Source organism: Microbacterium sp. LWS13-1.2, from assembly GCF_040144835.1.
Taxonomy (GTDB): domain Bacteria; phylum Actinomycetota; class Actinomycetes; order Actinomycetales; family Microbacteriaceae; genus Microbacterium.
The window spans coordinates 450,181-561,998 of the sequence record NZ_CP151632.1 but is presented as its reverse complement, the minus strand read 5'-3'; the positions used below and the strand labels follow the sequence as shown (position 1 = coordinate 561,998).

The 111,818-nt window shown below is 69.4% G+C and carries 105 protein-coding genes, 7 tRNA genes, 1 other RNA gene and 1 pseudogene (2 of these 114 only partly in view); 45 read left to right on the top strand and 69 right to left on the bottom strand.

What is annotated here, in order from left to right:
* From ruvA to pdxS, 6 genes are all read right to left on the bottom strand, one after another.
* Window positions 1–155 carry the 5' end (the start) of a Holliday junction branch migration protein RuvA gene (ruvA, locus tag MRBLWS13_RS02715; protein ID WP_349427529.1) on the bottom strand. The gene continues 472 nt to the left of window position 1, outside the view, so the window shows 155 of its 627 coding nt (coding positions 1–155); it begins with the start codon at window positions 153–155; its stop codon lies off the left edge, out of view.
* A gap of 78 nt (window positions 156–233) precedes the next feature.
* A complete protein-coding gene (ruvC, locus tag MRBLWS13_RS02710; protein ID WP_349427528.1) occupies window positions 234–812 on the bottom strand; it encodes a crossover junction endodeoxyribonuclease RuvC in 579 nt (192 codons plus the stop codon).
* Window positions 813–937: 125 nt separating this feature from the next.
* Window positions 938–1,699, bottom strand: coding sequence for a YebC/PmpR family DNA-binding transcriptional regulator (locus tag MRBLWS13_RS02705; protein WP_308867250.1), 762 nt, complete (start codon window positions 1,697–1,699; stop codon window positions 938–940).
* A 158-nt stretch (window positions 1,700–1,857) separates the two neighbouring features.
* Entirely contained in the window at window positions 1,858–2,379 is a 522-nt protein-coding gene (locus MRBLWS13_RS02700) for a hypothetical protein (RefSeq protein ID WP_349427527.1), read from the bottom strand.
* A gap of 37 nt (window positions 2,380–2,416) precedes the next feature.
* Window positions 2,417–3,019, bottom strand: a complete 603-nt coding sequence (pdxT, locus tag MRBLWS13_RS02695; RefSeq protein ID WP_349427526.1) for a pyridoxal 5'-phosphate synthase glutaminase subunit PdxT — start codon at window positions 3,017–3,019, stop codon at window positions 2,417–2,419.
* Window positions 3,016–3,855, bottom strand: a complete 840-nt coding sequence (pdxS, locus tag MRBLWS13_RS02690) for a pyridoxal 5'-phosphate synthase lyase subunit PdxS (protein WP_349428966.1) — start codon at window positions 3,853–3,855, stop codon at window positions 3,016–3,018. The genes pdxT and pdxS overlap by 4 nt, the downstream gene beginning before the upstream one ends.
* A gap of 179 nt (window positions 3,856–4,034) precedes the next feature.
* On the opposite strand from pdxS, the gene MRBLWS13_RS02685 reads away from it, so the two are divergent.
* Entirely contained in the window at window positions 4,035–5,378 is a 1,344-nt protein-coding gene (locus tag MRBLWS13_RS02685) for an aminotransferase class I/II-fold pyridoxal phosphate-dependent enzyme (RefSeq protein ID WP_349427525.1), read from the top strand.
* A gap of 7 nt (window positions 5,379–5,385) precedes the next feature.
* Window positions 5,386–6,234, top strand: a pseudogene (gene pdxY, locus MRBLWS13_RS02680) (pyridoxal kinase PdxY); the annotation flags it as partial.
* Window positions 6,235–6,240: 6 nt separating this feature from the next.
* On the opposite strand, the gene MRBLWS13_RS02675 reads toward pdxY, so the two are convergent.
* Complete coding sequence (locus tag MRBLWS13_RS02675) at window positions 6,241–6,786, bottom strand: HIT domain-containing protein (RefSeq protein ID WP_349428965.1); 546 nt, start codon at window positions 6,784–6,786, stop codon at window positions 6,241–6,243.
* Between the two features lie 101 nt (window positions 6,787–6,887).
* Window positions 6,888–8,882: a threonine--tRNA ligase gene (gene thrS, locus MRBLWS13_RS02670; RefSeq protein WP_349427524.1), complete on the bottom strand. Its 1,995-nt coding sequence runs from the start codon at window positions 8,880–8,882 to the stop codon at window positions 6,888–6,890.
* Between the two features lie 238 nt (window positions 8,883–9,120).
* Here thrS and MRBLWS13_RS02665 point away from each other — a divergent pair, with 238 nt between their 5' ends.
* Window positions 9,121–9,333, top strand: a complete 213-nt coding sequence (locus MRBLWS13_RS02665; RefSeq protein WP_349427523.1) for a KTSC domain-containing protein — start codon at window positions 9,121–9,123, stop codon at window positions 9,331–9,333.
* Between the two features lie 46 nt (window positions 9,334–9,379).
* Here MRBLWS13_RS02665 and MRBLWS13_RS02660 read toward each other — a convergent pair.
* From MRBLWS13_RS02660 to MRBLWS13_RS02650, 3 genes are all read right to left on the bottom strand, one after another.
* Window positions 9,380–9,451: transfer RNA gene (locus tag MRBLWS13_RS02660), tRNA-Val, on the bottom strand.
* A 27-nt stretch (window positions 9,452–9,478) separates the two neighbouring features.
* Window positions 9,479–9,552: transfer RNA gene (locus MRBLWS13_RS02655), tRNA-Cys, on the bottom strand.
* A 53-nt stretch (window positions 9,553–9,605) separates the two neighbouring features.
* Window positions 9,606–9,678: transfer RNA gene (locus MRBLWS13_RS02650), tRNA-Gly, on the bottom strand.
* A gap of 154 nt (window positions 9,679–9,832) precedes the next feature.
* Between MRBLWS13_RS02650 and MRBLWS13_RS02645 the strand changes: the two genes are divergently transcribed.
* Window positions 9,833–9,905 (top strand) — tRNA-Val (locus MRBLWS13_RS02645).
* Between the two features lie 69 nt (window positions 9,906–9,974).
* Here MRBLWS13_RS02645 and MRBLWS13_RS02640 read toward each other — a convergent pair.
* The 4 genes from MRBLWS13_RS02640 to zapE all read right to left on the bottom strand — a co-directional run bounded on the left by MRBLWS13_RS02640 (window position 9,975) and on the right by zapE (window position 13,367).
* Window positions 9,975–10,118, bottom strand: coding sequence for a hypothetical protein (locus MRBLWS13_RS02640; RefSeq protein ID WP_349427522.1), 144 nt, complete (start codon window positions 10,116–10,118; stop codon window positions 9,975–9,977).
* Window positions 10,119–10,242: 124 nt separating this feature from the next.
* The gene (locus MRBLWS13_RS02635) at window positions 10,243–10,770 is read right to left on the bottom strand and encodes a type II toxin-antitoxin system PemK/MazF family toxin (protein WP_349427521.1); all 528 of its coding nucleotides are present in this window, start codon (window positions 10,768–10,770) and stop codon (window positions 10,243–10,245) included.
* A 100-nt stretch (window positions 10,771–10,870) separates the two neighbouring features.
* Window positions 10,871–12,139 carry an ammonium transporter gene (locus MRBLWS13_RS02630; protein ID WP_349427520.1) on the bottom strand — a complete coding sequence of 423 codons (1,269 nt, stop codon included), beginning with the start codon at window positions 12,137–12,139 and terminating at the stop codon, window positions 10,871–10,873.
* Window positions 12,140–12,338: 199 nt separating this feature from the next.
* Window positions 12,339–13,367, bottom strand: coding sequence for a cell division protein ZapE (gene zapE / locus MRBLWS13_RS02625; protein WP_349427519.1), 1,029 nt, complete (start codon window positions 13,365–13,367; stop codon window positions 12,339–12,341).
* A gap of 161 nt (window positions 13,368–13,528) precedes the next feature.
* On the opposite strand from zapE, the gene MRBLWS13_RS02620 reads away from it, so the two are divergent.
* Both MRBLWS13_RS02620 and MRBLWS13_RS02615 read left to right on the top strand, forming a co-directional pair.
* The gene (locus MRBLWS13_RS02620; RefSeq protein WP_349427518.1) at window positions 13,529–14,434 is read left to right on the top strand and encodes a sulfurtransferase; all 906 of its coding nucleotides are present in this window, start codon (window positions 13,529–13,531) and stop codon (window positions 14,432–14,434) included.
* A 97-nt stretch (window positions 14,435–14,531) separates the two neighbouring features.
* Window positions 14,532–14,972 carry a SufE family protein gene (locus tag MRBLWS13_RS02615; RefSeq protein WP_349427517.1) on the top strand — a complete coding sequence of 147 codons (441 nt, stop codon included), beginning with the start codon at window positions 14,532–14,534 and terminating at the stop codon, window positions 14,970–14,972.
* Between the two features lie 15 nt (window positions 14,973–14,987).
* On the opposite strand, the gene MRBLWS13_RS02610 is transcribed toward MRBLWS13_RS02615, so the two are convergent.
* Window positions 14,988–16,190, bottom strand: coding sequence for an alpha/beta fold hydrolase (locus MRBLWS13_RS02610; protein WP_349427516.1), 1,203 nt, complete (start codon window positions 16,188–16,190; stop codon window positions 14,988–14,990).
* 25 nt (window positions 16,191–16,215) lie between these two features.
* Here MRBLWS13_RS02610 and MRBLWS13_RS02605 point away from each other — a divergent pair, with 25 nt between their 5' ends.
* The 5 genes from MRBLWS13_RS02605 to MRBLWS13_RS02585 all read left to right on the top strand — a co-directional run bounded on the left by MRBLWS13_RS02605 (window position 16,216) and on the right by MRBLWS13_RS02585 (window position 22,379).
* Window positions 16,216–16,806 (top strand): DUF3000 domain-containing protein, encoded by a 591-nt coding sequence (locus tag MRBLWS13_RS02605; protein ID WP_349427515.1) that lies wholly within the window; start codon window positions 16,216–16,218, stop codon window positions 16,804–16,806.
* Complete coding sequence (locus MRBLWS13_RS02600; RefSeq protein WP_349427514.1) at window positions 16,799–17,998, top strand: HRDC domain-containing protein; 1,200 nt, start codon at window positions 16,799–16,801, stop codon at window positions 17,996–17,998. Before MRBLWS13_RS02605 ends, MRBLWS13_RS02600 begins: the two co-directional genes overlap by 8 nt.
* 72 nt (window positions 17,999–18,070) lie before the next feature.
* A complete protein-coding gene (locus tag MRBLWS13_RS02595; protein ID WP_349427513.1) occupies window positions 18,071–19,276 on the top strand; it encodes a thiolase family protein in 1,206 nt (401 codons plus the stop codon).
* A 7-nt stretch (window positions 19,277–19,283) separates the two neighbouring features.
* The gene (locus MRBLWS13_RS02590) at window positions 19,284–21,428 is read left to right on the top strand and encodes a 3-hydroxyacyl-CoA dehydrogenase NAD-binding domain-containing protein (protein WP_349427512.1); all 2,145 of its coding nucleotides are present in this window, start codon (window positions 19,284–19,286) and stop codon (window positions 21,426–21,428) included.
* Window positions 21,429–21,668: 240 nt separating this feature from the next.
* On the top strand, window positions 21,669–22,379 hold the full coding sequence (locus tag MRBLWS13_RS02585; protein WP_349427511.1) for a hypothetical protein: 711 nt from the start codon (window positions 21,669–21,671) through the stop codon (window positions 22,377–22,379).
* On the opposite strand, the gene dxs is transcribed toward MRBLWS13_RS02585, so the two are convergent.
* From dxs to dut, 5 genes are all read right to left on the bottom strand, one after another.
* Window positions 22,376–24,352: a 1-deoxy-D-xylulose-5-phosphate synthase gene (gene dxs / locus MRBLWS13_RS02580; protein WP_349427510.1), complete on the bottom strand. Its 1,977-nt coding sequence runs from the start codon at window positions 24,350–24,352 to the stop codon at window positions 22,376–22,378. The two genes, MRBLWS13_RS02585 and dxs, sit on opposite strands and share 4 nt — an antisense overlap.
* A 98-nt stretch (window positions 24,353–24,450) precedes the next feature.
* Complete coding sequence (acnA, locus tag MRBLWS13_RS02575) at window positions 24,451–27,279, bottom strand: aconitate hydratase AcnA (protein ID WP_349427509.1); 2,829 nt, start codon at window positions 27,277–27,279, stop codon at window positions 24,451–24,453.
* 133 nt (window positions 27,280–27,412) lie between these two features.
* The gene (locus tag MRBLWS13_RS02570; protein ID WP_349427508.1) at window positions 27,413–28,210 is read right to left on the bottom strand and encodes a DUF3159 domain-containing protein; all 798 of its coding nucleotides are present in this window, start codon (window positions 28,208–28,210) and stop codon (window positions 27,413–27,415) included.
* Window positions 28,207–28,806: a DUF3710 domain-containing protein gene (locus tag MRBLWS13_RS02565; RefSeq protein WP_308867229.1), complete on the bottom strand. Its 600-nt coding sequence runs from the start codon at window positions 28,804–28,806 to the stop codon at window positions 28,207–28,209. Before MRBLWS13_RS02565 ends, MRBLWS13_RS02570 begins: the two co-directional genes overlap by 4 nt.
* Window positions 28,803–29,255 carry a dUTP diphosphatase gene (gene dut, locus MRBLWS13_RS02560; protein WP_349427507.1) on the bottom strand — a complete coding sequence of 151 codons (453 nt, stop codon included), beginning with the start codon at window positions 29,253–29,255 and terminating at the stop codon, window positions 28,803–28,805. Before dut ends, MRBLWS13_RS02565 begins: the two co-directional genes overlap by 4 nt.
* 12 nt (window positions 29,256–29,267) lie before the next feature.
* On the opposite strand from dut, the gene MRBLWS13_RS02555 reads away from it, so the two are divergent.
* Entirely contained in the window at window positions 29,268–29,771 is a 504-nt protein-coding gene (locus tag MRBLWS13_RS02555) for a DUF3093 domain-containing protein (protein WP_349427506.1), read from the top strand.
* Here MRBLWS13_RS02555 and MRBLWS13_RS02550 read toward each other — a convergent pair.
* Complete coding sequence (locus tag MRBLWS13_RS02550; RefSeq protein ID WP_308867225.1) at window positions 29,746–30,039, bottom strand: DUF4193 domain-containing protein; 294 nt, start codon at window positions 30,037–30,039, stop codon at window positions 29,746–29,748. The genes MRBLWS13_RS02555 and MRBLWS13_RS02550 overlap by 26 nt on opposite strands.
* Window positions 30,040–30,301: 262 nt before the next feature.
* Here MRBLWS13_RS02550 and sepH point away from each other — a divergent pair, with 262 nt between their 5' ends.
* Window positions 30,302–31,345, top strand: a complete 1,044-nt coding sequence (gene sepH, locus MRBLWS13_RS02545) for a septation protein SepH (RefSeq protein ID WP_349427505.1) — start codon at window positions 30,302–30,304, stop codon at window positions 31,343–31,345.
* A 4-nt stretch (window positions 31,346–31,349) separates the two neighbouring features.
* On the opposite strand, the gene MRBLWS13_RS02540 is transcribed toward sepH, so the two are convergent.
* Window positions 31,350–32,465: a nucleotide pyrophosphatase/phosphodiesterase family protein gene (locus MRBLWS13_RS02540; protein WP_349427504.1), complete on the bottom strand. Its 1,116-nt coding sequence runs from the start codon at window positions 32,463–32,465 to the stop codon at window positions 31,350–31,352.
* Window positions 32,466–32,533: 68 nt separating this feature from the next.
* Between MRBLWS13_RS02540 and MRBLWS13_RS02535 the strand changes: the two genes are divergently transcribed.
* Window positions 32,534–34,993, top strand: a complete 2,460-nt coding sequence (locus MRBLWS13_RS02535; protein ID WP_349427503.1) for a DNA topoisomerase IV subunit A — start codon at window positions 32,534–32,536, stop codon at window positions 34,991–34,993.
* Window positions 34,994–35,064: 71 nt separating this feature from the next.
* On the opposite strand, the gene MRBLWS13_RS02530 is transcribed toward MRBLWS13_RS02535, so the two are convergent.
* On the bottom strand, window positions 35,065–37,146 hold the full coding sequence (locus tag MRBLWS13_RS02530) for a DNA topoisomerase IV subunit B (RefSeq protein ID WP_349427502.1): 2,082 nt from the start codon (window positions 37,144–37,146) through the stop codon (window positions 35,065–35,067).
* Between the two features lie 168 nt (window positions 37,147–37,314).
* Between MRBLWS13_RS02530 and MRBLWS13_RS02525 the strand changes: the two genes are divergently transcribed.
* Complete coding sequence (locus tag MRBLWS13_RS02525; protein WP_194415370.1) at window positions 37,315–37,533, top strand: hypothetical protein; 219 nt, start codon at window positions 37,315–37,317, stop codon at window positions 37,531–37,533.
* A 73-nt stretch (window positions 37,534–37,606) separates the two neighbouring features.
* Here the strand turns inward: MRBLWS13_RS02525 and MRBLWS13_RS02520 are convergent, their stop codons facing one another.
* On the bottom strand, window positions 37,607–38,650 hold the full coding sequence (locus MRBLWS13_RS02520; RefSeq protein WP_349427501.1) for an alanine racemase: 1,044 nt from the start codon (window positions 38,648–38,650) through the stop codon (window positions 37,607–37,609).
* Window positions 38,647–39,366 (bottom strand): alanine racemase C-terminal domain-containing protein, encoded by a 720-nt coding sequence (locus MRBLWS13_RS02515; protein ID WP_349427500.1) that lies wholly within the window; start codon window positions 39,364–39,366, stop codon window positions 38,647–38,649. Before MRBLWS13_RS02515 ends, MRBLWS13_RS02520 begins: the two co-directional genes overlap by 4 nt.
* Window positions 39,367–39,411: 45 nt before the next feature.
* Between MRBLWS13_RS02515 and MRBLWS13_RS02510 the strand changes: the two genes are divergently transcribed.
* On the top strand, window positions 39,412–40,434 hold the full coding sequence (locus MRBLWS13_RS02510; RefSeq protein WP_349427499.1) for a sugar-transfer associated ATP-grasp domain-containing protein: 1,023 nt from the start codon (window positions 39,412–39,414) through the stop codon (window positions 40,432–40,434).
* 63 nt (window positions 40,435–40,497) lie between these two features.
* Here the strand turns inward: MRBLWS13_RS02510 and MRBLWS13_RS02505 are convergent, their stop codons facing one another.
* The 3 genes from MRBLWS13_RS02505 to MRBLWS13_RS02495 form a co-directional block, all read right to left on the bottom strand.
* Window positions 40,498–41,193, bottom strand: coding sequence for a coenzyme F420-0:L-glutamate ligase (locus MRBLWS13_RS02505; RefSeq protein WP_349427498.1), 696 nt, complete (start codon window positions 41,191–41,193; stop codon window positions 40,498–40,500).
* Window positions 41,190–42,536 (bottom strand): RNA polymerase sigma factor, encoded by a 1,347-nt coding sequence (locus tag MRBLWS13_RS02500; protein ID WP_349427497.1) that lies wholly within the window; start codon window positions 42,534–42,536, stop codon window positions 41,190–41,192. Before MRBLWS13_RS02500 ends, MRBLWS13_RS02505 begins: the two co-directional genes overlap by 4 nt.
* 247 nt (window positions 42,537–42,783) lie before the next feature.
* Window positions 42,784–43,704 (bottom strand): PAC2 family protein, encoded by a 921-nt coding sequence (locus tag MRBLWS13_RS02495; protein WP_349427496.1) that lies wholly within the window; start codon window positions 43,702–43,704, stop codon window positions 42,784–42,786.
* Window positions 43,705–43,790: 86 nt separating this feature from the next.
* Between MRBLWS13_RS02495 and MRBLWS13_RS02490 the strand changes: the two genes are divergently transcribed.
* The 3 genes from MRBLWS13_RS02490 to sucB all read left to right on the top strand — a co-directional run bounded on the left by MRBLWS13_RS02490 (window position 43,791) and on the right by sucB (window position 48,468).
* A complete protein-coding gene (locus MRBLWS13_RS02490) occupies window positions 43,791–45,278 on the top strand; it encodes a leucyl aminopeptidase (RefSeq protein ID WP_349427495.1) in 1,488 nt (495 codons plus the stop codon).
* A complete protein-coding gene (lpdA, locus tag MRBLWS13_RS02485; protein ID WP_349427494.1) occupies window positions 45,275–46,648 on the top strand; it encodes a dihydrolipoyl dehydrogenase in 1,374 nt (457 codons plus the stop codon). The genes MRBLWS13_RS02490 and lpdA overlap by 4 nt, the downstream gene beginning before the upstream one ends.
* A gap of 62 nt (window positions 46,649–46,710) precedes the next feature.
* Window positions 46,711–48,468 (top strand): 2-oxoglutarate dehydrogenase, E2 component, dihydrolipoamide succinyltransferase, encoded by a 1,758-nt coding sequence (gene sucB / locus MRBLWS13_RS02480; RefSeq protein ID WP_349427493.1) that lies wholly within the window; start codon window positions 46,711–46,713, stop codon window positions 48,466–48,468.
* Between the two features lie 11 nt (window positions 48,469–48,479).
* Here the strand turns inward: sucB and MRBLWS13_RS02475 are convergent, their stop codons facing one another.
* A complete protein-coding gene (locus MRBLWS13_RS02475; RefSeq protein ID WP_349427492.1) occupies window positions 48,480–49,793 on the bottom strand; it encodes a hypothetical protein in 1,314 nt (437 codons plus the stop codon).
* 125 nt (window positions 49,794–49,918) lie between these two features.
* Here MRBLWS13_RS02475 and MRBLWS13_RS02470 point away from each other — a divergent pair, with 125 nt between their 5' ends.
* On the top strand, window positions 49,919–50,629 hold the full coding sequence (locus MRBLWS13_RS02470) for a DUF4191 domain-containing protein (protein ID WP_349427491.1): 711 nt from the start codon (window positions 49,919–49,921) through the stop codon (window positions 50,627–50,629).
* A gap of 47 nt (window positions 50,630–50,676) precedes the next feature.
* On the opposite strand, the gene MRBLWS13_RS02465 is transcribed toward MRBLWS13_RS02470, so the two are convergent.
* On the bottom strand, window positions 50,677–51,069 hold the full coding sequence (locus MRBLWS13_RS02465; protein WP_308867207.1) for an RDD family protein: 393 nt from the start codon (window positions 51,067–51,069) through the stop codon (window positions 50,677–50,679).
* 132 nt (window positions 51,070–51,201) lie between these two features.
* On the opposite strand from MRBLWS13_RS02465, the gene glnA (MRBLWS13_RS02460) reads away from it, so the two are divergent.
* The gene (gene glnA / locus MRBLWS13_RS02460; protein ID WP_349427490.1) at window positions 51,202–52,626 is read left to right on the top strand and encodes a type I glutamate--ammonia ligase; all 1,425 of its coding nucleotides are present in this window, start codon (window positions 51,202–51,204) and stop codon (window positions 52,624–52,626) included.
* A gap of 109 nt (window positions 52,627–52,735) precedes the next feature.
* On the opposite strand, the gene MRBLWS13_RS02455 is transcribed toward glnA (MRBLWS13_RS02460), so the two are convergent.
* The 4 genes from MRBLWS13_RS02455 to MRBLWS13_RS02440 form a co-directional block, all read right to left on the bottom strand.
* Window positions 52,736–53,557, bottom strand: coding sequence for an MBL fold metallo-hydrolase (locus MRBLWS13_RS02455; protein WP_349427489.1), 822 nt, complete (start codon window positions 53,555–53,557; stop codon window positions 52,736–52,738).
* 126 nt (window positions 53,558–53,683) lie between these two features.
* Window positions 53,684–56,686 (bottom strand): bifunctional [glutamine synthetase] adenylyltransferase/[glutamine synthetase]-adenylyl-L-tyrosine phosphorylase, encoded by a 3,003-nt coding sequence (locus MRBLWS13_RS02450; RefSeq protein WP_349427488.1) that lies wholly within the window; start codon window positions 56,684–56,686, stop codon window positions 53,684–53,686.
* Between the two features lie 13 nt (window positions 56,687–56,699).
* Entirely contained in the window at window positions 56,700–58,037 is a 1,338-nt protein-coding gene (glnA, locus tag MRBLWS13_RS02445) for a type I glutamate--ammonia ligase (RefSeq protein ID WP_349427487.1), read from the bottom strand.
* A gap of 60 nt (window positions 58,038–58,097) precedes the next feature.
* Complete coding sequence (locus tag MRBLWS13_RS02440) at window positions 58,098–58,325, bottom strand: SPOR domain-containing protein (RefSeq protein WP_349427486.1); 228 nt, start codon at window positions 58,323–58,325, stop codon at window positions 58,098–58,100.
* A 99-nt stretch (window positions 58,326–58,424) separates the two neighbouring features.
* Here MRBLWS13_RS02440 and ppgK point away from each other — a divergent pair, with 99 nt between their 5' ends.
* On the top strand, window positions 58,425–59,198 hold the full coding sequence (ppgK, locus tag MRBLWS13_RS02435) for a polyphosphate--glucose phosphotransferase (protein ID WP_349427485.1): 774 nt from the start codon (window positions 58,425–58,427) through the stop codon (window positions 59,196–59,198).
* Between the two features lie 44 nt (window positions 59,199–59,242).
* Here ppgK and rnpB read toward each other — a convergent pair.
* The 4 genes from rnpB to MRBLWS13_RS02415 all read right to left on the bottom strand — a co-directional run bounded on the left by rnpB (window position 59,243) and on the right by MRBLWS13_RS02415 (window position 63,117).
* Window positions 59,243–59,612, bottom strand: an RNA gene (rnpB, locus tag MRBLWS13_RS02430) — RNase P RNA component class A.
* A gap of 45 nt (window positions 59,613–59,657) precedes the next feature.
* Window positions 59,658–61,388 carry a bifunctional 3'-5' exonuclease/DNA polymerase gene (locus MRBLWS13_RS02425; RefSeq protein WP_349427484.1) on the bottom strand — a complete coding sequence of 577 codons (1,731 nt, stop codon included), beginning with the start codon at window positions 61,386–61,388 and terminating at the stop codon, window positions 59,658–59,660.
* A gap of 21 nt (window positions 61,389–61,409) precedes the next feature.
* The gene (locus MRBLWS13_RS02420; RefSeq protein ID WP_349427483.1) at window positions 61,410–62,141 is read right to left on the bottom strand and encodes a C4-type zinc ribbon domain-containing protein; all 732 of its coding nucleotides are present in this window, start codon (window positions 62,139–62,141) and stop codon (window positions 61,410–61,412) included.
* A gap of 196 nt (window positions 62,142–62,337) precedes the next feature.
* Window positions 62,338–63,117 (bottom strand): hypothetical protein, encoded by a 780-nt coding sequence (locus MRBLWS13_RS02415; RefSeq protein WP_349427482.1) that lies wholly within the window; start codon window positions 63,115–63,117, stop codon window positions 62,338–62,340.
* A 921-nt stretch (window positions 63,118–64,038) separates the two neighbouring features.
* Here MRBLWS13_RS02415 and MRBLWS13_RS02410 point away from each other — a divergent pair.
* From MRBLWS13_RS02410 to MRBLWS13_RS02370, 9 genes are all read left to right on the top strand, one after another.
* On the top strand, window positions 64,039–64,686 hold the full coding sequence (locus MRBLWS13_RS02410) for a hypothetical protein (RefSeq protein ID WP_349427481.1): 648 nt from the start codon (window positions 64,039–64,041) through the stop codon (window positions 64,684–64,686).
* A 366-nt stretch (window positions 64,687–65,052) separates the two neighbouring features.
* A complete protein-coding gene (locus MRBLWS13_RS02405; RefSeq protein ID WP_349427480.1) occupies window positions 65,053–65,424 on the top strand; it encodes a hypothetical protein in 372 nt (123 codons plus the stop codon).
* The gene (locus MRBLWS13_RS02400) at window positions 65,421–65,849 is read left to right on the top strand and encodes a hypothetical protein (protein ID WP_349427479.1); all 429 of its coding nucleotides are present in this window, start codon (window positions 65,421–65,423) and stop codon (window positions 65,847–65,849) included. The genes MRBLWS13_RS02405 and MRBLWS13_RS02400 overlap by 4 nt, the downstream gene beginning before the upstream one ends.
* The gene (locus MRBLWS13_RS02395; protein ID WP_349427478.1) at window positions 65,846–66,103 is read left to right on the top strand and encodes a hypothetical protein; all 258 of its coding nucleotides are present in this window, start codon (window positions 65,846–65,848) and stop codon (window positions 66,101–66,103) included. Before MRBLWS13_RS02400 ends, MRBLWS13_RS02395 begins: the two co-directional genes overlap by 4 nt.
* On the top strand, window positions 66,100–66,285 hold the full coding sequence (locus MRBLWS13_RS02390) for a hypothetical protein (protein ID WP_349427477.1): 186 nt from the start codon (window positions 66,100–66,102) through the stop codon (window positions 66,283–66,285). The genes MRBLWS13_RS02395 and MRBLWS13_RS02390 overlap by 4 nt, the downstream gene beginning before the upstream one ends.
* A complete protein-coding gene (locus MRBLWS13_RS02385; protein ID WP_349427476.1) occupies window positions 66,282–66,452 on the top strand; it encodes a hypothetical protein in 171 nt (56 codons plus the stop codon). The genes MRBLWS13_RS02390 and MRBLWS13_RS02385 overlap by 4 nt, the downstream gene beginning before the upstream one ends.
* A 274-nt stretch (window positions 66,453–66,726) precedes the next feature.
* Window positions 66,727–67,335, top strand: a complete 609-nt coding sequence (locus tag MRBLWS13_RS02380) for a recombinase family protein (RefSeq protein WP_349427475.1) — start codon at window positions 66,727–66,729, stop codon at window positions 67,333–67,335.
* 57 nt (window positions 67,336–67,392) lie between these two features.
* A complete protein-coding gene (locus MRBLWS13_RS02375) occupies window positions 67,393–67,578 on the top strand; it encodes a helix-turn-helix domain-containing protein (protein WP_349427474.1) in 186 nt (61 codons plus the stop codon).
* Window positions 67,575–68,690 (top strand): site-specific integrase, encoded by a 1,116-nt coding sequence (locus tag MRBLWS13_RS02370; protein WP_349427473.1) that lies wholly within the window; start codon window positions 67,575–67,577, stop codon window positions 68,688–68,690. The genes MRBLWS13_RS02375 and MRBLWS13_RS02370 overlap by 4 nt, the downstream gene beginning before the upstream one ends.
* Window positions 68,691–68,723: 33 nt before the next feature.
* Here MRBLWS13_RS02370 and MRBLWS13_RS02365 read toward each other — a convergent pair.
* Window positions 68,724–68,799: transfer RNA gene (locus MRBLWS13_RS02365), tRNA-Val, on the bottom strand.
* Window positions 68,800–68,940: 141 nt separating this feature from the next.
* Here MRBLWS13_RS02365 and aceE point away from each other — a divergent pair.
* The 6 genes from aceE to MRBLWS13_RS02335 all read left to right on the top strand — a co-directional run bounded on the left by aceE (window position 68,941) and on the right by MRBLWS13_RS02335 (window position 76,546).
* Window positions 68,941–71,670 (top strand): pyruvate dehydrogenase (acetyl-transferring), homodimeric type, encoded by a 2,730-nt coding sequence (aceE, locus tag MRBLWS13_RS02360; RefSeq protein ID WP_349427472.1) that lies wholly within the window; start codon window positions 68,941–68,943, stop codon window positions 71,668–71,670.
* A gap of 31 nt (window positions 71,671–71,701) precedes the next feature.
* Window positions 71,702–72,901 carry a helix-turn-helix domain-containing protein gene (locus MRBLWS13_RS02355; RefSeq protein ID WP_349428964.1) on the top strand — a complete coding sequence of 400 codons (1,200 nt, stop codon included), beginning with the start codon at window positions 71,702–71,704 and terminating at the stop codon, window positions 72,899–72,901.
* A gap of 101 nt (window positions 72,902–73,002) precedes the next feature.
* Complete coding sequence (locus MRBLWS13_RS02350; RefSeq protein ID WP_349427471.1) at window positions 73,003–73,914, top strand: ACP S-malonyltransferase; 912 nt, start codon at window positions 73,003–73,005, stop codon at window positions 73,912–73,914.
* A gap of 13 nt (window positions 73,915–73,927) precedes the next feature.
* Window positions 73,928–74,929 (top strand): beta-ketoacyl-ACP synthase III, encoded by a 1,002-nt coding sequence (locus MRBLWS13_RS02345; RefSeq protein ID WP_349427470.1) that lies wholly within the window; start codon window positions 73,928–73,930, stop codon window positions 74,927–74,929.
* A gap of 73 nt (window positions 74,930–75,002) precedes the next feature.
* Window positions 75,003–75,251: an acyl carrier protein gene (locus MRBLWS13_RS02340; protein ID WP_013586517.1), complete on the top strand. Its 249-nt coding sequence runs from the start codon at window positions 75,003–75,005 to the stop codon at window positions 75,249–75,251.
* 56 nt (window positions 75,252–75,307) lie between these two features.
* The gene (locus tag MRBLWS13_RS02335) at window positions 75,308–76,546 is read left to right on the top strand and encodes a beta-ketoacyl-[acyl-carrier-protein] synthase family protein (RefSeq protein WP_349427469.1); all 1,239 of its coding nucleotides are present in this window, start codon (window positions 75,308–75,310) and stop codon (window positions 76,544–76,546) included.
* Window positions 76,547–76,739: 193 nt separating this feature from the next.
* Here MRBLWS13_RS02335 and MRBLWS13_RS02330 read toward each other — a convergent pair whose 3' ends face one another.
* Together MRBLWS13_RS02330 and MRBLWS13_RS02325 are read right to left on the bottom strand one after the other, a co-directional pair.
* The gene (locus tag MRBLWS13_RS02330) at window positions 76,740–77,243 is read right to left on the bottom strand and encodes a DUF3145 domain-containing protein (protein WP_349427468.1); all 504 of its coding nucleotides are present in this window, start codon (window positions 77,241–77,243) and stop codon (window positions 76,740–76,742) included.
* A gap of 150 nt (window positions 77,244–77,393) precedes the next feature.
* Window positions 77,394–78,167: a hypothetical protein gene (locus tag MRBLWS13_RS02325; protein ID WP_331911596.1), complete on the bottom strand. Its 774-nt coding sequence runs from the start codon at window positions 78,165–78,167 to the stop codon at window positions 77,394–77,396.
* 165 nt (window positions 78,168–78,332) lie between these two features.
* Between MRBLWS13_RS02325 and MRBLWS13_RS02320 the strand changes: the two genes are divergently transcribed.
* Window positions 78,333–80,339: a DUF262 domain-containing protein gene (locus MRBLWS13_RS02320; RefSeq protein WP_349427467.1), complete on the top strand. Its 2,007-nt coding sequence runs from the start codon at window positions 78,333–78,335 to the stop codon at window positions 80,337–80,339.
* Window positions 80,340–80,398: 59 nt separating this feature from the next.
* Here the strand turns inward: MRBLWS13_RS02320 and nagE are convergent, their stop codons facing one another.
* From nagE to MRBLWS13_RS02305, 3 genes are all read right to left on the bottom strand, one after another.
* The gene (nagE, locus tag MRBLWS13_RS02315) at window positions 80,399–82,339 is read right to left on the bottom strand and encodes an N-acetylglucosamine-specific PTS transporter subunit IIBC (RefSeq protein ID WP_349427466.1); all 1,941 of its coding nucleotides are present in this window, start codon (window positions 82,337–82,339) and stop codon (window positions 80,399–80,401) included.
* A gap of 191 nt (window positions 82,340–82,530) precedes the next feature.
* Window positions 82,531–82,604 (bottom strand) — tRNA-Ile (locus MRBLWS13_RS02310).
* A gap of 53 nt (window positions 82,605–82,657) precedes the next feature.
* A complete protein-coding gene (locus MRBLWS13_RS02305) occupies window positions 82,658–83,746 on the bottom strand; it encodes a DMT family transporter (protein WP_349427465.1) in 1,089 nt (362 codons plus the stop codon).
* Between the two features lie 42 nt (window positions 83,747–83,788).
* Between MRBLWS13_RS02305 and def the strand changes: the two genes are divergently transcribed.
* The 3 genes from def (at window position 83,789) to MRBLWS13_RS02290 (ending at window position 85,620) form a co-directional block, all read left to right on the top strand.
* Window positions 83,789–84,355: a peptide deformylase gene (gene def, locus MRBLWS13_RS02300; RefSeq protein WP_349427464.1), complete on the top strand. Its 567-nt coding sequence runs from the start codon at window positions 83,789–83,791 to the stop codon at window positions 84,353–84,355.
* Between the two features lie 91 nt (window positions 84,356–84,446).
* A complete protein-coding gene (locus tag MRBLWS13_RS02295) occupies window positions 84,447–84,932 on the top strand; it encodes a DUF6153 family protein (protein ID WP_349427463.1) in 486 nt (161 codons plus the stop codon).
* A 91-nt stretch (window positions 84,933–85,023) separates the two neighbouring features.
* Window positions 85,024–85,620, top strand: a complete 597-nt coding sequence (locus tag MRBLWS13_RS02290; protein WP_349427462.1) for a DUF305 domain-containing protein — start codon at window positions 85,024–85,026, stop codon at window positions 85,618–85,620.
* Window positions 85,621–85,665: 45 nt separating this feature from the next.
* On the opposite strand, the gene MRBLWS13_RS02285 is transcribed toward MRBLWS13_RS02290, so the two are convergent.
* The 12 genes from MRBLWS13_RS02285 to MRBLWS13_RS02230 form a co-directional block, all read right to left on the bottom strand.
* On the bottom strand, window positions 85,666–86,325 hold the full coding sequence (locus MRBLWS13_RS02285; RefSeq protein ID WP_349427461.1) for a hypothetical protein: 660 nt from the start codon (window positions 86,323–86,325) through the stop codon (window positions 85,666–85,668).
* 64 nt (window positions 86,326–86,389) lie between these two features.
* Window positions 86,390–86,462 (bottom strand) — tRNA-Asn (locus tag MRBLWS13_RS02280).
* Window positions 86,463–86,539: 77 nt separating this feature from the next.
* A complete protein-coding gene (locus MRBLWS13_RS02275; RefSeq protein WP_349427460.1) occupies window positions 86,540–87,331 on the bottom strand; it encodes an ATP-binding cassette domain-containing protein in 792 nt (263 codons plus the stop codon).
* A gap of 50 nt (window positions 87,332–87,381) precedes the next feature.
* The gene (gene dnaG / locus MRBLWS13_RS02270) at window positions 87,382–89,238 is read right to left on the bottom strand and encodes a DNA primase (protein WP_349427459.1); all 1,857 of its coding nucleotides are present in this window, start codon (window positions 89,236–89,238) and stop codon (window positions 87,382–87,384) included.
* Window positions 89,238–90,599, bottom strand: coding sequence for a deoxyguanosinetriphosphate triphosphohydrolase (locus tag MRBLWS13_RS02265; protein WP_349427458.1), 1,362 nt, complete (start codon window positions 90,597–90,599; stop codon window positions 89,238–89,240). Before MRBLWS13_RS02265 ends, dnaG begins: the two co-directional genes overlap by 1 nt.
* Complete coding sequence (gene dusB, locus MRBLWS13_RS02260) at window positions 90,589–91,755, bottom strand: tRNA dihydrouridine synthase DusB (RefSeq protein ID WP_349427457.1); 1,167 nt, start codon at window positions 91,753–91,755, stop codon at window positions 90,589–90,591. The genes MRBLWS13_RS02265 and dusB overlap by 11 nt, the downstream gene beginning before the upstream one ends.
* 175 nt (window positions 91,756–91,930) lie before the next feature.
* Window positions 91,931–92,611: a DsbA family oxidoreductase gene (locus tag MRBLWS13_RS02255; protein WP_349427456.1), complete on the bottom strand. Its 681-nt coding sequence runs from the start codon at window positions 92,609–92,611 to the stop codon at window positions 91,931–91,933.
* A 45-nt stretch (window positions 92,612–92,656) separates the two neighbouring features.
* Entirely contained in the window at window positions 92,657–93,640 is a 984-nt protein-coding gene (locus MRBLWS13_RS02250; RefSeq protein WP_349427455.1) for a hypothetical protein, read from the bottom strand.
* Window positions 93,640–94,428, bottom strand: coding sequence for a hypothetical protein (locus MRBLWS13_RS02245; RefSeq protein WP_349427454.1), 789 nt, complete (start codon window positions 94,426–94,428; stop codon window positions 93,640–93,642). The genes MRBLWS13_RS02250 and MRBLWS13_RS02245 overlap by 1 nt, the downstream gene beginning before the upstream one ends.
* An 89-nt stretch (window positions 94,429–94,517) precedes the next feature.
* On the bottom strand, window positions 94,518–95,330 hold the full coding sequence (locus MRBLWS13_RS02240; protein ID WP_349427453.1) for an isoprenyl transferase: 813 nt from the start codon (window positions 95,328–95,330) through the stop codon (window positions 94,518–94,520).
* Window positions 95,327–96,067, bottom strand: coding sequence for a DNA repair protein RecO (gene recO / locus MRBLWS13_RS02235; RefSeq protein WP_349427452.1), 741 nt, complete (start codon window positions 96,065–96,067; stop codon window positions 95,327–95,329). Before recO ends, MRBLWS13_RS02240 begins: the two co-directional genes overlap by 4 nt.
* Before the next feature lie 7 nt (window positions 96,068–96,074).
* Window positions 96,075–97,298, bottom strand: a complete 1,224-nt coding sequence (locus MRBLWS13_RS02230) for an aminotransferase class I/II-fold pyridoxal phosphate-dependent enzyme (protein ID WP_349427451.1) — start codon at window positions 97,296–97,298, stop codon at window positions 96,075–96,077.
* Window positions 97,299–97,396: 98 nt separating this feature from the next.
* Between MRBLWS13_RS02230 and MRBLWS13_RS02225 the strand changes: the two genes are divergently transcribed.
* From MRBLWS13_RS02225 to MRBLWS13_RS02215, 3 genes are read left to right on the top strand one after another with little or no spacing between them, the layout of a single operon-like run.
* Window positions 97,397–97,864, top strand: a complete 468-nt coding sequence (locus tag MRBLWS13_RS02225; RefSeq protein WP_349427450.1) for a MarR family transcriptional regulator — start codon at window positions 97,397–97,399, stop codon at window positions 97,862–97,864.
* The gene (locus tag MRBLWS13_RS02220) at window positions 97,861–98,505 is read left to right on the top strand and encodes a hypothetical protein (protein WP_349427449.1); all 645 of its coding nucleotides are present in this window, start codon (window positions 97,861–97,863) and stop codon (window positions 98,503–98,505) included. Before MRBLWS13_RS02225 ends, MRBLWS13_RS02220 begins: the two co-directional genes overlap by 4 nt.
* A gap of 20 nt (window positions 98,506–98,525) precedes the next feature.
* Complete coding sequence (locus MRBLWS13_RS02215; RefSeq protein WP_349427448.1) at window positions 98,526–99,212, top strand: TRIC cation channel family protein; 687 nt, start codon at window positions 98,526–98,528, stop codon at window positions 99,210–99,212.
* Between the two features lie 81 nt (window positions 99,213–99,293).
* Here the strand turns inward: MRBLWS13_RS02215 and leuA are convergent, their stop codons facing one another.
* On the bottom strand, window positions 99,294–101,054 hold the full coding sequence (gene leuA / locus MRBLWS13_RS02210) for a 2-isopropylmalate synthase (protein ID WP_349427447.1): 1,761 nt from the start codon (window positions 101,052–101,054) through the stop codon (window positions 99,294–99,296).
* Between the two features lie 260 nt (window positions 101,055–101,314).
* Between leuA and MRBLWS13_RS02205 the strand changes: the two genes are divergently transcribed.
* The gene (locus MRBLWS13_RS02205) at window positions 101,315–101,944 is read left to right on the top strand and encodes a hypothetical protein (RefSeq protein WP_349427446.1); all 630 of its coding nucleotides are present in this window, start codon (window positions 101,315–101,317) and stop codon (window positions 101,942–101,944) included.
* A 28-nt stretch (window positions 101,945–101,972) separates the two neighbouring features.
* Here MRBLWS13_RS02205 and era read toward each other — a convergent pair whose 3' ends face one another.
* The 11 genes from era to lepA form a co-directional block, all read right to left on the bottom strand.
* Entirely contained in the window at window positions 101,973–102,917 is a 945-nt protein-coding gene (era, locus tag MRBLWS13_RS02200) for a GTPase Era (protein WP_349428963.1), read from the bottom strand.
* A 14-nt stretch (window positions 102,918–102,931) separates the two neighbouring features.
* Window positions 102,932–104,281, bottom strand: coding sequence for a hemolysin family protein (locus MRBLWS13_RS02195; RefSeq protein ID WP_349427445.1), 1,350 nt, complete (start codon window positions 104,279–104,281; stop codon window positions 102,932–102,934).
* Entirely contained in the window at window positions 104,278–104,748 is a 471-nt protein-coding gene (ybeY, locus tag MRBLWS13_RS02190; protein ID WP_349427444.1) for an rRNA maturation RNase YbeY, read from the bottom strand. Before ybeY ends, MRBLWS13_RS02195 begins: the two co-directional genes overlap by 4 nt.
* Window positions 104,745–105,776, bottom strand: a complete 1,032-nt coding sequence (locus MRBLWS13_RS02185; protein ID WP_349428962.1) for a PhoH family protein — start codon at window positions 105,774–105,776, stop codon at window positions 104,745–104,747. The genes ybeY and MRBLWS13_RS02185 overlap by 4 nt, the downstream gene beginning before the upstream one ends.
* Before the next feature lie 52 nt (window positions 105,777–105,828).
* Entirely contained in the window at window positions 105,829–106,176 is a 348-nt protein-coding gene (locus MRBLWS13_RS02180; protein WP_349427443.1) for an HIT domain-containing protein, read from the bottom strand.
* A gap of 67 nt (window positions 106,177–106,243) precedes the next feature.
* On the bottom strand, window positions 106,244–106,978 hold the full coding sequence (locus MRBLWS13_RS02175; RefSeq protein WP_349427442.1) for a 16S rRNA (uracil(1498)-N(3))-methyltransferase: 735 nt from the start codon (window positions 106,976–106,978) through the stop codon (window positions 106,244–106,246).
* A 3-nt stretch (window positions 106,979–106,981) separates the two neighbouring features.
* Window positions 106,982–108,094: a molecular chaperone DnaJ gene (gene dnaJ, locus MRBLWS13_RS02170; protein ID WP_349427441.1), complete on the bottom strand. Its 1,113-nt coding sequence runs from the start codon at window positions 108,092–108,094 to the stop codon at window positions 106,982–106,984.
* A 51-nt stretch (window positions 108,095–108,145) separates the two neighbouring features.
* Window positions 108,146–109,186 carry a heat-inducible transcriptional repressor HrcA gene (hrcA, locus tag MRBLWS13_RS02165; protein WP_349427440.1) on the bottom strand — a complete coding sequence of 347 codons (1,041 nt, stop codon included), beginning with the start codon at window positions 109,184–109,186 and terminating at the stop codon, window positions 108,146–108,148.
* A gap of 137 nt (window positions 109,187–109,323) precedes the next feature.
* On the bottom strand, window positions 109,324–110,541 hold the full coding sequence (gene hemW, locus MRBLWS13_RS02160) for a radical SAM family heme chaperone HemW (protein WP_349427439.1): 1,218 nt from the start codon (window positions 110,539–110,541) through the stop codon (window positions 109,324–109,326).
* Window positions 110,542–110,548: 7 nt separating this feature from the next.
* Window positions 110,549–111,199 carry a DUF1990 family protein gene (locus MRBLWS13_RS02155; protein WP_349427438.1) on the bottom strand — a complete coding sequence of 217 codons (651 nt, stop codon included), beginning with the start codon at window positions 111,197–111,199 and terminating at the stop codon, window positions 110,549–110,551.
* 10 nt (window positions 111,200–111,209) lie between these two features.
* A protein-coding gene (lepA, locus tag MRBLWS13_RS02150) for a translation elongation factor 4 (RefSeq protein WP_349427437.1) crosses the window boundary here: on the bottom strand, window positions 111,210–111,818 show its 3' portion. 1,242 nt of this gene lie beyond the right edge of the window; 609 of the gene's 1,851 nt are visible here — the last part of the coding sequence; its start codon lies beyond the right edge, outside the window; the stop codon is at window positions 111,210–111,212.

Genomic DNA, 111,818 nt, shown 5'->3' with positions numbered 1-111,818 from the left:
ACGATGAGCGACGTATGGAGGGTGATGTCATCGCCGAGGTGGGTGCCGCGCGCGACCTGCGGCGTCACTGCGACGTGGAGGCCGACTCCCCCGACTTCGACGACGACCGCATCCGCATCGACGTGCACAGCGGTGCCGCGGACTGAGGAGATCATGGATCGAGCCTACGGTGCGGTTCGGACGTTTGTTCGAGCGACACGCAGCCGTCGTTCTCGATCGGCGCTCGAGCGAGGTCAGCGGCGGGCGACGCGTTCCGCGTCGGCCCAGGCGCGCTGCGCCGGCGTGAGGGGTCCGGACGCCGCCGTCGTGCTGGGTGCCCCGCGCCACGCGTGGCAGAGCGCGAGAGCGAGAGCGTCCGCGGCGTCGGCGGGCTTGGGAAGCTCGTCCAGCCGCAGCACTCGGGCGACCATGGTCTGCACCTGCCGCTTGTCGGCGTTGCCGTAGCCGGTGATCGCGGCCTTCACCTCCGACGGCGTGTGCGTGGCGGCGGCGATGCCGCGCTCCCCCGCGACGAGGAGGGCGATGCCGCTCGCCTGCGCGGTGCCCATCACCGTGGCGCGGTTGTGCTGCGCGAACACGCGCTCCACCGCGACCACGTCGGGCGCGTGCGCGTCGAGCACGGCACGCAGCCCGGCGGCGATCAGCGCCAGACGCTCCTCGATCGGGGCGCCCGGATCCGACCGGACGACGCCCACGTGCACGAGGGTCGCGGAGCGATCGGGTGCGACATCCACGACGCCCACACCGCAGCGCGTCAGGCCCGGGTCGATCCCGAGCACGCGCAGACGACCGCGAGAGGTTCCGGATGCCACTCCCCCACGCTAGGCGAGGATGCCGGATGCCGCGGCCAGGCGCGCCTGACCGCGGCCGGTCCGGGCGCCCTCAGGCTCCGGTCCGCGCGCCGGCGGCGCCGGGGCAGGCGTGCGGACCGTCGTGCTCAGTCCTCGTCGTTCTCGAGCTCGGCCTGCACCTCTGCGGTGAGGTCGAAGTTGCTGTAGACGTTCTGCACGTCGTCGCTGTCTTCGAGGGCGTCGATGAGGCGGAAGACTTTGCGCGCGGTGTCGGCGTCGACCTCGACCTTGAGATTCGGGACGAACTCGACGTCTGCCGACTCGTAGTCGATCCCGGCGTCCTGCAGCGCCGAGCGGACGGTCACGAGGTCGGACGCCTCGGTGATGACCTCGTAGCCCTGCGCGTGCGGCTCGACCTCTTCAGCGCCGGCCTCGAGGACGGCCAGCATGACGTCGTCCTCGGTGGTCGTCTCGCCGCCGACGACGATGACGCCCTTGCGGGTGAAGTTGTACGCCACGCTGCCGGGATCGGCCAGTGTGCCGCCGTTACGGGTGAGTGCGGTGCGCACCTCCGCCGCGGCGCGGTTCTTGTTGTCGGTCAGACACTCGATCATCAGGGCGACGCCGTTGGGGCCGTACCCCTCGTACATGATCGACGAGTACTCGACCGACTCGCCGCCGATGCCCGCGCCGCGCTTGATCGCGCGGTCGATGTTGTCCTTCGGGACCGAAGTCTTCTTGGCCTTGAGCACCGCGTCGAACAGTGTCGGATTGCCCTGAAGGTCGGGGCCGCCGAGCTTGGCCGCCACCTCGATGTTCTTGATGAGCTTGGCCCACGACTTCGCACGGCGAGAGTCGATGACCGCCTTCTTGTGCTTGGTCGTTGCCCACTTGGAATGCCCGGACATGGTCCTCCTGAATTCACGCTCGTCGGCGGGTCGCGTCGGCCGGCGCCATCCGGCGCGGCCACCGCCGACGGACAATTCTATTCCCCGCGGCGCAGCGGGTTCGCGATCAATGCTGCGCAGCACCTGCTCGCCGCGGCGTTCCCCTCCCGCCGGCAGCGCTACAGTGCGAACTCGAAGCCGAATCGCGACGAGAGCAGCGCGACGAGGTCGCGCGGCACCTTGGTGAGGTACGCCGGTGCGGGCGCCAGCGTCTCGGCCGAGCCGATGAACGGGAAGTAGACCGGTCCCTCCGTGAGCTGCTCCACCCGATCGCGCACGGCGACGATCTCACCGCCGACGCGTCGGAGGCTCGGGAGGGTGATCGGAGCGGCAAGCCGCAGGGTGTCGCTGATCGGCATCCGCCAATGAGGCAGGTCGTCGCCGCGACGCGCTCGCGTCTCCTCGCCGAGAGGACCGAGCACTCTCCCCCACGCGGCGATGCCGGGCACCGGAAGGGTCCGGTCCCAGACGAACAGCGTGTCGCCCGGCTCGGTGTACCCGACGAGCTCGTGCGACCACTCGAATCGCCGTTCGTCCGCCGCCTTCGGTGCTGACAGCGCATCGCCGACGACGCCGCGCGACGGGGCGATCATCCAGTAGCGCTCCTCGGGATGCTCGCGCCACCAGTCGTTGATCGTCATGAGTCAGAATCTACCCCGACGTGTCGTCCCCACGTCGTCAGCGCTGCCGCTCGCGCACCATGTCGAGGAACAGCGCGTGGAAGCGGTGCTCGCCCGTCACCTCGGGATGGAAAGCGGTCCCGAGCAGCGAGCCCTGGCGCACTGCGACGACCCGCCCGTCGTCCAGCACCGCGAGCCGCTCGACGCCGTCGCCGGCTTCCTCGACCAGCGGCGCTCGGATGAACACCGCATGGACCGGTGGCTCGCCGAGGGCCGGCACGTCGAGGTCGACCTCGAACGAGTCGACCTGGCTGCCGAAGGCGTTCCGGCGCACCGTGACGTCGAGCCCGCCGAAGGTCTGCTGGCCAACGATGCCGTCGGTGATCCGGTCGGCGAGCAGGATGAGGCCGGCGCAGGTCCCGTAGACCGGCATGCGGGCCGCGATCGCCGCGCGCACGGGCTCGCGCATGCCGAACGCGCGGGAGAGCTTGTCGATGACGCTCGATTCGCCGCCGGGGAGCACGAGCCCGTCGATGGCGGCGAGCTCCGCCGGGCGGCGCACCGTCGTCACCTCGGCGCCGAGGCCCGTGAGCACGCGCACGTGCTCACGGACATCCCCCTGCAGTGCGAGGACGCCGACCCGCGGAGTCGGCGTCGTCACCAGCCGCGCTCGGCGAGCCGGTGCGGAGCGGGGAGGTCGGAGACGTTGATGCCCACCATCGCCTCGCCGAGGCCGCGCGACACGTCGGCGATGACCTTCGGGTCGTCGTAGAAGGTGGTGGCCTTCACGATGGCGGCCGCGCGCTGGGCGGGGTTGCCCGACTTGAAGATGCCCGAGCCGACGAACACGCCGTCCGCACCCATCTGCATCATCATCGCAGCGTCGGCAGGCGTAGCGACACCGCCGGCGACGAACAGCACGACCGGCAGCTTGCCGGTCTCGGCGATCTCCGCCACCAGGTCGTAAGGCGCCTGCAGCTCCTTGGCGGCGACGTACAGCTCGTCCTTCGACATCGACGTAAGTCGGTTGATCTCGCTGGAGATGGTGCGGATGTGCTTGGTGGCCTCCGACACGTCGCCGGTGCCCGCCTCGCCCTTCGAGCGGATCATCGCGGCGCCCTCGTTGATGCGCCGCAGCGCCTCGCCCAGGTTGGTGGCGCCGCACACGAAGGGGACCGTGAAGCTCCACTTGTCGATGTGGTTCACGTAGTCGGCCGGCGAGAGCACCTCGGACTCGTCGATGTAGTCGACGCCGAGCTCCTGCAGCACCTGCGCCTCGACGAAGTGGCCGATGCGCGCCTTCGCCATGACCGGGATCGAGACGGCGTCGATGATGCCGTCGATCATGTCGGGGTCGCTCATGCGCGAGACGCCGCCCTGGGCGCGGATGTCGGCCGGCACGCGCTCGAGCGCCATGACGGCGACGGCACCGGCGTCCTCGGCGATCTTCGCCTGGTCGACGGTGACGACGTCCATGATGACGCCGCCCTTGAGCATCTCGGCGAGGCCGCGCTTGACGCGGTCGGTTCCCGTGTCGGTGGTCACGAGCTTTCCCTTCGAGTGGAGCGCTGGAGCGCAACGAGTGAGGACAATGCGGGTATTGGCCTAGGCCAAAAGATAGCATGGGGATCACCCGCCGATCGGTGGGCTGACGGCGCGACCAGCAGGGGCGGCACATGACCCTCGACATCAGCGGGCGATCCGCCTCGGAGATCGCCGAGAGCGTGCGCGCCCGCATCGAACGGGGCGATCTGCTCCCCGGCGACCCGCTGCCCCCGGTGCGGTCCCTCGCCGACGAGCTGGGCGTGAACCGCAACACCGTCGTGGCCGCGTACCGGCAGCTCACGCAGGCCGGCGTGATCGTCACGCGCGGCCGCAGCGGCACACGCGTCGCCGACCTGTCCCCCGTGGCGCAGGAGGGCTTCGCGGCCGGCAGCGTGCTCCGCGACGTGGGCACGGGCAACCCGGACCCCGAGCTGATCCCCGACCTCTCCCGTGCCCTCGCGGGGATGGTGGGCCGGCCCGTCCTGTACGGCGAGCCCGTCATCGACCCCGAACTCGAGGACTGGGCCCAGGAGTGGATGCGCGACGGCCTTCCGCCGGCGGCCGAGCTGCGACTGACCATCACCAGCGGCGCGGCCGATGCGGTCGAGCGGCTGCTGGCCCAGGCGCTCACCCGCGACGACGCGGTCGCCCTCGAGGACCCGTGCTTCCTCACCAGCATCCACACCGTGCGCATCGGCGGCTATCGAGCGGTCCCCGTGCCCGTCGACGACGAAGGAATGACGCCCGACGGGCTGCGCGCGGCGCTCGAACAGGGGGTGCGCGCGGTCGTCCTCACCCCGCGGGCCCAGAACCCCACCGGTGCGAGCCTGTCGGCGCGGCGCGCTGAAGAGCTGCGCGGCGTGCTCGAGGACCACCCCTACGTCCTCGTGATCGAGGACGACCACTTCTCGCTGCTGTCGCAGCAGCAGTTCCACTCCGTCATCGCGCCGGGCCACCGGCGCTGGGCGCTCGTGCGGTCGGTGTCGAAGTTCCTCGGGCCCGACATGTGCCTGGCGGTGACGGCATCCGATCCCGAGACCGCGGAGCGGCTCGCGATGCGCCTCACCCCCGGCACGACGTGGGTGAGCCATCTGCTGCAGCGCCTCGCTCACGCACTGCTGACGGATGCCGGCACCATGGCCGCGATCGAGCGTGCGGGTTCGCACTACGCGGCGCGCAACGCGGCGTTCGTCGATCGGCTCACCGCACGGGGCGTGCCCGCGGATGCCGGTGATGGGCTGAACCTCTGGATCCCTCTTCCGGTGCCCGCGCGGGCGGTCGCGGAGCAGCTGATGCGGCGGGGGTGGCTGGCCCGGCCCGGCGACGAGTTCGTCCTCGGCGGAGACGCGCCGTCGCACCGGCTGCGTCTCACGGTGCACGACCTCGACGTCGCCGACGCCGAGCGCCTTGCCGCCGACGTGGCGGCTGCCGTGCGGGCCGCCGGTGGGCGGCTGGTCACACGAGAAGTGGCATGATCGAGCGGTGAAGATCCTCTCGATCCAGTCCGCGGTCGCCTACGGTCACGTCGGCAACTCCGCTGCCGTCTTCCCGCTGCAGCGCATCGGCGTCGAGGTCATGCCGGTGTACACGGTGAACTTCTCGAATCACACCGGCTACGGCGCATGGCGCGGCCCGATGATCAGTCCCGACGATGTGCGCGACGTCGTCCTTGGTATCGAGGAGCGCGGCGTCTTCCCGCAGATCGACGTCGTGCTCTCCGGCTATCAGGGCGGGGAGGGCATCGCTGACGTCATCCTCGACACCGTCGCGCGCGTCCGGGAGGCCAATCCCGCCGCCGTGTACGCGTGCGACCCGGTGATGGGCAACGCGAAGTCGGGGTGCTTCGTCGCCCCGGCGATCCCCGTGCTGCTGCGGGAACGCGTCGTGCCCGCAGCCGACATCATCACGCCGAATCAGTTCGAGCTGGGATTCCTGACCGGAACCGAGCCCGCCGACCTCGAGTCCACTCTGGCGTCGGCCGACCTCGCCCGCGCGATGGGGCCGAGCACCGTCCTCGTCACGAGCGTCGAGCGCCCCGATCGTCCAGAAGGGACGATCGAGATGCTCGCCGTCACCGACGACGGCGCGTGGATCGTGCGGACCCCGCACATCCCGATGAAGGCCAACGGCTCGGGTGATGTCACGGCGGCGCTCTTCACCGCGCACCTGCGTCGCAGCGGCGACGCGGCCGATGCCCTCGCCCGCACGACCTCGAGCGTCTACGACCTCCTCGAGCGCACGCACGCGTCGGGCGAGCGCGAGCTGCAGCTCGTCGAGTCGCAGGAGGCCTACGCCCACCCGCGCCTGCAGTTCGAGGTCACGAAGGTCCGCTGCTCGTCAGCCGTGCCAGGCGTCGGCCACCGCGCGGCGTACGTCGCCGAGAAGCTGCGGCAGCGCCTTCGTCTTGGCGATGATCGGGAAGAAGTTGGCGTCGGCCGCCCATCGCGGCACGATGTGCTGGTGCAGGTGCTCGTCGACGCCGGCGCCGGCGACATGGCCCTGGTTCATGCCGATGTTGAAGCCGTCGCACCGCGAGACCTGACGCAGCACGCGCATCCCCTGCTGGGTGAGCGCGCCGATCTCGGCGACTTCTTCGTCCGTCGCCTGGTCGTACGTCGCGATGTGGCGGTACGGGCACACCAGCAGATGCCCCGAGTTGTACGGGAACAGGTTCAGCAGCGCGTACGCCGTGCGCCCGCGGAAGACGATGAGCCCGTCCTCGTCGGACTTGCGCGGCGCCTCGCAGAACGGGCACTCCTTGCGCAGCACCTCGGGTCCCGCCTGGATGTATGCCATCCGGTGAGGAGTCCAGAGACGCTGGAACTCGTCCGGCACCCCCAGAAGCGTCGCGGCGTCGACGAGCGCCGCGTCGGCGGAGTCCATCTGCCGGACGCCTTCCGACCCGGCTTCGTCGCTCACGCGCCCTTCGACAGGCTCAGGAACCGAGACTTCGCGATCGCGACTCCCCGCAAGCGGGTCGTCGCTCACGCGAAGTCCTCCGCGGTGTTCACCAGGGCGTGGGAATCGATGGCCTCGCGCACGCGACGCACGGCGTCGGCGATCGGGACGCCGTTCTCCTGCGTCCCGTCGCGGAAGCGGAACGACACGGTGCCTGCAGACTGGTCCTGTGCACCGCCGATCAGCTGCAGCGGCACCTTCTGCGTGGTGTGGGTGCGGATCTTCTTCTGCATTCGGTCGTCGCTGTGGTCCAGATCGGCGCGAACCCCCTCGGCCCTGAGCTGGTCGATCACGTCGCCCAGGTAGTCCGCGAAGTCCTCCGCAACCGGGATGCCGACCACCTGCACCGGCGAGAGCCACACCGGGAACGCACCGGCGTAATGCTCGAGCAGGATCGCGAAGAACCGCTCGATCGATCCGAACAGCGCGCGGTGGATCATGATCGGCCGTTTCTTCTGGCCGTCGCGATCGGTGTACTCGAGCTCGAAGCGCTCGGGCAGGTTGGGGTCCACCTGCACCGTGGAGAGCTGCCACACGCGGCCGATCGCGTCGCGGGTCTTGAGGTCGATCTTCGGACCGTAGAACGCCGCCTCACCCGGCACTTCGGTGAGCTTCAGGCCGCTCGCGACCGCGACGTTGCGCAGCGCGTTGGTCGAGTAGTCCCAGAACTCGTCGGAGCCGATCCACTTCTCCTTCTCGTCGTCGCGCATCGACAGCTCGAGCTCGAAGTCGTCCAGGCCGAAGTCGCGCAGCATCGAGATGACGAACTCCAGGACTTTGGTGGCCTCCTCCTCGAGCTGCTCGGGGGTGACGAACAGGTGGGAGTCGTCCTGTGTGAAGCCGCGGACGCGGGTGAGCCCGTGCAGCGCGCCCGACAGCTCGTTGCGGTAGACGGTGCCGTTCTCTGCGAGTCTCATCGGCAGGTCGCGGTAGCTGCGCGCACGCTCCTTGTAGATGAGGATGTGCATCGGGCAGTTCATCGGCTTCAGGTAGTAGTCCTGGCCGTGCTTGGTGATCTCGCCGTTCTCGTCGCGCTCCTCGTCCATCACGATGGGCGGGAACATGCCCTCCTTGTAGGTGACGAGGTGGTTCGAGGTGAGGAACAGGTCCTCCTTCGAGATGTGCGGCGTGTACACGTAGGTGTAGCCGCCGGCGATGTGGCGACGGCGCGCGTGCTGCTCCATCTCGCCGCGGACGACACCGCCGCGCGGGTGCCAGACGGACAGGCCCGAGCCGATCTCGTCGGGGAACGAGAAGAGGTCGAGGTCCTTGCCGAGCTTGCGGTGGTCGCGCTTGGCGGCCTCCTCCAGACGCGTCTGGTACGCGCGCAGCTCATCCTTCGACGGCCAGGCGGTGCCGTAGATGCGCTGCAGCTGCGGGTTCTTCTCGCTGCCGCGCCAGTACGCACCGGCGATGCGCTGCAGTGCCCAGCCGTTCCCGATCATCCGCGTGTTGGGCAGGTGCGGACCCCGGCAGAGGTCCTTCCACACGGTCTGGCCGTCGCGGTCGACGTTGTCGTAGATGGTCAGCTCGCCGGCGCCGACCTCGACCGAGGCGCCCTCGGTCTTCTCCGCCCCGCCGCCCTTGAGGCCGATGAGCTCGAGCTTGAACGGCTCGTCGACGAGCTCCGCCCGCGCCTCGTCGTCACTGACGACGCGGCGCACGAAGCGCTGGCCCTCGCGGACGATGCGCTGCATCTCCTTGTCGATCGCCTTGAGGTCCTCCGGCGTGAAGGGATGCTCGACGCCGAAGTCGTAATAGAACCCGTCCGTGATCGGCGGACCGATGCCGAGGTTGGCCTGCGGGTTGATGCGCTGCACGGCCTGGGCGAGCACGTGCGCGGTCGAGTGGCGCAGGATTGCGAGACCGTCGGGGCTGTCGATGGTGACCGGCTCGACGGCATCCGTGTCGCTCACCACCGTCGCGAGGTCTTTCAGTTCGCCGTTCACCCGCAATGCGACCACGGAGCGGTCGGGGAACAGGGCGAAGCCGTCGATGGGCAGGGACACAGCGTCAGTCACGGAAACTCTCCTGGGAATGGCTCGGATCAAGGCTACTCAGCTTCAGGCGCACGACACGCCCCGCCCGCTCAGGCGCCGAGCGTTCGCGTGTCGGTCTTGAGTGCCGCGGCAGCGGTCGACCAGACGAGTTCCACCCCTCGAGTGTAACGAGTGCCCGCGCGGGCACGGGTGCCGGCACACGGGGCGCGTGGGCACGTCGCGCCGGATCGTCGGCAGCGTCGCGGCGTAGCCTGAGCGGATGCGCCGACACTCCCTCGACTCCGCGGCGATCGCTTCTGCCGGCTACGACGCCGACACTGCCGTGCTCGAGCTCGAGTTCACGTCGGGCGAGCTCTACCGCTACTTCGCGGTGCCGCCGTCGGTGTATCGCGGACTGCGCGCCGCCGAGAGCGCCGGTCGCTTCTTCCGCGAGAGGATCAGGGAGGTCTATCCGTCCGAGCACGTCCGCTGACGCAGGAGGAAAGCGAAAACCCCCGCCGGGGCGGGGGTTTCGGTTGTGGGCGATACTGGGATCGAACCAGTGACCTCTTCCGTGTCAGGGAAGCGCGCTACCGCTGCGCCAATCGCCCGAGTCGAGCTCCGGTCGGGACCGGGAGTGGAGGTGGCGACGGGATTCGAACCCGTGTAAACGGCTTTGCAGGCCGGTGCCTAGCCGCTCGGCCACGCCACCGCGTGTGGTTTGACCCCACGTGCCGTGATCTCTGGAGGAGATCCCTGCACTCGAGCGGATGACGAGACTCGAACTCGCGACCCCAACCTTGGCAAGGTTGTGCGCTACCAACTGCGCTACATCCGCATTCGCTTCCGGGTTGTTCACCCGGGCACTTGAAAGACTCTAACCGATCCTCGCCCTCCTGCAAAACCGGACGCGCCCCGCGCGTGTCATGCAGAATTGGTCCGAGGCATGCTCCGGCATCCGGTAGGATCGGTAGTCGTCCCCCTCGGGGAACGGGCGATTGGCGCAGTTGGTAGCGCGCTTCCTTCACACGGAAGAGGTCATCAGTTCGAGTCTGGTATCGCCCACCGCGAAGCCCCCCGCTGAAACCGGGGGCTTCTGTCTTTCCCGCCGGTCCCGACGGCGGCTCCGCGCCCTCAGGCGAGCTCGTCCTCGGGTGAGCGCGAGGGGATGTGCGTCGGCTTGGCCGATCGCACCCGGTCGCCGTCGACGATGCGAGCGCGGGCGCCAGTTGCAGCGGGTTGCGGCAGCTCTCCGTTCCCGTCGAGCGGCTGCGGCACGGGTGCGGTCTGCTCCCGCTGCGGGCTCGGATCGAATGGGGACGGCCGTTGTCTGCGCATTCCCAGACCGTACGCGCCGCACATGTGTGCTCTCTCAGGTGGCCGCGTCGACCCGCCTGACTCCTCAGTCGCCGGAGTCCCATCCGTAGCGGCGGTGGAGTGCGTCGGCGACGCGTCCGAATCGCTCCGGATCGAGAGCGGATGCCTCGCGCCGCATGCCGTCGCGATGCACACTGTAGAGCTGATCGATGTCGACCCAGGACTGGCGGCCCTGCGCGTCCCACTCCCCCGTGCCGATCGCGAGGAAGTCCCGGTCTCCGTCGTGGGCCTTGCTCGTCAGGCGGACGGCGTAGACGCGATCGCCGCTCTGCCGTGCGATGACCAGCACCGGACGATCCTTGCCGCGGCCGTCGTTCTCGGCGTACGGCACCCACGTCCAGACGATCTCGCCCGCATCGGGGTCGCCGTCGTGGTCGGGGGCATACGTGATCCGCAGCGCGTCCGCGCGGGGTGGGGGCATCTCCACGGTCGCGGCGGCGCCGCTGCGGCTCTGGGACGGCGCCCGAGGTGCGGGCGGATGCGTCGGAGCCGCCCCCCTGCGGGGCCGGAGGATGCTGCTCACGATGCCGAGCAGCCCATTTCGCGGTGTCACAGTCGTCATCCTAGGAGTGCGGGACATCCTCCCCCGAGCACGGCGAAGGGGCGCCGCGGTGGGGGGAACCGCGACGCCCCTTCGGGCAGTGCCGTACGTGTCAGGCGCGCGCGCCCTCGAGCACGTAGCCCTCCTCGCCGTGGACGACGGTGTCGATGCCGGCGACCTCGTCCTCGTTCTTGACGCGGAAGCCGATCGTCTTCTCGATCGCGAAGCCGATGACGTAGGCGAGCACGAACGAGTACACGAGCACCGACACGGCGGCGATCGCCTGGACCATCAGCTGCGTGCCGTCGCCGCCGGTGAACAGGCCGGTGCCGGTGGCGAAGAAGCCGAGGTAGAGCGTTCCGATGAGGCCGCCCACGAGGTGGATGCCCACCACGTCGAGCGAGTCGTCGAAGCCCCACTTGAACTTGAGCTCGATCGCGAGGGCGCAGACCGCGCCTGCGATGAAGCCGAGGAGGATGGCCCAGCCCGGGGTCAGCGACGCGCAGGCAGGAGTGATCGCGACGAGACCGGCCACGGCGCCCGAGGCGGCACCCACCGACGTGGGCTTGCCGTCCTTGAACTTCTCGACGATCAGCCAGGCCAGCAGAGCCGCTGCGGGGGCGGCGATCGTGTTGACGAACGCGAGCGCGGCGGTGCCGTCGGCGGCGAGCTCGGAGCCCGCGTTGAAGCCGAACCAGCCGAACCACAGCAGGCCGGCGCCGAGGAGCACGAACGGCGGGTTGTGCGGGACGTGGACGCCCTTCTGGAAGCCGACGCGCTTGCCCAGGACGAGCGCCAGCGCGAGGGCTGCCGCACCCGCGTTGATGTGGACAGCGGTTCCGCCGGCGAAGTCGATCGCGCCGACGCCGAACCACTCCTGCATGCCGTACGTGATCCAGCCGCCGTAGGCGAAGCTGCCGTCCTCGGCGAGTCCGAAGTTGAAGACCCAGCTCGCGACCGGGAAGTAGACGATCGTCGCCCAGATCGCGGCGAAGATCATCCACGAGCCGAACTTGGCGCGGTCGGCGATGGCGCCGGAGACGAGCGCGACCGTCAGGATCGCGAAAGTCGCCTGGAACGCCACGAACGCGAGCGGCGGGTAGGCGGCGCCCTCGGGCACCTCGAGCAGGCTGGTGAGCCCGATCGCTGACCAGTCGATCGCCCACGGCGCGACGAGGCCGTCAGCGGAGGGGAACGCGATGGCGTAGCCGTAGACGACCCACAGGACGCCGATAAGGCCGAGTGCGCCGAAGCTGAGCATCATCATGCTGATGACGCTCTTCGCCTTCACGAGACCGCCGTAGAAGAATGCGAGTCCTGGCGTCATCAACAGGACGAGCGCCGCGCATATCAGGATGAATGCGGTGTTGCCTTGATCCATCTCGAAGAGAACCTCTCTGCAGGGACGCAGGTATAGCGTCGGGTCCCCCCAGTGTGACCACGGTCCGTTTCAGCCTCGGACCGACCCGTGTTTCCCCCTCGTTACACGAGGGCGGCGCACGTAAACATCGTGTTTCGGCGGACCGAACGCGGGCCGCGAATCCGACCGGAGTCGGCCGGTCCCGCGAGTGTCGTGTCGCTCAGTCCAGTGTCGATGCGACGAGCCGGGAGATCGCGCGCAGGTACTTCTTGCGGTACCCGCCGGCCAGCATCTCCTCTGGGAAGACGAGGTCGAGCGACGTGCCGGTGGCGCGGATCGGCAGTTGTGCGTCATACACGCGATCGATGAACGCGACGAACCGAAGGGCCGCGGACTGGTCGGTGAACGGAGCGACGTCGCGCAAGCCCACGAGCGACAGCCCGTCGATGAGCCGGATGTACCGCGACGGGTGCACGCGCGCCAAGTGGGCGACGAGAGCGTCGAACGTGTCGTCCGACGCGAGGCCCGCCGCTGCGGCGTCCGCGATGGCCGCGTCGTACTGGGGCGGATCGAGCACGGCGGCGTGGCCGTCGAGCGCGCGGTGGCGGAAGTCGGTGCCGTCGATGCGGATCGTCTGGAAGCTCGCGGACATCGCGTGGATCTCGCGGAGGAAGTCCTGCGCGGCGAAGCGCCCTTCGCCGAGCGCGTTGGGCGGCGTGTTCGATGTCGCCGCAAGTCGTGTGCCCGACCCGACGAGCTCGCCGAGCAGGCGGGTCATGACCATCGTGTCGCCGGGGTCGTCCAGCTCGAACTCGTCGATGCACAGCAGGTCTGCGCCGCGGAACAGCTCGACCGTCTTCTGGTAGCCGAGCGCGCCCACGAGCGCCGTGTACTCGATGAACGAGCCGAAGTACTTCCGGCGTGCGGGCATCGCGTGATAGACGGAGGCGAGCAGGTGCGTCTTGCCGACGCCGAAGCCGCCGTCGAGGTAGACGCCCGGCTTGAGCTCGGGGCGCTTGGCGCGCCGGAAGAGTCCCCCCTTCGCGGGGGCCGACGCACCGGAGAAGGCCTGGAGCAGGTCCTTCGCCTCCTGCTGCGACGGGTAGGCCGGGTCGGCGCGATACGTGTCGAACGTCGCATCGGCGAACTGCGGGGGCGGGACCAGCGCGGCGACCATCTCGGCGCCGGCGAGCTGCGGGGCGCGCTCCACGAGGTGGACGACGCCGGTGCGTGTGGCGGAGACGGTCATGCGGATCCTGTGTCGGAGTCTTACAGAGGGGCTGTGCACGCCGGTCCGGGAATCTATGGTCGGAGGCGACGGTTCAACCCTAACCGTCGCCCGCGTGCGCCCGCCTCGCCTGACGCCGGATGGCGGACGCGCGATCGCATCGCCCGACTCCAGGAGATCCCATGCCCGTTGAGACCGATACCTCGTCCGAGAAGTTCGCCGCCTACGCCCAGCCGGGGCGCCTCGTCACGGGCGCGTGGCTGCAGACCCACCTGGGTGAGCCGGGCCTGGTCGTCGTGGAGTCCGACGAGGACGTCCTGCTGTACGAGACGGGCCACATCCCCGGCGCGGTCAAGGTCGACTGGCACACCGAGCTCAACGACCCCGTGGTCCGCGACTACGTGGACGGCGAGGGCTTCGCCGCGCTTCTCAGCCGCAAGGGCATCTCGCGCGACGACACCGTCGTGATCTACGGCGACAAGAACAACTGGTGGGCCGCGTACGCGCTGTGGGTGTTCTCCCTGTTCGGGCACGAGGACGTCCGCCTGCTCGACGGCGGGCGCGACAAGTGGATCGCCGAAGGGCGGCCGATCACCACCGCGCCGTCGGAGCCGGCCCCCACCCGCTACCCGGTCGTCGAGCGCGACGACGCGGCCCTGCGCGCCTACAAGGAGGATGTGCTCGCACACCTGGGCAACGGGCCGCTCATCGACGTCCGCTCCCCCGAGGAGTACGACGGCTCCCGCACCACCGCCCCGGCCTACCCCGAGGAGAGCGCACTGCGCGGTGGCCACATCCCGTCGGCGCAGAGCGTTCCGTGGGCACGCGCGGTCGCCGCGGACGGCGGCTTCAAGACGCGCGCCGAGCTCGAGGCGATCTACCGCGACGAAGTCGGCCTCCAAGACGGCGATGCGATCGTCGCGTACTGCCGCATCGGCGAGCGGTCGAGTCACACGTGGTTCGTCCTCCGGCACCTGCTCGGCTTCGACGACGTCCGCAACTACGACGGATCGTGGACCGAGTGGGGCAGCGCGGTGCGCGTGCCGATCGTGACGGGCGCGGAGCCGGGAGCGGCCCCCGCCCGCTGAGCCGCGGCATCCTCGCCCGCCGTCTGCAGCTGGGGCGCCGCCTCGCATCCGCGCAGCTCAGGGGCGCACGGCCCCACCGCATGGGAAGATGGCACAGATGACCGAAGCCGTCCTGCCCGACCGTCTCGCCGAGATCCGCGACGAGTTCCTGGAGCTGCCCGAACCCGACCGGCTGCAGCTGCTGCTGGAGTACTCGTACGAGCTGCCGGCGGTGCCGGCGCAGTACGAGGATCATCCCGAGCGGTACGAGCGTGTGGTCGAGTGCCAGTCGCCGGTCTTCATCATCGTCGACGTGGATGCCGACGGCGTCGTCGCGATGCACGCCACCGCGCCGCCCGAGGCGCCGACGACCCGCGGCTTCGCAAGCATCCTGGCACAGGGACTCACCGGGCTCACGGCCGCAGAGGTGCTGGCTGTGCCCGGCGACTACCCGCAGACGCTGGGGCTCACCCGCGTCGTGTCGCCCCTGCGCATCTCCGGGATGACGGGCATGCTGCTGCGGGCGCAGCGACAGGTCCGCGCCGCCTCGGCTGCCTGAGCTGCAGCGGTCCGCTCAGTCCGCGATGATCCCCTGCGCGGTCAGCCACGTGCCGATGCTGCTGCTCCACCGCTCCTGGTCGTAGTTCCAGAGCTTGGTGTGCCGCGCCACCTCGAAGATCTGCATCTCGACCAGGTCGGGTCGGGCCGCGACGAGAGCGTGCGACGCGTCCGACGGCACGAAGCCGTCGTCGTCGCTGTGCAGGATCAGGATCGGATGCCGCAGCTCGCCTGCCCGGGCGACGACGTCGAGCTGGTCGAGGCGGATCGCCGCACCCGCCCGAGTCAGCGGGGACGCCCACTCGGTCTGCAGAGCCTCCATCGCGAGCCGGCTGACGGCGCCGGGCACGCGCTCCGCGCGCGCCTGGTAGTTCAGCACCGTGCGCCAGTCGACGACCGGCGACTCGAGGATCAGGCCCGCGATCGCGTCGCCGTGCGGGGAGTTGAGCGCGAGCTGCAGTGCGATGGCTCCGCCCATCGACCAGCCCATGACGATGATGCGGCGTGCGCCACGACGGCGGGCGAAGCCGATCGCCGCGTCGACGTCGCGCCATTCGGTCGCACCGAGCGTGTAGGTGCCGTTGCGGCTGCGAGGCGCCTCGCCGTCGTTGCGGTAGGAGACGACGAGAGAGGTGATGCCGAGAGCGTGGAACACCGGCACCGCGCGCAGGCACTCCGCGCGGGTCGTGCCCCGGCCATGCACCTGGATCACCCAGGTGTCGCCGTCCCCCGCGGGGAACAGCCACGCCGGGCAGGGCCCCACCGTGGAGCCGATCAGCTCGGTGGTGAAGGGCAGCTGCAACTGCTCGGGACGGTCGTAGTACCACCCGCTGAAAGCGGCTTCGGGCTCGAGACGCGCGTCCGCAGGGATGTGCGTCAGGAGCTTGCGCTTGACGCTCGTGCCATCCTCCGAGAGCACCGAGCCGAGCTTGATGTAGTCGGACGACCCCGTCGTGAACAGGCCGTAGCGTCCCGGCAGCTCGGTGTCGGCCGTCCGAGACAGCGTGATGGTCTGCGCGGCCGTGTCGAGCGCGAGGATGCGCGTGTCGGCCAGCCGCCGTGCAGGGGTCACCACCTTGCGTGCCATCAGCACCGAGCCGGCAGCAAGGGCGCCGAGCGCACCGGCCAGTGCCACGCTCAGCACGGTGAGCGCGGCTTTCACGCCGGCGACGAGGGCAGGAGATGCGGCGCGCACTGCGGCGCGCCTGGAGGCGACCATCGAGGAACGATTCTAGTCTGTCCGCGTGGCTGAGCAGCGTCCCCCCGCGGCATCGAGCGCCTTCGAGCAGGCCGCGCAGGCGGTGCGTGAGATCCGCTTCCGCGACGACCTCACGGTGCGGGAGATCGCTGCGCCGCAGGGACTCGCGCCCGACGCGATCGCTATCGCCGGCGACGTGCGCTCCTCACCCGATGACACGGACTCTCCGTACGGCACCGGTCGTCTGGTGCTGCTGCACGATCCCGACGAACCCGCACCCTGGAACGGTCCGTGGCGGATCGTCTGCTTCGCGCAGGCACCTCTGGAGCCCGAGATCGGCATCGATCCGCTCCTCGCCGATGTCGCATGGACCTGGCTCACCGACGCGCTTCGGTCGCGTGGCGCGGGCTTCCACTCGGCATCCGGCACCGCCACCAAGACTCTCTCGAAGGGCTTCGGCGCCCTTGCGGCCGAAGGCGACGGGGCGCAGATCGAATTGCGTGCGTCGTGGTCGCCGGAAGGCGCGATCGCCGCGCACGTGGAAGCATGGGCGGAGTTGGTTTGCATGCTGGCCGGTCTTCCCCCCGGCTCGGAAGGGATCCCGATGCTCGGTTCGCACAGGTCGCCGCGTGGCTAAATACGACGTGATCGACGAGCTCGCGCGCGTCGAGGAGGCGGTGCGACGTCTCGCCGCAGGCGAAGGGCCGGTCGCCGTCGACGTCGAGCGCGCATCGGGCTTCCGCTACTCGCAACGCGCTTACCTGGTACAGGTGTTCCGCCGAGGCGCGGGCGTCTTCCTCTTCGACCCGCCGCCGATCGGCGACTTCCGGGCGCTGCAGGCCGCGATCGGCGACCTGGAATGGGTGCTGCACGCCGCGAGCCAGGACCTGCCGTCGCTGCGCGAGATCGGTCTGGAACCGGCGAGCATCTTCGACACCGAGCTGGCCGCACGTCTGCTCGGCCATGAGCGCGTGGGCCTCGGCGCCGTCGTCGAGGACACGCTCGGCATCTCCCTCGCGAAGGCGCACTCGGCCTCCGACTGGTCGACGCGGCCGCTGCCGCAGTCCTGGCTGGAGTACGCGGCATTGGACGTCGAGCACCTCGTCGACGTGCGCGACAAGCTCGCCGACGAGCTCGTGGAGCAGGGTAAGACGGAGTTCGCGGTCGAGGAGTTCCGAGCGGTGCTGGAGCGCGAACCCAAACCCCAGCGCGAAGAGCCCTGGCGCCGGCTGTCGGGCCTGCACACGGTGCGTGGCCGGAAGGCGCTGGCGGTGGCACGCGAGCTGTGGATCGCCCGCGAGGAGTACGCACGCGACGAGGACGTCGCCCCGGGACGACTCGTCCCCGACCGGGCCATCGTCGCCGCAGTGATCGCCGACCCCCCATCCAAGAGCGCCCTCGCGGCGCTCAAGGAGTTCACCGGACGGGCGAGCCGCTCCCAGCTCGACCGGTGGTGGGCGGCGATCGAGGCGGGGCGCGCCGTCACCCAGCTGCCGCTCGAGCGTGCCACCGGCGGAGACACCCTCCCGCCGCCCCGCGCGTGGGTCGACCGGAACCCCGAGGCCGACGCCCGCCTCAAGGCGGCGCGTCCGGTCGTCGAGAAGCGCGCCGAAGAGCTTCACATGCCGACCGAGAACCTGCTGACGCCCGAGCTGCTTCGGCGGGTCGCATGGACTCCCCCGCAGCCGCTGACGGCGGAGACCGTCGGAGAAGCGCTCGCTGTGCTGGGTGCGCGTCCCTGGCAGATTGCGCAGACTGCACAGGTGATCGCCGATGCCTTTGTGGATTCCGTGCAAGCCGCGTCGGGGGCGTCGGAACCGGCTTCGTAGGTTTCCGCCACCCGATTCCGGGCGCTCCGTGGGCCCTCCTAGGCTGGCGGCATCCCTATGTTTGGAGGCAGAGTGGCCGAGATTTCGGACGTCTTCTTCGTCGATGGAATGCGCACCCCCTTCGGGCGCGCCGGCGAGAAAGGCATGTACTGGAACACCCGAGCGGACGACCTCGCCGTCAAGGCGACGATCGGACTCATGGAACGCAACCCGGGCGTTCCGAAGGACCGCATCGATGACGTCGCCATCGCCGCGACGTCCCAGACGGGCGACCAGGGACTGACCCTCGGCCGCAGCGTCGCGATCCTCGCCGGGCTCCCGCAGACCGTCCCGGGCTTCGCGATCGACCGCATGTGCGCGGGCGCCATGACGAGCGTCACCACGATGGCCGGCTCCATTGGCGTGGGCATGTACGACGTGGCCCTCGCAGGCGGCGTGGAGCACATGGGCCACCACCCGATCGGCGGCAACGCCGACCCCAACCCGCGGTTCGTCGCGGAGAAGATGGTCGACCCGGGTGCGCTGAACATGGGCGTGACCGCGGAGCGGATCTTCGACCGCTTCCCACACCTCACCAAGGAGCGCTCCGACCGCTACGGGATGCTGAGCCAGCACAAGGCTCAGGCTGCATACGATGCCGGCAAGTTCCAGCAGGACCTCGTGTCGGTCGCGATCAAGGACGCCGAGGGCTCGTGGGGCCTGGCGACCGAGGACGAGGGCCGCCGCCCGCAGACGACGATGGAGGACCTCGCAGGCCTCAAGACCCCGTTCCGGCCGCACGGCCGTGTGACCGCGGGCACGTCGTCGCCGCTCACCGACGGCGCGACGATGTCGCTCCTCGCCGGTGGCGCCGCGGTCAAGGAGCTCGGCCTGCGTCCGAAGATGGGGCTCGTCTCGTTCGCCTTCGCCGGCGTGCAGCCCGAGATCATGGGCATCGGGCCGATCCCCTCGACCGAGAAGGCGCTCAAGAAGGCCGGCCTCAAGATCGACGACATCGGCCTGTTCGAGCTGAACGAGGCGTTCGCGATCCAGGTGATCTCGCTGCTCGACCACTTCGGCATCGCCGACGACGATCCCCGCGTCAACCAGTGGGGCGGCGCGATCGCGCTCGGCCACCCGCTGGCGGCGTCGGGGGTCCGCCTGATGATCCAGCTCGCAGCGCAGTTCGCCGAGCGACCGGACGTGCGCTACGGCCTGACGGCGATGTGCGTCGGTCTCGGCCAGGGCGGCTCGGTCATCTGGGAGAACCCGTTCTACGACGGAAAGAAGCGGAAGTAAGCGCGGCATGACGAACTACGACGACATCGACTTCTCCCCGATCCTGGCCGTCACCGAGGGCGAGGTGATCACGCACTCGCGGGTGCGCGACATCCGTCTCGCCTCCGGCAAGGTCCTGGCGCTCATCACGCTCGACAACGGGCGGGACCACACCCGGCCCAACACGCTGGGCCCCGCCACGATGTTCCAGCTCGGCGAGACGCTCGACGCCCTCAAGGCGCGCGTGTCCGCCGGCGAGATCCAGGCGGTCGGCATCACCGGCAAGCAGTACATACTCGCCGCCGGGGCCGACCTGTCCGACATCTCGAAGGTGGGCTCGAAGGACGACGCGCGCCTGGTCGCGCAGCTCGGCCACAAGGTGTTCGGCAAGCTGTCCGGGCTGGGCGTCCCGACGTTCGCCTTCGTGAACGGCCTCGCGCTCGGCGGCGGGCTCGAGATCGCGCTCAACTCGACGTACCGGACGGTGGATGCCTCTGCCGCCGCGATCGCACTGCCCGAGGTCTTCCTCGGCATCATCCCGGGCTGGGGCGGTGCGTATCTGCTGCCGAACCTCATCGGCATCGAGAACGCTCTCGAGGTCGTGATCTCCAACCCGCTCAAGCAGAACCGGATGCTGAAGCCGCAGCAGGCGTTCGAGTACGGCATCGTCGACGCGATCTTCCCGGCGGCGAACTACCTCGAGGACTCGCTGGCCTGGGCGGACGGTGTGCTGACCGGCAAGACGAAGGTGGAGCGCAAGAACGAGCCGGGCAAGATCGAGCGCCTGACCAAGTGGCCGATCGCCGTCAAGATGGCCCGGGGCATGCTCGAGTCGAAGATCGGCACGGTGCCGCTCTCGCCGTACGCGGCGCTGGAGCTCCTCGACAAGGCGAAGAGCGGCACGAAGGCCGAGGGCTTCGCGCGTGAGGACGAGGCGCTGGCCGAGCTCGTCACGGGCGACCAGTTCGCGGCATCGATGTACGCCTTCGATCTGGTGCAGAAGCGCGCCAAGCGCCCGGTCGGCGCTCCCGACAAGGCGCTGGCGAAGAAGGTCGGCAAGGTCGGCATCATCGGCGCCGGCCTGATGGCGAGCCAGTTCGCCCTGCTGTTCGTGCGCAAGCTCCAGGTGCCGGTGCTCATCACGGATCTGGACCAGGCGCGCGTCGACAAGGGCGTGGCGTACATCCACGACGAGATCGGCAAGCTCGAGGCGAAGGGCCGCCTCGACGGCGACTCCGCCAACCGGCTGCGCGCGCTCGTGACGGGAACGACCGACAAGAGCCTGTACGCGGACTGCGACTTCGTCATCGAGGCCGTCTTCGAAGAGGTCGGCGTCAAGCAGCAGGTGTTCGGCGAGATCGAGCAGATCGTCGCCGAGGACGCGATCCTCGCGACCAACACCTCGTCGCTGTCGGTCGCGGAGATCGGTGCCACGCTCGCCCACCCGGAGCGCCTGGTCGGCTTCCACTTCTTCAACCCGGTCGCGGTCATGCCGCTGATCGAGATCGTGAAGTCGCCGCAGACGTCGGACGCGGCACTGTCGACCGCGTTCGTGGTCGCACGCAACCTCGGCAAGAACGCGGTGCTCACCGCGGACGCGCCAGGCTTCGTGGTGAACCGGCTGCTGGCGAAGGTCATGGGCGAGGCGGCGCGCGCCGTCTACGAGGGCACACCGGTGGCGGACGTCGAGAAGGCGTTCGCGCGCCTCGGTCTGCCGATGGGGCCGTTCCAGCTCATCGACCTCGTCGGCTGGAAGGTGGCCGCGCACGTCCAGGACACGATGGTGCACGCGTTCCCCGACCGCTTCTACGCGAACGAGAACTTCCACGCGCTTGCGGAATTGCCGGAGGTCGTGGAGAAGGACCGCGGCGGCCGCGTCACCGGCTGGACCAAGGCGGCCGAGAAGCTGCTCAAGCCCGCCGTGGGATCGTCTCCCGCGTCGGCCGAGACGATCCTCGCCCGGGTGCAGGACGGCCTCGCGCAGGAGATCAAGATCATGCTCGACGAGGGCGTGGTCCCCGAGGTTGAGGACATCGATCTCTGCCTCATCCTCGGTGCGGGCTGGCCGTTCATCGACGGCGGCGCGTCGCCCTACCTCGATCGCGAGGGAGCATCCGAGCGCGCCTTCGGCGACACCTTCCACCACCCGGTGATCAAGGGGATCGCCGGCTGACACCGCCGACCGCTCAGGAAGGGCGCATCCTCTCTGCCGAGGATGCGCCCTTCCGCACGTGCGGGAGGAGTCGGCCGCATGCTGTTCCTCGCGCCCGCGCCGCGAACGGCGATGCTCCCCTCACCGAACGCGATGCGTCCGAAGCGTGAACACTCGGCGCGCGAGGGCCTCCACGGCGCACCGGCGCTTCTGCGCAAGGCATCCTGTCCCTGTCGGATGGTGCGAACGGGAGGTGTCCGGATGCTGGATGTGATCTCGGGGCTGTTCAGCGGCAGTGCGCTGGGGGTGCTGGTCAAGACCAGTGGCGCGGCGTTGACGCTGCTCGTGGTCGTCCCCGCCCTCATGAAGCTGTTCCTGGTGACGGTCGACGAGGGCTCGACCGCGATCCGGACCCGCAACGGGAAGCCGATCATCCGTCGTGTCCGGGGTGCGGACGACGGTCGCGGCGAGGTGGTGGTGCTGCGGCCCGGCACCCACGGCGCGTTCCCGATCTTCTACTGGTATCGGCTGGTCGATGTGCGCGCGCGATCGACGGATCTGCCCGCCCGCAGCCTCACCGCCGCCAGCGGACATCAGCATCTCGTGCATGCCTCGTTCGACTGGCGCCCGATCGTGTCGGGGCACGATCTGCGCGTGCTCGAGCTCGACGTCGTCAATGTGCGGGAGCGTGCCGGCAACATCGTGGGTGCGGCGCTGCGCGACCTCGTGCACCAGCTGGACGGCGCGGTGCTCCCGCCCAACGACCTCCTGTCTCCGCGCGTCGTCAGCGAGTGCTCCGACCTCGTGCGCACGGACTGCGGCATCGAGCTGCTGCGCGTGATCGTCACGGGCGACGCCCTCACCGACGGCTACCTGCTGTCGCAGGCGATCACTCCGCGTCCTGCGGACCCGCAGAGCGCGGAGTGGGATGCCGCGGCCTCCGTCCTCGCGACGCGGCTCTCGTCCGTCTAGCGTCGGTCGTCGCGGCTGCGCGCAAGATCCGACAGCGTCGGGATCTCACCCGTCGGCGTCGGGTCGCCGCTCTGGGCACCGCGCGCGACCGGGATGCGCGTGCCGAGCACCTGGGCCACGACATCCTGCGCGATCTTGGCCGCTGTGAGCCCGGCATCCTCGAGGATCTGCTCTCGGCTCGCGTGGTCGATGAACTGGTCGGGCACGCCCAGCTCGTCCACCGCGGTGTCGACGCCCGCCTCGCGCAGCACCTGGCGCACGCGTGTGCCGATGCCGCCGACCCGGATGCCGTCCTCGATCGTGATGACCAGGCGGTGGGATGCCGCGAGCTCGACGACAGACGGCTGCACCGGCACGACCCAGCGGGGGTCGACGACAGTGGCGCCGATGCCCTGTGCGCGCAGGCGCCCGGCCACGTCGACGGCGATGTGCGCCATGGGGCCGATGCCGACCAGCAGCACATCGTGCGCGTCGGAGCGCACCAGCACGTCGACGCCGTCATCCAGGCGCTCGACCGCGGGGAGCTCCGGGCTGACGCCGCCCTTCGGGAAGCGGATCACCGTGGGGCCGTCGTCGATGGCGACCGCCTCCTGCAGCTCCTCACGCAGGCGCGTGCCGTCTCGGGGCACGGCGATGCGGATGTTCGGCACGATCTGCAGCATGGCCAGATCCCAGATGCCGTGGTGACTCGGTCCGTCGGGGCCGGTCACCCCGGCGCGGTCGAGCACGAAGGTGACGCCGGCGCGGTGGAGGGCGACATCCATCAGCACCTGGTCGAACGCGCGGTTCATGAACGTCGCGTAGATCGCGACGACCGGATGCAGGCCGCCGAACGCGAGACCGGCCGCGGAGGCGACCGCGTGCTGCTCGGCGATCCCGACGTCGTACACACGGTCGGGGAATCGCTGGGCGAACGGCAGGAGCCCGGTCGGTCGCAGCATCGCCGCCGTCATCGCGATCACGTCGTCGCGCGCATCGCCCACCGCGACGAGCTCGTCGGCGAAGACGTCGGTCCAGGCCAGACCGCTGGTCGCGCCGAGCGATTCGCCGGTGATCGGGTCGATCTTCCCGACCGCATGGAACTGGTCGGCCTCGTCCTCCAGAGCCGGAGCGTAGCCGCGGCCCTTCTCCGTGATGGCGTGGACGATGACGGGAGCGCCGTACGACTTCGCGAGCTCGAGGGTCTCGATCAGCGTCGGCAGGTCGTGACCGTCGACGGGGCCGAGGTACTTGATGTCGAGGTTCGAGTAGAGGGCCGCGTTGTTCGTGAACCGCGAGAGGAAGCCGTGGGTGCCCCCGCGAACGCCGCGGTAGACGGCGCGTGCGGCGGGACCCAGCTTGCGGAACAGGTCGTCGGAGCCGCGGTGCAGCGTGCGGTAGGACTCCGCCGTGCGGACGCGGTTGAGGTAGCGGGCCATCCCGCCGATCGTCGGGGCGTAGGAGCGGCCGTTGTCGTTGACGACGATCACGAGATTGCGGTCGTTGTCGTCGGAGATGTTGTTGAGCGCCTCCCACGTCATGCCGCCCGTCAGGGCCCCGTCGCCCACGACGGCCACGACGTGCCGGTCCTTGCGCCCGGTGCGGGTCAGGGCGCGCGAGACGCCGTCCGCCCAGCTCAGCGAGCTCGACGCGTGCGACGACTCGACGACGTCGTGCGCGCTCTCCGAGCGCTGCGGGTACCCGGCGAGGCCGTCGCGCGCGCGCAGGTTCGTGAAGTCCTGCCTGCCGGTGAGCAGCTTGTGCACGTAGGACTGGTGGCCGGTGTCGAAGATCATCGGGTCGTTCGGTGAATCGAAGACACGATGCAGCGCGATCGTCAGCTCGACGACGCCGAGGTTGGGGCCGAGGTGGCCTCCCGTGCGTGCGACGTTCTCGACCAGGAAGCCGCGGATCTCGCTCGCGAGCTGCTCGAGCTGATCGGTGGTCAGTCCGTCGAGGTCGCGGGGTCCGGTGATGGACGACAGCAGCGACATCCCCGCTCCTTTCGGGCCCGGGAAGGGCTCTGCAAGTCTACCCGGGGCATGAAGGGGGGACCGGATGCCGCGGCATCCGGTCCCCCGTGAATCACCTGTCAGACCAGCGAACGCAGCACGTACTGCAGGATGCCGCCGTTGCGGTAGTAGTCGGCCTCACCGGGCGTGTCGATGCGGACGACCGCGTCGAACTCGACAGTGGCCTTGCCGGGCGCCGAGAACTCGCTCGGTTCGGCGGTGACGCGCACGGTCTTCGGCGTGACGCCCTCGTTGAGCTGCTCGAGACCCGAGATCGAGACGATCTCGGTGCCGTCGAGTCCGAGCGACGCCCAGCTCTCGCCTGCCGGGAACTGCAGCGGAACCACGCCCATGCCGATGAGGTTCGAGCGATGGATGCGCTCGAAGCTCTCGGTGATGACCGCCTTGACGCCCAGCAGGCTCGTGCCCTTGGCCGCCCAGTCGCGGGACGAGCCGGAGCCGTACTCCTTGCCGCCGAAGATGACGAGCGGCGTGCCCGCGGCCTGGTAGTTCTGGCTGGCGTCGTAGATGAACGACTGCGGGCCGCCCTCCTGCGTGAAGTCGCGGGTGAAGCCGCCTTCGACCTCGGCGCCGTCGTTGACGGCGCGCACCAGCTGGTTCTTCAGGCGGATGTTCGCGAACGTCCCGCGGATCATCACCTCGTGGTTGCCACGGCGCGAGCCGTAGGAGTTGAAGTCCTTGCGGTCGACGCCGTGCTCGGCGAGATACTTGCCCGCCGGGCTGTCGGCTTTGATGTTTCCGGCCGGGCTGATGTGGTCGGTGGTGACCGAGTCCAGCAGGGTGGCCATCACGCGCGCACCCGAGATATCGGTGACCGGCGTCAGCTCCATCGTCATGCCGTCGAAGTACGGGGGCTTGCGCACGTAGGTGGATGCGTCATCCCACTCGAAGACGTCACCCGTCGGGGTCGGGAGGGTCCGCCACCGCTCGTCGCCCTCGAAGACGCTCGCGTACTGATGGGTGAACATGTCCTTGTTGATCGACGAGTCGATCGTCGCCTGCACCTCGGCCGAGTCGGGCCAGATGTCCCGCAGGAACACGTCGTTGCCGTCCTGGTCGGTGCCGAGCGCGTCGACCTCGAAGTCGAAGTTCATCGAACCAGCGAGGGAGTACGCGATCACGAGCGGCGGGCTTGCAAGGTAGTTCATCTTCACGTCGGGGTTGATGCGGCCCTCGAAGTTGCGGTTGCCCGAGAGGACGGCCGTCACGGCGAGGTCGTTCTCGTTGATCGCCGCCGAGACCTCCTCGATGAGCGGGCCCGAGTTGCCGATGCACGTGGTGCAGCCGTAGCCCACCGTGAAGAAGCCGAGCTCTTCGAGGTCCTTGGTGAGGCCGGCCTTCTCGTAGTAGTCGGTGACGACCTTCGAGCCGGGCGCGAGGGTGGTCTTGACCCACGGCTTGGCCTTGAGGCCCTTCTTCACGGCGTTGCGCGCGAGCAGACCCGCCGCCAGCATGACCGACGGGTTCGACGTGTTCGTGCAGGACGTGATCGCGGCGATCGTCACGGCGCCGTGGTCGAGGACGAACTTCTCGCCGCCCTCGAGCGTCACCGGGGTCGGCTTCGACGCCGTCGCCGGCGCGTGGCTGTGGTGGTGGTGCTCGTGGTGGCTGTACTCGTCCTCGGGCGAGTTTCCGGGCGGGTCGGACGCCGGGAACGACTCCGAGCCCTCGAGATCGACCAGATCGTGGTCGACCTCGGCGTAGTTGGTGAGGTCGCTCTCGAACTGCTGCTTCGCCTGCGAGAGGACGATGCGGTCCTGCGGGCGCTTGGGACCGGCGATGGACGGGACGACCGTGGACAGGTCGAGCTCCATGTACTCGCTGAAGACCGGCTCGCGCGAGGGGTCGTGCCAGAGCGACTGCTCCTTCGCATACGCCTCTACCAGTGCGAGCTGCTGCTCGTCACGACCCGTGAGGCGCAGGTAGTCGACGGTCACGCTGTCGATCGGGAACATCGCGGCGGTCGAGCCGAACTCCGGGCTCATGTTGCCGATGGTGGCGCGGTTCGCGAGCGGAACGGACGCCACGCCCTCGCCGTAGAACTCGACGAACTTGCCGACCACGCCGTGCTTGCGCAGCATGTCGGTGATGGTCAGCACGACGTCGGTGGCGGTGACGCCGGTCGGGATCGCGCCCGAGAGCTTGAATCCGACGACCTTGGGGATGAGCATCGACACCGGCTGGCCGAGCATCGCGGCCTCGGCCTCGATGCCGCCGACGCCCCAGCCCAGGACGCCGAGTCCGTTGACCATCGTCGTGTGCGAGTCGGTGCCGACGCAGGTGTCGGGATAGGCGCGCAGGACGCCACCGACGGTGCGGTCGTAGATGACCTTCGCGAGGTGCTCGATGTTGACCTGGTGGACGATGCCGGTGCCCGGCGGGACGACCTTGAAGTCGTCGAACGCGGTCTGGCCCCAGCGCAGGAACTGGTAACGCTCGCCGTTGCGCTCGTATTCGATCTCGACGTTGCGCTCGAGGGCGTTCTCGGTGCCGAAGAGATCGGCGATCACCGAGTGGTCGATGACCATCTCGGCCGGCGACAGCGGGTTGATCCTGGTCGGGTCGCCGCCGAGCGCCGTGACCGCCTCGCGCATGGTGGCGAGGTCGACGATGCAGGGAACACCGGTGAAGTCCTGCATCACGACGCGAGCCGGCGTGAACTGGATCTCGGTGTTCGGCTCGGCCGCGGCATCCCACGACCCGAGAGCCTCGATCTGCTCCTTGGTGACGTTCGCGCCGTCCTCGGTCCGCAACAGGTTCTCGAGCAGCACCTTGAGGCTGAACGGGAGCTTCTCGTAGCCCGCGACCGTGTCGATGCGGAAGATCTCGTAGTCGGTGCTGCCGACCGTCAGGGTGCTCTTCGCACCGAAGCTGTCAACCGTGGACACGTCTGTCTCCTTCGTCGGCGGCGGGATCGTGCCGGAGTCCGGCATCCCCATCTTCCCCCGCCCCGAAGCCCGCGGCTAGTGAGGTCGACCTAACGGATCGAGGGAAAACTATCTTGATGTCAAGATAAATGTATCACTTCGGCGCGCGGGGGTAGAGCGCGCGCACGGCGAGCCACGTGACCGCGACCAGCGGTGCGAACAGGGGCAGGCCCATCACCAGCTTGAGCGTGCCGAGCGCCGTCACGTCGCCGGCGAAGTACAGCGGGACCTGCACGATGAGGCGCAGCGCGAACAGGGCGGCCCACGCGAGCGACAGCCAGAAGAAGACCCGCCGCTTGCGCCGGTCGGCGCGCCACGCGGTGCCCTCGCCCATGAGGAATCCGACCGCGAGTCCGATGAGCGGCCACCCGATGAGCGCCGACACGAGGAATGCCGTCCCGTAGATCGTGTTCGTGAGGAAGCCGGGGATGAAGCTGTCCTCTCCCCTGCCCGTCCACAGCGACAGGCCGGCTGCCGCGGCGGCCGCGATCAGACCGCCGATGGCGGCGCTCGCGGACTGCCGCTGGAGGAGCCTCACGATCGTGAACGCGGCGGCCAGGCCGACAGACAGGCCGAGGCTCAGCGGCAGGTTGCCCGTCCGCGTCCCGGGGTCGTACGTGAGGGTCCACGCCACCAGGAACACGACGCCGGGAAGAACGGATTCCAGGATGCCGCGCCAGCCGCCCATCGCCTTCCACACGACGTGACCGGTGCTGCGGCTCTCCGCGGGGTCGAGCCCGGCGCGCCGTGCGGCGCCGCCGAGAGCTGCGCCGAGCACCTCGGATGCGGACGCCGGCGCCTCGGTCTCGTCGATGGGAGAGCTCGCCGCGTCGGCGGGGCCGTTCGCCGTTCGGTCCGAATCCGCGTCGTCGGGCCGCGCCCCGTCGCTCACGCCGAGCCCGGCGTGGCCGGCATGCGCAGCGGGATGAGATCGCGCGGCGGCATGGGCGATCCGCCGCGGACGACGACGATCGACCGGAACAGGTCCTCGACGGCTGCGGCGGCCTCGACATCGGCGGTCGCTGCGCCGCCGATGACGCCGCGGAGGAACCAGCGGGGTCCGTCGACGCCGACGAAGCGCGCGAGACGCTTGCCGGCGGTGCCGTCGGGACCGGCGACGACAGGCACCTCGGCGAGCAGCTCGGGGCCGAGCGGGCCTTCGCGCTCCTCGACGCGGCCGCCCTGCTGACGGATCTGCTGGCGGATCTGCTCCCGCGTCTCAGCCCAGAGCCCCGCCGAGCGGGGGGCGGCGAACGGCTGAACCTGCAGCGTCGAGCCGGAGTAGTCCAGCCCGACGGCGACGATGCGCTTCGTCTGCTCCTCGACCTCGAGGCGCAGGTTGAGTCCTTCTCGCGGCAGGATCTTGATGCCGCCGAGGTCGATGTACGGCCGCACCGGGTTGGCTTCGGACTCGTCGAACGGGCCGGTGGTGGCGCGGTCCTCGGGCGCGACCTTGCGCGGTCCGTCGGCGGATGAGGGGTCGGTCATGCGAGGACTCCGTCCTTCTGGTAGCCCGTGGAGCCGAAGCCGCCCTCGCCGCGCACGCTGTCGGGCAGGGTCTCCACGGGGATGAATACGGCGCGAGGCACCGGCATGACGATGAGCTGCGCGATGCGGTCGCCGACCGCGATGTCGTGCGCGTGCTCGCGGTCGGTGTTGAGGAGAATGACCTTGATCTCGCCGCGGTAGCCGGCGTCGATCGTGCCGGGGGCGTTGACGATCGTGATGCCGTGCTTGGCAGCGAGGCCGCTGCGGGGCACCACGAAGGCGACGTATCCCTCGGGCAGCGCGATGCGCACACCGGTGCCGACGAGCGCGCGGTCGCCGGGTTCGAGCCGCACCGCCTCGGCGGCGACGAGGTCGGCGCCGGCGTCTCCGGGGTGTGCGTACACCGGGACGTCGGGGGCGATAATGGGGACGTCCACAGTTTCAGTCACCCAACGAGGGTAATGCAGAACTCCATGCGTCACGCCGATGCCCGAAGCGGCCGCCCCGACGGCTATCGGGAGCGGCTCGGACCCTCCCTGTGGATCCTCGTCGCGGCCGCGGTCGCGGCGCCCATGGCCGCCCTCGTCCTCACACCGATCGACACCACGATCGCGCTCGTGGTGGGCATCTGCGTCGGGGTGCTGCTGATCGCGCTGCTCATCGCGGCTGCTCCGGTGGTCGAGGTCCGCGACGGTGAGGTGCGGGCAGGGCGTGCTCACATCGGCGTCGAATTCCTCGGTGCCCCCGAGGTGCACGTCGGCGACGATGCGCGTCACGCGCGCGGCGCGGGCCTCGACCCGCGGTCGTGGCATCTGATCAGAGGCGGGATCGACGGAGTCGTCGTCATCCCGGTGACCGATATCGACGACCCGACGACCGCGTGGGTGATCTCCTCGCGGACGCCGGATCGACTGTCCGCCGCTGTGCGGCGGGCTCAGATCACGCGGAGCACTCCGCGCAGATAGGGCCGTCGGCCGTCTCGTGATCGAGCTGCGAGCGGTGCTTCACAAGGAAGCAGTTCGAGCAGGTGAACTCATCCTCCTGGGGCGGGAGAACGACGACGTCGAGCTCGAGGTCCGAGAGGTCGGCACCGGGCAGCTCGAAGCCCGACGGGTTGTCGGCATCCTCCGCATCGACCGAGCCCGAGAGCTTGTCGGGAACGCGCTCCTTGAGCGCTTCGATCGACTCGCTGTCGTCCTCGGTCTTGCGGGGGGCGTCGTAATCGGTGGCCATGCGTGAACGTCTCAACTTCCGGGTATCGCGGGTTGCGCTCGCCCTTGCGGGCGGCGATAGTTTGCACGACGGTTCCTCTTTTCGCAAATGCGTCCGGCGGTGTCCACCACGTGCGTTCGCGTGAAACTCGCGGCACGCGCCGTATATTCCCGGCCTGGGCACTTCGCTGTGACACGATGGGGCGGATCAGGCAGCATCGGCTGCCATCAGCCCGACGGGGAAGTACAGCCGTGAGCCCAAGGGAAAAGTAAGGGGCGTCCGCATGGAACAGCTCAAGGTCATCGGAACCGAGGACGACAAGCTCATCCTGGCGACCGAGTCCGGCGAGAGATTCTCGCTCGATGTCGACGATGTGCTGCGGGTCGAGCTGCGCAAGGCGCGGCGCGACCGCGACGGCGACGTCCAAGCGCCGCGCGCGAGTCCGCGGGAGATCCAGGCGCACATCCGCTCCGGGCTGTCCGCCCACGAGGTCGCCGAGCTCCTCGGCGCGCGCGTCGAGGACGTGGTGCGCTTCGAAGGCCCCGTGCTGGCCGAGCGCGAGCACGTCGTAGGACAGGCGCTGGCGGTGCCCGTTCTTCTCGGCGGCGACTTCGAGGGCGACGGACAGACCACGTTCGGCTCCGCCGTGCGCGCCAAGCTCGCCGAGGCCGGTGCCATAGGCGAACGGTGGACGAGCTGGAAGGCGCCCACCGGCTGGACGGTCAAGCTGGAGTTCACGGCCAACGACATCGGGCACGATGCCCGCTGGGGCTTCGACCCCCGCCGCAGCACGCTGTCGCCGCTGAACTCCGACGCGATCCAGCTCTCTCGCCAGGGATCGCTGCCCGAAGGGCTGATCCCGCGCCTGCGGGCACTGGACAGTGCGCCGGCCAAGGACGACTCGCGCTTCGACAGCGGCGCGTTCGGTCCGCGGCGCCTCCCCGACGCCGACATCGAGTCGCCCGAGATCCCCTCGCCGGCCGCTCCCGCCGTCCAGGAGGCGGCGATCAAGCGTGCGAGCGAGCCCACCGTCGTCACGTCGGCCGAGACCGCGGATCTTCTCGAGGCCCTGCGCCGTCGCCGCGGTCAGCGTGAGCCGCTGCCGGGCGCCGACGAAGTGGCTGCACCGCAGCGCTCCTCGGCGCCGGTCGCGCTGTTCGACGCCCTCGAACCGGGCTACGACGAGGCACCCGCCGACGAAGAGCCGCCGGCATCCGACTATCAGGCGCCCACTCCTGCCGCGGTGGCGGAGGCGGGCCGTCGCAAGGGGCGCACCTCGATGCCCTCGTGGGATGAGATCGTCTTCGGCGCCCGTTCCGACGACTGACGGCTCAGGCGAACGCGCCGAGCCGGATGAGAGGCACGACCCGCTCCTCATCGCTCAGCGAGCCGTGCTGGCCCACCATCTTCTGCGGTGCCGTGTCGGCGAGGCGATCGTCGTAATACGCGATCCCGGTGCGCGGGGCGACGATCACGTCGCCGATGCGGGCGCCGACCTCGGGGTCGACGACCCCCATGAGTCCCGACGTCTCGAGCTCGGCGCGGGAGAAGACCCAGGATCGCGACCCCTCGGCCTCGCGCCACCGCGCGAGCACGGCATCAGCCTGCCCGGCCTCGGCATACATCTGCAGCATGCGCGGCTCGCCGCCGATGAGGCGGACGCCGTCGAGCAGGTTGCCGCCCTCGTCGAGCAGGATGTGGCGGTGACGGGGGACGTCGATCATGCCGTGATCCGAGGTGACGACGACGCCGGTGCTGCGGTCGACCGATGCCGCGAGCGTGCGGGCAGCGGCGTCGATCCGTTCCAGAGCGGCCACCCACTCGTCGGACTCCCAGCCGCGCTTGTGGCCCACCGCGTCGAGATCGGCCGCATACAGATAGACGAGCGAGCCCGGATGCCGCGCCGCCAGGTCGGCGGCGACACGTACGCGTTCGTCGAGGTCGTCCACTCCGTGGAACTCGGCGTCTCCCAGGGTCACGGCCGTGAATCCGGTGCGCGCGTACTCGTTGCGCGACACGGCGAAGAACGGCCGGCCGAGCGTGGCGGACAGCGGCGCGGCACGCTGGAACGACAGCGGCAGGCCGTCGGTGTCCCACCCGCGCAGCATGTTGACGACGTCGTCGGTGCCGGGAACCCGGGCGCGATAGCCGACGATGCCATGCTCCCCCGGCAGGGCGCCCGTGAGCAGACTCGTCAGTGCGGCTGCCGTGGTGGAGGGGAAGACGGTGCGCGCGGCATCCCGTCTCGTCCGCGCTTCGCTGAGGAAGCGCGCGTGTCCCGCGCGGGCGGCGAGGTTCGACACGCCCAGCCCGTCGATCACCCACACGATCGCGCTGCGCGCCGGTGCGAACCACTCCGATGTGCCGTTGAGTGCCGCCGACATCTCGGGCACGACACGGGTGAGGCTCCGGGCGCGCGGCGGGTCCGCGGGTAGGCTGAGGGACATCGGGGCCAGTCTCGCACACCGCGGCCGCGCCCTACCGCTCCCGCCGTCACCCGAGGCTTCATCGACACATGCCCGCTTCCCGCACCGATTCCTCACCCGCCGACCACGGACGCATCGAGGACGTCGACGTCTCGTCCGAGATGCAGACGTCGTTCCTCGAGTACGCGTACTCGGTGATCTATTCGCGCGCGCTCCCCGATGCGCGCGACGGGCTGAAGCCGGTTCAGCGGCGCATCCTCTTCCAGATGGCCGACATGGGGCTGCGCCCCGACCGCGGGCACGTCAAGAGCGCCCGCGTCGTCGGCGAGGTGATGGGAAAGCTGCACCCGCACGGCGACGCCCCCATCTACGACGCGCTCGTGCGGCTCGCGCAGCCGTTCTCGCTGCGCGTGCCGCTGGTCGACGGCCACGGCAATTTCGGCTCGCTCGACGACGGGCCCGCCGCCCCTCGCTACACCGAGGCCCGTCTCGCCCCTCCGGCGCTCGCGCTCACCGAGAATCTCGATGAGGACGTCGTCGACTTCATCCCCAACTACGACGGCCAGTTCCAGCAGCCCGAAGTGCTGCCGGCCGCGTTCCCCAACCTCCTCGTCAACGGCACGACCGGCATCGCGGTCGGCATGGCGACGAACATGGCGCCGCACAACCTCATCGAGGTGGTCGGCGCGGCCACGCATCTGCTCGACAACCCCGAGGCCACGGTCGACGAGGTCATGGAGTTCGTGCCAGGTCCGGATCTTCCCGGTGGCGGCATCATCGTCGGTCTCGACGGCATCAAGGACGCCTACACGAACGGGCGCGGCAGCTTCCGCACCCGGGCCAAGGTGTCGATCGAGTCGCTGGGCCCGCGCCGGACCGGGCTCATCGTCACCGAGCTGCCCTATCTCGTCGGCCCGGAGCGCGTGATCGAGAAGATCAAGGACGCGGTCAACGCCAAGAAGCTGCAGGGGATCTCGGACGTCACCGACCTCACCGACCGTCACCACGGTCTGCGTCTGGTCATCGGCATCAAGACGGGCTTCGACCCCCAGGCGGTCCTGGACCACCTCTACCGGCTGACGCCGCTCGAGGACTCGTTCAGCATCAACAACGTCGCACTCGTCGAAGGGCAGCCGCAGACGCTCGGGCTCCGTGAACTGCTGCGGGTCTACCTCGACCACCGCATCAGCGTCGTGACGCGCCGCAGCCGCTACCGGCTCGCTCGGCGCAAGGAACGACTGCACCTGGTCGAGGGCCTGCTCATCGCGATCCTCGACATCGACGAGGTCATCCAGGTCATCCGCACCTCCGATGACGGCGAACAGGCGCGCCAGCGCCTGATGAGCGTCTTCGACCTGTCGGAGGCGCAGTCCGAGTACATCCTCGAGCTGCGACTGCGCCGGCTGACGAAGTTCTCCCGCATCGAACTCGAGGCCGAGCGCGACAACCTCAAGAAGGAGATCGCCCAGCTCGAGGAGCTGCTCGGCAGCGACGTGCTGCTGCGCGCGCAGGTGGCGCATGAACTGGATGCCGCGGCCGAGGCGTTCGGCACTCCGCGGCGCACCCTGCTGCTCAACGGCGGTCCGGTGCAGCCGCGCTCACGCGCCGCCGCGGCGGCCGCCGACCTGCAGATCGCGGATGCCCCGTGTCGCGTCTTCCTCTCGGCCACCGGACGCATGGTCCGCGCCGAGCTGGTCGCCGATGCGCCCGGTGGCGGCGTCGTGGCCCCGGCACGCCGCTCGAAGCACGACGCGATCCGCTCCTCGGTGGACGCGACGACCCGCGGCGACATCGGTGCGGTGACGAGCCTCGGCCGCCTGGTGCGCCTCTCCCCCGTCGACCTGCCTTCGGTCCCCGGCAACTCGGTGCAGCTGGGCGCCGGCACACGCGCCGATCAGTACCTCGGCCTGAGTGGCGGCGAGCACGTCGTCGCGCTGGTCCCGCTCGCCGACACCCCGCCGATCGCCGTCGGCACCGCGCAGGGCGTGGTGAAGCGGGTCGCCGCGAGTGAGCTCGGCAACAAGCACGACATCGAGATCATCTCGCTCAAGGACGGCGATCGCGTCGTCGGCGCCGCGCCGGCATCCGACGGCGCCGAGCTGGTGTTCGTCGCGAGCGATTCCCAGCTCCTGCGCTTCGACGCGTCGTCGGTGCGCCCGCAGGGCCGCTCCGCCGGCGGCATGGCCGGGATGCGGCTCACCGACGGCGCGCAGGTCATCGCGTTCGACGTCGTGGGGCCGTCCGAGTTTGACGCCGTCGTGGTGACGATCGCCGGCTCGACCACCGCGCTCGCGGGCACCGACGCCGGCAGCGCCAAGGTGTCGCTCTTCAGCGAGTTCCCCGCCAAGGGGCGCGCGACCGGGGGTGTTCGAGCCCATCGATTCCTCCGCGGGGAGGACGCGCTCACCATCGCCTGGGTGGGCACCGATCCGCGTGCCATCGGCTCCGACGGGGCGGTCCGCGCCCTGCCGGCGGCCGGCGCGAAGCGCGATGCGTCGGGGACGGCCCTGGACGGGGTCATCGGCGCGGTCGGCACCGGCATCCGCTGACGTTCACCGGTCGTTGAGCGAGCAGCAGACGGCGTTTCGTCTCGCTCCGCTCGCTCAACGACCGGTGGTCGTCAGGCGTCGATGCGCTCCCGCACGAGCCGGTCGCTGGAATCGATGATGAACTCCTTGCGCGGGGCGACGTCGTTGCCCATGAGCAGTTCGAAGACGGATGTCGCAGCCTCGGCATCCTGCATCCGCACGCGGCGCAGGGTGCGGCCGGCGCGATCCATGGTCGTCGTCGCCAGCTGGTCGGCATCCATCTCGCCGAGGCCCTTGTAGCGCTGCACCGGCTCCTGCCAGCGCTTGCCGGCCTTGCCGAGCTTCGTGAGCAGCCCGTGCAGCTCCGCCTCGGAGTAGGTGTAGATCGTGTCGTTCGGCTTGGTGCCGGGGTTCATCACGACGACGCGGTGCAGCGGCGGCACGGCGGCGTACACGCGTCCCTCGTCGATGAGCGGCCGCATGTAGCGGAAGAACAGCGTCAGCAGCAGGGTGCGGATGTGTGCCCCGTCGACGTCGGCGTCGCTCATCAGGATGATCTTGCCGTAGCGCGCCGCCTCCAGGTCGAACGAGCGACCCGAGCCGGCGCCGATCACCTGGATGATCGCCGCGCACTCGGCGTTCGACAGCATGTCGCTGATCGACGCCTTCTGCACGTTGAGGATCTTGCCGCGGATCGGCAGCAGCGCCTGGAACTCGCTGTTGCGCGCGAGCTTGGCGGTGCCGAGGGCCGAATCGCCCTCAACGATGAACAGCTCGGACTCGCCGACGTCGTTCGACCGGCAGTCGGCGAGCTTCGCCGGAAGCGACGAGGACTCCAGGGCGTTCTTGCGACGCTGCGTCTCTTTGTGCGTGCGCGCGGAGATGCGCGCCTTCATCTCGGAGACGACCTTGTCGAGCAGGAGGCTGGTCTGCGCCTTGTCGTCGCGCTTGGACGACGTGAAGCGTGCCGAGAGCTCGCGGATGACGACGTTCGACACGATCTGACGCACGGCAGGAGTGCCGAGCACCTCCTTCGTCTGACCCTCGAACTGCGGCTCGGGCACCCGCACCGTCAGCACCGCGGTGAGACCGGCGAGGATGTCGTCCTTCTCGATCTTGTCGTTGCCGACCTTGAGACGCCGAGCGTTCTGCGTGACCTGATCGCGGAGGACCTTCATCAGGGCCTGCTCGAATCCCTGCTGGTGCGTGCCGCCCTTGGGCGTGGCGATGATGTTGACGAACGAGCGCGACACCGTCTCGTAGCCCGTTCCCCACCTGACGGCGACGTCGACGTGGCATTCGCGTTCGACCTCGGTGGGCACCATCGCACCGGACGGCTGCAGCACCGGGACGGTCTCGGTGAAGCTGCCGCTCCCGGTCAGGCGCCAGGTGTCGGTGATTCCCGCGTCCGGGGCGAGGAAGTCGGCGAACTCGGAGATGCCGCCGTCGAAGCGGTAGCTCGTCTCGACCGGCTCGCCGGACTCGGTGCCGGGGCGCTCGTCGCGGATGACGATCTCGAGGCCCGGGACGAGGAACGCGGTCTGTCGCGCGCGCTGCTCGAGCTCCTGCAGGTTGAACGCGGCGTCCTTGGTGAAGATCTGCGGGTCGGCCCAGTAGCGGATCCGGGTTCCCGTCACGCCCTTCGCCGCGCGGCCGGCGACCCGCAGCTCGCTGCGCTGCTCGAACGGCGTGAACGTGGAGTCGGGGCTGCCGTTGGAGAAGATGCCCGGCTCGCCGCGGTGGAACGACATCGACCATGTCTTGCCGCCGCGGTCGACCTCGACGTCGAGGCGCTCCGACAGCGCGTTCACGACGGATGCGCCGACGCCGTGCAGGCCGCCTGATGCCGCGTACGACCCGCCGCCGAACTTGCCGCCGGCATGCAGCTTCGTGAAGACGACCTCGACGCCCGACAGTCCGGTGCGCGGCTCGATGTCGACCGGGATGCCGCGGGCGCGGTCGCGCACCTCGACGCTGCCGTCCGCGTGCAGCACGATGTCGATGCGCGTGCCGTGCCCGGCGAGGGCCTCATCGACCGAGTTGTCGATGATCTCCCACAGGCAGTGCATGAGGCCGCGGGAGTCGGTGGACCCGATGTACATGCCCGGGCGCTTGCGGACCGCCTCGAGCCCCTCGAGCACCTGGAGATGATGGGCTGAATACTCGGCGGTCACAGTCTCCCATCGTAATCCGCGCGCCCGACAGGGCCGTGCAGACACGCTTCGGGCCGAGCAGCGCTACGCGCTCAGCGAAATGTCGCCCATTCGCGGCATTCTCGAAACATCCCCGTGGTTGTATCTGATCACCGGCCAAGAGTTCTACATATACGAGGAGGCACCGAAATGACCACGCTATCGACACCCACAGAGCCCGGCGCCGTCCTCGAGTACCGCCTGACCGCGGTGGACCGCTGCGATTCATGCGGCGCGCAGGCCTACATCGCCGCCGAGGTCAACGGCAGCGAACTGCTCTTCTGCGCCCACCACGGCCGCAAGTACGAAGAGAAGCTCCGCAGCATCGCGACCTCGTGGCACGACGAGACGGCGCGGCTGGCGGAATAAGGCCCCCCGAGGTCCGCTGCTCCGCAACCCCCTGACGACCGCCCCGTGAGACGCCTCGCGTCTCACGGGGCTTTCACGTATAGACGCGCGCGATCAGCGGCGAGACCCTCACCGCGATCTCTTCGCCGATCGTGCCGATGACCTCGGCGAGGTCGGTCGCCGTCCCCTCGCCGGATCCGCCCGGGCCGTAGATCGTCACGACGTCTCCGACCGCGGCACCGGTCCATGCGTCGACGAGGGACTGCGCACCGCCCACCGGGCCGAGCCTGCGCGCACCAGCCGGTGTGCCGACCATGGCGCGACCACGCAGCGAGGACGGCAGCCCGTCGGCTGCACCGATGTCGATCCGCACGGTCTCCTCGTGCACGGCGACCACCTCGGCCTCGAGCCGGGCGATCGTGCGCAGTCCGAGTGTGTCGGCCGACGGTCCGCCCGCAGATCGGATGCCGTAGCAGAACGCCCCCACCCGCACCATGTCGTAGCGGAACTCAGGGCGCGCGAACGACGCGGCGCTGGCAGCCAGATGCCGGACGTGAGGGCGGATGCCGACGGCCTCTGCCTCGTGCAGCGCCCGCTCGAACACGGCGCGCGCGTCGTCGTCCTCGGCATCCGAGGCCTCGGCGATGTGGCTCCAGACACCGACGACGTCGATCCGCCCCGCGGCCTGCAGCGCAGCGGCCCGCGCGACGAACGTGCTCCACTCCTCCGGGCGGACGCCGTTGCGGTGCAGCCCGGTGTCGATCTTGAGATGCACCCGCGGCGCGCCGGCGGCGTCGGATGCGGCATCCGCGAGCTCCTCCAGGAGCTCGGCGTCGCCGATCCCGAGGTCCAGGTGCGCTGCGATGGCGGTGCGCAGATCGTCGCGCGACGCGGCGATCCAGGTGAAGATGCGGGCCGCGTCGCCGGCAGCGGCGCGCACGGCGGTTCCGGTCCGCACGTCGAATGCGCCGAACCACGTGACGCCGGCGGTCGTGGCCGTCTGCACGACGGCTTCCAGACCGTGGCCGTACGCGTCGTCCTTGACGACGAGCATGAGCTCGGCGGGCGCGACGGTCTCGCGCACCCGCGCGATGTTGGCCGTGAGCGCCGACAGATCGACGTGCAGTCGCGCCGTCACGGAGCCTCCTCGCGGATGGCGCGAAGCCCCACCGTCGTGATGAGCTCCCCCTCGCTGAGGCCGGTCGCCTGAACCCAGCTCGAGAGCGACGGCTCGCCCAGCGAGGGGTCGCCGAGGAACAGCACCTCGTCGCCGCGCCGCACGGCGGCATCCGAGATCTCCACGACGCAGACGTCCATCGCGACGCGCCCGACGATGGGGTGGCGACGGCCGGCGATGGCGACGTCGACGGCGCCGCCCAGCGCGCGGACGATGCCCTGCGCGTAGCCGCCCGTCACGAGGGAGATGCGGGTGTCGGCGGCTGCTCGGTAGGCGTACCCGTACGACACGCCCTCGCCCGTGCGGAGGTCCTTGACCGACAGCACGGTGCCGGTGAGGCGCAGCACAGCTGTCGTGGACGGGCCGGCGCCCGGGAGTCCGAACAGCGTCGACGGCATGAGCGTGGTCGAAGGTCGCGCGATGGCCGATCCGTCGGCCGTGAAGACGGGCGCTTCCGCCGCGACGAGCCCCTGAGCCTCGAGAACCTCGTGCACGAGTGAACGGCCGTGGCCCCAGGCATCCGCATCGAGGACCGACGGATCGAACGAGCGGATGCCGCGCTCACACGCAGCACGGGCGTTCGCGGTGAGCGCGCCCCGTGAGATCCGGGCGACCGGGCTGCTGCGGGGAGCCGATCCCGGCACGGGCACGCCGCGCCCAGGGATCGAGGAACTCACGCCTCTAGACTATCGGGGTCCCCCGCACCCGATCCCGGAGCACGCATGCCTTCTCAGGGCCTCGCCCTCTCGAACCGCCTTCGATATCTCGCCTGGCGTGTCCGTCGCATTGATGTCGGATCCGTGGTCGAGCGGGCGAGGGAGACCGCCCATGCGCACGGCAGATGGACCCCGGCCGTGATGGTCGACATGCTGTGGTCGGCCGGTTTCAGGCAAGTCGGCTTTCAGGACTACGTCGACTACGACTTCGCGATCCTGAACCGCGCCGAGCGGGCGACCTACATGACGCACCCGGTGTCGAACGAGCTGTCTCAGAAGTACGACCATCCCGATTACCGCGGTCTGTTCCAGGACAAGGTCGAGTTCGACCGCACGTTCAGCGACTTCCTCCGTCGCGACTGGATGGTCGTCGAGGAGGGCAACGCCGACGCCGTGCGCGCCTTCGCCGAGAAGCAGGGCACGATCGTCACCAAGGAGCCCGTCGGCCAGGCCGGGACCGGCGTGCACCGCTACCACGCCGCCGACATCACCGACTGGCACGAGTTCCACCGCGGCCTGCTCTCGCGTGGCGAGCTGCTGATCGAGGAGGTCATCCGCCAGCACGCGGACCTTGCCGCGGTCTGCCCCGGCACGGTCAACACCACCCGCGTCACGGCCTTCTTCGACGGGGAGACCACGCACATCCTGGCCATGGCGCAGAAGTTCGGCCGCGGCGCGGTGAGCGACCAGATGACATTCGGCGGCTTCTACACGATGCTCGACCAGAACGGCCATGCGGTCGGCCCCGGGTACGACTCGCACGGGCATGTTCATGTCACGCACCCCGACAGCGGCTTCACGATCGCCGACTTCCAGCTGCCGATGATCGACCAGGTCAAGGAGTTCGTCGACCGGATCGCGCGCGTCGTCCCGCAGATCCAGTACGTCGGCTGGGACATCGTGGTCACCCCCGAAGGCCCGGTGCTCGTCGAGGGCAACTGGGGCGCCGGCGTCTACGAGAACAAGCCCAGCGTCACCGGCATCCGCACGGGGCACAAGCCGCGCTACCGCGAGGCCATCGGTTTCTGACCCGGCGCGGATAAGGAAAAGGCGCGGCATCCGGAGGGGTGCCGCGCCTTCACATGACTGCGATCAGACCGCGCGGACGATGCCGAGCGGTGTGGACTGGTGCCCCTGACCGAGCGGGTTGTCCTTGAGGATCGCGACGAGGCGCTTCTCCCCCGCCTTGTCGAGGGTCGAGCCGAGGATGTTGCCGCCGAGGTCGTTGATGTCGACCACGGCCACCTCGGGCGCACCGCCGAGCAGAGCCTTGACCTGCTGGGCGACCTCGCGCGGATGCGCGGGGCCCAGCACGACCGCCTTGTTGTACGGCGGGATCGTGCCTGACGTGGGACCGTCGATCGCCCGGGCCTTGTCGCCGGCGATGCGGTAGAAGTCGCCCTTGCGCCCGAACAGCTTCGTTACGGCAGACACCGCTGCCGCGAACAGGATGCGGATCGGACCGCACTCGCGCAGCGCCATCTCCATGGTCTCGGGCATGCCGAGACCGATGCCGTACGGGGTGCGCGTGACGTACTTCGAGAGGAAGAACGCGAGCCGGCGGGGCTTGATGTCCTCGACGAGGTACGAGCGGCCCTGCGTGATCGCGACGATCTTCTCCGTCACGAACAGCAGGTCGCCCTCGCGCACGACGTCCGCCGCGTACTCGCGGATGAACTCGTCGAGGTCGTCGCCCGGCATCACGACCCGCGTGCGGATCGGGATGCGCGCGAACGACGAGCCTTCGACCTGGACGGTGAGCGCCTTGCCGGCGTTCGCCTCGCTCACTCGAGGTAGTCCCGCAGGGACTGGGAGCGGGACGGATGCCGCAGCTTCGCCATGGTCTTCGACTCGATCTGGCGGATGCGCTCGCGGGTGACCCCGAACGTGTCGCCGATCTGGTCGAGCGTCTTGGGCTGGCCGTCGCCGAGGCCGAACCGCATGCGGATCACGCCGGCCTCGCGCTCCGAGAGCGAATCGAGGAGCGACTCGAGCTGACGCTGCAGCATCGTGAAGCCCACCGCGTCGGCGGGAACCACGGCCTCGGTGTCCTCGATGAGGTCACCGAACTCGCTGTCGCCGTCCTCGCCGAGAGGAGTGTGCAGCGAGATCGGCTCACGGCCGTACTTCTGCACCTCGATGACCTTCTCGGGGGTCATGTCGAGCTCGCGGCTGAGCTCCTCGGGCGTGGGTTCGCGACCGAGGTCCTGCAGCATCTGACGCTGGACGCGCGCGAGCTTGTTGATGACCTCGACCATGTGCACCGGGATGCGGATGGTGCGCGCCTGGTCGGCCATGGCGCGCGTGATGGCCTGACGGATCCACCAGGTCGCGTACGTCGAGAACTTGAAGCCCTTGGTGTAGTCGAACTTCTCGACCGCGCGGATGAGGCCGAGGTTGCCCTCCTGGATGAGGTCCAGGAACTGCATGCCACGACCCGTGTAGCGCTTCGCGAGCGACACCACGAGACGCAGGTTGGCGCCCAGAAGGTGGCTCTTCGCGCGCTGGCCGTCGCGGGCGACCCACTGCAGGTCGAGTCCGAGTTGCGAGCTCTTCTCAGCGGCCGACATGTGCGACAGCTTCTCTTCGGCGAACAGTCCCGCCTCGATGCGCATCGCGAGCTCGACCTCTTCGGCCGCGTTCAGCAGCGGCACCTTGCCGATCTGCTTCAGGTAGTCCTTGACGGGGTCGGCCGTGGCGCCGGTGATCTGCGTCGAGTACACGGGGACGTCGTCCTCGTCGCTCGACGAGATGACGATCGCACCCGTGGGCAGAGGCTCGGTGAACACGGGCTTCGTGCTCTCCTCGTCCTCCTCGTCGTCGTCGGACGCGGCGGCGTCGTCGGTGGAGGCCTTCGCGTCCTTGGCGGCCGGGGCCGCCTCCGCGGTGTCGTCCGCGGCATCCGTTTCGATGTCGTCGGCCTCGATCTCGACGTCGTCGTCGAGCTCCTCGACGTCGTCCTCGAAGTCGTCGTCCGACTTCTTCGCGCGCTTGGACGCGGTCTTCGGTGCCGCCTTGGACTTGGCGGCGCCCTTCGCTGCGGGAGCCTTCTTCGCGGCGGGAGTCGTCGCCTGGTCCGTCTCGGTGTCCTTCGCGGCCGAGCGAGCCTTGGTGTTCGTGCCTGGAGTCACGTTTCGCCTTTCACCGGTCGACACGCCCTGCGTGTCTCCGGTCGGTTTCGGACACTAGTAAGACCCTTGTCAAGTCCACATCTTCAGCCGGAAGCCGGACGAAGACGGTTGACAACGGGTCAGAGCGTCTAGTATCTCATACTTGCCGTGCGCCGCCAGCATCGCCCCGCGTGGACCGGCGCACCTCCATCACCCAATTCAACGCGCTGGTCCGGCGTGGAATTCCACCCACGCCGCAGCCGAAGGATCAGGAGCCGCGCTTGTCGTCCTCCGCCGGACGTGTCGCGAGGAATCGCTCGAGTTCGGCGGCGAGCTCGTCGGCGCTCGGCAGATCGCCGGTATGGATCATCGGGGTGGCCAGCGTCGACCCCGCCATGTAGGCGTCGTAGCGCTCTTCGAGTCCCTGCACCATCCGGGCCAGCTCGTCGCTGCCCTCGATCTGCTCGGTGACCTTTTCGAGGTACTCGCGGTTCTCGTCGCGCAGGTCGTCGCCCGCGAAGACGAGGCCCGTCGCGACGGTGAGACTGTCCAGCGCCGCGAGAGCCGCGGCGGGGTACTCGGTGTCACCCAGGTAGTGCGGGATGAGCAGGACGAAGCCGGCGATGCGCACCCCGGCTGCGGCGAGCCGGTACTCGAGCAGATGACCGGCGGTGGCGGGCACCTGGGTGTGGGGCTGCCACACCGAGTGCGCCTCGGTGAGCTCTGACCGCGTGCCGCTGACGGTGGTGCCGATCGGTCGCGTGTGAGGGACGGGCATCGGGATCGCGTGGACCCACGTGACCGTCGACACGCCGTAGCTCTCGGCGAGATCGAGCACGGCGCCGGCGAAGGCGTCCCAGGCGAAGTCGGGCTCGTAGCCCGCCAGCAGCAGGAACGGCTGCCCGAGCGCATCGTGGGCGAACGAGAGCTCCAGACGCGGCGGCCGGTAGTCGGTGAGGTGGTCCTTCTCGAACGACACGATGGGCCGGCGCGCACGGTAGTCCAGCAGCGTGTCGTTGGAGAAGACGGCCAGCGGCGACGGCGACAGATCGTCGCGGAAGTAGTCGATGACTCGGCTCACGGCGCTGCCGGCGTCGGTGAACCCGGTCAGGGCGATCACGAGCGGCAGCCCGCGCGGCACGGGCGGCGCGGAAGCCGCACGCTCGAACAGCGGGCCGGGAAAAGGCATGGTCCCATGCTACGAGTCACCCCGACATGGTCGGGTCGCGCCGGTCGCGCTCAGAGCGAACAGTCGTCGTCCCTAGGATGGAGACCATGTCGTTTCCCGACCTCGAGTACCGCACCGCACCCGTCCGAGAGTCCGACGCCGACCTCCTGCTCGTCGCACTCCCCCCGCTCGAGGCCGAGGACTCCCCCGACCTGTCCGACTGGCCGGGACTTCGCGATGCGCTCCTCGGTGTGGGCTTCACGGGCGCTGCAGGCTCATGGGTCCGCGCATACGCGCCGGAGGCCACCACGCAGCCACTGGCCGTCGTCGGCACGGGATCGGATCCGGATGCCGCGGCTCTGCGTGACGCGATCGGCGCTGCGATCCGCGCGCTGACCGGGTTCGCGACAGTCGCCGTCGCCGCGCCGTACGCCGACCCCGCCCTGTGGACCGCGATCGCGGAGGGCGCGGCCCTCGGGGGCTACCGGTTCGACGGGTACAAGAGCGAGGCGCCCAAGCCGCGCGCTGCGCGCGTCGTCGTCCACGGCACGGCCGAACCCGACGACACCGCCCTGAAGCTCATCGTCGAGACCGCGGCATCCGTCGCCCTGGTGAAGGACCTCGTCAACATCCCGGCGGAGTGGCTCGGCCCCGCCGACGTCGCCCGGCGGGCCGCCGAGTCCGTGTCGGATCTGCCCGTCACCGTCGAGATCCTCGACGAGGAGGCGCTGCGCGAGCAGGGCTACGGCGGCATCCTCGGCGTCGGCCAGGGATCGGATCGCCCGCCGCGCCTGGTGCGTCTCGAGTACGCACCCGAGGGCGCCGCCAGGCACGTCGCGCTCGTGGGCAAGGGCATCACGTTCGACACCGGCGGGCTGTCGCTCAAGCCGGCGGCCTCGATGGTCGGGATGAAGTACGACATGGCCGGAGCCGCGACAGTGCTCGCAGTGCTCAAGGCCGCGGCATCCGTCGGAGCGCCCGTCAAGGTGACGGCATGGCTGTGCCTCGCCGACAACATGCCCTCGGGGCGCGCGACGCGCCCGGGCGACGTGCTGCGCCTGCTCGACGGCACCACGGTCGAGGTGCTCAACACCGACGCCGAGGGGCGCCTCGTCCTCGCCGACGGACTCGTCGCCGCCAGTCGCGAGCACCCCGATGTCATCGTCGACGTCGCCACCCTCACCGGTGCGATCCTGATCGCCCTCGGCACGCGCCACACCGGCGTGATGGGCGACGACGAAGCCGTGGCGGCGTATCTGGCCGCCGCCGCCGTGGCCGGCGAGCCCGCATGGCAGCTGCCCCTGCCCGGCCACATGGTCGAGGAGCTCGATTCGCCGATCGCCGACCTGCAGAACGCCAAGATCGGCGATCCCGCCGGCGGTTCGCTCTTCGCAGGCCTGTTCCTGCGTCACTTCGTCGGCCGCACGGCCGACGAGGAAGATGCGCCCCGCATCCCGTGGGTTCATCTCGACATCGCCGGCAGCGGCACCCACAAGGGCGCGCCGTACGGCTTCACCGACAAGGGACCGACTGCCGCGACAGTGCGCAGCTTGATCCGCTTCGTCCTGGCTGACCTCGATGAGGAGGCACGATGACCGACCATTCCTTCGATCTCGTCATTCTGGGCGGTGGGAGCGGCGGCTATGCGGCCGCACTCCGCGCCGCGGAACTCGGCAAGACCGTCGCCCTCGTCGAGAAGGACAAGGTGGGAGGCACCTGCCTGCACCGCGGCTGCATCCCCACGAAGGCGCTGCTGCACGCCGCCGAAGTCGCCGACACCGCACGGGATGCCTCGGCCATCGGCATCCGCGCCACCTTCGAGGGCGTCGACCCGGCCGGTGTGCGTGCCTACCGCGAAGGCATCGTCGCGAAGAAGTACAAGGGCCTCGAAGGCCTCGTGAAGGCTCGCGGCATCACGGTCGTGAACGGCGAGGGCCGGCTCGAGGCAGGACCGGCCGTCCGCGTCGGCGACGACCTCTACCTCGGCACCGACGTCGTGCTCGCGACCGGGTCGTACAGCCGCACGCTTCCGGGGCTCGAGATCGGCGGCCGCATCCTCACCAGCGAGCACGCCCTCGAGCTCGACGAGATCCCCACGAGCGTCGTCATCCTCGGCGGCGGCGTCATCGGCGTCGAGTTCGCGAGCGTGTGGCGCTCGTTCGGCGCCGACGTCACGATCGTCGAGGCGCTCGACCACCTCGTGCCGAACGAGGACGTGGCGATCAGCAAGGGCCTCGAGCGTGCATTCCGCCGCCGCGGCATCCAGTACTCCCTCGGTGTGCGCTTCCAGACCGCGACGCAGACGGCGGATGCCGTCACCGTGACCCTGGAGGACGGCAAGACGTTCACCGCCGACTACCTCCTGGTGGCCGTGGGCCGCGGACCGGCGTCTGCCGGCCTCGGCTACGAGGAGGCCGGCGTCACCATCGACCGCGGATTCGTGCTCACCGACGAGCGTCTGCGCACCGGCGTCGACCACGTGTGGGCCGTCGGCGACATCGTCCCGGGGCTGCAGCTCGCCCACCGCGGATTCCAGCAGGGCATCTTCGTCGCCGAGGAGATCGCGGGCCACTCCCCCGTCGTGATCCCCGACGCGCAGATCCCCAAGGTCACCTACAGCCACCCCGAGGTGGCGTCCGTCGGTCTCACGGAGGCGCAGGCCGCAGATGTGCACGGCGCCGACGGGATCGTCGCGTACGAGTACAACCTCGCGGGCAACGGCAAGAGCGAGATCCTGGGCACGAGCGGCATCGTCAAGGTCGTGCGCGCCAAGGACGGACCGGTCCTCGGGGTGCACCTCATCGGCGATCGCGTCGGGGAGCTCATCACCGAAGGGCAGCTCGTCGTGGGGTGGGAAGCCCACCCCGAAGACATCGCCCCATACATCCACGCGCACCCGACGCAGTCCGAAGCGCTCGGCGAGGCGTTCCTCGCCCTCGCGGGCAAGCCGCTGCACGCGCTCTGACCCTCGCGGTCGCCCCTCATCACTAAGCTAGATCCGATATTTCTTCAGAAGGAGACATCCTCATGAGCACATCCGTGGTCCTCCCCGCTCTCGGTGAGAGCGTGACCGAGGGAACGGTCACCCGCTGGCTCAAGAACGTCGGCGACACGGTCCAGGCGGACGAGGGCCTGCTCGAGATCTCCACGGACAAGGTGGACACCGAGATCCCGTCGCCGGTCAGCGGCGTCATCGAGGAGATCCTCGTCCAGGAGGACGAGACTGTCGAGGTCGGCGCCGTGCTGGCGAAGATCGGCGACGGCTCCGGTGCCGCCGAGGCGCCCGCTCCGGAGGCTGCCGCCGCCGAGGCTCCGGCCCCCGAGGCCGAGGCTCCGGCCGCGCCGGCCGAGGCTCCCGCCGCCGAGGCGGCTCCCGCTGAGGCGGCGCCGGCGCAGGCCGCTGCACCCGCCGGCGGAGGCAAGGAGATCGTCCTGCCCGAACTCGGCGAGAGCGTCACCGAAGGAACCGTCACCCGCTGGCTCAAGCAGGTCGGCGACGAGGTCGCCGTGGACGAGCCGCTCCTCGAGATCTCCACCGACAAGGTCGACACCGAGATCCCCTCCCCGTTCGCCGGTGTGCTCCAGGAGATCCTGGCCGCCGAAGACGAGACCGTCGCCGTGGGCGCGCCGCTGGCGCGCATCGGCGAAGCGGGTGCGTCCGCCCCGGCGGCTCCGGCTGAGGCGCCCGCCGCGGCCGCCCCGGCGCCCGCTGAGGCTCCGGCTCCCGCTGCCGCCGCTCCGGCGGCTGCGCCCGCCGCCCCGGCCCCGGCCGCCGCTCCGGCTGCCCCTGCACCGGCGCCCGCCGCCCCGGCTCCTGCCGCGTCTGCCCCGGCCGCCGCACCGGCGCCGGCATCGGCGCCCTCCCTCGTCTCCGAGGACGACGGCATCACGTACGTCACGCCGCTGGTGCGCCGCCTCGCTCAGCAGCAGGGGGTCGACCTCGCCTCGGTGAAGGGCACCGGCGTCGGCGGCCGCATCCGCAAGGAGGACGTGCTCAAGGCGGCTGAGGCCGCGTCGGCCCCGCCCGCTCCCGCGGCGGCGCCCGCCCCGGCACCGCTCGAGGTGTCGCCGCTGCGCGGCACGACGCAGCCGATGTCGCGCCTGCGCAAGGTGCTCGCCCAGCGTGCTGTCGAGTCGATGCAGTCGACCGCCCAGCTGACGAGCGTCGTCGAGGTAGACGTCACCAAGCTCGCGACCTTCCGCGACAAGGTGAAGAACGACTTCCTCGCGAAGACGGGCGACAAGCTGTCGTTCCTGCCCTTCTTCGCCCTGGCTGCCGCCGAGGCGCTGCAGGCGTACCCCGTGGTCAACTCCACCGTCGACGGCGACCAGATCGTCTACCCCGCGAGCGAGAACGTGTCGATCGCGGTCGACACCGAGCGTGGGCTGCTGACCCCGGTGCTCCGCGATGCGGCGTCGAAGAACCTGGCGCAGATCGCGCATGAGATCGCCGATCTCGCGGCCCGCACGCGCGAGAACAAGCTGAAGCCGGACGAGCTGGCGGGCGGCACCTTCACGCTGACCAACACCGGCTCGCGCGGTGCGCTGTTCGACACGCCCGTCGTGTTCCTGCCGCAGACGGCGATCCTCGGAACCGGTGTGGTCGTCAAGCGCCCCGGCATCGTGACGGTCGACGGCAAGGAAGCGATCTCGGTGCGTTCGTACGTGTACCTCGCGCTGTCGTACGACCACCGCGTCATCGACGGTGCGGACGCCGCGCGCTTCCTCGGCGCGGTGAAGTCGCGTCTCGAGGCTGCGGCGTTCGAGGGGCAGCTCGGGATCTGACCCAGACCCCCTCACCGCTCAGGCTGCTGCGCGACGTCCGACACGTCGCGCAGCAGCCATTTCTCGTCTCGGCGCAGGATCACGATCATCTGCGAGGGGCGGGTGCCGTCTGCGGCGTCCACGCGAAGCACCGCGATGTCGCCGAAGTCGTCCAGGAGCGTGAGAGTTCGTTCGGTGGCAGGAAGGTCGACGGTTCCTCCCGGCAGCGACACCGCATCGACGACCACCGACGCCAGGCAGTCGGAGGCGTTCCCGCACGCGAGACGCGCGTCGAGCAGGGCACCTGCGACCTGAGCGAGATCGGCGGGTGAGCCGGCATCCGTCGGCGCGTCGCCCGGACTCGTCGGCGTGTCATCGCTCGCGCGCTCCGTGCCGCTCGGCGTCGGCGTCACGACGTCGGTGGGATTCTCGGTGGCGACACCGCCGGCCGTCGGCCAGAGTGCACCGCCGGCGAGCACCGCTGCGGCGACGGCGCCGCCGACGAGCCAGGGAGCTCTCCGGGAGGCAGGCTTCCCGACCCGTTCCGAACGGCGCAGCCGGCGCCACGCCGCCGTCGTCGCCCGCGAGACGGTGTCGGCGAAGTCGTTGTCGACGCCCGCGACAAGGCTCTGCCACATCGAGGGCGGAGCCGGCTCGTCCTGGAGTGCGACGCCCGCGTGAGCGGGCTCCTGCCGGCGCACGCCACCCTCCACCGCACTGCGCGGGCTGAGGCTCACCGTGCTGAGCGGCTCCGGCGTGGCGATCGCGAACAGGGCCTCTTCGGCGGCCTCCAGTTCGCGGACCGAGATGCGCTCAGCGGTCACCGCGTTCACAGCCGTTCTCCATGTCCGCTGAGCACTCGCCTCGACGCTCACGCGCTCGAGCGCCGCCGCGGCGGCTTCCCGCGCCGGGCGGGGCGAGGAATCCGTCGCCAGCACCGGGCGGCCCGCGCCGTCGAGCCACCAGTCCCCCGTCATCTGCGGTGACCCGGCGATCTGCGCGCACCCCCGCAGCACGCTCACTCCGAGCGTCACCGCTTCGCCCGTGCTGAGCGGCATCCGCGCCGCACGTCGCCCCACGAACTCCTCGAGACGCTCGACGCAGACCGGCAGCGCCACGTCGTGACCGTCGGGTCGCCGGCGGATGTCGAGCGGAGCGAGCACGTGGCCGTCGGGTGCCGCATCCCATCCGATCCACTCCGGACCGAGGGCTTCGGCATCGACCATGACGCACGCGTCGCCGCCAGCCGTGTGCACCAGAAGACCCGGCCACGGTCCGTCCTCGCGGGCACGGACCGTGCGAATCGCACGATACGGCGCCCCGAGCAGTCCTTCGACGGTGGTCATGGCGACAGTCTGCGCGGCACGGCGAGCACACAGCGGTCGTGGTGAGCGGTTCTGTGGACGGACGCACGGAGCGCGGGACTGTGGAGGAGCCGAGGAGGACGCCGCGAAAAGGTAGGCTGAAAGGTATGGCCGCGCGCAGTTCCGCCCCCGAGAAGGGCCCTGGATTCTTCTCCCAGATCCGCACCCTCTACACCTTCACCCAGAAGGAGTTCCGCTGGCTGCCGTACCTGCTGGCCGGCATCCTCCTCCTCGGCATCGCAGCGGGTGTGGGCATCGGGTTCGCGATCCCGCCGGTCGCCGTGTGGAGCATCATCCTGTGGGGCGTCACCGGCCTCATGCTCGGCGTCCTGGCATCGATGATGACGATGACGCGGCTGTCCACCCGCGCGATGTACAAGAAGATCGACGGGATGCCGGGAGCCACCGGGCACGTCATGTCGACGTCGCTCGGGCGCAAGTGGCAGGCCAGCGAGATGCCGGTGGGCATCAACCCCAAGACGCAGGAGGCGGTCTACCGCGCGATCGGGCGCGGCGGCGTCGTGATCGTGGGTGAGGGCGCCCGCGGCCGCCTCACGCGTCTCGTCAACGACGAGCGCTCCAAGGTGCAGCGCGTCGCATCGGGTGTCCCCGTGACGGTGCTGTACATCGGCCACGGCGAGGGCGAGGTGCCGATCGCGAAGCTCTCGTCGACGATCAAGGCGCTTCCCACGAAGATCGATCGCGCCACGATGGCCGCGGTCATCAAGCGTGTCGAGTCGGTCTCGCAGTCCCTGACGTCACTGCCCATCCCGAAGGGCATCGACCCCACGAAGGCGCGCGCTCCGCGACCGCGGTGATCGCAGCAGTCAGACAGAGATCGGCCCGGCACGCGCCGGGCCGATCGTCATGAGCGGATGAGCACCGTTCCGGCGGCCTTGTCGTGCAGACCGCGCTGGTCGGCATCCCAGATGACGGCCGGGATCGCGAGTACGAGCAGGGCCGTGCGGATCACGGGTCGCCAGAGGCCGACCCACGCGCCGTCGACGCGCACGAGCCGCAGGCCGAAGATGCGGTGACCGGGGCTTCCCTGCAGCGTCGGCAGGAAGACGATCTGGATCGCGGCGAAGATCGCCAGGATCGCGAGCGGGTCCCATCCGAAGAATCCCGAGATGAGATACGCGGCGCCGTAGTCGACGAAGAGTGCGCCCACACGGCGGCCGAGCCGGCCGATCGATCCGGTGCCCTCTCGGGGCAGTCCGAGTCGTTCGCCGGGGTAGTCCTGGGTGCTCTGCGTCACTTCCCCAGCGTATACAGGTCGTCGTAACATCCCGGAAACACAAGTGATACTGCCGGGCAATCCCCTGCGGGTAGCTTGCCAGCAAGCCCGGCCCGCACGGGCGGATCCGAATGCCCTACCTCTGGAGTCTTCATGTTCAAAGATTCATCCGAGGTGCTGAAGTTCATCAAGGACGAGGACGTCAAGTTCCTCGACATCCGTTTCACGGACCTTCCTGGCGTGCAGCAGCACTTCAACATCCCGGCCTCCACCGTTGACGAAGAGTTCTTCACGGTCGGCCAGCTGTTCGACGGCTCCTCCATCCGGGGATTCGCGAACATCCACGAATCGGACATGCAGCTGATCCCGGACGTGTCGACGGCCTACCTCGACCCGTTCCGCGAGGCGAAGACCCTCGTCATGGTGTTCGACATCTACAACCCCCGCAACGGAGAGATCTACGCGAAGGACCCGCGTCAGGTCGCCAAGAAGGCGGAGAAGTACCTCGCGTCGACCGGCATCGCCGACACCGCGTTCTTCGCTCCCGAGGCGGAGTTCTACATCTTCGACGACGTCCGCTACGAGGTGAAGCAGAACTCGAGCTTCTACTCCGTCGACTCCGAAGAGGGCGCCTGGAACTCGGGCCGCGCCGAAGAGGGCGGCAACCTGGCCAACAAGACCCCGTACAAGGGCGGCTACTTCCCCGTCTCGCCGGTCGACAAGACGGCGGACCTGCGCGATGACATCAGCCTCCGCCTCATCGAGTCGGGTCTGATCCTCGAGCGCGCCCACCACGAGGTGGGCACCGGCGGTCAGCAGGAGATCAACTACCGCTTCGACACCATGGTGCACGCGGCCGACGACATCCTGAAGTTCAAGTACATCGTCAAGAACGTCGCCAACGAGTGGGGCAAGGTCGCGACCTTCATGCCCAAGCCGCTCTTCGGCGACAACGGCTCCGGCATGCACACGCACCAGTCGCTGTGGCTCGAGGGCAAGCCCCTCTTCTACGACGAGAAGGGCTACGCGCAGCTCTCCGACCTGGCCCGCTGGTACATCGGCGGCATCCTGGCGCACGCGCCGGCGCTGCTCGCGTTCACCAACCCGACGCTGAACTCGTACAAGCGCCTCGTCAAGGGCTACGAGGCCCCGGTCAACCTGGTCTACTCGGCCGGAAACCGCTCGGCCGCGATCCGCATCCCGATCACGGGCTCCAACCCGAAGGCCAAGCGCATCGAGTTCCGCGCGCCGGACGCCTCGGGCAACCCGTACCTCGCCTTCGCCGCCCAGCTGATGGCCGGCCTCGACGGCATCCAGAACCGCATCGAGCCGCACGAGCCGGTCGACAAGGACCTGTACGAGCTTCCCCCCGAGGAGGCGAAGAACATCCCGCAGGTGCCGAACTCGCTGCTCGACTCGCTGGACGCGCTCCGCGCCGACCACGAGTTCCTGCTGAAGGGCGGCGTCTTCACGCCCGAGCTGATCGAGACGTGGATCGAGTACAAGATCGAGAACGAGATCCAGCCGCTCAACGCGCGTCCGCACCCGTTCGAGTACGAGCTGTACTTCGGGGTCTGACACCCCTGAGCACCATGACTCCTCCGGACTCCCGCTCAGGGAGTTCGGAGGAGTTCTGGTTTCTGCGCGAGGGCTCGGTCGGCTCGGCCATCCGGCCGATCAGCTGCCCTTATGAACCGTCGAAGCGGCTTCTCTTCTCAGCAACGCGCTCCATCTGCCACTCGTGCACCTCTGGCAGCCACTCGAGCGGCGCCGATGCGCCTACCCGCTCATCGTCCGGCACACGGCCGTCGCGCAGAGCCTCGGCGTACGTCCGGTCCTGCTCGATTCGCCGTCGTACGTCCCCCGCCCTTCCGATGGAGCCGTGGCCGGGGACGACAGCACGCACGTCGTCGGCGATGCTCTCGAACAGTCCTAGTGCCGCCAGGTAGTCGCCGAGCGGATCGGCTGCGTCGAGATCGAGGAAGGGCATCAGGATGTCGGACAGCATGTCACCGGCGACGAGCACACCGGCGCCCTCGACCAGCAGCGCCGCGTGGCCCACGGCGTGGGCCCGATGCTCCATGACCCGCACCCGGGGACCGTCCCAGGGGACCTCAACGGCGTCGGAGGGCATTCCGGTGATGAGGCCGAACAGCTCCATCGGGATGTCGTCCTCATACTCCGGCGGCAGCGCACCGGCCAGCTGACTCTTCCAGTCCGCCTGCGCGAGCAGTTCCTGCATCGCTGCCGCGCAGCGGGCCGTGCCGAGACGCGGTGCCTCGCCGAGCGCGGGATGCCACAGCACATGGTCCCAGTCGGGATGCGTCGCGAAGCCCGCCACGACGCGCTGACCCATCGCGCGGATGTCGTCGGCGAGGTCCGCCAGCTCGTCGCTCGTGATGCCGGGGTCGACGACCAGCACGCCGTCGCCGCCTTGGACGACGACGGCGTTGCTCTTGATGAAGTCGCTCGTGTGGACGAACACCCCGTCAGCGATCTCGGTGAGCATGGCATGTCTCCCGCCTGTGGATCTGGGACCGGGCGCGTCAGGATCGCCAGCGGTTCCCTCGTCGTCCGAGTCTGCCCTGAGGGAGCCCTGCGCGGTGGGAGGACGCCCGGGCAGGCACGCGCGGTCTCAGCCGTAGAAGAGCTTCTCGAAGACGCGGCGGGCACGGCGCGTGGTACCGAGATAGTCCTCCTCGACCTGCGTGGCCGAGCGCGGCGGGTACTCGAGGAGCCGGCCGATGCCGTCGAGCTTGCTGCGGTCGACGGGCAGCACGTCGCTGGTCTGACCCGAGAGGAGCGTGTTGGCCGATCGCAGCCGGCTGGCGAGGCGCCAGGCGGCTGCGAGCCGGTCGGCGGCGGCAGTGGGGATGAGGCCGGCGCGCTCCGCGGCGCGGAGCGCCCCCAGGGTCGACGTCGTCCGCATTTCGGGCACGGCGTGCGCGTGCTGCAGCTGGAGCAGCTGCACGAGCCACTCGACGTCGCTCAGCGACCCCGGACCCAGCTTGAGGTGCCGCGACGGATCGACGCCCTGCGGCAGTCGCTCGCTCTCGACGCGTGCCTTGATCCGCTTGATCTCGCGCGTCGCCGTCACGTCGACCCGTTCCGGGTAGCGGACCTGGTCGGCGAGCTTCATGAAGTCGTCGATGAGCTTCACGCTGCCTGCCACGCCCCGGGCGCGCAGGAGGGCCTGCGCCTCCCACGACAGCGCCCATCGGCGGTAGTACTCGGCGTACGCGTCGAGCGAGCGCGCCAGGGGGCCGTTGCGGCCCTCGGGGCGGAGATCTGCGTCGAGCTCGAGCGGCACGCGGTGGTCTTCCGAGTAGGTGCGCAGCGCGGCGACGAGTTTCAGGGCCAGCTCGCTCGCGCGCTGCGGGTCGACGCCGTTCGGGCGGTAGACGTACATCACGTCGGCGTCGGAGCCGAAGCCGAGCTCGGCGCCGCCGAAGCGTCCCATCGCGATGACCGAGAAATCCAGCGCGGCGTCTTCGGGCGGGACGATCTCGCGGCGCACGGCTCGCAACGTCGCCTGGATCGTCACGTCGGTGATCGTGGTGAGGGCCGCCGCGACCTCCTCGATCGTGACGCTGCCGAGGATGGCACCCATGGCGATCCGCAGCTGTTCGCGCCGCCGCAGTGCGCGTACGGCGCGCATGGCTTCGGTGATCGTGTCGTGCCGCGTCTGGATGGCGCGCGCCTCCTGCTGCAGGGCCCGTCCAGAGCGCGGACGAAGGAGCTCCGGGTCGTCCAGCCACGCGGCCGACTCGGGGATCCACTCGATGAGCTCTCCGACGTACCGCGAACCCGACAGCACGCGGGAGAGACTCTCGGCGGCCCCCGAGGAGTCGCGCAGCATGCGCAGGAACCAGTGCGTGTCGCCCAGACGCTCGCTCAGTCGGCGGAACGCCAGCAGGCCGTAGTCGGGGTCGACCCCGTCGGCGAACCACCGGATCATGACGGGCATGAGGTGGCGCTGGATGGTCGCCTTGCGGCTGAGCCCGCTGGTCAGGGCGGCGATGTGGCGGAGCGCCCCGGCGGGATCGGAGAACCCGATCGCCGCGAGGCGGTCGTGCGCCTGCGCCGTCGACAGCACGCGTTCCTCCGCGGGCAGGGCGGCCACCGCCGACAGCAGCGGGCGGTAGAAGAGGCGGACGTGGATGTCGCGCACCTCGCGCTTGACCGACTCCCACAGCTGCCAGATGCCCTCGCCGGTGTCGGCGAGCCCGGTCGCACGGGCGAGCACACGACGCTCTTCAGGCCGCGAGGGCATGAGGTGCGTGCGGCGCAGCTGGCGCAGCTGCACGCGGTGCTCGAGCAGCCGCAGCACCTGGTAGTCCCGTGAGAACGCGGATGCCTCGGCACGGCCGATGTAGCCCTCGGTCACGAGCGCGTCGAGGGCCTCGAGCGTGCCGCGCTGGCGGATCCTGTCGTCGGACAGCCCGTGAACGAGCTGCAGGAGCTGCACCGTGAACTCGATGTCGCGGATGCCGCCGGGCCCCAGCTTGAGCTGGTACGGCACGTCGGCCGCGGGGATGTGCTCGGTGACGCGCTCGCGCATGCGCTGCACGCTGTCGACGAAGTTCTCCCGGGCGGCGCTGGTCCAGATCTTGGGCTGGACGGCCGCGGTGTAGGCCCTACCGAGCTCGTCGTCGCCGGCGATCGGACGCGCCTTGAGCAGCGCCTGGAACTCCCAGCTCTTCGCCCACCGGTCGTAGTACGCCAGGTGCGAGTCGAGCGTGCGCACGAGCGCGCCCTGCTTGCCCTCCGGCCGCAGGTTGGCGTCGACCTCCCACAGCGGCGGCTCGATCTCGACGCCCGAGATGCCGCGCATCGTCTGGACCGCGAGGCGGGTCGCGATGTCGACGATGCGGCTCTCGCCGAACTGCTCGAGGGCGTCGCCCCGCCCACCCGCCACGAAGATCACGTCGACGTCGCTGACGTAGTTCAGCTCTCGCGCACCGGTCTTGCCCATCCCGATGATGGCGAGCTCGGTGCGCGCGACCTGATCGCGCGGGAAGAGGCCAGCGCCGACCGCGCCACCCGACACACGGGTGCGGGCGACCGCCAGGGACGCCTCGAGCGCGGCGCCCGCGGCATCCGCGAGCCTTGCCGACACCGACGCGATCTCGTCGACCGGCGACGGGCTCAGCAGGTCGTACGCCGCGATCCGGGCGAGCATGCGGCGGTAGCGCACCCGCAGCGCGACCCAGGCGCTCTCGCCCCCATCTGCCGCGAATCCGTCGACGGCGCCGACAGAGTCGAGGAGCTCGGCGCGGAGTTCGGCCGCGGTGGGCAGCCGCTCCCCCGCGTCGTCCAGCTGATCGACCTCCGACGGATGACGGAAGAAGAACTCTCCGAAGCCGGTCGACGCGCCCAGCAGTGCCCAGAGGGCGCGCCACGCGCCGTGTCGCGAGCGCGCGCGCTGCACCGGCGCCGCATCCCGTCGTGCCAGGCGCGCCAACGACTGCAGCGCCTCGTCGGGGTCCGCCGCGCTGCCGGCGCCGTCCAGCAGTTCGTCGCGGGGCGCATCCACGAGCTCGGAGAGCTCGGACAGGAGCGCCTCGGCATCGGTGAGACGGCTGAAGCCCAGGCGAGCGAGCGGGGTCAGAGAACCCGGTCGCTCGCTCGCGGACATGCGTCAGCCGGTCTCAGAGCATCTCGAGGTTGCTCTTGAGCTCGAACGCCGTGACCTGCGAACGGTACTCCTGCCACTCGCGGCGCTTGTTGAGCAGCACGTAGTTGAACACCTGCTCGCCGAGCGTCTCGGCGACCAGCTCGGACTCCTCCATGTACTCCAGCGCGTGGTCGAGGCTCGCCGGAAGCGGCGCGTAACCGAGCGCCCGGCGCTCGGCATCCGTCAGCGACCAGACGTTGTCCTCGGCCTCGGCGGGCAGCTCGTACTCCTCTTCGATGCCCTTGAGCCCGGCGGCGAGCATGAGCGCGAAGGAGAGGTATGGGTTCGCCGCCGAGTCGAGCGCGCGGTACTCGACGCGCGACGACTGCCCCTTGTTGGGCTTGTAGAGCGGAACCCGCACCAGGGCCGAGCGGTTGTTGTGGCCCCAGCAGATGAAGCTCGGCGCCTCGTCGCCGCCCCAGAGGCGCTTGTACGAGTTGACGAACTGGTTCGTCACCGCCGAGATCTCGTTGGCGTGACGCAGCAGACCCGCGATGAATTGGCGGCCGACCTTGGAGAGCTGGTACTGGGCGCCCTCCTCGTAGAAGGCATTGACGTCGCCCTCGAACAGCGACATGTGCGTGTGCATGCCGCTGCCCGGCTTGCCGGTCATGGGCTTCGGCATGAATGTCGCGTACACGCCCTGCTCGATCGCGACCTCTTTGATCACGGTGCGGAACGTCATGATGTTGTCGGCCGTGGTGAGCGCGTCCGCGTAGCGGAGGTCGATCTCGTTCTGGCCCGGGCCGCCCTCGTGGTGGCTGAACTCGACCGAGATGCCGAGATCTTCGAGCATGCGCACCGAGCGCCGGCGGAAGTCGTGGGCGGTGCCGCCGGGCACGTTGTCGAAGTACCCCGCGGAGTCGACGGGCTCCGGGCCCTCCGTCCCGAAGGACGAGGACTTCAGCAGGTAGAACTCGATCTCGGGGTGCGTGTAGAACGTGAAGCCGGCGTCCGCCGCCTTGGCCAGCGTCCGCTTGAGGACGTGACGCGGATCGGCGACGGCGGGCTGCCCGTCGGGCGTGGTGATGTCGCAGAACATCCGCGCGGTCGGGTCGATCTCGCCCCGCCAGGGCAGCGTCTGGAACGTGGTCGGATCGGGGTGCGCCAGCAGATCGGACTCGTAGGACCGGGTCAGCCCCTCGATCGCGGAACCGTCGAACCCGAGTCCCTCGCTGAAGGCTCCCTCGACCTCGGCGGGTGCGATGGCCACGGACTTCAACGTGCCGATCACGTCTGTGAACCACAGCCGTACAAACTTCACGCCTCGTTCTTCGATGGTCCTCAGAACGAAGTCACGCTGCTTGTCCATCGCGTCCTCTCCGGTGCCGGATCCGCCCGACATGTCTGTCTGACCGCGGTCGAAGCCAGACTACTGGTCGTCGCCGGACTCTCCGGACACCGTGTCGGTGCCCCAGGAGTCCTCGCGGGCCTCTTCGGCCGCCCACGCGCGGGAGCGTTCGCGGATGACCTCGGGCGCCTTGGCGGCCTCCTCCGGAGTGTCGAACGGGCCGGCGCGATCGGGCGCGGGCGACTCGAAGCCCTTCTCGACCTCTCCGGTCTTGAGGTTGTACCAGTACTTCTCGCTGTCGTTGGCCATCTCGCCCTCCTCGGATCGCGGGCCTGCTCGCCGCCAGCACGATCCTACTGACGCCGGGCCGCTCCGCAGGGGTCCCGTCGGCGTGGCTAGGCTGTCGGCATGGCATCTGACGCGGCACGCGCCGTCGGCGTGGACATCGGCGGCACCGGCATCAAGGCGGGCATCGTGGACCTCGATCGGGGCGAGCTGATCAGCGACCGCGTCAAGGTCGCGACCCCCGAGGGGGCCCACCCGCCGGACATGCTCGCCGCGGTCACCGAAGTGCTCTCGACGCTCGGCGTCGCCGACGACCACTCCGTCCCGCTGGGCGTCGCCTTCCCCGCGATCGTCAAGAACGGCCGCACGCTGTCGGCCGCCAACGTCTCGGACCAGTGGATCGACTTCGAGGCCGAGAAGTTCTTCGAGGACGGCCTGGGTCGCGACATCCACTTCGCCAACGATGCGGATGTCGCGGGCGTCGCGGAGGTGCGCTACGGGGCTGCGAAGGACCGGGCGGGGCTCACCATCCTCACGACGCTCGGCACCGGGATCGGCTCCGCGCTGCTGTACAACGGCGTCCTCGTCCCGAATTCCGAGCTCGGCCACGTCCAGCGTGCCCGCCACGGGAAGGATGCCGAGGCCTATGCGGCCTACTCGGCCATGGAGCGCCACGAGCTCACCTGGGAGCAGTGGGCCAAGCGGCTGCAGTGGTACTACGGCCACATCGAGTTCCTGTTCAGCCCCGACCTCTTCGTCGTCGGCGGCGGCGTCTCGAAGCACGCCGACAAGTTCCTGCACCTGCTCGACCTCAAGACGCCCATCGTCCCGGCGGTGCACCGCAACAACGCGGGCATCATCGGCGCGGCCGCGCTCGCGGGCCGACCGGTCGTCTGAGGTCGCGCCCTCGCGCCGCCCCGGGACGGGGTCGGCGGAGAGGGCGAATGGGCCGGCCTGTACGCCGGGTTCTGTCCGGGGGCGTGAGCCCCGTGGACGGTCATCTCTCTCGGCGACACGTTGCCGTGACGCTCCAGCGGCCTACCCGGGGACTCGGCGGGCCGCGTCATCATCCCCTGTCTGGCCTTGCTCCGGGCGAGGTTTGCCGTGCGGGTCGTGTCACCACGACCCCGGTGGTCTCTTACACCACCCTTTCACCCTTACCGGGACCGAGGTCCCGGCGGTCTGCTCTCTGTGGCACTGTCTCGCGGATCGCTCCGGGTGGGTGTTACCCACCGCCCTGCCCTGCGGAGCCCGGACGTTCCTCGGCGCGCGGCGGCGAACCGCCCGCGACGCGACCGTCCAGCCGACCCATTCGCCCCGCGAGTCTATCGCCGCCGCCCGGGGCGCAGCTGCGCGTCAGTCCTTGAGCGCGGTCTCGGCGATGTGCACGTCGAGCCGGAAGTCGAGCGGAAAGGCGCCGAAGAGCAGGTGCCCAGCGGATGCCGCGGCATCGGTCACGGCCTGGGCTGCGGCATCCGCGTGCTCCTCGGGAGTATGCACGATCACCTCGTCGTGCAGGAAGAACGCGAGGTGCGGCTGCCGCGCGAACGCCGGGCCCGAGCGGGGCGCAGCGTGCTCGGGCGCCACCGGGGCAAGCGCGGCGAGGCGTCCGCGGAGATCGGCGAGCCAGGCGAGCGCCCACTCCGCGGCGGTCCCCTGCACGACGAAGTTGCGGGTGAACCGGCCACGATCGCGGGCCCACCGCCGCGCGCGGGTCTCTTCGGCACCGGACGCCTCCGCCTCGGTGGCGCGCGACTGCGCAGCCGACCACTCGAGGGAGGGCGCGGGCGAGGTGCGTCCGAGCCACGTGGAGACGGCGCCGCCGTCCTCGCCGACGCGCGCGGCGTCATCCACCAGGCCCATGGCGCGCGGGTACGTGCGGCGCAGGCGCGGGACCAGACGGCCGGACTCCCCCGTGGTCGCGCCGTACATCGCGCCGAGGATCGCGATCTTGGCCTCCTGGCGGGTGGCGACGGCCCCGCTCTCGACGATGCCCGCATAGAGATCGCGGCCCCGCGCTGCCGCGGCGAGGGCGGTATCGCTCGACATGGCGGCCAGGACTCGGGGTTCGAGCTGAGCGACATCGGCGACGACGAGACGCCAGCCGGGATCGGCGCGCACCGCCTCGCGCAGCTGACGAGGGAGCTGGAGGGCGCCGCCGCCCGATGATGCCCAGCGGCCGGTGACGACGCCGCCCGGGACGAAGACGGGTCGGAACCTGCCGTCCGCGACCCACTCGGAGAGCCACGTCCACCCGTTGGCGGACAGCAGCCGCGACAGTTTCTTGTACTCGAGCAGCGGCTCGATGACGGGATGCCGCTGCTCGGCGAGCTCCCAGCGGCTCGTGGATTCGACGAGCACGCCGGCGCGATGCAGCGCCCGCAGCAGCTTCGGCTGCGAGTCGAGGCTCGCCGTCGGATCGCCCAGCGCGGCGCGCACCCGCTCGGCGGCGTCGGCGAGCTTCGCCGGCTGGCCGCCTCCCGGTGGGCGCTCCCCCAGCGTCTCGACGAGGATGCGGTCGTGCGCCTCGGCGTCCCATGGGAGGCCGGCGGCCCTCATCTCCGACGCGACCAGTGCGCCGGCGGACTCCGCCGCGATGAGCAGCCGCAGCCTGCCCGCCTCGTGGCTGTCCGCGACGGCGGCACGCTGCCGGAGGAACTCGTCCAGGGCGGCGTCGGCGTCCGCGGGCGGGCCCGCGGGGCGGTGCGCCTGGTCGAGCTCGAACAGCGCAGGCGCCGCGTCCTCGGCATCGACGTAGGGGGCGGCATCCCATTGCACCGCCCGCCGCAGCGCGGCCGAGTCGCCGACCAGCGCCGAATCCCGGAGGATCGCGTGGCAGAGCCGCAGGTCGTGGCAGCGGGCGATGCGGATGCCGTCGGCGAGAACGGCGCCGTACCACTGCGGGGTGTCGTGCCAGACCCAGCGTGGCGCCCAGCGCGCCTCGCCGTCGGCGATCCACGACGTCAGTCGTGCCGGCTCGACCTCCTCGCGGCCCAGTTCGGCCGCGGACGCATCAAGCAGGATGGCGTGGACCGAGCTTCCGGTCCGCCCGAGGAGGATCCAGGCCGGAGCTTCAGCTGCGTCCACGCCGGCACAGTCCGGCTGCGCTCACAGTCCGGATTCGTCGTCGCGGACCAGCAGGCAGCCGCACTCCGGGCACGTGACGACCTCGTCGTCGGGGGCCTGGCGCAGCACCTGCAGGTCGGTGCCGGCGAGCACCATGTTGCAGCCTTCGCACGTGCGACGGCGCAGGAACGCCGCGCCGGAGCTGCGCACGGCGACGCGGTCGTACAGCGCTACGAGGTCGGCGGGGAGCGCGCCGGCGACCGCGGCGCGGTCGCGGGTGGCGGCCTCGAATGCGGCGGTCGCCTCGGCGACGGCGCGCTTGCCCTCGGCGCTGAGCTCGGCTCCCTCGGCGTTGGTCGTCGCGATCAGCGCCTCCTGCTCGGCGACCGCCGCATCCGCCGACTCGAGTCGCTCCATGACCGCGAGCTCCGCGTCCTCCAGATCGTTCTTGCGTCGCGCGAGCGCGGCGAGCTCGCTCTCGAAACCCTGCGCTTCCTTGGAGTTGGTGGATGCCGCGAGTCGCTGCGCGTCACGCGCGGCGCGGGCGTCGACGACGGCGACATCCGACTCGATGCGGGACAGCTCCGTACGCAGATCGTCGCGGGCGCCCAGGCGCGTCGTGAGCTCCTGCGAGAGCTGCTGACGACGGCCGAGCAACTCGTGGACGCGGCCGGCCTGCGGGGGGTTCTTGCGGGCGTTCTCCGCCTGGCGGATCCGGGCGTCGAGCTGGGCGACCTCGACGAGGCGGCGCTGGTCTGCGGGGCTGGCTTTCACGTGTCCAACCTACCGCGGGCATCGACGCCGCGATCGGTGACCGCCAGCATTCGAGGACCGGCGCAGCGTGACGACAGCGACGACGATCTCCGGCCGGACCGGGCGTGAGGATGGCGGTGGGCCCTGCCGGGATCGAACCGACGACATCCACGGTGTAAACGCGACTGCTAGCGCCACTCCCCCGGTTTCTGGCGTTTCACGAGTTGCGAAGGTTGCTCGATTCGGCCTCTGTTGCATTGAGGGGGGACGCCGGGGGGACAGCCGTGGCGTTGGTTCTAGCCTTCAATTGAGCAGCGCGTGCGAGGTTCCGGCGACGCCACCAGCCTTTGATAGATCGAACCAACCAACCGATGGGATCGCGCCGCCGCTTCGCCCACTCCTCCCGTCGCATGAGGTCGGCGTACTCATCACGCGAGCGCTCCCGACCGCGATTCATGACCTGGACAATCAGATCGTTCAGCTTCCGGTTGGCGGCGATGGCGTCGTCTTCAGCCTTCAGGTATCCGGCATCCGTCTGAAGCTCTGCGATGTCGTCTGCGAATCCTCGAACGCCGGGATGGTTCTGGTATCGCGCAGGGTCCATGCGACTGAGGAACGAGTACGTGTGAATGTTCACATCGGGCGGCATCAGACCTTGCGCGTCGTAGTGGGCCATAGCCGCCTTGGCTTGGGCGGAAGCCGCGAACTCCGCGCCCGCGTAAGCGTTCTGAAGGTCTTCTACGAGCCTGAAATCATCTGGACCGAGCACACGGCGGTAGTGGTCCACGGGAACGTCGCTGAGAGCCGCGTACAGGTCCGCGTACCGCGTCTTCGAGTCACCGAGAAGAGGTTCGAGGCGTCGAAGGTCTTTCGTCCAGTTGACACCGACCTCGCGTTTGCGCTCGCGGCGTTCGTGGAAGAAGAACGGCAACGAGAACGCAACGCCAAGGACCGCCCCTACAAGCAACTCAGGAACGTTGATACTGGCCCAGTCCATAGGCGTGAGCGTATCGACACCTGCCGACTCTTCAGGGGAGCCAGGAGACCGAGATGTCAGACCGCTTTTCCCATGCCGATACGCTCGGCGGGTGACGCAGCCTCAGCAGCAAGATTCGCAGCCCCTACCCCCGCAAGGGGCGCCCTACGTAGTTGTACAACCTGTTCCCCCCTCGAACGGGCTGGCCACGGCGGGCTTGGTATTCGGGATCATCGGCGTTGTGCTCGGAGCTTGGGCGTGGGTGGAGGGATCGGTTGGCATGGTATCGACGGCGCTGGGCTTTATCCCTGCAGTACTTGCTGCCGTTTTCGGCGGCGTAGGGCTGAGACGTTCGAGGTCGATCGGCAGGGTGGGCCGAGGTCGTGCCATCTCTGGCCTGTTGTGTGGGTGGCTGGTGATCGGGCTGATCGTGGTTGGCACCTTGACTCGCTACTACTTCTAAGGCGCACCCGGTCGCCACCACTGTCTGAGCGGCGCTGTGCGCCTCTCAGAGCGCCGAACCGTCGATACGTGGCCTCTCGGTATCAACGGGTAGATGCTGCCCTCTGTGAGGCGCAACGGAAAACAAGAAAATCGAAATAATGCACACGTAGGGCTACTGATCTAATCAACTGCATGCAAATTCGTCTGTCACAATGAAAAGTGCCCTGCCGATCTTCGTCGGATCATATGGCAGGGCACTTTCGCAGAAGGTTTGACATGTCTACTCTACCACTTTTCGGTACTTCTCTCACTGATGCCTGGGAGTCCCTTGCTCTCCAGGATGCTCTAGAAAGTGTTCAACAAGCTAGATTCTCCCGTGGAGAATCTATTAGTCGTAGACGCAAAGGGTCGAAATACAGCCCCATCGCCAAGCTGCCAGAGCAGCGTCGAGGAGAAAGCTGGAGCAACTACGCGAATAGGCACACGTACAGTCTCCTCGTGGGCAAGGGGTTGTCGATCTTGAACGACAACGATCACGACAAACTCAGTAACGAGAAACTCGTGTCGATGCTCTTGGACTATTACCCCGAAGCAGTGCACCGACTAACTCCTGACGCCACGATGATGAGCGCCTACGACGCAGTACACGGGGGCGGGAAGACTCCTGGCTACCTCTTGTGGGATCACGCAGAGCAGCAGTGCGAGAACGCAGCACAGTCCGCCAGAGACTACTGGGATGCCGACTGGAGGCGACGCCACAGGGAGCAGTCTCGCAGGGGTGGGTTGGTCAAGTCATACACCTGGGAGATGTACCTCAGTACCGCCCACATGACCAACGTGTCGGAGATCGCGCGGGTGCTGGGCATCGCAAGGGGCACCGTCTACGCAATGAAGCGTGAGTTCGCAGACCTCAACCTCTCGACGGGAAAGATTCATGAAGAGACATCGCAGCCTGAGCCAGCCGTCACAGATCGAGATGGGGCGGAAGCTGGAACACCTTCTCGACTTGCCGGCCAGCCAATGGTCTGCGATGACGCGCACCGAGGCAACCGAACGTCTGCTAGCCCTGATCACGCTCAGAGACTTCGAGAAGATTTCGTCCGGATGGGTCCGGATGACTGCGAAGAACTAGCTCTACCGTACTAGGTGCGAATATCTAGTATTTACGTCACTCGAATGTCACTACTCGTTGCAGAATGCGCCCTTAACGCCGACATCATTGCGCAATTCTTGGTACAATTGATACCAGGAAGAATGCAGGGCGTAGTCCTCGGAGGTGCAAGTTTTATGTCGGACTCCTCCCTGCCGAGGGTAGCTTCGAAAATATTCGGTCCCCTGCATTCTTCCTGCTAGATCAAGGGAATTCGGGCAATGGCGAGACGTAGCATCATCGAGACTCACGTAGACCGTGAGGCGATTGAGCGCGCCATCGCAGCCGGTCGTCCCGGTGTAGAAGTCTCCCGGCTATATGGCGTGTCCGAATCTGCCATCAGCCGACACAAGAATAAGCGCATGGCCGAGGTTCCCGGCGTTACACCGCCCGGAGAGGGTGACGCAGCCGACACCATGACGCGCATTGTCGAATTGGCCGATTCCGCCCGTCGTGCCCGTCAGATCGCGGACGCCACCGGCACGGCTCAGACAAAGGCCAGAGCACAGGCGGCAGAACTCGCAGTGCTGAACATCCTTGTGAAGCGCCTCGACATCACTTCCGTCACGCCTGTCTACCTCTCCTCGATGACTGCCGCCCTCGCTCACGTGGTGCAGGGGATCGTCAGCGAGCGACCAGAAACCCGCGCCGACGTGCTCGCAATGATGCGACAGCACACGGCACTAGTAGAGCTTGCCGACAAGCTCGCCACCCGTACCCAGGAGCAGCAATGACCGAGCAGCAGAAGATTTCCGCGCACGTAGGCGATGTGATCCACCTGCGCGCCCCTATGACAATCGCGTTCACCGAGCACGAGAGCCAGGCGCTACCCCGTGGCGCAGAGTTCGAAGTGACCGAGGAACTTTACGCGATGTCCGTGAACCGCAAGGGCGAGAGTTGGCTAGACCTCACGCCCGAGGAGCAGGTGCAGCGGTGGGGCATGCAGAAGTTCGGCATCGGCCCTTGCCCACCCGACATCACTTGGTGGAATGCCGTTGCGAATGACGGCGCGTGGAACGTCGCCCGCGACGAAGCGATGTTGTACGTGTCGAAGATTTCGGACCCAGCAGAGCGCGCCAAGGCCACCGAGGAAGTGCGCCAGAAGTTCGGACGCAAGAACAACGTCACCACACTCTCGTCGTGGGGGACGCAGCGATGACTAGCCAGAACAACTTTTTCCGCGACCTGGCGGAAGCGCTGGAGAAGGACGGCGAGCAGCAGGAGCAGCCGACACCACAGCGCCCCAGCGCTGCCCGACTCGCAGCCGGTCTCGCCGCCCTCGATGACCTTCAGGCACATCTCTCGGCGGGCGGTGACTTCCCGGTCACGAGCTTCCAGAAGGAGGCTTTGACCCTCTCCAGGAATACTCTGCGCCGCTACCTCGATCATGAGCGCCGAGCAGGTCGCGCATGACCCAGTACACCGATTGGGGCAAGCTCAACGCCTGGCACCGAGCGACCGCCCGCGAGCTTGCACAGCAGATGTTGACGGTCGCTCAGGTTGCCGTGCTCCGCGATGCCGCCGACATCGATCGCGAGCACATTCAGACCGTGCACGACATGGCCGTGCGCCTTGCCGAGGAGCTACCCCGATGAAGCGCGCGTTTGACGACCTCGCCCGCAAGCTCATGACCGCCAACCGTCGCCTGTCCCTCATCACGGATGATCCGTTCGTGGTGCTCGATGAGGAGCGCGAGGCACTACGCCGCGTTGTCGCACTGACGCAGGAATGGGCGCTCGAAGACGCCCGCCGCCGACAGTAACCCCAGAAGCTGCCGATCCGGGGTTTGCTGCCTTGCTTCCTCCGGATCGGCCCGCCCTCCGTCGCGTAAGGTCTGGCATTCTCCACGCGACGGAGGGCCAGCCCCATCCGGCTTTAATCTCCAAGGGGAGTCGGGTGGGGCTTCTCATTGCCTGTACGCAAACGATCATTTGTGTACACGTGCACCGTCGACCGTGGATCGCGGCGTCTGTACGTACGAAACCCGTGTACGTAATCATTGACAACTATGCACCGTTTGTTTTACAGTCGGTCGCATGACAGCGCGACGTATCGGCATGGGCCGGGTCTCGACTCAGGACCAGCACCCCGAATCCCAGAAGGATGCCCTCGAAGCAGCGAAGTGTGACCGCGTGTACATCGAGAAGTTCACCGGGACGAAGGCTGAGCGCCCCGTGTGGTCGATGGTTCGAGATGAAGTGCTCCGAACCGGCGACACGCTCGTGATTACCCGCCTCGACCGTCTGGGCCGCAGCACCAAAGACCTTCTTCAGATCGCCGCCGACCTAGAAGCGCGAGGGATCAACCTGGAAGCGACCGAGCAGAAGATCGACACGACCACGCCCGAGGGAAGGCTCTTCTTCACGATGGTCGCCGCCTTCGCGGAATTCGAGCACTCGATGATGCGCGCCCGCACCATGGACGGCCTTGCAGCCGCACGTGCTCGCGGTCGCAAGGGTGGCCGCAAAGCGAAGCTCTCTCCGCAGAAGGTCGCCGATATCCGCCGTCGTGCTGGAGATGGCGAGTCGATCACCGACCTCGCAGAGTATTTCGGCGTGAGTCGCCCCACGATCTACCGAGCACTGGACACGACCCAGGACCGGCCCGAGAAGGAGGTTCAGAGTGATTCGCTCTTCGACGCCTGAGCACCTACCGGCGCGGCATGAGCCGCGACCGTAGTAGTGCGCGCCCAGGGGGCACAGATGGCCATTTCAGACACCACACGACTGTTGACGAGTAAGGAGGTCGCCGGGATGCTCGCAGTCTCAGAATCGACGCTCAGCCGCTGGCGTGAGCACGGCACAGGGCCGCGCTACCTCAGCCTCGGAGGAATCTTTCGGTACACGGTCCAGGACGTGCAGAGCTACATCGAGGGGGCACGCGCATGAGCGTTCAGAAGACCGACAACGGGCGTTACCGAGCGAGGCCGAAGGTAGGCCGCACGGTCATCACCTCGAAGACCTTCGACCGCAAGAAGGACGCTGACGACTGGCACGCGCAACAGTTGCGCAGCTTCCACCTTGGCGCGTTCGTGCACCCGTCTGCCGGAAAGGAGAAGTTCGGCGCGGTGCTGGATCGCTGGCGGGCGCAACGTGAGGGCACCATCGGCGCGAAGACCTTCAAGAATGAGGGGTATGCGCTGAAGCACGTGGAACCGCTCAGGAATCGTCCTATCGCGTCGCTCGACAAGGGCGAGTGGGAAGCGTTGTACACAAGACTTCTCCGCACACTCTCGCGCGGCACCGTCCTGCGCACGCGCGACAGTTTGAGCGCGCTCTACGAGTGGGCGGTGGAAGAGAACATCGTGCCCAAGAACGTGATCCGAGCATCGCGCGTACCGAAGGGCACCGCAGAACGCCCGACGCGCGAAATCTACCCATACAACCTCGCAGAGCTTCGCGCCGTTCACGAGGCGATGAGCGAGCGAACCAACCAGACCAATGCCGACATCGTTCTCGTGTTGGGTCTCACGGGTCTTCGCTGGGGCGAGCTTGCCGCGCTCCGCGTCCGCGACGTGCAGGAGCTTCCCTATCCGGCTGTTCGGCCTACGCGGTCGAAGTCGGACGGTGCTCCCCTCAGGAATGTGACGAAGGGCGGACAGCCGCGCACAGTGCCGATGGCCGATGACGTGGCGACGATAGTCTTTGCGCTCATCGACGGGCGAGGCCCCAACGAGTTGGTGTTCCCCAACACCGTGGGCACGTTCCGCCAAGAAGCGAACTGGAAGCGCGATGCGCACTGGGATGACGTGAAGCGCGGTCGCCGCGTGCACGACCTCCGGCACACGTTCGCGACGCTCTCACTGGGCAACGGCGTGGACATCAAGACTGTGCAGAACTGGCTGGGGCACAGCACCGCGAAACTGACGCTCGACACGTATGGCCACTACATGAAGAGTGACGCCGACACAGCGGGCATCGCCCGTCTGAACGGTGCGCTCGCGGGGGACGCCGGGGGGACAGCAGCACGAAAGCTGAGAAGGGCCACGAGTGGCGAGTGATGCCTACTCCCGCGTGATTTCGCGGCGGATGGATGGTGGGCCCTGCCGGGATCGAACCGACGACATCCACGGTGTAAACGTGGCGCTCTACCAGCTGAGCTAAAGGCCCTCGCGGTCAGTCTACGAGGTGCGTCCGGTTCGTCCCGAACTCGCTAGGCTGGCAGATGGTGCGTTGTGCAGGGCTGACAAAGCCCGCGGCGCTCCGGTAGCGATTCCCTGGCATGATCTGCCAGACGACGAAAGGTCTTCTGTGACTGTCAACGATCAGGATCCGTACTCGCAGGAACCCCTCGACAGCGATCCCGATGAGACCTCCGAGTGGCAGGAGTCCCTCCAGCAGCTCGTGCAGGCGAAGGGCCACGGTCGTGGCCGCGAGATCATGCTGAGCCTGCTGCAGACCTCGCACGAACTGCAGCTGAACGTCCCGCAGGTTCCCACCACGGACTACATCAACACGATCGCCCCCGAGAACGAGCCCGAGTTCCCCGGCGACGAGGAGCTCGAGCGCCGCTACCGCCGGTGGATCCGCTGGAACGCGGCGGTCACGGTCCACCGCGCACAGCGGCCCGGCATCGGCGTCGGCGGCCACATCTCGACGTACGCGTCGTCGGCCTCGCTGTACGAGGTGGGCTTCAATCACTTCTTCCGCGGCCTCGACGACCCGACCGGCGGCGACCAGATCTTCATCCAGGGCCACGCCTCCCCCGGCATCTACGCCCGCTCGTTCCTGGAGGGGCGTCTCACCTCGGACCAGCTCGACGGCTTCCGTCAGGAGAAGTCGAAGGCGCCGAACGCGCTGCCTTCGTATCCGCACCCGCGTCTCATGCCGGAGTACTGGCAGTTCCCGACGGTCTCGATGGGCCTCGGCCCGATCAACGCCATCTACCAGGCGATGTCGAACAAGTACCTCACCAACCGCGGGATCAAGGATCTCTCGAACTCGCGGGTGTGGGCCTTCCTCGGCGACGGCGAGATGGACGAGGTCGAGAGCCGCGGTCAGCTTCAGGTGGCCGCGAACGAGGGCCTGGACAACCTGACGTTCGTCGTCAACTGCAACCTGCAGCGCCTCGACGGGCCTGTCCGCGGCAACGGCAAGATCATCCAGGAGCTCGAGAGCTTCTTCCGCGGCGCCGGCTGGAACGTCATCAAGGTGGTCTGGGGCAGCGGCTGGGACGAGCTGCTCGCGAAGGACACCGACGGCGCGCTCGTGCACCTCATGAACACGACGCCCGATGGCGACTTCCAGACCTATCGCGCCGAGGACGGCGCCTTCATCCGCGAGCACTTCTTCGGCCGGGACGAGCGCACCGCCGCCCTGGTGAAGGACTGGTCGGACGACGACATCTGGGGCAAGCTCCGCCGCGGCGGCCTGGACTACCGCAAGGTCTACGGCGCCTACAAGGCGGCGACCGAGCACAAGGGCCAGCCGACCGTCATCCTCGCGAAGACGATCAAGGGCTACGGGCTCGGGCATCACTTCGAGGGCCGCAACGCGACCCACCAGATGAAGAAGATGACGCTGCAGGACCTCAAGTACTTCCGCGACTCGATGCGGATCCCGGTCTCGGACGCGCAGCTGGAAGAGAACCCGTACCTGCCGCCGTACTACAACCCCGGCGGGAACGACGAGACGATCCAGTACATGCTCGAGCGCCGCCGGGCGCTGGGTGGCTTCCTGCCGGAGCGCCGCACGCACCACGTCGGCCTGCAGCTGCCGGGCGACGAGGCGTACGCGCTGCCGAAGAAGGGCTCGGGGACACAGGAGATCGCCACCACGATGGCGTTCGTGCGGCTCCTCAAGGATCTGCTGCGATCGAAGGACTTCGGCCACCGCATCGTGCCGATCATCCCCGACGAGGCGCGCACGTTCGGCATGGACGCGTACTTCCCGACCGCGAAGATCTACAACCCCCACGGCCAGAACTACACCTCCGTCGACCGCGAGCTCCTGCTCGCGTACAAGGAGAGCCCGCAGGGTCAGATCATCCACGTCGGCATCAACGAGGCCGGCGCGGTGGCAGCGTTCACCGCCGCGGGCACGTCGTACGCCACGCACGGCGAGCCGCTCATCCCGGTGTACGTCTTCTACTCGATGTTCGGATTCCAGCGCACCGGCGACGCGCAGTGGGCCGCGGGCGACCAGATGGCGCGCGGGTTCATCATCGGCGCGACGGCAGGACGCACGACGCTGACCGGTGAGGGCCTGCAGCACGCCGACGGCCACTCGCACCTGCTGGCGTCGACCAACCCGGCCACCCTGTCGTACGACCCGGCCTACGGCTACGAGATCGCGCACATCGTCCGCTCGGGCATCGAGCGCATGTACGGCGGCAACCACCCCGACCCGAACGTCATGTACTACCTCACGGTGTACAACGAGCCGCTGGTCCAGCCCGCGGAGCCGGAGGGCGTGGATGTCGACGGCATCGTGCGCGGCATCCACCGCGTCTCGACCGCCGAGGGCGACGGCCCGAAGGCCCAGCTCCTGGCGTCGGGCGTCGGCGTGCCGTGGGCGCTCGAAGCGCAGCAGCTGCTGCGCGAGGACTGGGGCGTGCAGGCCGACGTCTGGTCGGTCACCTCGTGGAGCGAGCTGCGCCGCGACGGCCTGGCCGCCGACGAGCACAACTTCCTGCACCCCGAGGAGGAGCCGCACACCGCGTACCTCACCGACAAGCTGCGGGATGCCGCCGGCCCCGTCGTCGCGGTCAGCGACTTCATGCACGCGGTCCAGGACCAGATCCGTCCCTGGGTGCCGAACCGGTTCGCGACCCTCGGGGCCGACGGCTTCGGATTCTCCGACACGCGCGCCGCCGCCCGTCGCTTCTTCAAGATCGACGGACCGTCGGTCGTCGTCCGCACGCTGCAGGCGCTGGCCGAAGAGGGCGCGGTCGACCGCAGCCTCGCCGCGCAGGCGATCGAGAAGTACCGCCTGCACGACGTGACCGCGGGAACGAGTGGGAACGCGGGCGGCGAGAGCTGACCTGACGACGATGGGCAAACCCGCCGAGGTGATGGACAAGGTCGAGACGCTCGCCTGGTTGCGACGCATCTCGGGTGACCTCGCCACCGTCACGATCAAGCGCCTCGACGACATGCTGCCCTGGTACGCCGAGATGCCGCCGGCCCGACGCTCCGCCGTCGGGCTGGTGGCACAGGCGGGCATCACGTCGTTCATCCAGTGGTACGACGATCCCGCCTCCACGCCCTGGATCGCGGCCGACATCTTTGCGGCCGCTCCCCGGGAGCTCCTGCGGAGCGTGAGCTTGACGCAGACGCTGCAGCTGATCCGCGTGACGGTCGAGGTGACCGAGGAGCGGGTCGCAGGCAAGGGCGAGCATCTGCGGGAGGCGATCCTCTTGTACTCGCGGGAGGTCGCCTTCGCCGCGGCGGATGTGTATGCACGTGCGGCGGAGGCCCGCGGGCTGTGGGATGCGCGGCTCGAGGCCCTCGTGGTCGACTCGATCCTGACCGGCGAGGCCGACGAGGAGCTGCCGAGCCGCATCGCGGCACTGGGCTGGCACGGCCACGGCGAGGTCGCGGTGCTCGTCGGCACGACGCCCCCGCAGTTCGACGTCGACCAGCTGCGCCGCACGGCGCGCAAGCTCGGCGTGGACGTGCTGATCGGTGTGCAGGGCTCCCGCCTGGTGCTCGTGGTGGGGCGCGCCGAGCCGGCCGCCATGGCCGAAGACGCCGTGGCAGACCTGCCGTTCGCCGAGATCGCCCGACGCCTGGAGCCCGGGTTCGGAGCCGGGTACCTCGTGCTCGGTCCGACGGTGCCGGCGCTCGTGGACGCGAGCCAGAGCGCCCGGGCGGCGCTGGCGGGCTTCGCGGTCGCGAGGGCGTGGCGTCACGCGCCCCGCCCCGTCGAGGCGGACGACCTGCTGCCGGAGCGCGCCCTGGCCGGAGACCCCCTCGCCAAGCTCACCCTCGTCGATCGCATCTACCGGCCGCTCCAGGCGCACAGTGCCGACCTGGTCGCTACGCTGTGGGCATACCTCGACAACGGCCGCTCGCTCGAGGCGACCGCCCGTGAGCTCTTTGTGCACCCGAACACCGTCCGCTATCGCCTCAAGCGCGTGTCGGAGGTCATCGGCTGGGACGCGACCGGCCCCCGTGAGGCGCTGATCCTGCAGACCGCGCTGATCCTCGGTTCCATCGGCACGGATGCCGCCCGCCGCCGCCCTCCGGCGGCGCGACGCGGCGCCGGCTGACGTCGAGCGCGACCCGACGTGTGGACCCCGCACAAAGGCAGCCGCGATTCTTGTGACGGTGTCGCCAGAACCCCCTCCACGATCCTTGACAGGATGGAACGGTGAGAATCGCGGTCTTCCCCGGGCAGGGCTCCCAGTCCCCCGGCTTCCTGGCACCCTGGCTCGACGCGGACGGCGCAGCCGATCGGCTCGCCCAGTACTCCGAGTGGTCTGGCGTGGACCTCGTCGCCGCCGGCACCGAGTGGGATGCCGATCGCATCCGCGACACGCGGGTGGCGCAGCCGCTCATCGTCGCCGCGAGCCTGCTGTCGTGGAACGCGCTGCCCGACCGTGAGCGCATCGCCGGGGTCGCCGGTCACTCCGTCGGAGAGTTCGCCGCAGCCGCTGCGGCCGGCGTCCTCAGCGAGCGGGCCGCATTGACGCTCGTCGGCATCCGGGGTCGCGCCATGGCTGAAGCCGCCGCTGCCGCCGAGACCGGCATGAGCGCGGTGATCGGCGGCGACGAGGCCGCCATCCTGTCGCGCCTCGACGAGCTCGACCTCGCGCCCGCCAACTACAACGGCGGCGGCCAGCTCGTCGTCGCCGGTGCTCTCGATGCGCTCCAGGCGCTGGCGGCGGAGCCGGTCGCCGGTACCCGCGTCATCCCGCTGCAGGTCGCGGGAGCCTTCCACACCCGCTACATGGCGCCGGCCGTCGAGGCGCTGCGCGCCGCAGCGGCCGAGGTCGCGGCATCCGATCCCGACGTCCTGCTCTGGACCAACCGCAACGGCGCGCCCGTCGCCTCGGGCCGCGAGTTCGTCGACCTTCTGGTCGATCAGGTCGCCTCGCCGGTGCGCTGGGACCTCTGCATGGCGTCTTTCGCCGACGCCGGCGTGTCGGGCATCGTGGAGCTGTCTCCGGCGGGGACGCTCGTCGGGCTGGCCAAGCGCGCGCTGCGCGGAGTGCCGGCCGTCGCCGTCAAGACGCCCGATGACCTGGAGGCCGCCACCGCCCTGGTGGCCGTCGACGCATGACCGGAGTATCCGCATGACCCGCATCCTCGTCCAGCCCACCGGTGCCGCCCACACGCGCATCTACGCGTACGGCGCCGCCCGTGGCGAGATCGCCGTGCCGAACGACGACCTCATCGGTCCGATCGACTCGAGCGACGAGTGGATCCGCCAGCGCACCGGCATCATCACGCGCACGCGCGCAGTGCCCGAGACCGATGCGATCGACCTGGCGACGGATGCCGCCCGCGAGGCGATCGAGCGCTCCGGCGTCGACCCGTCGCAGGTCGACGCGGTCATCGTCGCCACCATCAGCAACCCGAAGCAGACCCCGTCGGTGTCGGCCATCGTGGCGGACCGTGTCGGCGCCAACCCCGCGGCCGCGTACGACCTGAACGCCGCATGTGCGGGGTTCGCATACGGCGTCGCCCAGGCGGACGCCCTCATCCGCGCGGGCGCCGCGCACTACGCGGTCGTCATCGGCACGGAGAAGCTCAGCGACGTCGTCGACCCGACCGACCGGAGCATCTCGTTCCTGCTCGGCGACGGCGCGGGCGCGGCGGTGATCGGCCCGAGCGACTCCCCCGGCATCGGCCCGACGGTCTGGGGCTCCGACGGCTCGAAGGCCGACGCGGTGGGCATGAACTACACGCTGACCGAGTTCCGCGACGGCACCACGCCCTGGCCGACCCTGCGCCAGGAAGGCCCGACAGTCTTCCGCTGGGCGGTGTGGGAGATGGTGAAGGTCGCCCGACAGGCTCTCGAAGCCGCAGGGGTCGAGGCGACCGACCTCGCCGCGTTCGTGCCGCACCAGGCCAACATGCGCATCATCGACGAGTTCGCCAAGCAGTTGAAGCTTCCCGACACGGTGCTGATCGGCCGCGACATCGAGACCACCGGTAACACGTCGGCGGCCTCCATCCCGCTCGCGACCCACCGCCTGCTGGAGGAGCACCCCGAGCTGAGCGGCGGTCTGGCGCTCCAGATCGGCTTCGGTGCCGGGCTCGTGTTCGGCGCGCAGGTGGTCGTGCTCCCCTGACCCGGCGGAGCACGACCCTAGACTGAGACGGCCCGTTCGGGCCCCCGCAACCCCTAGAAAACAGGAGAACCCCATGGCATTCACCAACGACGAGGTCCTCGCCGGACTCGCGGAGCTCATCACCGACGAGACCGGGATCTCGGCCGACGAGGTCGCACTCGAGAAGTCGTTCACGGACGACCTCGACATCGACTCGATCTCGATGATGACAATCGTCGTCAACGCCGAGGAGAAGTTCGGCGTCACCATCCCCGACGACGAGGTCAAGAACCTCAAGACTGTCGGCGACGCCGTCACCTTCATCACGTCGAACCAGGCGTAAACCCTCCGGTGGGGGCTGCGGCCCCCACCGGCGCATCCATGAGGATCTAGAACGACATGAGCAACTCCCGCATCGTCGTCACCGGCATCGGCGCATCGTCGCCGCTCGGCGGCACGGCACCCGAGAGCTGGTCCGCGCTCCTGGAGGGCGTCTCCGGCGCCCGCACCCTCGAGCACGACTGGGTCGAGAAGTACCAGCTGCCGGTCACCTTCGCCGCGGAGGCGAAGGTGCGTCCCGACACGGTGCTCGAGCGTCCCATCGCCAAGCGGCTCGACCCTTCCTCCCAGTTCGCGCTCGTCGCCGCCATGGAGGCGTGGGCGGATGCCGGCAGCCCGGAGATCGAGCCGGAGAGACTCGGCGTCGACTTCGCCACCGGCATCGGCGGACTGCACACCCTTCTCGACGGGTGGGACACCCTGCGCGAGAAGGGCCCTCGCCGCGTTCTGCCGATGACCGTCCCCATGCTCATGCCCAACGCGGCGGCCGGAAACCTCTCCCTTCACTTCAACGCCCGCGCCTACGCGCGCACGGTCGCCAGCGCCTGCGCGTCGAGCACCGAGTCGATCGTCAACGCCATCGAGCACATCCGCGCCGGCTACGCCGACGTCGTGATCGCCGGCGGCACCGAGTCCGTCATCCACCCCGTGACCATCGCCGCGTTCTCCTCGATGCAGGCGCTCTCCCGTCGCAACGACGATCCGCCGACCGCCTCGCGGCCTTGCAGCGTCGACCGTGACGGGTTCGTCATGGGCGAGGGCGCGGCGGTCCTTATCCTCGAGACCGAGGAGCACGCGCGTGCGCGCGGCGCCAAGATCTACGCGGTCGCGGCCGGCGGCGGCGTCACCGCGGACTCGTACCACATCACCGCCAACGATCCCGAGGGGCTCGGCGCATCGCGCGCGGTGCGCCTGGCGCTCGAGATGGCGGGTGCCTCTGCCGACGATGTCACGCACATCAACGCGCACGCCACCTCGACGCCCGTCGGCGACCCGAACGAGTACACGGCGCTGCGGTCGGTGTTCGGCGACCGGATCGACGAGATCCCGGTGTCGGCCACCAAGGCGTCGACCGGTCACCTCCTGGGCGGCACGGGCGCGCTCGAGGCGATTTTCACGGTGCTGGCCCTGCAGGACCGCGTCGCTCCGCCGACCATCAATCTGACGACGCAGGACCCCGAGGTCCCGTTCCGCATCTCGGGCACTCCCACGCCGCTCGGAGACGGGCCGCACCTCGCGATCAGCAACTCGTTCGGCTTCGGCGGGCACAACGCGGTCGCCGCGTTCGCCTCGATCTGACACTGCCGGATCGGCCGCGCCGGCCCGCGCAGCGGGTCGGCGCGGGTCGACCTCCGTCACGCGAAGACGCCCCCGGTGAAGCCGACCGGGGGCGTCTGTCGTGTCAGGCGGTGGTTCGCGGTCCCGCTGCCCGGGATTCACGGCCTCCGAGCCTCGGTAGTGGCGCCTCGCACCGCCTGCGTCTGAGAGAGTCTCAGCCGACCTTGTGCAACCAGACGACGGGCGCGTCGTCGCTCGCGTGCCGGAACGGCTCGAGCTCTTCGTCCCATGCGGCGCCGAGCGCGACATCCAGTTCTCGCCGCAGCTCGAAGGCGTCGCTGCCGGCGATCTCCATCGCGTAGCGGATGCGGTCCTCGCCGATGACGACGTTGCCGGCGGTATCGGTCTGGGCGTAGTGGATGCCGAGGCCCGGCGTGTGCAGCCAGCGGCCGCCGTCGCTGCGGGGCGTGGGATCCTCCGTGACTTCGAAGCGCAGGTGCTCCCAGCCGCGGATGGCCGTCGCCAGAGCCGAACCGGTGCCGGCGGCGCCCTCCCAGTAGAACTCGGCGCGGCGGCTGCCGATGAGGACAGGCTGATCGATCCAGTCGAAGCTGACCGCTCGGCCCAGTGCTCGGCCGACCGCCCACTCGAGGTGCGGGCACAACGCCCGTGGCGCGGAGTGGATGAAGATCACCCCACGCGCTTTTTGTGTCGCCATGATCTCTCCGTTCGTCAGGTGCGTCTTCCCCTACGACCTGTGACGGTGTCATGACGTGCTGTTCGGTTGTGCTGCCGCCATTATCGCCGAGAGGGCGGGGAAATCACAAGCCTGTGATTTCCCCGCCCTCTCGGGTCGGAACGAGGAGGCTCAGGCCTCGCTCATCGCCTGGACCTCGGCCTTGCCTTTGGCCGCGTAGTACGCGGCGCGGGCGGCGTCGCGGCGCGCCTGCTCGGCCTGGCCGGCGTCGAGCACGTCCTGCGCGACCTCGACGTAGTCGGTGGTCGGCTTGCCGTGGTACTTCTCGATGTAGGCGTCGAGCTCGGGGCCGGACTCCCACGACGTGATGAGGCAGTAGCGCGCCTCGTCGCCGGTGTGGTGGACCGCGTGCCACAGGCGCTGCGTGTCGACGATCAGCTGGGCGCCGGCCGGAAGGGCGACGCGGTACTCGATGCTGGGGTCGGTGCGGTTCTCGCGCAGCACGAAGTAGCTGTTCTTGTCATCGGTGAGGTTGAAGAAACCGCGGACGACCCAGCCGGTGCCGTCGGGGTTGAGCCGGTTGTTGTCGTCCTGGTGCAGGTTGTACAGCGCGTCGGCGTACGTGTTGGGCTGCAGTTCGATGACGCGGCAGCGCCCCACGTTGGCGCCCGGCTCCTGCGCGCGACGCGTCATGTCCGGCGCCTTCTCGACCTGCGACGGGATCCAGACGCCGTCCTTGTCGGTGCGCGGCGGCGTGTGGTTCCAGAACCCGTTGCACTCGATCTCGCCCTTGGCGGAGGCGAGCGGCGCGAAGCGGGTGTCACCCGACGACTTCCAGTCGACGTATTCGATGGAGAGCCATTCCTTCGGATCGAGCTCCCGGTCGTAGGGATCGAGGACCACGAAGCCGGTCTCATCGAGAGCGGCAGACTTGATGTAACCCATGACGAATCATGCCTTTCGGTCAGTGAGCTAGCACGTTTTAACAGGCTCAACTTAGGCAAGCCTACCTCGGGCCCCTGGAGGCTCCTGAGGACCGCGCCGTGAATAACCGGCGGGCGTTCGGGCCGCCGGTTCGTCGTGATGCGCCCCCTTTAGAATGGACGGGCCATGGTCACTGCCACGAATGTCGACGCCACAGCGGTCAACACCATCGGATGGCTCTCGGCCGCGGATTGGACGATCGTCGTCCCCGTCTACCAGCGGCAGTACCGGTGGGACATCGGCGGATGCGAGCAGCTGCTCTCGGACATCCGCGCGGTGGCCGACCTCGATGATCGCCACATGCACTTCATCGGCTCGATCCTCTCTTCGGCCAGCGGGGAGGGCGAGGATGCCGAGCTCGTGCTGATCGACGGCCAGCAGCGGACGACGACCCTCATGCTGCTCGTCGCGGCGCTGCACCACACCGTCCGCGAAGCGGATCCGGATCTCGCCGATCAGCTGCAGCGCGTCCTCGTCCACTCCCACGATGCGACGCGCACGAAACTCCGCCCGCATCGCGCGTGGGCGTCGATCTTCGAGCGCGTCGTGCTCGACCTCCCGCTCCCCCACGGTGAGCAGCGCGACTCGCGATTCGACGACAACTACGCCTTCTTCCGCAGTCAGATCAGCCTCGACGAGGCGCCCCACATCTGGCGCGGTCTGCAGAAGCTCGAGCATGTGGCGATCACCCTCGGCATCGGCGCGAACGCGCAGCAGATCTTCGAGAGCCTCAACTCGACCGGCGAGCCGCTGCGCGACCACGAGCTCATCCACAACTACGTGCTGATGGGCCTGAACCACGCCGAGCAGCGCGAGATCGAAGGAGAGTACTGGCAGCCGATCGAGCAGAACACCGGCGACTCGATCGCCGAGTTCTGGCGGCAGTACCTCGTCATGAGAACGGGCCGCGAGGTGACGGTCGTCGGAGGGCGCGGCGTGTACGAGGCCTTCCGTCACGAGTTCCCCCGCCTGGAGTTCGCCGACCTGTTGCGTCACGCCGCCGAATGGCGCGAGCTGTCCCGCGTCTACCGGGTGCTGCTGCATCCGAGCGAGGCCCCGGATGCCGAGATCACGCGCCAGCTCTCCCACTTCAGCACCTTCGGCACCGGCATGTACCCGCTCGTCATGCGGGCGTACAGAGACTTCGAACTCGGTTCCATCGCGCGTGACGAGCTGATCGAGACGCTCGAGATGGTGCAGTCGCTCCTGGTGCGACGTGCGGTCGTCGGCACCGGACTCGATCGCCTCGTGGCGCGCCTCTGCCGGGCGCGTGAGCAGGGCCGTGAGGCGCTGGTATCGGCGATCTCGCGCATCACTCCGTCGGACGAGCGCGTCGCGGTCGCGCTGAAGTACTCAGAGCTCCCCCACGCCCGGTATGTGCTGGGTCGCCTCGCCGGGGTCGACGGTGCCGGCGGGCTCGACGTCGAGCACATCTTCCCGCTCGCACCCGGTGATGCCTGGTCGGGCGACGGCGTGCGCGAGTGGGCGTCGTACAGCGACGACGAGCAGAACAGTCATCGCGCACTCGCGAACACGCTCGGCAACCTCACGGTCCTCGAGGAGGATCTCGCGCTGCGGGCCTGGGACCGCTCGTTCCCCCAGAAGCAGGCGCTGTACGCCCGGAGCACCATCGGGACGACGGCGGCGCTGGCGGAGCTGCCCGCGTGGGGGACGGCGGCGATCGCGCAGCGATCGATACAGCTCACGAAGCGCTTCGTCGAGGTGTGGAGACGCCCCGGCGGTCCCGCGATCGACGACGACGGGCTGACCCCCATCCTCGACGCCGTCCGCCGGCGAGGGTGGCCGCCGGGATGGCACCGCGAGTGGTCGTACGTGGAGTACTGCGGCGAGCACTGGGAGGTGCCCGACGTCAAGTACCTCTTCAACCGCGTCTTCAAGCGGCTGTGGGCGGACTCCCGCGACGCCGTCGTCGCGTACAGCGCGCGACGCGGCGGACCTGTCTACACCGCGCAGTCGTGGAACGGTCAGTGGGATCGCCTCGACGACGAGCACTCGCTCTACATGGGATGGGACTCCAGTTACATGCTGAGCGCGGTGCAGGGCGTCCTCGAAGAAGCAGGCCTCGCCGCCGAGGTCTTCGTCAAGTACTCGTACATCGGCAGCGCGATGTGAGGGGGACGGATGCCTCGGCTCGAGGCATCCGTCCCCCTCATCGTGGGTCGCGCGCGGCGTCACTCGAACGTGACGGTCGCGCTCTCGTTGTTCAGCACGATCACCGGGGTGATCGAAGGGTGTCCCGCTGCCTCGATCTTCGCCAGGTCGAAGCGGAGCAGCGGCGTGCCGGCCGTGACCTTCTGCCCCTTCTCGACGAGGGTCTGGAAGCCGTCGCCCTTCATGCCGACCGTGTCGATGCCGACGTGGATCAGCAGCTCGGTGCCGTCGCCCAGGACGAGTGCCACCGCGTGACTGCTGTCGAACGTGGCCCCGATGGTGCCGTCCGCGGGAGCGACCACCGTGTCGCCGGTCGGCTCGATCGCGACGCCGGGACCCATGATGCCCTGCGCGAAGGTCGGATCGGGCACCGCGGACAGCGGAACCACCCGTCCCTCGAGCGGCTGGCGCAGCCTCACGGTCGTGGTGGCGGGGGTGTCGGTGAGCACCGCTGTGGCGCCCGCGGCGGGAGCGATGGCAGGCTCGGGCGGGGCGCCCGCAGGTACGGCGACCTCCCCCGCGATGATCTGCTCCATCGCATCCTTCACGAACTGGACGTTCGTTCCGTAGACGACCTGCACCGACTTGCCGCCGGGCTTCATCGTGCCCGCAGCCCCGGCACGCTTGAGAGCCGTCTCGTCGACCTTGCTCGGGTCTTCGATCTCCATCCGCAAGCGCGTTGCGCAGTTCTCGAGTTCGAGGATGTTCTCCTTTCCTCCGAGCGCATCGATGAACCGGCTGCCCGTGACCAGGTACTTGTCGTCGGCCGCGTGTGTGTCGTACTCCGTGCCCTCGCCGAGGATGTCGTCGTCTTCACGGCCCGGCGTCTTCAGGTTGAACCGCTTGATGAAGAAGTAGAACACCACGAAGTAGATGAAGAACCAGAACACACCCATGACGGGGATGAGCCACGGGTTCTGCGCCATCGGGTTCATCCAGTTGAGGACGAGGTCGATGAAGCCGCCCGAGAAGCCGAAGCCCATGCGCACCGGCAGGATCTGGCTGATGGCCATCGAGATGCCGGTGAACAGCGCGTGCGTGACATACAGGACCGGGGCCAGGAACATGAAGGCGAACTCGAGCGGCTCCGTCACGCCGACGAAGAACGACGAGATCGCGCCGGCGAGCAGGATGCCGTAGGCGAGCTTCTTGCGCGTGGTCTTGGCCGTCAGGTACATCGCGAGGGCCGCACCGGGCAGACCGAACATCATGATGGGGAAGAACCCGGTCATGTACTGGCCGGTGACCCCGTAGGTGCCTTCGCCGGAGAGGAAGTTGTTGAGGTCGTTGATTCCGGCGACGTCGAACCAGAACACGGAGTTGAGTGCGTGATGCAAGCCCACGGGGATGAGCAAGCGGTTCAGGAAGCCGTAGATGCCGGTGCCGAAGGGGCCGAGCGTGACGATCCACTCGCCGAATGTGACGAGTCCGCCATAGACCCACGGCCAGACGAAGTACAGCACGATGGCGACGACGAGCGAGAAACCCGCCGTGACGATCGCGACCGAGCGCTTGCCCGAGAAGAACGACAGCGCGTCAGGCAGCTTGGTGTCCTTGAAGCGGTTGTAGCAGAACGCGCCGATCAGGCCGCAGATGATGCCGATGAAGACGTTCTGCACCCTCAGGAAGGAGGGATCGACCTCGTTGACGTCTGCCACGCCTGTGTAGAGCGCCACCGTCTCCGGCTTGAGGAGCGTCGTCACCACGAGCCAGGACACGAGCCCGGCCAGCGCCGAGGTGCCGTCGGACTTCTGTGCCATCCCGAGTGCGATGCCGACGGCGAACAGCAGCGCCATGTTGTCGAGCAGCGATCCGCCGGCGGCGCCGAGGAATGCCGAGACGAGGTTGGGACTCTTCCCGCCATTGCTGATCCAGTAGCTCAGGCCCGACAGGATCGCGGCGACCGGCAGCACAGCCACCGGCAGCATGATCGATCGGCCGAGCCTCTGCAAGAACTTCATTGTTCGCCTCCACGAGGGGCCAGGGGACAGGTGATGTCGATGACGCTACAGGCAAACGCGGGCCCGCGGCACTGGGTCCCCCTCCGAAAGTAAGGATGGTGAACGAATCCGGCGAGGAGGTTCTCGGCGACACCTGCCGCGCGAACAGAGAACCGCCGCAACCCGTGGGGCAGCGGCGGTCTCCTCGTTCGTAGGGCGGGTGGGACTTGAACCCACGATCGTCGGGTTATGAGCCCGCTGCCTTCACCAGCTTGGCCACCGCCCCTCGGCACTGAGCGCGCAGACGAGCCTACCGGTCCGCCCGGTGCGGCGCGTGCGTCAGCGCTTGCCCGGGTCGTCGAGGCGGTCCTTGACCGGCGGCTCGGGCCACACCTTCGACACGGCCTCCGTGACCTTGACGGAGCCGGTGCGCGGGTGCGCGGCATCCGAAGTTCCCCCGTCGCTCCCCCGCTGGATCGGGAGCTCCTGGCTCTCGCTGAGCACCTGCGGATGATGTCGGGCGAGCTGGAACACCCCCCAGACCGCGACGGCGCCGACGACGGCGAATGAGATGTAGACCCACAGCGGGGCGCCCGCGACCTCTTGGAGCACCGTCAGACCGATGATGATCGCGACGATCGGGTCGACGACGGTGAGCCCGGCGACGACGAGATCGGGTGGACCCGAGGCGTAGGCGCTCTGGACGAAGTACGCGCCCACGATGGCGCCGATGATGAGGGCGGCCAGGCACGCGAAGGTGAGCCAGTTGAAGTCGCTCTCCTTGACGCGCTCGATGACGACCTTGGCCAGCGTTGCGACGAAACCGTAGATGACGCCGGCGGCGATGATGTAGAACAGCGCGCCCATGCGCTTGCGCAGCCAGATCCACAATCCCGCGAACACCAGGGTGACGAGAAGCAGCAGGACCAGAATCGTGATCAGCTGGCCGTTCGAGACCGGCTTCTCGGTCGCGAACAGGGCTGCGATGGTCACGAAGATGAAGATGCCGCCGACGCAGGCCGCGATCGCGATGAGCGAGCGCTTCGTCGGCCTGTGCCCGCTGATCTGCGCGTTCAGCAGCGTCGTGATGACCAGGGCGACCGCGCCGAGCGGCTGCACCACGATGAGCGGTGCGAAGAAGAGGGCCGAGAGCTGGCAGACGATGGCGAGCGCGAGCATCACCGTGCCGATCACCCACGAAGGGCGGGCCAGCAGCTTCAGCAGGTGACTGGGCCCCAGGCCCTGGCTGGAGTGCCCGCCGCTGAGGCGCTCCACCTTGGTGACGCCGCGGTGCTGGTACTGGGCGCCGAACGACATGAACACTGCGCCCAGCAGGGCGAGAGGGATGCCGATCAGGATGCCGGGGTTCTGGAATGCGCCGACGAGCTGATCGCCGACGTCCTCGAGTTCCACCGCAGTCCAGACCACGTATCGACACTAGCCGCCGACACCGGTCGATAGGCTCAAGGCGTGGCTGTTCTCCCGATTCGCATCATGGGCGATCCCGTCCTGCACGCCCCCGCGTCCGTCGTCGAAGAGATCACGGACGAGATCCGCGCACTCGTCGCGGACATGTTCGAGACGATGGATGCCGCACCCGGCGTGGGCCTCGCGGCCCCTCAGGTCGGCGTGCCGCTGCGCATCTACACGTACACGTATGCCGACGACGACGGCGAGCCCTGGCGCGGGGTGATCATCAACCCCGAACTGTGGATGCGGCCCCTCGAGCCCGGTGCACCCGACCCCGACGAGGAGTCGGAAGGGTGTCTGTCGTTCCCGGGCGAGCGGTTCCCACTGCGCCGCTCGGAGGAGGTGCTCGTTACCGGCATCGACCTCGAGGGCGCGCCCGTGAGCGTGCAGGTCGACGGATGGCGGGCGCGCATCATGCAGCACGAGTTCGATCACCTCGACGGCATCCTCTACGTCGATCGCCTCGACGACGGCGACTGGAAGACCGTGCAGAAGATCGCCCGCAAGCGCGGCTGGGGCCGGCCGGGCAGCGCCTGGACTCCGGGCCTGGACGACATCGAAGCCTGATCCTCACCCCGGGAGATACCCCCTTCGGGTATATCCTGGTGGCGGGGCGAGGCATCAGGTCTCGCGATCACTGTCGAGCGAGGTGGGACGGATGCCGCGACCGCGACACGCCCGCTCGTGGCAGCGATGGTCGCTCGGATCGCGAGTGGTCGCCACGGCAGCGATCATCGTCGGCCTCCTCGGCATGCATGTGCTCATGTCGCCGGCGACGCACGCCGCGCACACGACGGGCCCGGCCGACGGTTCTGCCATGGCCGCCGCCGAGTCCGTGCATCCGCACCACGAGGGATCGGCGGCCGCGGCCATGACGGACGTCGGCGCGCCCGACGCGCGCTGCACGGGCGTCTGCGCGGACCCGTGGAGCCGTGGTTCCTCCCATGGTCAGGGCTACGGCGTGTGGACCGTCATCTGCGTGCTGGCGCTGCTGCTGACCGTGCTGCTGTTCGTTCCCTCTCGGGGGTCGTGGCAGTCGCCATGGCGCCTCCTGCGTCATGCCGCGGCGCGATCTGTCCGCGATGCCGACAGTGCGCCGCGACATCCGCCGTCCCTCGCTCTGCTCTCGATCAGCCGGACCTGAGCCGCGTCTCCCGGCGCTCGGCCGGGACACGCACCCGCACCTCTTGCGAGGTCGCGGGGTTCCGCTGATGACACTGATCGAAGGAGAAGAGATGAACACGCACACGCGCGCGCTCGCGGTGATCCTGCCGCTCACGATGGGACTGGTCGTGACCGGCTGCGCCGGAGCGCCCGACACGAGTGGCGGCATGCCGGGCATGCACCACGGGTCAGCGAGCTCGTCGGCGTCGCCGGCCGACGTGACGATGGCCGACCAGATGTTCGTGACGATGATGATCCCGCATCACGAGCAGGCGATGGAGATGGCCGAGATCGTCCTCGCCAAGGACGGGCTCGATCCTCGCGTGGTGGCGATCGCCGAGCGCATCCGCGCCGCACAGGGACCCGAGATCGAGCTCATGGAGAACTGGCTCGACGACTGGGGCGTGGAGCATGCCTCCGGCGGCATGGATCACGGCGACGGCATGATGTCGGAGGCCGATATGACCGCTCTCCGCGACGCCGACGGCACGGCGGCAGGCAGGCTCTTCCTGGAGCAGATGATCGAGCACCATCAGGGTGCCGTCGAGATGGCGGAGGCGGCCCTGGATGCGGCCGAGGATTCCGACGTGCGCGCTCTCGCCCAACAGATCATCGAGGACCAGAACGCGGAGATCGCCGAGATGCAGGAGCTCGCCGCCACACTGTGAAAACCACCCTGACGGGCGGGACGTGCGCGCCCGCCCGTCAGGGCGTCAGCCGTCGCTGCGGCGGTTGTGGCGCTCGACCCATCGGCGAAGCTCGGCGTCGGCTCCGGGCGGCGCCTGTGCGATCACGTTCATCCCCTGGCGGACCAGCGTCGTGCCGGTGCGCATCGGTCCCCACACTCGGGCCGTCGTCAGCTCCCCGGTGTCGACGTCGCGCACCTGCACCTGCGTGGTGTCGGTGGTCCGGCGTGCACCGGCTCTCCCCGCGACGTGCTGCACCACGAGTACGGGCAGGCCGTGGGCGGCAGCGGTCGCGATGACCGAGTCGAGATCGTGGGCGGCCCACTGACTGCGGATGCCGCGCACGGTCCACAGGGCCACCAGCACGACGAGCACCGTCGCTAATCCCGTCGGCACGAGCCAGCAGCTCACGATCGCCAGAGCCAGCGACCACATCGCGATGCCGCGCACCGCGAGCAGGATCGCCGCGATGGCCGGCACGAGCGCGAGGAACAGCCAGGGCTCCGGCACCGAGACGGGGAACATCCACGGCTCGCCGCCGAAGAGCACGACAAGCCCCCCCCAGACGACCGCCCCGGCGAACAGCGCCAGTCCGACGAGCAGCGGCGCAGCGCGATAGATCGGTGCCGGCACGGGGACGCCGCCTTCGACCGCCAGCAGCGGCGAGGGCTTCGCGCGACCCGCCATGTGCACCCCTCGATCTGATCCCGGAGACGAAGAAAGCCTCGGGGGTGGAGCCCCGAGGCCTTCGCTCCCCCACTTGGACTCGAACCAAGAACCTATCGGTTAACAGCCGATTGCTCTGCCAATTGAGCTATGGAGGAATGGTCCGCACTTTCGTGCGGGCAACCAGACCATACTAGCAAAGCTCAGCCGGTGCTCATGACCACGGCCGGCTCTCTCACGAGCTCACCAGGCGCCTGTCGGCCTCTCCGCTGGGAGTCCACAGGAGGTCCTTGGTGCCGTGCCCGTACGCGACGGCGTGCCCTGCCCGCAGCACCAGGACGTCCGCGTCCAGCTCGTTCACGACGTCTCGCTCGTTGGTGACGATGAGCGCGGCCATGTCGAGCTCGCGGCGGCGACGCAGCACCGCCTCGCGGGCCGCCTTCCGCACCTCGACGTCCATGTTCGCGAACGGCTCATCGGCGATCAGCACGCGCGGCTGCAGAACCAGGGCTCGCGCCAGAGCAACCCGCTGGCGCATGCCGGCGCTGAGCTCGTAGGGGTATTTGGCGGCGGCTCCGAGCGGCAGCATCAGCTCGTCGAGGAGCGAGGCCACCCTGACGGCGAGGGCACGCGCACTCACTCGGCGGTCGCGGCTGGTGATCGGCTCGCCGATCACGTCGGCCACCGTGAGCCGCGCGGGCAGACGTGCGCCGGCCGACTGCCGGAGGTGGCCGGCGTAGTACGTGAGCTGGCGATGCGCGCGACCCGGACGACGCACCGAGATGCCCTCGACGAGACCGTCTCCGCCGACGACGGCGAGTCCCGTCTCGTCGGCTCCTGCCAGCACGGAGGCCAGCGAGGACTTGCCCGAGCCGGTCGGTCCCATCACCGCCAGGATGCCGCCGTGAGGCAGGCGGAACGACACGCCGTCGACGACGCGCTGGGACGGCCCGCCGCGTCCCGCGCGGCGGGCGATCGAAAGGTCGGAACAGTCGATCGCGACATCCGCGTCTCGTTGGCGAACCATCTTCACATCCTGCCGTGCGATCGCCGCCGGCGCCAGCCGAGGACCGCGCGTCATGACGCTTCGTCGACGAGCGCCTGGCGGCGCGCATCCAGTTCGCGCAGGCGCAGGCGGATGCTGCGTCCCTCTTCCGATGCCGCCGGTACGCGCTGGATCGCGCCGAGCAGTTCGACCTTCTCGCGATCGAAGCGTCGAAGCACGAGGCGTCGCGCGAGATCGCCGGCCGATGTCACCGCCGCGTCGTCGTTCAGCGCCGGGAAGTCGCCGGCGAGCAGCTCTGCGGCGAGTGAGCGGTAGGGCTCGCGCACCGCGGCGACGGCATCCGCCGACCAGCCCGGGCGCTGCATGCCGGGGGCTTCGCGAACGGCGACCCGGACGGCGTCGAGAGCGGCGTTGCGGAACGGCAGCTCGAGAGCCCGCTCGACCAGCGTGGCGTCCATGCGATGGCCGAACTGCAGCACCCCCATGAGGGCATCCCGCTCCAGACCGACCTCGGGACTGCGGGGCAAGGTCGCCAGCGTGACGCGGAGCGCGCCGTCGTCGACGGCGGGTCCTGCGTTCTGCGTGCCGGGGGCGGCGTCGCGACGGCTTCCGCCTCGGCCCGCTCGCTCGACCTCGCGGCGCACGTCCTCGGTGTCCATGCCGAGCCGGCGGGCGAGCACCCGCACATACTCGGGCTGCAGGAGCGGGTCACGCAGCTCGGCGACCACCGGGGCGGCCGTGCGCAGCGCCCCGACGCGCCCTTCGACGCTGGCGAGGTCGTAGCCGGAGATGCGCTGATCGAGGACGAACTCGACCATGGGCACCTTCGTCTCGAGAAGCGCGCGCACCGCGCCGTCGCCCCGCGCGAGGCGAAGGTCGCAGGGGTCGAGGCCCTCCGGGCCGGTGGCGACGTACGTCTGGGCGTTGAACCGCTTGGCGTCGGCGAAGGCGCGCAGCGCCGCCTTCTGGCCCGCGGCATCCGGATCGAACGTGAAGACGACTTCGCCCGCCGTGGAATCGTCGCCCATCACGCGGCGGAGCACGGTGATGTGGTCGGAGCCGAACGCGGTCCCGCAGGTCGCGATCGCCGTCGTGATGCCGGCCAGATGGCACGCCATGACGTCGGTGTACCCCTCGACCACGACGACGCGGTGCTCGCGCGACACGTCGCGCTTGGCGAGGTCGAGCCCGTAGAGCACCTGCGCCTTCTTGTAGATCGTCGTCTCGGGGGTGTTGAGGTACTTGGGGCCGTTGTCGTCGTCGTAGAGCCTGCGCGCGCCGAAGCCGATGACCTGACCGGTGACGTCGCGGATGGGCCACACCACCCGCCCGCGGAAGCGGTCGTAGACCCCGCGCTGGCCCTGCGACACGAGACCGGCCGACGAGAGCTCCTCGTCGGTGTAGCCCTGCGCGCGCAGCGCCGAGAGCATGCCCGACCAGCCCTTCGGGGCGTACCCCACGCCGAAATGCCCGGCGGCGCCCGCGTCGAACCCCCGCTGCCCGAGGAAGCGCCTCGCGATGTCGGCCTCCGGCGTCATCAGCTGCGCCCGGAAGAACTCCGCCGCCGCCGCGTTGGCGGCGTACAGCCGGGCACGCCCGGTGTGCTCGGGGGCCGCGCCGCCGTCCTCGTAGTGCAGCGTCAAGCCGATGCGGCCGGCGAGGCGCTCGACTGCTTCCGTGAACGTCACGTGGTCCATCGCGCGCAGGAACGAGTACACGTCGCCTGACTCACCGCAGCCGAAGCAGTGGTAGAAGCCCGCCTGCGGGCGCACGTTGAAGCTCGGGCTACGCTCGTCGTGGAACGGGCAGAGGCCCTTCAACGATCCGACGCCCGCGGATTTCAGCGCCACCCTTTCACCGATGATGTCGGCGATGTTCGTGCGGGCCTTCACCTCGTCGACGTCGGCCTGACGGATGCGCCCCGCCATCAGCGCACCTCGGACGAATCGCGGGCGGTACGTGCGGCCGCATCCATCGGGCGGGCGCCCGGTGCCCAGACGCCGACGGATGCCGGATCCACCGGTCCGACGAGCGATCCGTGCCACGCGATCGCCAGCTGGTCGGTGAGGCTGGCGACCTGGTCGACGACGACGCGCCGGCGTGCGGCATCCGTCTCCGCCGCCGAGAGGTCCTCCGCGTGCAGCGGGTCCAGCGCGTCGGGGCGCTCCCAGAGGGACGTCGCCAGGCGCTTGAGGAGCCGACGCTGCTCCTTGTAGAGGTCCTTGCGGCCCTCGATCGACACGACCGCGGCACCGATGATGCCCTTGAGCACCGCCATCTCGGCCTCGACGATGCGGGGCACCACGAGGTGACCTCGGTAGCGGGTCAGCACCGAGGTCGCGTACGACTCGCGGGTCGCGGTGGTCGCGGCGCGGGCGAACCGGCCGATGAGGTCGGAGGTCAGGTTCTTCAGACGCGCGAGGGACGCACGCGTGCCGTCGAACGAGTCGATCCACTCGGGCATGCGCGTGAGGCGGAACAGCGCGTCCTCGAGCTCGTCGCGCGCGAAGTCGAAGCCCACCCAGGACTGGATCGCGGTGAGCAGCCACTGGTGCTCGCGCGCGTCCACGAGCCGCGCGGGGTCGAGGTAGCCGTTGACCACCGCGTCCTCGAAGTCGTGGACGGAGTACGCGATGTCGTCGGAGAGATCCATGACCTCGGCCTCGATGCACCGCACCCGCCCCGGCGCATCCGCCCGGAGCCAGCGGAAGACCTCTTCGTCTTCGGGGTACACGCCGAACTTCAGCCGCCCGCCCGGATCGGGCAGCGGATGGTCGGCCGTCCACGGATACTTGCAGGCGGCGTCGAGACTCGCACGCGTCAGGTTCAGGCCGAAGCTGCGGCCGTCGGCGTCGAAGACCTTCGGTTCGAGGCGCGTGAGGATGCGCAGCGTCTGCGCGTTGCCCTCGAACCCGCCGAAGCCCTCGGCCCACTCGTTGAGCGCCCGCTCGCCGTTGTGGCCGAACGGCGGGTGACCGAGGTCGTGGCTGAGGCAGGCGGTGTCGACGACGTCGGCGGCGAGGTCCAGCGCGGTCGCCAGCTCGCGCCCGACCTGTGCGACCTCGAGCGAGTGCGTCAGGCGATTGCGTGCGAAGTCCGCAGGGCTCGCGGGGCTGAGCACCTGGGTCTTCGCGGCGAGGCGACGCAGCGCCGCCGAGTGCAGCACGCGGGCGCGGTCGCGCGCGAAGTCGTCACGCTGCGATCGGTGGCGCTCGGCGTGGAAGCGGGCGGCGTCGGCGTCGTCGTACCCCGCCGGGCGGTCGGACGCGCCGGCCACGTCACCCGCCACTGTGGTCGAGTTCCGCTTCGGCGAGGGCGGTGGATGCCGCGGCCCCCAGCTCTCGCGAATTCAGCCAGCCATCGGGCAGCGCGGGACGCTTCGGGGTGCCCGCGCGACCCCGCTGGCCCTCCGCCGCGGCGCCCGGGTAGGGGGCGTCGAGGTCGAGGGTCGCGAGGAGGTCGTCGATCTCGGCGAGGGTGGATGCGGTGGCGAGGCTCGCGCGCAGGTCGCCGCCCACGGGGTACCCCTTGAAGTACCAGGCGACGTGCTTGCGGATGTCGCGGCAGCCGCGGCCCTCGTCCTCGAAGAACTCGACCAGCAGCTCCGCGTGGCGGCGGAAGGCGCGGGCGACGAACCCGAGGGTCGCGTCGACCGGCTCGGCCGGTGCGGAACCGGGCGCGCCGAGCGCGCGGGCCAGGTCGCCGAAGAGCCACGGGCGCCCGAGGCAGCCGCGACCGACGACGACGCCGTCGCAGCCCGTCTCGTCCATCATGCGCACCGCGTCGTCGGCGGACCAGATGTCGCCGTTCCCGAGCACCGGGACGCTCGTGACCGCTTCCTTGAGCTTCGTGATCGCCGACCAGTCGGCCTGCCCCGAATAGAACTCCGAGGCCGTGCGGGCGTGCAGGGCGACCGCAGCGACGCCGGCGTCCTCCGCGATGCGCCCGGCGTCGAGGTACGTCAGGTGGTCGATATCGATGCCCTTGCGCATCTTGACCGTGAGCGGGATGTCACCGGCAGCGCGCGCCGCACGCGTGACGATGTCGCGGAACAGTCCGAGCTTCCACGGCAGTGCCGCTCCCCCGCCCTTGCGGGTGACCTTGGGGACCGGGCAGCCGAAGTTGAGATCGATGTGATCGGCGCGATCCTCTTCGACGAGGAGGCGCACGGCCGCCTCGGTGGTCGCGGGATCCACGCCGTAGAGCTGGATCGAACGCGGCTTCTCGGACTCGTGGTGCGTGATGAGGCGCATCGTCGTCGCGTTGCGCTCGACGAGAGCGCGCGTCGTGATCATCTCGCTCACGTAGAGGCCGGCGCCGTACTCACGGCAGAGTCGCCGGAACGCGGTGTTGGTGATACCCGCCATCGGCGCCAGCACGACGGGCGCATCGAGTTCGATGGGCCCGATGCGCAGCGTGCGCGCGGGAGCGAGGGCAGTCGTCACGACCCCATTCTCTTACAGGATTCCGTCCCTTGGCTGAACGGACGGCTTCGCGTGTGCGGGGCCGAGTCTCCGGGAGCCGGGTTCGACGGACCATACCGTCGAGGACCGCTGACCAGAGACGGCGAACGGGCCCGTCGCGATGATTCGCGGCGGGCCCCTTCCGGTGCGCATGAGGTCAGGCGTCGACGCCCGCGGGCTCGCGGTGCTCGGACCAGACCTGGCGGACGATCTGCGCGAACGCCTCAGCGGGCTGCGCGCCCGACACGCCGTACTTGCCGTCGATCACGAAGAACGGCACACCGTTGATGCCGTACGCCGTGGCCTGCGCCTGGTCGGCGCGGACGGCATCCAGGTAGCGGCCGCTCTGCAGGGCCTCGCGCGCGGCGTCGGCGTCGAGGCCGGCATCCGTGGCCAGGTCGACGAGTTCGTCCTCGCGCCCGAGGTGCCGGCCCTCGGTGAAGTACGCCGCCATGAGTCGCTCGGCGAGCTCGTGCTGACGCCCCTGCTCCTTCGCGAAGTGGAGCAGTTCGTGGGCCTTGACGGTGTTGGTGTGCTTGAGGAGGTCGAAACGATACTCCAGCCCCGCATCGGCGGCGACGCCCGTGACGCGCTCGAGCATCTGCTGCACCTGCTCGCGGGGCATCCCCTTGTGCTTCGCGAGGAAGTCGAGTTCATCGCCCTCGAAGTCGACGGGCGTGTCGGGCGACAGCTCGAACGAGTGGAACGTCACCTCCACGGCGGGGGCGTCGTCATCCGCGGATGCCGCGGCCAGCCCGTTCTCGAGGTTGCGCTTGCCGATGTAGCACCAGGGGCAGGCGATGTCGCTCCACACGTCGATCTTGATGGCGTCCGTCATGCTGAAGACAACCGTATGGGCGCGATCGTCTATTCCTGCGGATATTCACGACGTGGGCGGGTCGGCGTCGGGAATGAACCGGAACCTGACGCGGACGTCGTCGTAGGGCACCACGATCGTCGAGGCATCCGGAGACCACGCGTCTGGCACGAGATACAGCCTGCCCCCACCCTGCGCCAGGAGACGGAGGCCGAAGTAGCGGTAGCCGAACGTGGCAGCCGCACCCGCATCGCCCTCGGCGGGAGGCCCGTCGCCCAACTGCTGGAACGAGATGTCATCGTTGCCCGGGTACAGCCGCTCTGTGGTGTCCAGGACCACGGCCGGAAGGGTGCTCAGATCGGAGGCGAGCGAGCGCGCCTGGCCGAGCCCCCACCACTGGGCGACGGTCGCCGTCGACCAGAAGGTGCCGGCGACCATCACGAGCACGAGGAGCACGACCACCGCGCGGCTCACGTTTGCGCCGCCGAGGGCGCGCACGGTCGATGCGGCGTAGGCCGTGAGCCCAGCGCCGAGGGCGAGGAACAGAGGGGTGAGCAGCTGGCCCCACACCCAGTCGCCGAGGACGGGCAGGAGGAAGGCCGATACGAGGCCGGCGAGCAGGAAGCCGATCCCCGTCCATGCGATGGCGGCGATGACACGCCGCTGGGTGGTCCGTGGTCGCTCGCCGAGCCGACGCCGCAGCACGCGATGGCCGACGATCGCCCCCGCGGCCAGCAGCATGAGCACCATGACGGGGATGAAGAGCGCCCCGGGGCTGCGCATGACGAACTCCTGCGTGCTCAGGCCGATGATGTCGACGTCGACACCGAAGTAGCGGAAGAACTCACGCGTGGACACGTAGCCGAAGTAGAAGAGCAGCGCCGTGACGAGCGTCAGCGGCGCGACGAACGACGACAGGAACCCCATCCACTTCTCGAAGCCGAGGCCGGGTTCGACTGTCGACGGCTCGTCGGGTGGCGGCGAGGGCTCCGCTTCGGGTGCGTCCCCCGCAGCGGTGCGGCTCTGAACGGTGCGAGAGCGCCTGGCCATCAGGCCTGTCCCTCGCCCTGGTCCTGCTGGTCCTGCTGGTCCTGATCCTGCTGGTCCTGATCCTGCTGGTCCTGATCCTGCTGATCCTGATCCTGCTGATCCTGCTGATCCTGCTGATCCTGCTGATCCTGCTGATCCTGATCCTGCTGCTGCTCGTCCTCCCCCTCTCCCTCGGGGTCTACGACGACGATGGCCGGCCCGGGCTGGACGTCGCGGGCCACGACGATGTCGCAGATCTCCGATGTCGGACACTCGAGCGTGCCCTCGAACCGGATCGACGTGCCGTCCTGGAAGCTCGCATCGGGACGCAGCACGAGGCTGCAGGTGAGTTGGGAGTCGTCGGCGCCGACGGTCATCCCCAGACAGGAGCGATCGGCGCCACGCGACCCGCACACCCCGCCTTCGACCTGGAGTCCGCCGCGATCGGTGACCGCGTGCTGGAACGTGAACCGCACGCCCTCGGGAACCGTTCCGCCCCAGAACACCGCGATGGTCTTGCACCATACGCCCGCTTCGACGACCTCGGCCACGCCTTGGTCGCCGTAGGCGGGACCACCGTACTGCGCGACGGGTCCGGTCCGGACCCGGTCCTGAGCAGGATCCTCTTCCCCGTCCGGATCGGGCGTCCCGTTCTCCCCGTCGTCCGTCTCAGTGGGCGAAGGTGAGGGGCTCGCCGACACCGTGCGCCCGGCATCCGTCTGCGTCGCGGGGCCGGCGCAGCCCACGATGGCGAACAGGACCGCGATGCTCAGGGTCGCGATGCCGACCCCAGGTCGTGACAGCGCCACGATGCGCCTCCTGACCGGCCGCGTACGCGGCTCACGTCAATGATGAGGGCGCTGGGGCGCGCTGGATACCCCCGTCGATGCGCGCGGGCTCAGGAGGCGGACGCGTCGGGCGTATCGACCGCTCCGCCGAAGCGCCGATGGCGACCGAGGTACACATCGATGCCGTGCCACAGGTCCTCCCGCGAGAAGTCCGGCCACAGCGTATCGAGGAAGACGAACTCGGCGTAGGCCGACTCCCACAGCAGGAAGTTCGAGGTGCGCTGCTCGCCGCTGGAGCGCAGGAACAGGTCGACGTCCGGCATGTCGGGACGATAGAGCCGGCGCTGGATGAGCTTCTCCGACACGGCGGACGGCTTGAGCCTGCCGGCCGCGACGTCGTCGGCGATGGAGCGCATCGCGTCGACGAGCTCGATCCGTCCGCCGTAGTTGACGCACATGGTCAGGGTCAGTACGTCGTTGCCCGCAGTGAGCCGCTCCGCGAACTGTAGCTCCTTGATCACGCTCGACCACAGTCGCGGCTTGCGTCCTGCCCACTGGATCCGCACGCCCCAGTCGTTGAGCTGGTCGCGTCGACGATGCAGCACGTCGCGGTTGTAGCCCATGAGGAAGCGCACCTCTTCGGGCGAGCGCGACCAGTTCTCAGTGGAGAACGCGTACACCGACAGGTGCTTGACGCCGGCCTGGATCGCGCCGGCGACGACATCGAGGAGCGCGGCCTCGCCGGCCTTGTGCCCCTCGATGCGGGTGAGACCCCGGCGGTTCGCCCAGCGGCCGTTGCCGTCCATCACGATCGCCACGTGATTCGGCACCGCCCCCCGCGGATACGCGGGCGGGTGGACACCGGTCCAGTCCAGCGGGCGATACGGCACCGCGTCGCGGTGCGTGTAGGGCTTCGGGGTCACCGGCTGCCTTCCTGCGGGGCTGAGACGTGCGAGAGCGAACGGATGCCGCGCTCCAGGTGCCACTGGGCGTAGGCCGCAATCAGCCCCGACGCGGCCGCCGTCGAGCCGGCGGATGCGGCATCCACGATGTCCCACTCACCCGCCATGAGCGACTGGAGAAGCGAAACGGTCGCGGCGTCCACGCGAGCCGCACCCGTCGGGGCGCAGTCGCGGCAGATGATACCGCCCTGCTGTGCGACGAACGTGTCGTGCGGGCCGCTGCGTCCGCACCGGGCGCACTCGCCGAGTCCGGGCGCCCACCCCGAGAGCGCCATCGCGCGGAGGAGGTAGGAGTCCAGCACGCTCCGTGAGGCGTGCTCGCCGCGCGAGAGCGCGCGCAGCCCGCCGACGAGGAGCAGATACTGCTGCGGCGTCGCCTCGGCCTCGTTCAACCGGTCGGCGGCCTCCACCATCGCGTGAGCCGAGGTGTAGCGGTCGTAGTGCGCGACGATCTCGGCGCCGTAGGAGCCCAGCGACTCGGCCTGCTGCACGATGTCGAGCGACCGGCCCTGGTACAGCTGCACATCGGCGACCATGAACGGCTCGAGCCGCGCGCCGAACCGCGACGAGGTGCGACGCACCCCCTTGGCGACCGCGCGCAGCTTGCCGTGGCGACGGCTGAGCATCGTCACGATCCTGTCGGCTTCCCCCAGCTTGTGGGTGCGCAGGACCACGACTTCATCGCGGTAGGTGGGCACCCGTCAATTATGGATGCCGTCTCCCCGGCGCGGGCGCTGACGCCCCGGCCGCCGTGGTGCTGAGGGCCGCGGCGACCTCCGTGAGATCGGGCAGCGCCCGGTCGATGGTCTCCATGGTGGCGGTGAGCGACATCCGGAAGTGGCGCGGCTGGTCGAAGAGCGTCCCGGGCATCACGTAGATCCCGCGCGCAGCGAGGGCATCGCAGAAGACCGCAGCGTCGCCGCCCGGCGCTTCGCCCCACAGGTAGAAGGTGCCCTCGGGGCGGGTGACGCGCACGCCCGCGTCGCTGAGCGCGCCGAACAGCCGATCCCGCTTCCGGGCGAGTTCGGCCATGTCGAGCGACACCGACTCGAGCGCCGGCACGGAGTACTGCATGACGGCGTCGGGGAATCCCCATCCGATCGCGAGTCCCAGGGGAAAGAGCGCGGCGCGCAGTTCGTCCCGTTCGGCCGGCGGGATGAGCGGCGAGAGCGCGAGGTACCCGAGGCGCTGCCCCGGTGCCAGCAGCACCTTGCCGTAGCTGTAGGCGATGACGGTCCACGGGTACGAGCCGGCGGGGCTCGCGAAGTGGATGCCGTCGAAACGGATGCGACGATACGGCTCGTCCGATATGAGCCAGATGCGGCGACCGTGCGTGCGTGAGGCCTGTTCGAGCACGTCCGCGAGCGCCTGCCATGTGCCCCGCGAGTAGACGCGCCCGGTCGGGTTGGCCGGGGAGTTGACGACGACGAGCCGCGTGCGCGGGCCTATCGCACGGGAGATCGCGTCGATGTCGAGATCGAACGTCTCGGGATCGAGCGGGGCGCGGACGGGGATGAGGTTCGCAGCCTGGAGCATCGGCTCGTAGCAGAACCATCCGGGTACGGGGATGACGACCTCGTCGCCCGCGTCCGCCAGCAGCGCGAACGCCAGCGAGAGCGCGCCGAAGGCTCCCTGAGTCATGGCGATGTCGTCGGGCTCGGAGTCGAGGCCGAGCTCGGTGCGCAAGCCTGTCGCGATCGTCTCCTGCGCAACCCTCTCGCTCGACTTGTAAGCGAACCAGTCCACCGACCGCGGCTCGACCTGCGCCTGAATAGCCGCCGTCAGCCCAGGAAGCGCCAGCTCGTGCGGGTTGCCGAAGGTGAAATCGAGAGCGTCGGGGTCGTCGGCCGTCGCCTGAATGCGTGCGAAGTACGCCGTCACGACGTCGACCGACGCCTTCGCCCGTGCCGCGCGATCGGACATCGCCATCGCCATCACCTCTCCCCAGTGCCGCGTGAGCCCCCCGCAAGGATCCCAACACCCGTGGTCGCGGTCAACACCCGACGACATCATGTAGTCTGTACACTATGTCAGGAACACACGTGTTGGATTCGCTGCTGGCGCTGACGCAGGTCCTCCAGGCCGATCAGGAGCGCGAGCTCGACCGCCGGGGCCTCACCGCGCCACGCACGCATCTGCTGTGGGTGCTCCATCACGGCGGGCCCGCCACGCAGGTGCAGCTCGCCGAGGCGCTCGACGTGACTCCGCGCCACATCACGACGCTCGTCGACGCCCTCGACGCGACGGGCTTCGCGCGGCGCGAGCCCCACCCCACCGACCGGCGCGCGGTGCTGGTCCACCTGACCGATCGCGGGCGCGCGCTCATGGAGGCGATGGATCTCGAGCACACCGAGCTCGGTGCCGCCCTCGTCGAGGGCCTCGACGCCGCGACCGTCGACGCGCTGGTCCGCGGCATCGACCACGTGCGCGGCCGGCTCGAGCACCTGATCGCCGAGCACGAGGGGGCACAGCGCGAGCGGGAGGATCACGCATGACCGACGTCACGTCGACGACCGTGTCGCGCACTTCGCTCCGGGAGCGGATCGCGAAGCTGGCGCGCGCCGCGTGGCGCGCCGAGATCGGCGTGTGGAAGAGCCTCTACCGCTGGCTGTTCCGCCGCCCGCGAGTCCCGCGCGGGGCGTCCGGCTTCTCGTACCACTCCCCCGTGCTGACGATCCTCGTGATCTTCATCGTCCTCTCGACGATCGAGATTCCGATCGTCGACCTGATCGTCCACGACTGGCCGTGGGTGCGCATCCCCCTCCTCGCCGCCGGCATCTGGGGCGTGACGTGGATGATCGGCCTCCTGCTGGGCTTCCTCACCCGTCCGCACGCCGTCGGTCCTGAAGGCATCCGAGCCCGCTCCGGCGCCGAGGTCGACATCGACCTGCCGTGGGCGGCCGTGGCGAGCGTCGAGAAGTCCCGGGATGTGCTCGAGAAGGCTCCGAAGATCCGCGACGAGCCGCACGGACGCACCCTTGCCCTGCGTATACAGGACGAGACCGACGTCCTCGTCATCCTCGAGCGTCCGGTGGCCGTGCGTCTCGGCGACACCGTCGCCGAGGTCGACGCTGTCCGGCTCTGGGTCGATGACCTGGACCGGTTCATGACGGCGGTGCGCACGCACATCCCATGACGCGCCCCGAGAATGGAGGGGTGGACGAGCCGATCTTCGTGATCCCGCTGTGGGCGGACCTCACCGCCGTCGGACTCGGCGGGATCCAGGGTGCCCTGTTCGCCTCGGGATTCCGCGGGCAGCGCCGACTCGACCTGCTCGGAGTCGCGATCATCGGGATCGTCGTCGGGATGGGCGGCGGCCTCATCCGCGACCTGCTGCTCAACGTCACGCCGGTCACGCTGCAGAGCAACTGGTACCTGTTGACGGCCACCGGCGCGGCATTGCTCGGGATGCTGCTCGCCGGCCTCTTCCAGAGACTCAACGCCATCATCGTCGGCCTCGACGCCCTGGTCATCGGCCTGTTCGGAGCCTTCGGCACCAGCAAGGCGCTCGCGCTCGGCCTACCCCTCGTTCCGGCCGTCTTCGTCGGCGTGTGCGCGGCTGTCGGCGGCGGCATCCTGCGCGACATGATCATGGGCCTCCCGGTGGCGATCATGCACGTCGGCTCGCTGTACGCGGTGGCCGCCGGAGTGGGGTGCCTCGTCCTCGCCGTCGCGAACGCACTCGGGCTCGACCTGGTGATCGCGGCGATCGTGGGTATCGCGGTCACCACCGTGATCCGGTTGCTCGCGGTAATCTTCGACATCTCGCTGCCGGAACAGCGCGCCCTGTATCGCCGCAAGGTCGCCGTCGAGACCTCGACGATCCCGATCGTCAAGCCCTGATCGACCGGCTCACCGCCGCCCGGACGCACACCGACGGGCGCGCGCGGGGATCACCCGCGCACACCCGTCGACGGTTCGCGCTCAGACGGCCGCGAGGGCCCCTGAGCGCTCCCGCGTGCGGATGGCGCGGTTCACGCCCGACACGATCGCTTTGAGCGATGCGGTCGAGATGTCAGAGTCGATGCCGACGCCCCACAGGCGCTCGCCATCGACCTGAAGTTCGATGTACGCGGCGGCCTGCGCGTCGCCGCCGGCGCTGAGGGCGTGCTCGACGTAGTCGTACAGCGTGACGTCGAACCCCTGCGCGCGGACGATCTCGAGGAACGCCGCCACGGGGCCGTTGCCGCGGCCGGAGGCCTCGAAGCGCTCGTCGCCGTCACGCAGCGTGATGTCGAGGGCGACATCGCCCGACAGGTCGCTGCGCGTGCTCGTCGCCAGCAGCTCGAAGCGGCCCCAGCGCTCGTCGGCGACCTCCGACGGCAGGTACTCGTCCGTGAAGATCTTCCAGATCTGGTCGCTGGTGACCTCGCCGCCCTCGGCATCGGTCTTTGCCTGCACCACACCGGAGAAGTCGATCTGCAGCTTGCGCGGCAGGTCGAGCGAGTGGTCGGTCTTGAGCAGGTAGGCGACGCCGCCCTTGCCCGACTGCGAGTTGACGCGGATGACGGCCTCGTAGGAGCGGCCCAGGTCCTTGGGGTCGATGGGCAGGTACGGCACGGCCCAGTCGATCTCGTCGACGGTGACGCCGGCTGCCGCAGCGCGGGCCTCCATCGCCTCGAAGCCCTTCTTGATCGCGTCCTGGTGCGATCCGCTGAAGGCGGTGAACACCAGGTCGCCCGCCCACGGGCTGCGCTCGTGCACCGGCAGCTGGTTGCAGTACTCGGCCGTGCGCTTGACCTGGTCGATGTCGCTGAAGTCGATCTGCGGATCGATGCCCTGCGTGAGCAGGTTGATGCCGAGCGCGACCAGGTCGACGTTTCCGGTGCGCTCACCGTTGCCGAACAGGCAGCCCTCGATGCGATCGGCGCCGGCCATGTAGCCGAGCTCCGCCGCGGCGATGGCGGTGCCGCGGTCGTTGTGGGGGTGCAGCGAGAGGATCACGTTCTCGCGGTGCGCGAGCCGGCGGCTCATCCACTCGATGGAGTCGGCGTAGACGTTCGGAGTCGCCATCTCGACTGTCGCCGGCAGGTTGATGATGACCTTGCGTTCGGGCGTGGGCTCGAAGATCTCGATGACCTGGTTGCACACGTCGACAGCGAACTCGAGCTCGGTGCCGGTGTAGCTCTCGGGCGAGTACTCGTAGAACACCTGCGTCTCAGGGATGCGCTTCTCGAACTCGCGGCACAGCCGCGCACCCTCGAGCGCGATGTCGATGATGCCCTGCTCGTCGGTGCGGAACACGACCTCGCGCTGCAGCACGCTGGTCGAGTTGTACAGGTGCACGATCGCCTGCTTCGCGCCGGCGATCGATTCGTAGGTCCGCTCGATGAGGTGCGCACGCGCCTGCGTCAGCACCTGGATCGTCACGTCGTCGGGGATGAGGTCCTCTTCGATGAGCTGACGCACGAAGTCGAAGTCGGTCTGGCTCGCGGAGGGGAAGCCGACCTCGATCTCCTTGTAGCCCATGCGCACCAGGAGGTCGAACATGACCCGCTTGCGCTCGGGGCTCATCGGGTCGATGAGCGCCTGGTTGCCGTCGCGCAGATCGACCGCGCACCAGCGGGGTGCCGTCGTGATGCGCCGGCCCGGCCAGGTGCGGTCCGGCAGTTCGACGGTGAACTGCTCGTGGAACGGCAGATACTTGTGAACCGGCATGCCCGAAGGCTTCTGATTGTTCTTCATGATCGATCGCTTCTCTCGTCTGTCTCGAGCCGTCAACCCGATCGGGGTGGCTCGATGCCTGATGATGCGGGCCAGGCGAAAGCTCCGCGACGAGGAAGGCCCTAGAACGAGGTCTCGTCGCGGCGGCTAAGAAGGAGAAGCCGGCCGAAGCGCATGGCACCAGGCTACACCCGGTTCTGCGCGCAGCGCGAACCGCCCGGACACGCATGCCGCGGCATCCGCTTCTGAGACGATCGGGCTGCGCGCGACACCATCGAGGTATGAGAGGTCTCCGCCGCCCGCTCGGCACCGCTGCCACCGCCGTCCTCGTCGGGCTCGTCGCCGTCGCGTGCGCGGGCGCGGATCCTGCGAGCACTCCCCCGCCTGCCGCCCTCGGGGCGATCACACCGGTGCCGCCCGAGGGCGAGGTCACCACGACCGGCACCGTGCTGGACACCGCCGGCGAGGTGCAGCTCTGTCTGGGTCCGGTGGCGGAGTCGTATCCGCCGCAGTGCACGGGGATCCCGCTCGAGGACTGGACCTGGGACGGCGTCGAGGGTGCCGAGTCGTCGGGCGACGTGACCTGGGGCGCCTATGCCGTGCGCGGCGCATACGACGGCACGTCATTCACCATGACCCAGCCGCCGATCCAGCTCGCTCTGTACGACCCGATCCGGCCCGAAGACCCGACCGGCGGCGAGCCGGGAGCGGGCGACGAGGCGACGCTCACCGCCATCCAGGAGGAGCTCCCCGACCGCCTCGGCGACGCATACTTGAGCTCCCACCCGCAGGACGGGTGGCTCTGGGTCGACGTCGTCTGGGACGACGGCAGCTGGCAGGATGCCGCGAACGCGGAGTTCGGCGACGACACCGTCGTCATCCGGTCGGCGATGACGCCGACCGGCGGCTGATCCAGGCGCCGCAACAGGCGCCGCGGTGTCAGAAGCCGAGCCTGCCCAGCTGCTTCGGGTCGCGCTGCCATTCCTTCGCGACGCGCACGTGCAGTTTCAGGAAGACCTGCGTGCCGACCAGCGGCTCGATCTGCGCGCGGGCACGCGCGCCGACGTCGCGCAGGCGTGAGCCCTTGTGGCCGATGATGATCGCCTTCTGACTGTCGCGCTCGACGATGAGGTTCGCATGGATGTCGGTCATCGACCCGGTGTCGCGCTCGGAGATGTCCTCGATCGTGACGGCGATGGAGTGCGGCAGCTCATCGCGCACACCCTCGAGCGCCGCCTCGCGGATGATCTCGGCGATGCGGTCTTCGGTCGACTCGTCAGTGACGACGCCGTCGGGGTAGAGCGCGGGGCCCTTCGGCATGAGTGCGAGCAGTTCGTCGGTCAGCACGTCGAGCTGATCGCGGGTGAGTGCGGAGAGCGGAATGACAGCGGCCCAGTCCTCGCGCAGCTGGTCGACCTCGATCAGCCTCTCGGTGATCTGGTCGCGGGACGCGGCATCCGTCTTGGTGACGATCGCGACCTTCTTCGCCCGGCCGTAGCCGCCCAACGACTCGGCGATGCGGCGGTCGCCGGGGCCGACCTTCTCTGTCGCGGGAACACAGAAGCCGATCACGTCGACATCGCCCAGCACCTGCTCGACGAGGTCGTTCAGACGCTGCCCGAGGAGGGTACGGGGCTTGTGGAGGCCCGGGGTGTCGACGATCACCAGCTGGCCGCCGGGGCGGTTCACGATGCCGCGGATCGCGCGCCGCGTGGTCTGCGGCTTGTCGCTGGTGATGGCGACCTTCTCGCCGACGAGGGCGTTCGTGAGGGTGGACTTGCCGACGTTCGGGCGGCCGACGAAGGTGACGAAGCCGGAACGCCCGTCGGCGGGCCCTGAGGCCTGGGCAGAGGCGGGGACGGCGGCGGGTTCGGAAGCCGGCATGGCGTCGTTGTCGGTCATGGGGTGTCTTCCTTCTTGGGCAGCCGTACCTCGCCGGTGCGAGGGCTCGGAATGCGGATCTCGCCGGTGCGCGGCCGGCCCATGTCCAAGGTGGGTGCGCCGCGTTCGACGAACACCGTCGAGATCCCGCGTCCGCGTCCGCGCGACGCGCCTCCGGTGAGCACGAGTCCGGCGTACTCTGCGGTCGCGCCGGGCTGCGGCACGCGGCCCAGCGCCTTGCCGAGGAGCCCGCCGATCGAGTCGACGTCCTCGTCCTCCAGATCGAGGCCGAAGAGGTCCCCGACCTCGTCGAGTCCGAGGCGTGCGCTCACCCGGTAGTGACCGGGCTCGAGCTCGGTGACCTCCTCGGCACGGGGGTCGTACTCGTCGGAGATCTCGCCGACGAGCTCCTCGATGAGGTCCTCCAGGGTCACGAGCCCCGACACGCCGCCGTACTCGTCGACGACGAGGCACACGTGCACGGCGTCGCGCTTCATCTGCTGCAGCAGGGTCTCGGCCTTCATCGACTCGGGGACGAAGACCGCCGGCCGGGCGATGCGACTGATCGGGGCATCGCGCCACCCCGACTCGTCGCGGAAGGCGAACTGCACGAGGTCCTTGAGGTAGAGCACCCCCACGACGTCGTCGGCGTCGTCGTCGACGATGGGAACGCGCGACACGCCCTTCTCGAGGAAGATCGACATCGCCTCGCGCGTGGATGCCGAGGCATCGACGGTGACCATGTCGGTGCGCGGCACCATGACGGCCCGCACGAAGGTGTCGGTGAAGTCGAAGACCGAGTGGATGAGCTCACGGTCGTCCTGCTCGATGAGCTCATTCTCGGCGGCCTCGTCGATGATGCTGAGCAGCTGCTCCTCGGACGCGAACGAGGACCCGCGAGAGGCACCGGGCGTGATGCGGGTGCCGAGTGCGACGAGGCCGTGGGCGAGCGGACCCAGGATGATGCGCACGCCGCGGATGACCGGCGCGGCACCGCGCAGGAGCGCCTTGGCGTGGAGCCTGCCGACGGTGCGCGGGCTCGCGCCCACGATGACGTACGACACTCCCGTCATCAGGAGCGCCGCGGCGAGCATCGCCCACCAGATGTTGTTGAAGAGGTCGGTGAACGCGACCGTCACGAGCACCGCCGCGGTCGTCTCGGCGAGGACGCGGATGAAGATCACCGCGTTGGCGTGGGCGTCGGGGTCGGCCGCGATCCTGCGCAGCGGTTCCGCATTGCGGTCCCCTGCGGCGAGTTCGGCGAGATCGGCGCGCGAGGTGACGCTGAGCGCCGCGTCGATGGCGACCATCAGGGCGCCGAACGCGAGCAGCAGCGCCGCCGCGACGAGAAGGAGGGCAGCGGTCATGCGCGCGGTCGTCGGCGCTCGGACGCCTGGAACGAGGTGATGAGCTCCCGCTGCAGTCCGAACATCTCGCGCTCCTCCTCCGGCTCGGCGTGGTCGAAGCCGAGAAGGTGCAGCAGGCCGTGCGTCGTGAGGAGGATCAGCTCGTCGAGCGTCGAGTGCTTCGCCGCCACCGCCTGCGCCTCGGCGACCTGCGGGCACAGCACGATGTCGCCGAGGAGTCCGGGGGGCGTCGGGGCGTCCTCCGTGCCCGGGCGGAGCTCGTCCATGGGGAAGCTGAGGACGTCGGTGGGACCGGGCTCGTCCATCCACTGCACGTGCAGCGCTTCCATCGCGCCCTCGTCGACGAGGAGGATCGCGACGTCGGCGTCGGGGCTCACGTGCAGCTCCGCGAAGTTGTGCTCCATCAGCCGCAGCAGCACCGTCTCGTCGACGGCGATCCCGGATTCGTTGCCGATCTCGATGGTCATGAGCGTCCTCGCTTCGGAAGGTGGTCACGGGGTCCGCCGGTGCGCTGTACGGTGGCGCGGCGCTCCGCGCGGTTGGCGAACTCGGAGGCCTCGTCCCGCTCCCGTCGTGCGGCGAGGCGGTGCTCGTCGTACACGGTGTAAGCGTCGACGATCCGTCCCACGAGCGTGTGCCGCACCACGTCGTCGCTCGTGAGGTAGGCGAAGTGGATGTCGTCGATGTCGCCCAGCACGCGGGTCACGAGGCGCAGTCCCGATGACCCCTGCGGCAGATCGATCTGCGTGATGTCACCGGTGACCACCATGCGCGTGCCGAAGCCGAGCCGGGTGAGGAACATCTTCATCTGCTCGGGCGTGGTGTTCTGGGCCTCGTCGAGCACGACGAACGAGTCGTTCAGCGTGCGTCCGCGCATGTACGCCAGCGGCGCCACCTCGATGGTGCCCGTCGCCATCAGCTTGGGAACCAGCTCGGGGTCCATCATCTCGTTCAGCGCGTCGTACAGCGGCCGCAGATACGGGTCGATCTTGTCGGTGAGCGTGCCGGGGAGGAACCCGAGCCTCTCCCCCGCCTCGACCGCGGGACGCGTCAGGATGATTCGGCTGACCTCCTTGCGCTGCAGCGCCTGAACGGCCTTTGCCATCGCCAGGTAGGTCTTGCCGGTTCCGGCCGGACCGATGCCGAACACGATCGTGTTCTCCTCGATCGCGTCGACGTACGCCTTCTGGCCCAGCGTCTTCGGGCGGATGACCCGGCCGCGGGACGAGAGGATCGCCTCGCCGAGGACCTCGGACGGCCGCGGACCGCCCTCCGTGCGCAGGATGCGGTTCGACGAGGTGACGTCCGCCTCGCCGAGCGCGTGCCCCGCCTTCGTCATCGCCAGCAGCTCGTCGACGAGCGACCGTGCCGCGGCGACGGCGTCGGCCTCGCCCGTGAGCGTGATCTCGTTGCCGCGCACATGCACGTCGACACCGGGGTGCTCCCGTTCGACGACCCGCAGCAGGCGATCCTGGGGACCCAGCAACTGCACCATCGCGACCCCATCCGCGTAGACGCGGTCGCTCACGGTCTCATGACCGTCTTGATCAGGCACCGACACTCTTCTCTTCGAGGCCTCCCGCGAGCACATGGGCGTGCACGTGGAAGATGGTCTGGCCCGCGTTCGGGCCGGTGTTGAACACGAGGCGGAAGTCCCCGTCCGAATGCTCCGCGGCGAGGGTGTTCGCCAGGCCGACGAGCTCTGCCATCAGCTCGGGATTGCCGGCGGCGAGCTCGACGACGTTCCGGTACTCCTCGGTCTTGGTGATCACCAGCAGGTGCAGCGGCGCCTGCGGCGCGATGTCGCGGATCGCGAACGCATTCTCGGTCTCTGCGATGATCTCGGACGGGATCTCTCCGTTGCGGATGCGCGTGAAGATCGACGGCTCGCTCATGCCGCAAGTCTAGCGACGGGGCCGTTCGACGGGCTCGGGGAGCGGTCGATGGGACTGTCGATACCACTCACCAGCGTGCGAGCGCGGTGCTCACGACCGCAAGGGCCGCCGGGCCGGCCGTCGATGTGCGCAGCACGGTGTCGCCGAGCCGGACCAGGCGCGCTCCGGCGGCGGCGAAGGCGTCGAGCTCGTCGGGTGCGATCCCGCCCTCCGGCCCGACCACGAGCACGACGTCGCGCTCGTCGCCGGACTCCATCGCGAGGGCGCTGAGCGGCTCGGCCGCGGTCGGCTCGAGCACGAGCATGCGGGATGCCGCGGCCCGGCGCACGATCCCCGCGGTCGTGGTGAGCTCCACCACCTCGGGGACCCAGGCGCGGTGCGCCTGCTTCGCGGCCTCGCGCACGATCGTCGCCCAGCGCGCACGGCCCTTCGCCGCCTTCGCCACGTCCCACCGCGAGACGCTTCGTGCGGCCTGCCACGGGACGATCTCGTCGACTCCGAGCTCGGTCGCCGCCTGGACCGCCAGTTCGTCGCGGTCGCCTTTGGCCAGCGCCTGCACGAGCACCACCCGAGGACTCGGCTGCGCGGCATCCGCCCGCTCGCGGATGCGCACCACGACCTCGCGCGGTGCCACCGACTCGACGACGCCGGTGAGCCAGGCGCCGCGGCCGTCGCCGAGCGTCACCTCTTCGCCGACGCGCACCCGCCGCACGCTGGAGGCGTGGTGCGCCTCGGCGCCGGTGAGGCTCACCGCGTCGCCCGGCGCACCCGCCGGCTCGTCGAGGAGGAAGTGGAGGGACACCGGTCAGGCGTTCCGGAACCGGTCGCGCAGCTTGGCGAACAGACCCTGGTGGAACTCCGAGAGCCGCGGGGACGGCGCCTTGGTCCGCTTGGCGAACTCCTCGATGAGGGCTCGCTCCTTGTGGTCCAGGCGCGTGGGCGTCACGACATGCACGCCCACCCTCAGGTCTCCGCGCTGCGAGCCGCGCAGCGGGGTGATGCCGCGGCCCTTGATCGTCAGGATGTCGCCGGCCTGCACCCCCGGCCGCACCTCGAGATCCACCGCACCGTCGAGCGACTCGATCGTCGTCGTGGTGCCCAGGATCGCGTCGGGCATGGACACCTCGAGCGTGGCGAGCAGGTCGTCGCCGTCGCGGCTGAAGACCTCGTGGGGCGAGACGGTGACCTCGATGTAGAGGTCGCCGTTCGGGCCGCCGGCGGGGCCGACCTCGCCCGAGCCGGGAAGCTGGAGCCGCAGGCCGGTCTCGACGCCGGCGGGGATGTCGAGCGACACCGTGCGGCGCGCGCGCACGCGGCCCTGACCCTGGCAGGTCGCGCAGGGGTAGGGAATCGTGGTGCCGTAGCCCTGGCACACGTTGCAGGGCTGTGTCGTGACGACGTTGCCGAGAAGGCTCCGCACCTGCCGCTGCACGTTTCCGGTGCCGTGGCAGATGTCGCACGTGACGGGGCTCGTCCCAGGCTGGCAGCACGATCCCTGACAGGTCTCGCAGAGCACCGCGGTGTCCACGTCGATGTCGCGGTGCGTGCCGAACACGACGTCGCCGAGCTCGAGCGTCACACGTACGAGGGCGTCCTGCCCGCGCTCACGCCGCGATCGCGGGCGCCCGCCACGCGAACCGCCGGCCGCGCCGAAGAAGGTCTCGAAGATGTCGTTGAAGCCGCCGAAGCCGCCGGCGCCGCCGAAAGGCGACTCGCTCCCGCCCATGTCGTACCGGGCCCGTTGATCGGGGTCGCTCAGCACGTCGTACGCGTGCGTCACGAGCTTGAACCGCTCAGACGCGTCCTCGCCGGGGTTCACATCCGGGTGCAGCTGCCGGGCCAGCTTGCGATACGCCTTCTTGATCTCGTCGGTGGTGGCGTCGCGTGCGACGCCGAGGACCTCGTAGTGGTCAGCCACTTTCGCCTTCCTGCCGCGGCCCCGCCGCGGAATCGATGATGCGCGTCAGCGTCAGCGGGAGTTGTCGTCCTGCTCGAGCATCCGCGTGAGGTAGCGCGCGACGGCACGGACCGTCGCGAGGTTCGTGGGGTAGTCCATGCGCGTCGGGCCGAGCACACCGACGCGGGCGAGCGATCCCGTCGCGTCGTAGTCGCTGGCCACGACGGAGGCCTCGGCCAGGCCGAACGCCTCGTTCTCGCGGCCGATGCTCGCGGCGAGTCCCTGCTCGTCGGCCACCATCTCGCCCATCAGCCGCAGCAGGGTCACCTGCTCCTCGATCGCCTCGAGGAGGGGGTAGATGCTGCCGCGGAAGTCGGATTCGCTCCGCGCGAGGTTCGCGCTGCCGGCCATCACCAGCTTGTCCTGGCGGAACTCCTCGAGCTCTTCGGCGACCGCACGGATGATCTCGTCGGTCGCCTTCTCGTGCGCGGGTGCCTGCGCATCCGGCCCCTCCAGCCGCTCGGCGATGCGCTGAAGCCCCTCGCGGACGGGCCGGCCGACCAGCAGCGTGCCGAGGCGGGCGCGGATGTGCGCGAGGTCGGTGTCGTCGAAGTCCTCTCCGACGAAGGTCAGCCGCTGCGACACGCGGCCGGTGTCGGTGACGATGATCACCAGCATCCGCCCCCCGCCGAGCTGGACCAGCTCCACGTGCGTGACGTTGGCGCGGGCGAACGACGGGTACTGCACAATCGCGACCTGGCCGGTGAGCTGCGTGAGAGCGCGCACGGTGCGCACGAGCACGTCGTCGAGGTCGCCCGAGCCGTCCAGGAAGGACGCGATGGCCGAGCGCTGCGCCGACGAGAGCGGGCGGATCTCGGCGAGGTGGTCCACGAAGACGCGGTAGCCCTTGTCGGTCGGCACGCGTCCCGACGACGTGTGGGGCGCGACGATGAGCTCCTCGTCTTCCAGCAGAGCCATGTCGTTGCGGATCGTCGCCGCGGATACGCCGAACGCATGCCGCTCGACGATCGTCTTGCTGCCGACCGGCTCACGCGTGTGGACGTAGTCCTGGACGATCGCCCGCAGTACCTGCAGACCTCGCTCGCTGACCATTCCGCCTCCTCACGCTGCTGTCGGCACCAGGGCGTCTGGCACTCGCATGACTGGAGTGCCAATTCTATCCGATGACCCCGTCAGGATCGCCGAACGACGCCGCGCCCGGCGAAGCCGCGGCGGGGCGCCGCGCGTGGTCACTCGGTCAGCGCGCGCACGACGGCGTCCGCCAGCAGGCGTCCCCGTCGCGTCAGCACCACGCGCCCGCGCAACGCCGTCGGACCATCGATGAGGCCGTCCGCGATGAGCGCGGCGACCGCGTGTCGCCCCTCGCCCTGCAGTTCGCCGACCGGGAGCCCTTCCCGGACCCGTGTGCGCAGCAGCACGCTCTCGAGCGCTCGGGCATCGGCATCCGGGCTCTCGCGTCCGGCGGCGGGCGATTCGCCCGCCGCGAGCCGCTGCGCGTACGCCGCGGGGTGCTTGACGTTCCAGAACCGCACTCCCCCGATGTGGCTGTGCGCTCCCGGCCCGAAGCCCCACCAGTCCGAGCCGACCCAGTAGGCGAGATTGTGCCGCGATCGGTGGGCCGCGTCTCGCGCCCAGTTCGACACCTCGTACCAATCGAATCCGCCGCCCGCGAGCAGGTCGTCCGCGAGCTCGTACATGTCGGCCTGCAGATCGTCGTCCGGGGCGGCGACTTCTCCGCGGCGGATCTGGCGCGCGAGCTTCGTGCCGTCCTCGATGATGAGCGCGTAGGCCGAGATGTGGTCGGGCTCCAGCGCGATGGCGGCCTCGAGCGACGAACGCCAGTCCGCGAGCGACTCACCGGGAGCGCCGTAGATGAGGTCGACGCTGACGTCGAGACCGGCGTCTCGGGCGGCCGCGACGGCGGTGCGGACGTTCTCGGGGTCATGCGTGCGATCCAGCGCCGCGAGAACGTGCGGAACGGCGGACTGCATGCCGATCGAGAGCCGGGTGACGCCGGATGCCGCCAGCTCGGCCGCGACCGCCGGCGAGACGGTGTCGGGGTTGGCCTCGACCGTCACCTCGGCGCCCTCGACGATGCCGAAGGTGTCGCGGACGCCGCCGAGCATGCGGGCGAGATCGCCCGGGGGCAGCAGCGTCGGCGTGCCGCCGCCGAAGAACACCGTCGTGGCCGGGCGGTTTCCGCCCGCGCGCTCGAGGACCGGCGCGGCCAGGGCTATCTCGGTCAGGAGCGTGTCGGCGTACTGGTCCTGGCGCGCGCCCCGCAGCTCGGATGCCGTGTACGTGTTGAAGTCGCAGTAGCCGCAGCGGACGCGGCAGAAGGGCACGTGCAGGTACACGCCGAAATCGGTCGCGGGATCGATGCGGATGCCCGAAGGGAGCGAGCCGTCCGCGGGAACAGGCTCGCCGAGCGGAAGAGCGGAGCCCATCAGCGGCTCACGCGGGGGTCGTGTAGAGCGGTGAGATGGCGCGCAGGTACCGCGAGAACAGCTCGCGCCGACGGCGCTTGGTGAGCCCGGGCAGCACGCGATAGAGGACCGAGCGCGGCGCATCGAACGCCCGCACCGTGAACCACACCTCGTCGTTGTCGTACCAGTCGAGCATGAACGACTCTTCGCCGCTGACGACCGAGTCGCTCACCGTGCCGAGCGCGAAGCCGACGCGACGGGGCTCCTCCACGGCGAAGATGACACGGAGCTCGGCGTCGGCGCGCAGGCCCTTGACGCGTCCGTCGACGCGGATGGTCGTGCCCGCGCTGACGTACGGCGTGCCGTCCGCGTCGAAGCGCTGCTCGGCCTCCGAGCGGCTGGGCGCGACCGGCGTGCCCTCGGCATCGAAGCTGACGCCCGAGTACATCGGGCCCGATGCGGGGCGCACGTCGCTCAGCTCGAGGCCTGCGCCGCGCTGGGCGGTCCACGACAGCAGCGCTTCGCCGGCGGCACGGAATCTGGCTTCCCCGCTGCCGATGCGCCACGACTGCTCCGCCGGGAGGCTGCGCTCCGGCGGGTAGTGCATCAGATCCGGCGCCTGCGTCGCCCCGACGGCGGCGTAGTCGACGGTGTCGTCACGGAAGGTTCCTCGACGCATGCAGACCAGCCTACTTGGCGCCCTTTCCCTCGACGTCACCCGAGAGCGCGGCGATGAACGCCTCCTGGGGGACCTCGACGCGACCCACCATCTTCATGCGCTTCTTGCCCTCCTTCTGCTTCTCGAGGAGCTTGCGCTTACGCGTGATGTCGCCGCCGTAGCACTTGGCGAGGACGTCCTTGCGCATGGCGCGGATGTTCTCGCGGGCGATGATGCGGGCGCCGATGGCCGCCTGGATGGGCACCTCGAACTGCTGGCGCGGGATCAGCTTGCGCAGGCGCTCGGTCATCATCGTGCCGTAGGCGTACGCCTTCTCGCGGTGGACGATCGAACTGAACGCGTCGACCTTGTCGCCCTGCAGCAGGATGTCGACCTTCACCAGGTCGGCCTCCTGGCTGCCCGCGGGCTCGTAGTCGAGGCTCGCATAGCCCTGCGTCCGGGACTTCAGCTGGTCGAAGAAGTCGAACACGATCTCGCCGAGCGGCATGTTGTAGCGCAGCTCGACGCGCTCCTCGCTGAAGTACTCCATGCCCAGCAGCTGCCCGCGGCGCCCTTGACACAGCTCCATGACGGTTCCGACGTAGTCCTTCGGCAGAAGGATGGCGGCCTTGACGACCGG

What these genes read in the sequence shown, in the direction of transcription:
- MRBLWS13_RS02705 (WP_308867250.1), bottom strand. Translation starts at nt 1,699, where the DNA reads ATGTCCGGGCATTCCAAGTGGGCAACGACCAAGCACAAGAAGGCGGTC.
- MRBLWS13_RS02700 (WP_349427527.1), bottom strand. Translation starts at nt 2,379, where the DNA reads ATGACGATCAACGACTGGTGGCGCGAGCATCCCGAGGAGCGCTACTGG.
- pdxS (WP_349428966.1), bottom strand. Translation starts at nt 3,855, where the DNA reads ATGCTCAAGGGCGGCGTCATCATGGACGTCGTCACCGTCGACCAGGCG.
- MRBLWS13_RS02685 (WP_349427525.1), top strand. Translation starts at nt 4,035, where the DNA reads ATGACCCTCGACATCAGCGGGCGATCCGCCTCGGAGATCGCCGAGAGC.
- MRBLWS13_RS02675 (WP_349428965.1), bottom strand. Translation starts at nt 6,786, where the DNA reads ATGGACTCCGCCGACGCGGCGCTCGTCGACGCCGCGACGCTTCTGGGG.
- MRBLWS13_RS02665 (WP_349427523.1), top strand. Translation starts at nt 9,121, where the DNA reads ATGCGCCGACACTCCCTCGACTCCGCGGCGATCGCTTCTGCCGGCTAC.
- MRBLWS13_RS02630 (WP_349427520.1), bottom strand. Translation starts at nt 12,139, where the DNA reads ATGGATCAAGGCAACACCGCATTCATCCTGATATGCGCGGCGCTCGTC.
- zapE (WP_349427519.1), bottom strand. Translation starts at nt 13,367, where the DNA reads ATGACCGTCTCCGCCACACGCACCGGCGTCGTCCACCTCGTGGAGCGC.
- MRBLWS13_RS02620 (WP_349427518.1), top strand. Translation starts at nt 13,529, where the DNA reads ATGCCCGTTGAGACCGATACCTCGTCCGAGAAGTTCGCCGCCTACGCC.
- MRBLWS13_RS02615 (WP_349427517.1), top strand. Translation starts at nt 14,532, where the DNA reads ATGACCGAAGCCGTCCTGCCCGACCGTCTCGCCGAGATCCGCGACGAG.
- MRBLWS13_RS02610 (WP_349427516.1), bottom strand. Translation starts at nt 16,190, where the DNA reads ATGGTCGCCTCCAGGCGCGCCGCAGTGCGCGCCGCATCTCCTGCCCTC.
- MRBLWS13_RS02590 (WP_349427512.1), top strand. Translation starts at nt 19,284, where the DNA reads ATGACGAACTACGACGACATCGACTTCTCCCCGATCCTGGCCGTCACC.
- MRBLWS13_RS02585 (WP_349427511.1), top strand. Translation starts at nt 21,669, where the DNA reads ATGCTGGATGTGATCTCGGGGCTGTTCAGCGGCAGTGCGCTGGGGGTG.
- dxs (WP_349427510.1), bottom strand. Translation starts at nt 24,352, where the DNA reads ATGTCGCTGCTGTCGTCCATCACCGGACCCCGCGACCTCGACGGACTG.
- MRBLWS13_RS02565 (WP_308867229.1), bottom strand. Translation starts at nt 28,806, where the DNA reads ATGACCGACCCCTCATCCGCCGACGGACCGCGCAAGGTCGCGCCCGAG.
- MRBLWS13_RS02555 (WP_349427506.1), top strand. Translation starts at nt 29,268, where the DNA reads ATGCAGAACTCCATGCGTCACGCCGATGCCCGAAGCGGCCGCCCCGAC.
- MRBLWS13_RS02550 (WP_308867225.1), bottom strand. Translation starts at nt 30,039, where the DNA reads ATGGCCACCGATTACGACGCCCCCCGCAAGACCGAGGACGACAGCGAG.
- sepH (WP_349427505.1), top strand. Translation starts at nt 30,302, where the DNA reads ATGGAACAGCTCAAGGTCATCGGAACCGAGGACGACAAGCTCATCCTG.
- MRBLWS13_RS02540 (WP_349427504.1), bottom strand. Translation starts at nt 32,465, where the DNA reads ATGTCCCTCAGCCTACCCGCGGACCCGCCGCGCGCCCGGAGCCTCACC.
- MRBLWS13_RS02535 (WP_349427503.1), top strand. Translation starts at nt 32,534, where the DNA reads ATGCCCGCTTCCCGCACCGATTCCTCACCCGCCGACCACGGACGCATC.
- MRBLWS13_RS02525 (WP_194415370.1), top strand. Translation starts at nt 37,315, where the DNA reads ATGACCACGCTATCGACACCCACAGAGCCCGGCGCCGTCCTCGAGTAC.
- MRBLWS13_RS02510 (WP_349427499.1), top strand. Translation starts at nt 39,412, where the DNA reads ATGCCTTCTCAGGGCCTCGCCCTCTCGAACCGCCTTCGATATCTCGCC.
- MRBLWS13_RS02495 (WP_349427496.1), bottom strand. Translation starts at nt 43,704, where the DNA reads ATGCCTTTTCCCGGCCCGCTGTTCGAGCGTGCGGCTTCCGCGCCGCCC.
- MRBLWS13_RS02490 (WP_349427495.1), top strand. Translation starts at nt 43,791, where the DNA reads ATGTCGTTTCCCGACCTCGAGTACCGCACCGCACCCGTCCGAGAGTCC.
- lpdA (WP_349427494.1), top strand. Translation starts at nt 45,275, where the DNA reads ATGACCGACCATTCCTTCGATCTCGTCATTCTGGGCGGTGGGAGCGGC.
- sucB (WP_349427493.1), top strand. Translation starts at nt 46,711, where the DNA reads ATGAGCACATCCGTGGTCCTCCCCGCTCTCGGTGAGAGCGTGACCGAG.
- MRBLWS13_RS02475 (WP_349427492.1), bottom strand. Translation starts at nt 49,793, where the DNA reads ATGACCACCGTCGAAGGACTGCTCGGGGCGCCGTATCGTGCGATTCGC.
- MRBLWS13_RS02470 (WP_349427491.1), top strand. Translation starts at nt 49,919, where the DNA reads ATGGCCGCGCGCAGTTCCGCCCCCGAGAAGGGCCCTGGATTCTTCTCC.
- glnA (WP_349427490.1), top strand. Translation starts at nt 51,202, where the DNA reads ATGTTCAAAGATTCATCCGAGGTGCTGAAGTTCATCAAGGACGAGGAC.
- MRBLWS13_RS02455 (WP_349427489.1), bottom strand. Translation starts at nt 53,557, where the DNA reads ATGCTCACCGAGATCGCTGACGGGGTGTTCGTCCACACGAGCGACTTC.
- MRBLWS13_RS02450 (WP_349427488.1), bottom strand. Translation starts at nt 56,686, where the DNA reads ATGTCCGCGAGCGAGCGACCGGGTTCTCTGACCCCGCTCGCTCGCCTG.
- glnA (WP_349427487.1), bottom strand. Translation starts at nt 58,037, where the DNA reads ATGGACAAGCAGCGTGACTTCGTTCTGAGGACCATCGAAGAACGAGGC.
- MRBLWS13_RS02440 (WP_349427486.1), bottom strand. Translation starts at nt 58,325, where the DNA reads ATGGCCAACGACAGCGAGAAGTACTGGTACAACCTCAAGACCGGAGAG.
- ppgK (WP_349427485.1), top strand. Translation starts at nt 58,425, where the DNA reads ATGGCATCTGACGCGGCACGCGCCGTCGGCGTGGACATCGGCGGCACC.
- MRBLWS13_RS02415 (WP_349427482.1), bottom strand. Translation starts at nt 63,117, where the DNA reads ATGGACTGGGCCAGTATCAACGTTCCTGAGTTGCTTGTAGGGGCGGTC.
- MRBLWS13_RS02405 (WP_349427480.1), top strand. Translation starts at nt 65,053, where the DNA reads ATGGCCGAGGTTCCCGGCGTTACACCGCCCGGAGAGGGTGACGCAGCC.
- MRBLWS13_RS02400 (WP_349427479.1), top strand. Translation starts at nt 65,421, where the DNA reads ATGACCGAGCAGCAGAAGATTTCCGCGCACGTAGGCGATGTGATCCAC.
- MRBLWS13_RS02395 (WP_349427478.1), top strand. Translation starts at nt 65,846, where the DNA reads ATGACTAGCCAGAACAACTTTTTCCGCGACCTGGCGGAAGCGCTGGAG.
- MRBLWS13_RS02390 (WP_349427477.1), top strand. Translation starts at nt 66,100, where the DNA reads ATGACCCAGTACACCGATTGGGGCAAGCTCAACGCCTGGCACCGAGCG.
- MRBLWS13_RS02385 (WP_349427476.1), top strand. Translation starts at nt 66,282, where the DNA reads ATGAAGCGCGCGTTTGACGACCTCGCCCGCAAGCTCATGACCGCCAAC.
- MRBLWS13_RS02380 (WP_349427475.1), top strand. Translation starts at nt 66,727, where the DNA reads ATGACAGCGCGACGTATCGGCATGGGCCGGGTCTCGACTCAGGACCAG.
- MRBLWS13_RS02375 (WP_349427474.1), top strand. Translation starts at nt 67,393, where the DNA reads ATGGCCATTTCAGACACCACACGACTGTTGACGAGTAAGGAGGTCGCC.
- MRBLWS13_RS02370 (WP_349427473.1), top strand. Translation starts at nt 67,575, where the DNA reads ATGAGCGTTCAGAAGACCGACAACGGGCGTTACCGAGCGAGGCCGAAG.
- MRBLWS13_RS02355 (WP_349428964.1), top strand. Translation starts at nt 71,702, where the DNA reads ATGGACAAGGTCGAGACGCTCGCCTGGTTGCGACGCATCTCGGGTGAC.
- MRBLWS13_RS02345 (WP_349427470.1), top strand. Translation starts at nt 73,928, where the DNA reads ATGACCCGCATCCTCGTCCAGCCCACCGGTGCCGCCCACACGCGCATC.
- MRBLWS13_RS02340 (WP_013586517.1), top strand. Translation starts at nt 75,003, where the DNA reads ATGGCATTCACCAACGACGAGGTCCTCGCCGGACTCGCGGAGCTCATC.
- MRBLWS13_RS02335 (WP_349427469.1), top strand. Translation starts at nt 75,308, where the DNA reads ATGAGCAACTCCCGCATCGTCGTCACCGGCATCGGCGCATCGTCGCCG.
- MRBLWS13_RS02330 (WP_349427468.1), bottom strand. Translation starts at nt 77,243, where the DNA reads ATGGCGACACAAAAAGCGCGTGGGGTGATCTTCATCCACTCCGCGCCA.
- MRBLWS13_RS02325 (WP_331911596.1), bottom strand. Translation starts at nt 78,167, where the DNA reads ATGGGTTACATCAAGTCTGCCGCTCTCGATGAGACCGGCTTCGTGGTC.
- MRBLWS13_RS02320 (WP_349427467.1), top strand. Translation starts at nt 78,333, where the DNA reads ATGGTCACTGCCACGAATGTCGACGCCACAGCGGTCAACACCATCGGA.
- nagE (WP_349427466.1), bottom strand. Translation starts at nt 82,339, where the DNA reads ATGAAGTTCTTGCAGAGGCTCGGCCGATCGATCATGCTGCCGGTGGCT.
- MRBLWS13_RS02295 (WP_349427463.1), top strand. Translation starts at nt 84,447, where the DNA reads ATGCCGCGACCGCGACACGCCCGCTCGTGGCAGCGATGGTCGCTCGGA.
- MRBLWS13_RS02290 (WP_349427462.1), top strand. Translation starts at nt 85,024, where the DNA reads ATGAACACGCACACGCGCGCGCTCGCGGTGATCCTGCCGCTCACGATG.
- MRBLWS13_RS02285 (WP_349427461.1), bottom strand. Translation starts at nt 86,325, where the DNA reads ATGGCGGGTCGCGCGAAGCCCTCGCCGCTGCTGGCGGTCGAAGGCGGC.
- MRBLWS13_RS02275 (WP_349427460.1), bottom strand. Translation starts at nt 87,331, where the DNA reads ATGGTTCGCCAACGAGACGCGGATGTCGCGATCGACTGTTCCGACCTT.
- dnaG (WP_349427459.1), bottom strand. Translation starts at nt 89,238, where the DNA reads ATGGCGGGGCGCATCCGTCAGGCCGACGTCGACGAGGTGAAGGCCCGC.
- MRBLWS13_RS02255 (WP_349427456.1), bottom strand. Translation starts at nt 92,611, where the DNA reads ATGACGGACGCCATCAAGATCGACGTGTGGAGCGACATCGCCTGCCCC.
- MRBLWS13_RS02250 (WP_349427455.1), bottom strand. Translation starts at nt 93,640, where the DNA reads ATGGCCAGGCGCTCTCGCACCGTTCAGAGCCGCACCGCTGCGGGGGAC.
- MRBLWS13_RS02230 (WP_349427451.1), bottom strand. Translation starts at nt 97,298, where the DNA reads ATGGCGATGTCCGATCGCGCGGCACGGGCGAAGGCGTCGGTCGACGTC.
- MRBLWS13_RS02225 (WP_349427450.1), top strand. Translation starts at nt 97,397, where the DNA reads ATGTCAGGAACACACGTGTTGGATTCGCTGCTGGCGCTGACGCAGGTC.
- MRBLWS13_RS02220 (WP_349427449.1), top strand. Translation starts at nt 97,861, where the DNA reads ATGACCGACGTCACGTCGACGACCGTGTCGCGCACTTCGCTCCGGGAG.
- leuA (WP_349427447.1), bottom strand. Translation starts at nt 101,054, where the DNA reads ATGAAGAACAATCAGAAGCCTTCGGGCATGCCGGTTCACAAGTATCTG.
- MRBLWS13_RS02205 (WP_349427446.1), top strand. Translation starts at nt 101,315, where the DNA reads ATGAGAGGTCTCCGCCGCCCGCTCGGCACCGCTGCCACCGCCGTCCTC.
- era (WP_349428963.1), bottom strand. Translation starts at nt 102,917, where the DNA reads ATGCCGGCTTCCGAACCCGCCGCCGTCCCCGCCTCTGCCCAGGCCTCA.
- MRBLWS13_RS02195 (WP_349427445.1), bottom strand. Translation starts at nt 104,281, where the DNA reads ATGACCGCTGCCCTCCTTCTCGTCGCGGCGGCGCTGCTGCTCGCGTTC.
- ybeY (WP_349427444.1), bottom strand. Translation starts at nt 104,748, where the DNA reads ATGACCATCGAGATCGGCAACGAATCCGGGATCGCCGTCGACGAGACG.
- MRBLWS13_RS02185 (WP_349428962.1), bottom strand. Translation starts at nt 105,776, where the DNA reads ATGGTGCAGTTGCTGGGTCCCCAGGATCGCCTGCTGCGGGTCGTCGAA.
- MRBLWS13_RS02180 (WP_349427443.1), bottom strand. Translation starts at nt 106,176, where the DNA reads ATGAGCGAGCCGTCGATCTTCACGCGCATCCGCAACGGAGAGATCCCG.
- hrcA (WP_349427440.1), bottom strand. Translation starts at nt 109,186, where the DNA reads ATGGTCAGCGAGCGAGGTCTGCAGGTACTGCGGGCGATCGTCCAGGAC.
- hemW (WP_349427439.1), bottom strand. Translation starts at nt 110,541, where the DNA reads ATGGGCTCCGCTCTTCCGCTCGGCGAGCCTGTTCCCGCGGACGGCTCG.
- MRBLWS13_RS02155 (WP_349427438.1), bottom strand. Translation starts at nt 111,199, where the DNA reads ATGCGTCGAGGAACCTTCCGTGACGACACCGTCGACTACGCCGCCGTC.